The organism is Methylobacterium tardum (assembly GCF_023546765.1).
Lineage (GTDB): Bacteria > Pseudomonadota > Alphaproteobacteria > Rhizobiales > Beijerinckiaceae > Methylobacterium > Methylobacterium tardum.
The window spans coordinates 772,407-884,253 of record NZ_CP097484.1 but is presented as its reverse complement, the minus strand read 5'-3'; the positions used below and the strand labels follow the sequence as shown (position 1 = coordinate 884,253).

The 111,847-nt window shown below is 70.4% G+C and carries 105 protein-coding genes and 8 pseudogenes (2 of these 113 only partly in view); 51 read left to right on the top strand and 62 right to left on the bottom strand.

The features are described from left to right. Together smpB and M6G65_RS04320 are read left to right on the top strand one after the other, a co-directional pair. Positions 1-200 carry the final stretch of an SsrA-binding protein SmpB gene (gene smpB, locus M6G65_RS04325; protein WP_020095208.1) on the top strand. Its footprint begins 274 nt before the window's first position, so the window shows 200 of its 474 coding nt (coding positions 275-474); the start codon falls outside the window, past its left edge; it ends in the stop codon at positions 198-200. Between the two features lie 136 nt (positions 201-336). Beyond that, positions 337-906, top strand: a complete 570-nt coding sequence (locus M6G65_RS04320; protein WP_238197375.1) for a peroxiredoxin — start codon at positions 337-339, stop codon at positions 904-906. Positions 907-910: 4 nt separating this feature from the next. Here the strand turns inward: M6G65_RS04320 and M6G65_RS04315 are convergent, their stop codons facing one another. From M6G65_RS04315 to rpoZ, 3 genes are all read right to left on the bottom strand, one after another. Continuing rightward, entirely contained in the window at positions 911-1,552 is a 642-nt protein-coding gene (locus M6G65_RS04315; RefSeq protein ID WP_238197374.1) for a LabA-like NYN domain-containing protein, read from the bottom strand. Between the two features lie 351 nt (positions 1,553-1,903). After that, the gene (locus M6G65_RS04310; protein WP_250104204.1) at positions 1,904-4,153 is read right to left on the bottom strand and encodes a RelA/SpoT family protein; all 2,250 of its coding nucleotides are present in this window, start codon (positions 4,151-4,153) and stop codon (positions 1,904-1,906) included. Between the two features lie 205 nt (positions 4,154-4,358). Continuing rightward, a complete protein-coding gene (rpoZ, locus tag M6G65_RS04305) occupies positions 4,359-4,769 on the bottom strand; it encodes a DNA-directed RNA polymerase subunit omega (protein WP_010685409.1) in 411 nt (136 codons plus the stop codon). Between the two features lie 449 nt (positions 4,770-5,218). Here rpoZ and fabD point away from each other — a divergent pair, with 449 nt between their 5' ends. From fabD to fabF, 4 genes and pseudogenes are all read left to right on the top strand, one after another. Beyond that, positions 5,219-6,163 (top strand): ACP S-malonyltransferase, encoded by a 945-nt coding sequence (gene fabD, locus M6G65_RS04300; RefSeq protein WP_238197373.1) that lies wholly within the window; start codon positions 5,219-5,221, stop codon positions 6,161-6,163. A gap of 18 nt (positions 6,164-6,181) precedes the next feature. Next, the gene (gene fabG / locus M6G65_RS04295) at positions 6,182-6,919 is read left to right on the top strand and encodes a 3-oxoacyl-[acyl-carrier-protein] reductase (protein ID WP_238197372.1); all 738 of its coding nucleotides are present in this window, start codon (positions 6,182-6,184) and stop codon (positions 6,917-6,919) included. A 320-nt stretch (positions 6,920-7,239) separates the two neighbouring features. Then, on the top strand, positions 7,240-7,479 hold the full coding sequence (locus tag M6G65_RS04290; RefSeq protein ID WP_250103608.1) for an acyl carrier protein: 240 nt from the start codon (positions 7,240-7,242) through the stop codon (positions 7,477-7,479). Between the two features lie 195 nt (positions 7,480-7,674). Then, positions 7,675-8,936: pseudogene (gene fabF, locus M6G65_RS04285) on the top strand (beta-ketoacyl-ACP synthase II). A 366-nt stretch (positions 8,937-9,302) separates the two neighbouring features. On the opposite strand, the gene M6G65_RS04280 reads toward fabF, so the two are convergent. The 4 genes from M6G65_RS04280 to M6G65_RS04265 all read right to left on the bottom strand — a co-directional run bounded on the left by M6G65_RS04280 (position 9,303) and on the right by M6G65_RS04265 (position 13,017). Continuing rightward, the gene (locus tag M6G65_RS04280; protein ID WP_238197370.1) at positions 9,303-10,016 is read right to left on the bottom strand and encodes a YidB family protein; all 714 of its coding nucleotides are present in this window, start codon (positions 10,014-10,016) and stop codon (positions 9,303-9,305) included. A 328-nt stretch (positions 10,017-10,344) separates the two neighbouring features. Continuing rightward, on the bottom strand, positions 10,345-10,551 hold the full coding sequence (locus M6G65_RS04275; RefSeq protein WP_238197369.1) for a hypothetical protein: 207 nt from the start codon (positions 10,549-10,551) through the stop codon (positions 10,345-10,347). A gap of 107 nt (positions 10,552-10,658) precedes the next feature. Continuing rightward, positions 10,659-10,928 (bottom strand): hypothetical protein, encoded by a 270-nt coding sequence (locus M6G65_RS04270; protein WP_238197368.1) that lies wholly within the window; start codon positions 10,926-10,928, stop codon positions 10,659-10,661. Positions 10,929-11,013: 85 nt separating this feature from the next. Then, entirely contained in the window at positions 11,014-13,017 is a 2,004-nt protein-coding gene (locus M6G65_RS04265) for a hypothetical protein (protein ID WP_250103607.1), read from the bottom strand. 188 nt (positions 13,018-13,205) lie between these two features. Here M6G65_RS04265 and M6G65_RS04260 point away from each other — a divergent pair, with 188 nt between their 5' ends. The 3 genes from M6G65_RS04260 to M6G65_RS04250 all read left to right on the top strand — a co-directional run bounded on the left by M6G65_RS04260 (position 13,206) and on the right by M6G65_RS04250 (position 14,914). Further along, positions 13,206-14,189, top strand: a complete 984-nt coding sequence (locus M6G65_RS04260) for a hypothetical protein (protein WP_238197366.1) — start codon at positions 13,206-13,208, stop codon at positions 14,187-14,189. 79 nt (positions 14,190-14,268) lie between these two features. Beyond that, positions 14,269-14,517 (top strand): hypothetical protein, encoded by a 249-nt coding sequence (locus M6G65_RS04255; RefSeq protein ID WP_238197365.1) that lies wholly within the window; start codon positions 14,269-14,271, stop codon positions 14,515-14,517. Between the two features lie 70 nt (positions 14,518-14,587). Further along, a complete protein-coding gene (locus M6G65_RS04250) occupies positions 14,588-14,914 on the top strand; it encodes a hypothetical protein (protein ID WP_238197364.1) in 327 nt (108 codons plus the stop codon). Between the two features lie 45 nt (positions 14,915-14,959). Here the strand turns inward: M6G65_RS04250 and M6G65_RS04245 are convergent. Beyond that, a pseudogene (locus M6G65_RS04245) lies at positions 14,960-15,175 on the bottom strand (hypothetical protein); the annotation flags it as partial. 411 nt (positions 15,176-15,586) lie between these two features. Here M6G65_RS04245 and M6G65_RS04240 point away from each other — a divergent pair. Continuing rightward, the gene (locus M6G65_RS04240) at positions 15,587-15,841 is read left to right on the top strand and encodes a hypothetical protein (protein WP_238197363.1); all 255 of its coding nucleotides are present in this window, start codon (positions 15,587-15,589) and stop codon (positions 15,839-15,841) included. A gap of 86 nt (positions 15,842-15,927) precedes the next feature. Here M6G65_RS04240 and M6G65_RS04235 read toward each other — a convergent pair whose 3' ends face one another. Together M6G65_RS04235 and M6G65_RS04230 are read right to left on the bottom strand one after the other, a co-directional pair. After that, a complete protein-coding gene (locus M6G65_RS04235; protein ID WP_238197362.1) occupies positions 15,928-16,221 on the bottom strand; it encodes a hypothetical protein in 294 nt (97 codons plus the stop codon). Between the two features lie 15 nt (positions 16,222-16,236). Next, positions 16,237-16,713: a phasin gene (locus tag M6G65_RS04230; RefSeq protein ID WP_238197361.1), complete on the bottom strand. Its 477-nt coding sequence runs from the start codon at positions 16,711-16,713 to the stop codon at positions 16,237-16,239. Between the two features lie 437 nt (positions 16,714-17,150). Between M6G65_RS04230 and M6G65_RS04225 the strand changes: the two genes are divergently transcribed. Next, positions 17,151-17,342, top strand: a complete 192-nt coding sequence (locus tag M6G65_RS04225; protein WP_010685423.1) for a hypothetical protein — start codon at positions 17,151-17,153, stop codon at positions 17,340-17,342. 11 nt (positions 17,343-17,353) lie between these two features. Here the strand turns inward: M6G65_RS04225 and M6G65_RS04220 are convergent, their stop codons facing one another. The 8 genes from M6G65_RS04220 to M6G65_RS04185 form a co-directional block, all read right to left on the bottom strand. Next, positions 17,354-17,659, bottom strand: a complete 306-nt coding sequence (locus M6G65_RS04220; RefSeq protein WP_238197359.1) for a hypothetical protein — start codon at positions 17,657-17,659, stop codon at positions 17,354-17,356. A gap of 114 nt (positions 17,660-17,773) precedes the next feature. After that, positions 17,774-18,025, bottom strand: coding sequence for a hypothetical protein (locus tag M6G65_RS04215; RefSeq protein ID WP_238197358.1), 252 nt, complete (start codon positions 18,023-18,025; stop codon positions 17,774-17,776). A gap of 65 nt (positions 18,026-18,090) precedes the next feature. Further along, positions 18,091-18,270: a hypothetical protein gene (locus tag M6G65_RS04210; protein ID WP_238197357.1), complete on the bottom strand. Its 180-nt coding sequence runs from the start codon at positions 18,268-18,270 to the stop codon at positions 18,091-18,093. An 87-nt stretch (positions 18,271-18,357) separates the two neighbouring features. Next, a complete protein-coding gene (locus tag M6G65_RS04205) occupies positions 18,358-18,657 on the bottom strand; it encodes a PilZ domain-containing protein (RefSeq protein WP_238197356.1) in 300 nt (99 codons plus the stop codon). Between the two features lie 233 nt (positions 18,658-18,890). Further along, a complete protein-coding gene (locus tag M6G65_RS04200; protein WP_192710351.1) occupies positions 18,891-19,073 on the bottom strand; it encodes a hypothetical protein in 183 nt (60 codons plus the stop codon). Between the two features lie 450 nt (positions 19,074-19,523). Continuing rightward, complete coding sequence (locus M6G65_RS04195) at positions 19,524-19,676, bottom strand: hypothetical protein (protein ID WP_250103606.1); 153 nt, start codon at positions 19,674-19,676, stop codon at positions 19,524-19,526. 144 nt (positions 19,677-19,820) lie between these two features. Next, positions 19,821-20,096 (bottom strand): hypothetical protein, encoded by a 276-nt coding sequence (locus M6G65_RS04190; RefSeq protein ID WP_192710366.1) that lies wholly within the window; start codon positions 20,094-20,096, stop codon positions 19,821-19,823. 280 nt (positions 20,097-20,376) lie between these two features. Then, positions 20,377-20,844, bottom strand: a complete 468-nt coding sequence (locus tag M6G65_RS04185) for a Ros/MucR family transcriptional regulator (protein WP_250103605.1) — start codon at positions 20,842-20,844, stop codon at positions 20,377-20,379. Between the two features lie 341 nt (positions 20,845-21,185). On the opposite strand from M6G65_RS04185, the gene M6G65_RS04180 reads away from it, so the two are divergent. The 5 genes and pseudogenes from M6G65_RS04180 (at position 21,186) to M6G65_RS04160 (ending at position 22,795) form a co-directional block, all read left to right on the top strand. Then, positions 21,186-21,392, top strand: coding sequence for a hypothetical protein (locus M6G65_RS04180; protein WP_192710353.1), 207 nt, complete (start codon positions 21,186-21,188; stop codon positions 21,390-21,392). A 34-nt stretch (positions 21,393-21,426) separates the two neighbouring features. Continuing rightward, positions 21,427-21,612 (top strand): hypothetical protein, encoded by a 186-nt coding sequence (locus M6G65_RS04175; RefSeq protein WP_238200268.1) that lies wholly within the window; start codon positions 21,427-21,429, stop codon positions 21,610-21,612. Between the two features lie 52 nt (positions 21,613-21,664). Continuing rightward, on the top strand, positions 21,665-21,919 hold the full coding sequence (locus M6G65_RS04170) for a hypothetical protein (protein WP_238200270.1): 255 nt from the start codon (positions 21,665-21,667) through the stop codon (positions 21,917-21,919). A 117-nt stretch (positions 21,920-22,036) separates the two neighbouring features. Beyond that, a pseudogene (locus M6G65_RS33865) lies at positions 22,037-22,102 on the top strand (DUF6894 family protein); the annotation flags it as partial. Positions 22,103-22,366: 264 nt separating this feature from the next. After that, positions 22,367-22,795: a hypothetical protein gene (locus tag M6G65_RS04160; protein WP_238200272.1), complete on the top strand. Its 429-nt coding sequence runs from the start codon at positions 22,367-22,369 to the stop codon at positions 22,793-22,795. Between the two features lie 35 nt (positions 22,796-22,830). Here M6G65_RS04160 and M6G65_RS04155 read toward each other — a convergent pair whose 3' ends face one another. The 4 genes from M6G65_RS04155 to M6G65_RS04145 all read right to left on the bottom strand — a co-directional run bounded on the left by M6G65_RS04155 (position 22,831) and on the right by M6G65_RS04145 (position 28,314). Continuing rightward, positions 22,831-23,124 carry a hypothetical protein gene (locus tag M6G65_RS04155; RefSeq protein WP_238200274.1) on the bottom strand — a complete coding sequence of 98 codons (294 nt, stop codon included), beginning with the start codon at positions 23,122-23,124 and terminating at the stop codon, positions 22,831-22,833. 357 nt (positions 23,125-23,481) lie between these two features. Continuing rightward, entirely contained in the window at positions 23,482-23,616 is a 135-nt protein-coding gene (locus M6G65_RS33390) for a hypothetical protein (RefSeq protein WP_283214924.1), read from the bottom strand. Between the two features lie 145 nt (positions 23,617-23,761). Then, positions 23,762-25,789, bottom strand: a complete 2,028-nt coding sequence (thrS, locus tag M6G65_RS04150) for a threonine--tRNA ligase (protein WP_238200276.1) — start codon at positions 25,787-25,789, stop codon at positions 23,762-23,764. A gap of 1,259 nt (positions 25,790-27,048) precedes the next feature. After that, positions 27,049-28,314, bottom strand: a complete 1,266-nt coding sequence (locus M6G65_RS04145) for an RsmB/NOP family class I SAM-dependent RNA methyltransferase (protein WP_250104203.1) — start codon at positions 28,312-28,314, stop codon at positions 27,049-27,051. A gap of 185 nt (positions 28,315-28,499) precedes the next feature. Between M6G65_RS04145 and M6G65_RS04140 the strand changes: the two genes are divergently transcribed. Next, complete coding sequence (locus M6G65_RS04140; RefSeq protein WP_238198866.1) at positions 28,500-28,721, top strand: DUF1674 domain-containing protein; 222 nt, start codon at positions 28,500-28,502, stop codon at positions 28,719-28,721. Between the two features lie 59 nt (positions 28,722-28,780). Next, a complete protein-coding gene (locus tag M6G65_RS04135; RefSeq protein WP_192711039.1) occupies positions 28,781-29,089 on the top strand; it encodes a cupin domain-containing protein in 309 nt (102 codons plus the stop codon). A gap of 13 nt (positions 29,090-29,102) precedes the next feature. On the opposite strand, the gene M6G65_RS04130 is transcribed toward M6G65_RS04135, so the two are convergent. Further along, positions 29,103-29,612, bottom strand: a complete 510-nt coding sequence (locus M6G65_RS04130) for a L,D-transpeptidase (protein ID WP_250103604.1) — start codon at positions 29,610-29,612, stop codon at positions 29,103-29,105. 418 nt (positions 29,613-30,030) lie between these two features. Here M6G65_RS04130 and M6G65_RS04125 point away from each other — a divergent pair, with 418 nt between their 5' ends. Next, positions 30,031-31,635, top strand: coding sequence for a Na+/H+ antiporter (locus tag M6G65_RS04125; protein ID WP_238198869.1), 1,605 nt, complete (start codon positions 30,031-30,033; stop codon positions 31,633-31,635). Between the two features lie 15 nt (positions 31,636-31,650). Here the strand turns inward: M6G65_RS04125 and M6G65_RS04120 are convergent, their stop codons facing one another. Further along, positions 31,651-31,929: a hypothetical protein gene (locus M6G65_RS04120; RefSeq protein WP_238198871.1), complete on the bottom strand. Its 279-nt coding sequence runs from the start codon at positions 31,927-31,929 to the stop codon at positions 31,651-31,653. A gap of 143 nt (positions 31,930-32,072) precedes the next feature. Further along, positions 32,073-32,530 (bottom strand): annotated as a pseudogene (locus M6G65_RS04115) (GNAT family N-acetyltransferase). A gap of 146 nt (positions 32,531-32,676) precedes the next feature. Between M6G65_RS04115 and M6G65_RS04110 the strand changes: the two are divergent. From M6G65_RS04110 to glyS, 3 genes and pseudogenes are all read left to right on the top strand, one after another. After that, positions 32,677-33,585 carry a glycine--tRNA ligase subunit alpha gene (locus tag M6G65_RS04110; protein WP_238198873.1) on the top strand — a complete coding sequence of 303 codons (909 nt, stop codon included), beginning with the start codon at positions 32,677-32,679 and terminating at the stop codon, positions 33,583-33,585. Positions 33,586-33,815: 230 nt separating this feature from the next. Continuing rightward, on the top strand, positions 33,816-34,259 hold the full coding sequence (locus M6G65_RS04105) for a DUF3828 domain-containing protein (protein ID WP_238198874.1): 444 nt from the start codon (positions 33,816-33,818) through the stop codon (positions 34,257-34,259). A gap of 51 nt (positions 34,260-34,310) precedes the next feature. Continuing rightward, a pseudogene (glyS, locus tag M6G65_RS04100) lies at positions 34,311-36,412 on the top strand (glycine--tRNA ligase subunit beta). A 36-nt stretch (positions 36,413-36,448) separates the two neighbouring features. Here glyS and bluB read toward each other — a convergent pair. Further along, positions 36,449-37,087, bottom strand: coding sequence for a 5,6-dimethylbenzimidazole synthase (gene bluB, locus M6G65_RS04095; RefSeq protein WP_238198876.1), 639 nt, complete (start codon positions 37,085-37,087; stop codon positions 36,449-36,451). Positions 37,088-37,443: 356 nt separating this feature from the next. Between bluB and M6G65_RS04090 the strand changes: the two genes are divergently transcribed. Then, a complete protein-coding gene (locus M6G65_RS04090; protein ID WP_192711028.1) occupies positions 37,444-37,818 on the top strand; it encodes a DUF2794 domain-containing protein in 375 nt (124 codons plus the stop codon). 164 nt (positions 37,819-37,982) lie between these two features. Here the strand turns inward: M6G65_RS04090 and M6G65_RS04085 are convergent, their stop codons facing one another. The 5 genes and pseudogenes from M6G65_RS04085 to M6G65_RS04065 all read right to left on the bottom strand — a co-directional run bounded on the left by M6G65_RS04085 (position 37,983) and on the right by M6G65_RS04065 (position 44,754). After that, positions 37,983-38,876: a dihydrodipicolinate synthase family protein gene (locus M6G65_RS04085; RefSeq protein ID WP_238198877.1), complete on the bottom strand. Its 894-nt coding sequence runs from the start codon at positions 38,874-38,876 to the stop codon at positions 37,983-37,985. A 92-nt stretch (positions 38,877-38,968) separates the two neighbouring features. Continuing rightward, the gene (locus M6G65_RS04080) at positions 38,969-39,739 is read right to left on the bottom strand and encodes a Bax inhibitor-1/YccA family protein (RefSeq protein ID WP_091786357.1); all 771 of its coding nucleotides are present in this window, start codon (positions 39,737-39,739) and stop codon (positions 38,969-38,971) included. A 308-nt stretch (positions 39,740-40,047) separates the two neighbouring features. Further along, positions 40,048-41,175, bottom strand: a complete 1,128-nt coding sequence (locus M6G65_RS04075; RefSeq protein WP_238198878.1) for an L-talarate/galactarate dehydratase — start codon at positions 41,173-41,175, stop codon at positions 40,048-40,050. 304 nt (positions 41,176-41,479) lie between these two features. Then, positions 41,480-44,053, bottom strand: a pseudogene (locus M6G65_RS04070) (ABC transporter permease). Beyond that, positions 44,053-44,754 carry an ABC transporter ATP-binding protein gene (locus M6G65_RS04065; RefSeq protein ID WP_430929544.1) on the bottom strand — a complete coding sequence of 234 codons (702 nt, stop codon included), beginning with the start codon at positions 44,752-44,754 and terminating at the stop codon, positions 44,053-44,055. Before M6G65_RS04065 ends, M6G65_RS04070 begins: the two are co-directional and overlap by 1 nt. Positions 44,755-44,955: 201 nt before the next feature. Between M6G65_RS04065 and M6G65_RS04060 the strand changes: the two genes are divergently transcribed. Together M6G65_RS04060 and thpR are read left to right on the top strand one after the other, a co-directional pair. Beyond that, complete coding sequence (locus tag M6G65_RS04060) at positions 44,956-45,555, top strand: arylesterase (RefSeq protein WP_238198880.1); 600 nt, start codon at positions 44,956-44,958, stop codon at positions 45,553-45,555. Beyond that, positions 45,555-46,094 (top strand): RNA 2',3'-cyclic phosphodiesterase, encoded by a 540-nt coding sequence (thpR, locus tag M6G65_RS04055; protein WP_250103603.1) that lies wholly within the window; start codon positions 45,555-45,557, stop codon positions 46,092-46,094. Before M6G65_RS04060 ends, thpR begins: the two co-directional genes overlap by 1 nt. 226 nt (positions 46,095-46,320) lie before the next feature. On the opposite strand, the gene coaA is transcribed toward thpR, so the two are convergent. From coaA to M6G65_RS04040, 3 genes are all read right to left on the bottom strand, one after another. Beyond that, positions 46,321-47,310, bottom strand: a complete 990-nt coding sequence (gene coaA / locus M6G65_RS04050; protein WP_250103602.1) for a type I pantothenate kinase — start codon at positions 47,308-47,310, stop codon at positions 46,321-46,323. Then, positions 47,307-47,630 (bottom strand): phosphoribosyl-ATP diphosphatase, encoded by a 324-nt coding sequence (locus M6G65_RS04045; RefSeq protein WP_160533498.1) that lies wholly within the window; start codon positions 47,628-47,630, stop codon positions 47,307-47,309. Before M6G65_RS04045 ends, coaA begins: the two co-directional genes overlap by 4 nt. A 124-nt stretch (positions 47,631-47,754) precedes the next feature. Continuing rightward, positions 47,755-48,702: an aspartate carbamoyltransferase catalytic subunit gene (locus tag M6G65_RS04040; protein ID WP_238198944.1), complete on the bottom strand. Its 948-nt coding sequence runs from the start codon at positions 48,700-48,702 to the stop codon at positions 47,755-47,757. Positions 48,703-49,011: 309 nt separating this feature from the next. On the opposite strand from M6G65_RS04040, the gene M6G65_RS04035 reads away from it, so the two are divergent. From M6G65_RS04035 to topA, 3 genes are all read left to right on the top strand, one after another. Beyond that, positions 49,012-49,872 (top strand): cytochrome b/b6 domain-containing protein, encoded by an 861-nt coding sequence (locus M6G65_RS04035; protein WP_238198886.1) that lies wholly within the window; start codon positions 49,012-49,014, stop codon positions 49,870-49,872. Further along, positions 49,869-50,804, top strand: coding sequence for a molybdopterin-dependent oxidoreductase (locus tag M6G65_RS04030; protein WP_238198888.1), 936 nt, complete (start codon positions 49,869-49,871; stop codon positions 50,802-50,804). Before M6G65_RS04035 ends, M6G65_RS04030 begins: the two co-directional genes overlap by 4 nt. Positions 50,805-50,965: 161 nt before the next feature. Continuing rightward, positions 50,966-53,650 carry a type I DNA topoisomerase gene (gene topA, locus M6G65_RS04025; RefSeq protein ID WP_238198889.1) on the top strand — a complete coding sequence of 895 codons (2,685 nt, stop codon included), beginning with the start codon at positions 50,966-50,968 and terminating at the stop codon, positions 53,648-53,650. Between the two features lie 180 nt (positions 53,651-53,830). On the opposite strand, the gene M6G65_RS04020 is transcribed toward topA, so the two are convergent. Continuing rightward, positions 53,831-54,019: a hypothetical protein gene (locus M6G65_RS04020; protein ID WP_238198890.1), complete on the bottom strand. Its 189-nt coding sequence runs from the start codon at positions 54,017-54,019 to the stop codon at positions 53,831-53,833. A 357-nt stretch (positions 54,020-54,376) separates the two neighbouring features. On the opposite strand from M6G65_RS04020, the gene parE reads away from it, so the two are divergent. Further along, complete coding sequence (gene parE, locus M6G65_RS04015) at positions 54,377-56,434, top strand: DNA topoisomerase IV subunit B (protein WP_250103601.1); 2,058 nt, start codon at positions 54,377-54,379, stop codon at positions 56,432-56,434. Between the two features lie 61 nt (positions 56,435-56,495). On the opposite strand, the gene M6G65_RS04010 is transcribed toward parE, so the two are convergent. After that, entirely contained in the window at positions 56,496-56,990 is a 495-nt protein-coding gene (locus M6G65_RS04010; RefSeq protein WP_238198892.1) for a PRC-barrel domain-containing protein, read from the bottom strand. Between the two features lie 215 nt (positions 56,991-57,205). Continuing rightward, entirely contained in the window at positions 57,206-58,072 is an 867-nt protein-coding gene (locus M6G65_RS04005) for an outer membrane protein (RefSeq protein ID WP_238198893.1), read from the bottom strand. A 943-nt stretch (positions 58,073-59,015) separates the two neighbouring features. Here M6G65_RS04005 and M6G65_RS04000 point away from each other — a divergent pair. Both M6G65_RS04000 and M6G65_RS03995 read left to right on the top strand, forming a co-directional pair. Continuing rightward, the gene (locus M6G65_RS04000) at positions 59,016-60,455 is read left to right on the top strand and encodes a DEAD/DEAH box helicase (RefSeq protein WP_238198895.1); all 1,440 of its coding nucleotides are present in this window, start codon (positions 59,016-59,018) and stop codon (positions 60,453-60,455) included. Positions 60,456-60,558: 103 nt separating this feature from the next. Next, on the top strand, positions 60,559-61,617 hold the full coding sequence (locus tag M6G65_RS03995; RefSeq protein WP_238198897.1) for a GGDEF domain-containing protein: 1,059 nt from the start codon (positions 60,559-60,561) through the stop codon (positions 61,615-61,617). An 11-nt stretch (positions 61,618-61,628) separates the two neighbouring features. Here M6G65_RS03995 and M6G65_RS03990 read toward each other — a convergent pair whose 3' ends face one another. Next, entirely contained in the window at positions 61,629-62,006 is a 378-nt protein-coding gene (locus tag M6G65_RS03990) for a HesB/IscA family protein (protein WP_238198898.1), read from the bottom strand. A 419-nt stretch (positions 62,007-62,425) separates the two neighbouring features. Further along, on the bottom strand, positions 62,426-63,418 hold the full coding sequence (locus tag M6G65_RS03985; RefSeq protein WP_250103600.1) for a threo-3-hydroxy-L-aspartate ammonia-lyase: 993 nt from the start codon (positions 63,416-63,418) through the stop codon (positions 62,426-62,428). Between the two features lie 218 nt (positions 63,419-63,636). Here M6G65_RS03985 and M6G65_RS03980 point away from each other — a divergent pair, with 218 nt between their 5' ends. Beyond that, entirely contained in the window at positions 63,637-63,861 is a 225-nt protein-coding gene (locus M6G65_RS03980) for a hypothetical protein (protein ID WP_238198900.1), read from the top strand. A gap of 45 nt (positions 63,862-63,906) precedes the next feature. Here M6G65_RS03980 and lpdA read toward each other — a convergent pair whose 3' ends face one another. The 8 genes from lpdA to M6G65_RS03940 form a co-directional block, all read right to left on the bottom strand. Continuing rightward, positions 63,907-65,346: a dihydrolipoyl dehydrogenase gene (lpdA, locus tag M6G65_RS03975; protein ID WP_238198901.1), complete on the bottom strand. Its 1,440-nt coding sequence runs from the start codon at positions 65,344-65,346 to the stop codon at positions 63,907-63,909. Next, positions 65,347-65,817, bottom strand: a complete 471-nt coding sequence (locus M6G65_RS03970) for an endonuclease domain-containing protein (protein ID WP_238198902.1) — start codon at positions 65,815-65,817, stop codon at positions 65,347-65,349. It abuts the gene before it with no gap. Positions 65,818-66,072: 255 nt separating this feature from the next. After that, positions 66,073-67,503 (bottom strand): pyruvate dehydrogenase complex dihydrolipoamide acetyltransferase, encoded by a 1,431-nt coding sequence (locus M6G65_RS03965; protein WP_238198903.1) that lies wholly within the window; start codon positions 67,501-67,503, stop codon positions 66,073-66,075. A 4-nt stretch (positions 67,504-67,507) separates the two neighbouring features. Continuing rightward, complete coding sequence (locus M6G65_RS03960) at positions 67,508-68,101, bottom strand: Uma2 family endonuclease (RefSeq protein ID WP_250103599.1); 594 nt, start codon at positions 68,099-68,101, stop codon at positions 67,508-67,510. Between the two features lie 15 nt (positions 68,102-68,116). Beyond that, positions 68,117-68,392, bottom strand: a complete 276-nt coding sequence (locus tag M6G65_RS03955; RefSeq protein ID WP_238198905.1) for a DUF5076 domain-containing protein — start codon at positions 68,390-68,392, stop codon at positions 68,117-68,119. A 67-nt stretch (positions 68,393-68,459) separates the two neighbouring features. After that, positions 68,460-69,902, bottom strand: coding sequence for a pyruvate dehydrogenase complex E1 component subunit beta (locus M6G65_RS03950; protein WP_250103598.1), 1,443 nt, complete (start codon positions 69,900-69,902; stop codon positions 68,460-68,462). A 56-nt stretch (positions 69,903-69,958) separates the two neighbouring features. Continuing rightward, positions 69,959-71,047 carry a pyruvate dehydrogenase (acetyl-transferring) E1 component subunit alpha gene (pdhA, locus tag M6G65_RS03945; RefSeq protein WP_192711004.1) on the bottom strand — a complete coding sequence of 363 codons (1,089 nt, stop codon included), beginning with the start codon at positions 71,045-71,047 and terminating at the stop codon, positions 69,959-69,961. Between the two features lie 138 nt (positions 71,048-71,185). Beyond that, positions 71,186-71,497 (bottom strand): FtsB family cell division protein, encoded by a 312-nt coding sequence (locus M6G65_RS03940; protein ID WP_238198907.1) that lies wholly within the window; start codon positions 71,495-71,497, stop codon positions 71,186-71,188. Between the two features lie 82 nt (positions 71,498-71,579). Here M6G65_RS03940 and M6G65_RS03935 point away from each other — a divergent pair, with 82 nt between their 5' ends. Further along, positions 71,580-72,782 (top strand): adenylate/guanylate cyclase domain-containing protein, encoded by a 1,203-nt coding sequence (locus tag M6G65_RS03935; protein ID WP_238198908.1) that lies wholly within the window; start codon positions 71,580-71,582, stop codon positions 72,780-72,782. 64 nt (positions 72,783-72,846) lie between these two features. Here the strand turns inward: M6G65_RS03935 and M6G65_RS03930 are convergent. Beyond that, a pseudogene (locus M6G65_RS03930) lies at positions 72,847-73,233 on the bottom strand (DUF3574 domain-containing protein). 14 nt (positions 73,234-73,247) lie between these two features. After that, complete coding sequence (gene eno, locus M6G65_RS03925; RefSeq protein WP_250103597.1) at positions 73,248-74,537, bottom strand: phosphopyruvate hydratase; 1,290 nt, start codon at positions 74,535-74,537, stop codon at positions 73,248-73,250. Positions 74,538-74,731: 194 nt separating this feature from the next. Here eno and queF point away from each other — a divergent pair, with 194 nt between their 5' ends. Beyond that, positions 74,732-75,184 carry a preQ(1) synthase gene (gene queF, locus M6G65_RS03920; protein ID WP_238198910.1) on the top strand — a complete coding sequence of 151 codons (453 nt, stop codon included), beginning with the start codon at positions 74,732-74,734 and terminating at the stop codon, positions 75,182-75,184. A 134-nt stretch (positions 75,185-75,318) separates the two neighbouring features. On the opposite strand, the gene M6G65_RS03915 is transcribed toward queF, so the two are convergent. Further along, on the bottom strand, positions 75,319-75,657 hold the full coding sequence (locus tag M6G65_RS03915) for a hypothetical protein (protein ID WP_238198911.1): 339 nt from the start codon (positions 75,655-75,657) through the stop codon (positions 75,319-75,321). Between the two features lie 333 nt (positions 75,658-75,990). On the opposite strand from M6G65_RS03915, the gene M6G65_RS03910 reads away from it, so the two are divergent. Then, the gene (locus M6G65_RS03910; RefSeq protein WP_238198912.1) at positions 75,991-76,665 is read left to right on the top strand and encodes a class I SAM-dependent methyltransferase; all 675 of its coding nucleotides are present in this window, start codon (positions 75,991-75,993) and stop codon (positions 76,663-76,665) included. Positions 76,666-76,669: 4 nt separating this feature from the next. Here M6G65_RS03910 and kdsA read toward each other — a convergent pair whose 3' ends face one another. Both kdsA and M6G65_RS03900 read right to left on the bottom strand, forming a co-directional pair. Beyond that, positions 76,670-77,524 (bottom strand): 3-deoxy-8-phosphooctulonate synthase, encoded by an 855-nt coding sequence (kdsA, locus tag M6G65_RS03905; protein ID WP_238198915.1) that lies wholly within the window; start codon positions 77,522-77,524, stop codon positions 76,670-76,672. 9 nt (positions 77,525-77,533) lie between these two features. Further along, positions 77,534-78,022 (bottom strand): hypothetical protein, encoded by a 489-nt coding sequence (locus tag M6G65_RS03900; protein ID WP_238198917.1) that lies wholly within the window; start codon positions 78,020-78,022, stop codon positions 77,534-77,536. A 185-nt stretch (positions 78,023-78,207) separates the two neighbouring features. Between M6G65_RS03900 and M6G65_RS03895 the strand changes: the two genes are divergently transcribed. Next, a complete protein-coding gene (locus M6G65_RS03895; RefSeq protein WP_238198918.1) occupies positions 78,208-79,218 on the top strand; it encodes an alpha/beta fold hydrolase in 1,011 nt (336 codons plus the stop codon). 134 nt (positions 79,219-79,352) lie between these two features. On the opposite strand, the gene M6G65_RS03890 is transcribed toward M6G65_RS03895, so the two are convergent. Next, entirely contained in the window at positions 79,353-80,528 is a 1,176-nt protein-coding gene (locus M6G65_RS03890) for an amidinotransferase (protein WP_250103596.1), read from the bottom strand. Between the two features lie 209 nt (positions 80,529-80,737). Between M6G65_RS03890 and M6G65_RS03885 the strand changes: the two genes are divergently transcribed. The 6 genes from M6G65_RS03885 (at position 80,738) to M6G65_RS03860 (ending at position 87,121) form a co-directional block, all read left to right on the top strand. Next, positions 80,738-81,847 carry a flippase-like domain-containing protein gene (locus M6G65_RS03885; RefSeq protein WP_238198920.1) on the top strand — a complete coding sequence of 370 codons (1,110 nt, stop codon included), beginning with the start codon at positions 80,738-80,740 and terminating at the stop codon, positions 81,845-81,847. Next, entirely contained in the window at positions 81,838-82,449 is a 612-nt protein-coding gene (locus tag M6G65_RS03880) for an MlaC/ttg2D family ABC transporter substrate-binding protein (RefSeq protein WP_192710992.1), read from the top strand. Before M6G65_RS03885 ends, M6G65_RS03880 begins: the two co-directional genes overlap by 10 nt. Before the next feature lie 102 nt (positions 82,450-82,551). After that, on the top strand, positions 82,552-83,760 hold the full coding sequence (gene hpnI / locus M6G65_RS03875; RefSeq protein ID WP_238198921.1) for a bacteriohopanetetrol glucosamine biosynthesis glycosyltransferase HpnI: 1,209 nt from the start codon (positions 82,552-82,554) through the stop codon (positions 83,758-83,760). 56 nt (positions 83,761-83,816) lie between these two features. Continuing rightward, positions 83,817-85,250 carry a hopanoid biosynthesis associated radical SAM protein HpnJ gene (hpnJ, locus tag M6G65_RS03870; protein ID WP_238198922.1) on the top strand — a complete coding sequence of 478 codons (1,434 nt, stop codon included), beginning with the start codon at positions 83,817-83,819 and terminating at the stop codon, positions 85,248-85,250. A gap of 120 nt (positions 85,251-85,370) precedes the next feature. Next, on the top strand, positions 85,371-86,213 hold the full coding sequence (gene hpnK, locus M6G65_RS03865; protein WP_238198923.1) for a hopanoid biosynthesis-associated protein HpnK: 843 nt from the start codon (positions 85,371-85,373) through the stop codon (positions 86,211-86,213). 32 nt (positions 86,214-86,245) lie between these two features. Next, positions 86,246-87,121: a bifunctional helix-turn-helix transcriptional regulator/GNAT family N-acetyltransferase gene (locus M6G65_RS03860; protein ID WP_238198925.1), complete on the top strand. Its 876-nt coding sequence runs from the start codon at positions 86,246-86,248 to the stop codon at positions 87,119-87,121. Positions 87,122-87,128: 7 nt separating this feature from the next. On the opposite strand, the gene M6G65_RS03855 is transcribed toward M6G65_RS03860, so the two are convergent. Beyond that, positions 87,129-89,795, bottom strand: a complete 2,667-nt coding sequence (locus tag M6G65_RS03855; RefSeq protein WP_238198947.1) for an MMPL family transporter — start codon at positions 89,793-89,795, stop codon at positions 87,129-87,131. A gap of 614 nt (positions 89,796-90,409) precedes the next feature. Between M6G65_RS03855 and hpnH the strand changes: the two genes are divergently transcribed. After that, the gene (gene hpnH, locus M6G65_RS03850) at positions 90,410-91,573 is read left to right on the top strand and encodes an adenosyl-hopene transferase HpnH (RefSeq protein ID WP_192710988.1); all 1,164 of its coding nucleotides are present in this window, start codon (positions 90,410-90,412) and stop codon (positions 91,571-91,573) included. A gap of 77 nt (positions 91,574-91,650) precedes the next feature. Here hpnH and M6G65_RS03845 read toward each other — a convergent pair whose 3' ends face one another. The 4 genes and pseudogenes from M6G65_RS03845 to M6G65_RS03830 all read right to left on the bottom strand — a co-directional run bounded on the left by M6G65_RS03845 (position 91,651) and on the right by M6G65_RS03830 (position 94,341). Next, positions 91,651-92,271, bottom strand: a complete 621-nt coding sequence (locus tag M6G65_RS03845; RefSeq protein WP_238198949.1) for a GNAT family N-acetyltransferase — start codon at positions 92,269-92,271, stop codon at positions 91,651-91,653. Positions 92,272-92,304: 33 nt separating this feature from the next. Then, positions 92,305-93,081, bottom strand: a complete 777-nt coding sequence (locus M6G65_RS03840; protein WP_238198927.1) for a hypothetical protein — start codon at positions 93,079-93,081, stop codon at positions 92,305-92,307. Positions 93,082-93,095: 14 nt separating this feature from the next. Continuing rightward, positions 93,096-93,296, bottom strand: a complete 201-nt coding sequence (locus tag M6G65_RS03835; protein WP_192710985.1) for a hypothetical protein — start codon at positions 93,294-93,296, stop codon at positions 93,096-93,098. Then, positions 93,293-94,341 (bottom strand): annotated as a pseudogene (locus M6G65_RS03830) (hydantoinase/oxoprolinase family protein). Before M6G65_RS03830 ends, M6G65_RS03835 begins: the two are co-directional and overlap by 4 nt. On the opposite strand from M6G65_RS03830, the gene M6G65_RS03825 reads away from it, so the two are divergent. Together M6G65_RS03825 and leuD are read left to right on the top strand one after the other, a co-directional pair. Continuing rightward, positions 94,342-95,082: a HisA/HisF-related TIM barrel protein gene (locus M6G65_RS03825; RefSeq protein WP_238198931.1), complete on the top strand. Its 741-nt coding sequence runs from the start codon at positions 94,342-94,344 to the stop codon at positions 95,080-95,082. 69 nt (positions 95,083-95,151) lie between these two features. Further along, the gene (gene leuD / locus M6G65_RS03820; protein ID WP_238198933.1) at positions 95,152-95,754 is read left to right on the top strand and encodes a 3-isopropylmalate dehydratase small subunit; all 603 of its coding nucleotides are present in this window, start codon (positions 95,152-95,154) and stop codon (positions 95,752-95,754) included. A gap of 86 nt (positions 95,755-95,840) precedes the next feature. On the opposite strand, the gene M6G65_RS03815 is transcribed toward leuD, so the two are convergent. Continuing rightward, positions 95,841-96,512 carry an O-methyltransferase gene (locus M6G65_RS03815; protein ID WP_250103595.1) on the bottom strand — a complete coding sequence of 224 codons (672 nt, stop codon included), beginning with the start codon at positions 96,510-96,512 and terminating at the stop codon, positions 95,841-95,843. A 93-nt stretch (positions 96,513-96,605) separates the two neighbouring features. Here M6G65_RS03815 and M6G65_RS03810 point away from each other — a divergent pair, with 93 nt between their 5' ends. From M6G65_RS03810 to M6G65_RS03795, 4 genes are all read left to right on the top strand, one after another. Continuing rightward, positions 96,606-97,259 carry a TetR/AcrR family transcriptional regulator gene (locus M6G65_RS03810; RefSeq protein WP_238198936.1) on the top strand — a complete coding sequence of 218 codons (654 nt, stop codon included), beginning with the start codon at positions 96,606-96,608 and terminating at the stop codon, positions 97,257-97,259. A 119-nt stretch (positions 97,260-97,378) separates the two neighbouring features. Beyond that, on the top strand, positions 97,379-98,593 hold the full coding sequence (locus tag M6G65_RS03805) for a lytic murein transglycosylase (RefSeq protein ID WP_250103594.1): 1,215 nt from the start codon (positions 97,379-97,381) through the stop codon (positions 98,591-98,593). Then, positions 98,590-98,973, top strand: coding sequence for a RidA family protein (locus M6G65_RS03800; protein WP_250103593.1), 384 nt, complete (start codon positions 98,590-98,592; stop codon positions 98,971-98,973). Before M6G65_RS03805 ends, M6G65_RS03800 begins: the two co-directional genes overlap by 4 nt. Positions 98,974-99,225: 252 nt before the next feature. Beyond that, positions 99,226-100,869, top strand: coding sequence for a methyl-accepting chemotaxis protein (locus M6G65_RS03795; RefSeq protein WP_238198941.1), 1,644 nt, complete (start codon positions 99,226-99,228; stop codon positions 100,867-100,869). A gap of 113 nt (positions 100,870-100,982) precedes the next feature. On the opposite strand, the gene rplS is transcribed toward M6G65_RS03795, so the two are convergent. From rplS to argB, 3 genes are all read right to left on the bottom strand, one after another. Then, positions 100,983-101,384 (bottom strand): 50S ribosomal protein L19, encoded by a 402-nt coding sequence (gene rplS / locus M6G65_RS03790; RefSeq protein WP_192710976.1) that lies wholly within the window; start codon positions 101,382-101,384, stop codon positions 100,983-100,985. Positions 101,385-101,754: 370 nt separating this feature from the next. Continuing rightward, positions 101,755-102,495, bottom strand: a complete 741-nt coding sequence (locus M6G65_RS03785) for a pyrimidine 5'-nucleotidase (RefSeq protein ID WP_192711042.1) — start codon at positions 102,493-102,495, stop codon at positions 101,755-101,757. Positions 102,496-102,650: 155 nt separating this feature from the next. Continuing rightward, positions 102,651-103,544, bottom strand: coding sequence for an acetylglutamate kinase (gene argB, locus M6G65_RS03780; protein ID WP_250103592.1), 894 nt, complete (start codon positions 103,542-103,544; stop codon positions 102,651-102,653). 785 nt (positions 103,545-104,329) lie between these two features. Here argB and M6G65_RS03775 point away from each other — a divergent pair. Beyond that, positions 104,330-111,772: a type I polyketide synthase gene (locus M6G65_RS03775; RefSeq protein WP_250103591.1), complete on the top strand. Its 7,443-nt coding sequence runs from the start codon at positions 104,330-104,332 to the stop codon at positions 111,770-111,772. Further along, on the top strand, positions 111,769-111,847 hold the start of the coding sequence (locus tag M6G65_RS03770; RefSeq protein ID WP_250103590.1) for an aminotransferase class I/II-fold pyridoxal phosphate-dependent enzyme. The gene runs 1,289 nt beyond the window's last position; 79 of the gene's 1,368 nt are visible here — the first part of the coding sequence; its start codon is at positions 111,769-111,771; its stop codon lies beyond the right edge, outside the window. Before M6G65_RS03775 ends, M6G65_RS03770 begins: the two co-directional genes overlap by 4 nt.

Below are 111,847 nucleotides of genomic sequence, written 5' to 3'. Positions count from 1 at the left end.
GCCAGATCAACAAGCTGATCGGCGCGACGCAGCGCCAGGGCTACACGGTGGTGCCGCTCAAGATCTACTTCAACGACAAGGGGCGCGCGAAGGTCGAGCTGGGCCTCGGCAAGGGCAAGCAGGCCCACGACAAGCGCGAGGCGGTCAAGGAGCGCGACTGGCAGCGCGACCGGGCGCGGCTGCTGCGGGACAGGGGCTAAGGCCGGGCCGTCATCGCGAGCGGAGCGAAGCAACCCAGGGTTTCGCGACGTCGGCGAGCGGTGCGCTTCTGGATTGCTTCGCTCCGCTCGCAAAGATCGATACCGAGGCCGGGTGCCGAGTCGGGAGGAGATGTCCATGCCATCCACCCACGATGTCCTCCCCGACGACCTGCCGGTCCCGGTCGACGACGGCGCGGCCGACCATCTCCGCGGGATGCGCCTGCCCGATGTGGCGCTCACCGCTACGGACGGCCGCATGGTCTCGCTGGCGCGGCTGACCGGCCGGACCGTGGCCTACGCCTACCCGCGCACCGGCGAGCCGGGACAGCCGGGCCTGACGCCCGACTGGGACGCGATCCCCGGCGCCCGGGGCTGCACGCCGCAGGCCTGCGATTTCCGCGATCACCACGCCGAGCTGACGGCCCGGGGCGTCGCCCAGGTCTTCGGCCTCTCGACCCAGACGAGCGCCTACCAGCGCGCGGCGGCCGAGCGCCTGCACCTGCCCTTCCCGCTCTTGGCCGACCCGCACCGGGCCTTCGCGATGGCGGCGCGCCTGCCGGTCTTCGAGGCCGGCGGCCAGATCCTGCTGCGCCGCCTCACCCTGGTGATCGACGACGGCGTCGTGAGCCAGCTGTTCTACCCGGTCTTCCCGCCGGACCGGAGCGCCCGGCAGGTTCTCGACTGGCTCACCGGGGCGGGCGCCTGAAGCGCTACTCCTCCTCGGCTTCCGGCTGGCGGATGCCGTAGCGGTTCTCCAGGCCCGGATTCGCCCGGCCCTCGCCGCGGTATCTAGTCGTTGCCTCGCCCGAGGCCCGGGCCGGACGCTCGCTGGGCTCGCGCCCGATCCGGCCCGCGAGGCTCGCGAGGTCGACGAACTCGTCGGCCTGCCGCCGCAGCTCGTCGGAGATCATCGATGGCTGCGTCTGGATGGTGGAGATCACCGTCACCTTGACGCCGCGCCGCTGCATCGCCTCGACCAGCGAGCGGAAATCGCCGTCGCCGGAGAACAGGATCATGTGATCGATATGGGGGCTGAGTTCGAGGGCGTCGATCGCCAGCTCGATATCCATGTTGCCCTTGTACTTCCGCCGCCCCATCGAATCCGTGAATTCCTTCACGGGCTTGGTCACGACCCGATAGCCGTTGTAATCCAGCCAGTCGATCAGCGGGCGAATCGACGAATATTCCTGATCCTCGATCATCGCGGTGTAGTAGAAGGCGCGAAGAAGGTTGTCCCGGGACTGAAACTCTTTCAGAAGCTTCTTGTAGTCGATATCGAACCCGAGGGCCTTGGTGGTGGCGTAGAGGTTTGCGCCGTCAATAAAGACGGCGCTGCGCTGGATCGCTGGCATGGACAGGTTGAATCCTGAAAAATATCGGGCGACGGGAAATCGTCAGATGAAACGGACACGCTCCGTCCGATCGGCGAGGCCGGAGACGGATTGCCGCGATGGATCGCCGATCTGGTCTGCAATTCGGGGCGAAAAGCGCGGTCCCTTTCCGTGAACCGCCGCCCCAGCCGAGGAACCATTCGCGTCAAATGCGCCTGTGTCAAGCAGAGCCGAAGACGTTCGATCGTGAAGACCGACATTTTCGAGCGCGGCCGCCGCATTGGCACGTCACGACGACGTCCACGACAATGGTGGGACAATTTACCGAGGTCTTGCTGATAAACCTGAGGTCATACCACCTGTCGGGGGACCTCAGCCGTTCACGCGCTCCACGCTGTTGACCGGACGCTTGCCGCGCAGCTCCGCGATGATCGCGTTGAGATGCTGCAGGTCCCAGACCGACAGGTCGATCGTGATGTCGGTGAAGTCCTGCGTGCGCCGCTTCATAGAGATGTTGTCGATGTTGCCGTCATGGTCGGCAATCACCTGAGCGATCTGGGCGAACACGCCCGGCTCGTTGATCGACTTGAGCGCCAGGCGCGCGGGGAAGCGCTCCCCGCCCAGCGCCTCCGTATCCCAGCGAACGTCGAGCCACCGCTCCGGCTCGTTGTCGAAGGCGGCGAGCGCCGCCGATTGGATCGGGTAGACGGTGACGCCGACTCCGGGGGTCAGGATGCCGACGATGCGGTCCCCCGGGACCGCGCCGCCGTTCGGCGCGAAGGTCACCGGCAGGTCGCCCGCGAGGCCGCGGATCGGGATCGCGTCGCTTCGGTCCCCGGTGCCCTCCTTGCCCTCGGCGCCCGGGAAGGTGAGCCGCATGGTCTGGTCGGCCGAGCGCACGAGGCGGCCGGCGCCGCTGGCAGCCCCCTGCGCGGCGGAGGGCCGGCGCTCGTCGCGATGGTCGGGGTAGACCGCCCGGACCACGTCGCCCGAGAACATCTCGCCGCGCCCCACGGCGGCGAACACGTCCTCGGTGGTGGCGCGGGCGAGCCGCGGCAGGGCGCCCCGGAGTTTGTCCTCCGAGAAGGTCTTGGCCGCGCGCTCGAAGGCCCGGTCCAGGATCTGGCGCCCGAGCCCGGCATATTGCCGGCGCACGGCCGCCCGGGTCGCCCGCCGGATCGCCGCCCGGGCCTTGCCGGTCACCACCAAAGATTCCCAGGCCGCCGGAGGCGAGGCCCCGTCGGAGCGGCTGATCTCGACCTCGTCGCCGTTGGCGAGTTCGTGCAGCAGCGGCGCCATCCGGCCGTTGATCTTGGCGCCCACCGCGGTGTTGCCGACGTCGGTGTGCACCGCGTAGGCGAAGTCGATGGGGGTTGCGCCCCGTGGCAGGGCAATCAGCCGGCCCTTCGGGGTGAAGCAGAACACCTGGTCCTGGAACAGCTCCAGCTTGGTGTGCTCCAGGAACTCCTCGGGGCTGTCGCCCTCGGCGAGCAGCTCGATGGTCCGGCGCAGCCATTGATAGGCGCCGCTCTCGGCCGCCAGCTTCGGGTGGACGCTGCCCTCGCCCTCGCGGCGGCTCAGGTCCTTGCCGAGCTCCTTGTACTGGGCGTGGGCCGCGATGCCGTACTCGGCGATGTCGTCCATGGCGCGGGTGCGGATCTGCAGCTCGACGCGCTGGCTCTTCGGCCCGATCACCGTGGTGTGAATCGAGCGGTAATCATTCTGCTTCGGCGTCGAGATGTAGTCCTTGTAGCGGCCCGGGACCATCGGCCAGCTGGTGTGGACGATGCCGAGCGCCGCGTAGCAGTCCTGCACGGTGTCGGCGACCACGCGGAAGCCGAAGATGTCGGACAGCTGCTCGAAGGCGACCGACTTGCGCTCCATCTTCGACCAGATCGAGAACGGCCGCTTCTGGCGGCCGCTGACCTCGGCGGTGATGCCCTGCGCGCCGAGCTTATCGGTGAGCACCTGCGCGATGGTCTCAACCACGCTCTCGGACTTGGCGGTGAGCCGGACGAGCCGCTGCGTGATGGTGGCGTAGACGTCCGGCTCCAGGTTGCGGAAGGCCAGATCCTCCAGCTCCTCGCGCAGCTCCTGCATGCCCATGCGGCCGGCGAGCGGCGCGTAGATATCGAGCGTCTCCTGCGCGATGCGGTGGCGCTTGTCCTCCCGCATGTGCTGGAGGGTGCGCATGTTGTGCAGGCGGTCGGCGAGCTTGACCAGCAGCACGCGGACATCCGCCGCCACCGCGAGCAGCAGCTTGCGGAAGTTCTCGCCCTGTGCGGCCTGCTTGGAGACGAGGTCGAGGCGCTTGAGCTTGGTCAGGCCGTCGACCAGGGCGCCGATCTCGGGCCCGAACAGGCGCCGGATCTCCTCCAGCGTCGCCTCGGTATCCTCGACGGTGTCGTGCAGGACCGCCGCCACGATGGTGGCGTCGTCGAGGTGGAGGTCCGTGAGGATCGCGGCGACTTCGAGCGGATGAGCGAAGAACGGGTCGCCCGAGGCGCGCTTCTGCGTGCCGTGCGCCTGCATGGCGTACACGTAGGCGCGGTTGAGCAGCGCCTCGTCGGCGGCCGGGTTGTAGCGCTTGACCCGCTCGACCAGCTCGTACTGACGCATCATCCGCCGGGACGGGGCCGGTGCTTCCTGGGTGGTACGCGGGGTCGGGATCACGCGCGATTGTTTCGCAACCGTTGTGCCGGCGCCAGCCCCCGGCGGCGGTAAAGCGTCGGTCGCCGACGAGTCGGCCTCGGAACGAGAGAACCCGGCGTCTCCGCCGGGTCCGGTCTCGGTCAGGTCGTGCGCATCCAGGCCCACGGTGTCAGGCTCACTCGCCCTCGTCGTCGGTCTCGACCGGCGGGGCGAGGTTCTCGAGGCCGCGCAGGAGGTCCTCCTCGCTCATGCGGTCGAACTGGACCGCCGCATCGTCGCTGGAGGATTGCGGTGCCACCGCGGCGGCGGCTGGCGAGCTCGACAGCAGCGGCACGGTCTCGGCCTCCGGCTCGTCCACCTCGACGTATTTCTGCATCGAGTGGATCAGCTGCTCCTTGAGGTCGTCGGCCGTGATCGTCTCGTCGCCGATCTCGCGCAGGGCCACGACCGGGTTCTTGTCGCGGTCGCGGTCGATGGTGAGCGGGGCGCCGGCGGCGAGCAGGCGCGCCCGGTGGCTCGCGAGCAGGACGAGCTCGAAGCGGTTCTCGACCTTCTCGATGCAATCTTCGACGGTGACGCGCGCCATGCGGGGCGGCTCCTTGGGCTTGAGCGACGGATGCTGTCGGGTATGAGGCCGTCTTACACCGGATGCCGTTGTGCAACAAGCACAGCGGGTTGCGCAGGGCGCGCGTCTGCCGGGCCCGCACCGAGAGCGGGTCTAGGGCGACACCCCGTCGTTCCGGGGCGCCGCAGGCGCGCCCGGAACCCAGAACCACCGTCGGCGCGATGTCCTGGCGTGTCGGCGGTTCTGGATCCCGGGCACCGCTGCGCGGCCCCGGGATGACGTGGCGGATGTGATCGGACGCGTGAGCGAAGCCGTGTTCCGCCGCGTCGGCTCCGATGCGCGACGCGCCGCCATGCTGCGGCGCATTGTTGACAACGCGCCACCGCGGGTGCGAGTGCGCGGCCCATTCCAGAGTTTCGGCCGACACGGGCGGCGTTCGCGCGCGCCGGTGCCGGCCATCGGGATTCAACATGCGCGCACTCATCTTTCCCGGCCAGGGCAGCCAGGCGGTCGGCATGGCGCGGGACCTCGCCGAGGCCTTCCCGCAGGCGAAGGCCGTGCTCGACGAGGTCGATGCGGCCCTCGGCCAGAACCTGTCGCGGCTGATGTTCGAGGGGCCGGTCGAGGAGTTGACCCTCACCACCAATGCCCAGCCGGCCCTGATGGCGGCGAGCCTCGCGGTCCTGCGGGTGCTGGAGGCCGAGCGCGGCCTCGACCTCGCCCGCGACGTGGCCTGCGTGGCCGGGCACTCGCTCGGCGAGTACGCGGCCCTGGCGGCGGCCGGCAGCCTCACCGTCACCGACGCGGCCAAGCTCCTGCGCCTGCGCGGCGAGGCCATGCAGGAGGCCGTGGCGCCGGGCGCGGGCGCCATGGCGGCCCTGATCGGCACCGATCTGGACGGGGCCCGTGCGGTGGCCGAGGCGGCCGCCCAGGAGGCCGGCGGCGGCGCGGTCTGCGACGTCGCCAACGACAACGGCGGCGGTCAGGTGGTGCTGTCGGGCGACCGGCCGGCCGTGGAGCGCGCCATCGGCATCGCCACCGGCCGCGGCATCAAGCGCGCCGTGATGCTCAACGTCTCGGCGCCGTTCCATTGCCGCCTCATGGCGCCCGCCGCCGAGGCCATGGCCCGGGCCCTGGCCGCCGTGACCCTGACGGCGCCGCGGGTCGCCCTCTACGCCAACGTGGCGGCCGCCCCGGTCTCCGACCCCGAGGCGATCCGGACGGCGCTGGTCGAGCAGGTCACCGGCACGGTGCGCTGGCGCGAGAGCGTCGCCGCCATGGCGGCCGCCGGCGTCGACCGCTTCCACGAACTCGGCGCCGGCAAGGTGCTCACCGGCCTCGTCAAGCGTATCGCCCCGCAGGCCTCGGCTAGCGCGATCGGTACGCCCGCGGACGTCGCGGCCTTCGCGCTCTAATCACGGCAGGATCCCGGCATGTTCGATCTCACCGGCCGCAAGGCCCTCGTCACCGGCGCGACCGGAGGCCTCGGCCAGGCGATCGCCCGGGCGTTGCACGCCCAGGGCGCGACCGTGGCGCTCTCCGGCACCCGGCCGCAGGCCCTGGAGGCGCTGGCCGCCGAACTCGGCGAGCGCGCGAGCCCCGTGGCCGCCGACCTCGCCGACAAGGACTCGGTCGAGGGGCTGGTGCCCGCCGCCGAGGCGGCGATCGGCCCCCTCGACATCCTGGTCAACAATGCCGGCATCACGCGCGACAACCTGTTCATGCGGATGAAGGACGAGGAGTGGGAGCAGGTGCTCGCCGTCAACCTCACCGCCGCCTTCCGCCTGTCGCGCGCCGCCGTGAAGGGCATGATGCGCCGCCGCTCCGGGCGGATCGTCAATATCGGCTCGGTGGTGGGCAGCACCGGCAATCCCGGCCAGGGCAACTACGCCGCCGCCAAGGCCGGCCTCGTGGGCATGACCAAGGCACTCGCCGCCGAAGTCGCCTCGCGCGGGATCACCGTGAACTGCATCGCGCCGGGCTTCATCAGCTCGCCGATGACCGATGCGCTGAACGAGAAGCAGCGCGAGGGCATCCTGGCCCGCGTGCCCGCCGGGCGCCTCGGCGAGGGCGCGGAGGTGGCGGCGGCCTGCCTCTATCTCGCCTCCGCGGAGGCCGGGTACGTCACCGGTCACACCCTGCACGTGAACGGCGGAATGGCGATGTACTAGGACCTGTATACTGGTCTTGGCACTGGGCGAATCACTCCGTCCGGCACGCAAACGCCACACCCATGAAGGGTTTCTGAACGGCCCCTCGCCAGGGCTGGAACCCTGTGCTACCAACCCCCCGCAGCCGCACAGGGGGTTGACGGTTCAGCGGGTTTTCAGTCCAAGGCCTCCCGGCGGGGCCATGCCGGCTCAACGCGCCGGATCACCTCGAAGCACGCGCGATCGAACACCGGCCCGTCAACAAGCCCGCAGGGGCGCGACGCGGCCACGGCACCACCCCAAGAAGTCTGACAGACCAGAAGGACGAGGACGGAAGACCGATGAGCGATATCGCTGAGCGCGTGAAGAAGATCGTCGCCGAGCACCTGGGCGTGGAGCCCGAGAAGGTGGTCGAGAGCGCCAACTTCATCGACGACCTCGGTGCCGACAGCCTCGACACCGTCGAGCTGGTCATGGCCTTCGAGGAAGAGTTCAACGTCGAGATCCCGGACGACGCGGCCGAGACCATCCAGACGGTCGGCGACGCCGTGAAGTTCCTGGAGAAGAACTCCGCCGCCTGAGGCGCCGGGGCTTCTCGTTTCCTGCGGCGCGGGCGAGGCGGAACAGCCCCCGCGCCGTTACGCGTTTGAAGGCTCGGAGGCGTGATCGGTCCCGCCGGGACCGAATCCGCCTTCGGCAGTTATAGACGGTGCGCTCCGGCCCCGCGGGGGCCTCCTGCCGGCGGCGGGGAAGCGCTTCAAGACGGGACGAGTGCGATGCGGCGGGTGGTGGTCACGGGTCTGGGGATGGTCACGCCGCTGGGTAGCGGGGTCGAGCACACCTGGAGCCGGCTGATCGCGGGCGACAGCGGCGCCGGCCCGATCCGCGGCTTCGAATCCGCCGACCTGCCCTGCCGGATCGCCGCGCAGGTCCCGTTCGGCGACGGCACCGACGGCACCTTCAACCCCGACGCGGTGATGGAGCCCAAGGAGCAGCGCAAGGTCGATCCGTTCATCGTCTACGCGATGGCGGCGGCCGACGAGGCGCTGAAGGATGCCGGCTGGCTTCCGAAGAGCCACGAGGACCAGTGCGCCACCGGCGTGCTGATCGGCTCCGGCATCGGCGGCATCGGCGGCATCTACGACGCCTCCGTGACCCTGCACGAGAAGGGTCCGCGCCGGATCTCGCCGTTCTTCATCCCGGGCCGGATCATCAACCTCGCCTCCGGCAGGTCTCGATCGCGTACGGCCTGAAGGGTCCGAACAATGCCGTGGTCACGGCCTGCTCCACCGGCGCCCACGCCATCGGCGACGCGAGCCGCCTGATTGCGCTGGGCGATGCCGACGTGATGGTGGCGGGCGGGGCCGAATCACCGGTCAATCGCCTGTCGATCGCGGGCTTCTCGGCCTGCCGGGCGCTGACCACCGGCTTCAACGACACGCCCGAGAAGGCGTCCCGTCCCTATGACCGCGACCGCGACGGCTTCCTCATGGGCGAGGGCGCCGGCATCGTGGTGCTCGAGGAGTACGAGCACGCCAAGGCCCGCGGCGCGAAGATCTACGCCGAGGTGGTGGGCTACGGCCTCTCGGGCGACGCCTACCACATCACCTCCCCCTCCCCGGACGGCGACGGCGCCTTCCGCTGCATGAGCGCGGCGGTGAAGCGCGCCGGGATCTCGCCGTCGGAGATCGGCTACATCAACGCCCACGGCACCTCGACGCCCATGGGCGACGAGCTGGAGCTGAAGGCCGTGGAGCGCCTGCTGGGTGAGGCCGCCGCGAACGCCACCATGTCGCCGACCAAGAGCTCGGTCGGCCACCTGCTGGGCGCCGCCGGCTCGGTCGAGGCGATTTTTTCGATCCTCGTCCTGCGCGACAACGTCATCCCGCCGACGCTCAACCTCGACAACCCGTCGGTCGAGACCAGGATCGACCTCGTGCCGTTCGAGGCGAAGCGGAAGCAGGTGGATGTCGTGCTGTCGAACTCGTTCGGGTTCGGGGGAACGAATGCGTCGCTGGTGATGCGTCGGGTCGCGTAAAAACGAGCGTTCTTTGGGCATCTAATCTTCGAAGAACTTTCGGCGGCGCCGGACAAAACCTTCTGATCTTCTGCATGGAGCTTGGAAGGAGGCCGCGCACGTCAGGTGCGTTCTCACCCGCCCCGCATGTGGAGGCCGTGAGATCGCGTTGCTTCACGAGCAAAGTTTCCGAAAGAAGACGTGGGGCGCATGGGACTACGGCATCCCACGCGCACCATCATTCTGAGATGCTGTGAAGCGGCCCTGAAGGTAAGCTTCAGAACGCCCTGTTATCCCTGGGATCTCCTTCACACGACGTGTTGTGATTTTGGGATCGCAGGATGAGGTGAGCTTTCTTTCCAGATGGGGACAGTACCCGTCTGTCCTTCACCACCCTCGCCGCTCCTCCTCCCTCGGCACCCGCCCCTGCGGCGTGAGCGTATGCACCACCTCCGGCAGCGCCTGCGCCAGCTGAGACAGCAGCGTCTCGCGGTCCATGCCGGTCTGCTGCTGGAGCGTGTCCACCGTATCGGGGCCGAGCGCCCGGGCGAGCTGGTCCGGGGCCACCGGGCGATTGGCGCCGTGGCCGATCCAGGACTCGATCACGTCGCCGAGGCCGCCCTGGCGGAACCGGTCCACCAGCCCGTCGAGGCCGCCGAGATCCCCCTGCCCCGCCGGGGCGGCGCGGCTCGGGGCCGGAGCGTCGCCGGGGCCGTCGAGCATGCCCGAGAGGTCCGAGAAGTCGCCGGGCGGCAGGGACGGGTCCACGGTCGCGCCCGGGCCGCTGTCGCGGCGACCGCCATACTGGTCCCAGCCGCCGATATCGCCGCCCTCCTCCGGGGAGCGGCGCCCGCCGGCATCGGCCGGGTGCTGGCCGGGATCGCGCCCGTAGGGTCCGGCGCCGCCGGAGCGGTCAGCCTCGGGGCCGGGCTCGCCCTGCTGGCCGCGGCCGAAGATGTCGCCGAAGCCGCCGCTCGCACCCTTCGCGAGGAGCAGCATCAGCAGGGCCTTCACCAGGGGCGACATCCCGGCGGAGCCCTGCCTCTGCCCGCCGAAGACCTGACCGAGCACGCCGCCAATCGCCGATTCGAGCAGTCCCATCTGCGTCTCCCCCGGGCCTCATCACCGGCCCGGGCGGACAACCCCCGGAGGCGGGTGCGGGTTGCTTCCGTCGCCGCGCTGGAGGGGTTGCTCAACCCGCGTCCGCGCGGGGACCCGGCCGACATCGCGTCCGCCGTGTCATCCCGGGGCCGCGCAGCGGCGCCCGGGATCCAGACCCGCCGAGGTGCCAAGCCCTGGCATCGACGGCGGCTCTGGGTTGCCCGCCTCCGGCGTGCCCCTGCGGGTCCGGGCTCGCCTGCGGCGACCCGGAACGACGAAGCGGGGGCGATCGGGGATGCGTCGGCTTCTGTTCGGAGAATCCGCCGCGTCAGCGGGCGGCCGGTGCGGAAAGGGCCGCCTGCGCAGTGCCGTGGGAGGTGGTCGCGTCCGCGGGTTCGACCAGCGGCACCGTCGCGGCGGAGAGCGCCAGGGCGGCGAGGAACAGGCCGGTGGCGGCGGCGCCGGCGCGGGGACGCGGCAGGCGAACGGCGTAGCGGCGCTTCGTCGGGTTCAGACTCCGATCGGATCGGGACATGGCAGGTCTCGTCTGGTTCGGGGTGGGCGTCATACGCCCGTCATGCCGAAGCAACGCCAACGGGGGGCGCGACGGTTCCCGGCGCGCCGCAGCCGATGCGGCGGCGATCAGCCCCGGGTGGCGAGGCGCCGCGCCAAGGCCCCGAGGGCACAGCCGGCGAGATATGGCGGCAGGATCAGGGCGGCGCCCTCCAGCCAGAGGCCGGCCATGCCGGGCACGAACCCGGCCAGCGCCGCCGCCGCCACGAGCCCCGCCAGGACCCAGAGCCCGAGGGGCACGGCGTACCAGTCCGGCCAGCCCGCCAGCGCCCCGACCACGAGGCCGAGCGCGGCCGCCCCGGCGAGCCCGGGCCAGAATGCGGCAAGCAGCAGCGTCACGGCCGTGCGGCCTCCGTGGGGGCGCGGAACTCTCGCGCAGGTGGGCGCGCCCCGGCGGGCGGGCGCGCGGCGGATCGGACGGCGCTCACGGCAGCAACGCGACGAGAACGGGTCCGGCCGGCCCGTCCGGCCCGACGCTCACCTGCTCGGGCCGCGCCCCGGCCTGCAGCAGATACTCGATCACGGCCTGCGCCCGCAGCCGGGGCAGATCCGGCGGCGGCTCGTCGGCGGTTTCGGCGGGCTTCTTCGCAGCCGGCTTGCCGGGCTTGGCCGCCTCTTTCCCGGCCGGACCCTTGGTGGTCTTGCCCGAATCCTTGCCGGAATCCTTGGTCTTGTCCTTGGCCTTATCCTGGGGCGTCGGCGTGGCGGCCGAATCCGGCTTGGCGGCCAAGTCCGGTTTGGCGGAACTGGCGATGCGGGCCGGCTCGACGGCGTCCGGACGCGCCTCCGCCCCGGCGGCCGCGGCCGGCGCCTTGGGCTTGGCCGGGTCGGCGGTGCCCGAGACCGCGATGCGCAACGCCGGGCACGCCTTGGCGACGGCCGCCAGCGCATCGAGCGTGGGATAGAAGGACGGGGCCAGCACGGGGCTGCCCGCCGGGAAGCGGAGATCCGCCCCCGCCACGGCGGCGGCGAAATCCGCGCGGCAGGTCTCGGGATCGCGCCGCTCCGGCGCCTGGCGGGCGGACACCGCCGCCTGGCCGGTCCAGCCGGGCGGCAGCGCCTCGGCCAGCCGCTCGGGCGCGCGGCTGGCGGTCTCGCGATAGAGGCTCTCGCCGGTGAGCGTCAGAGCGCGGTCCGAGACGGCAATCTCGCCGGAGGCGGGGCTCGTCACCAGGGGGGCGGCGGCGGCCAGCGCCGCGCCGAGGTCGGGCGGGGCGCCCTCGGCGAGGCGCGTACGGTCGACGACCGGCTCGCGGAACAAGCGCGGCCGCAGCGCATCGAGCACCCGCTCGCGCGTGGCCGTATCGGGCAGGTGTCCGGTGAGCGTGACCGAATCCGCCGTCCGCCGGATCACCACCCGGTAGGGCGAGAGCGGCCGCGCGGTCAGCGAGACCGTGCCGGCCTTGATGCCGGCCGGGCGGGCGTCGCGCATCAGCGCCTCCGCGTCGGGGATCGCCTGCCCGTCGATGGCATCGCCCGTGACCGAGATCGCCCCGTCCGCGAAGGCGACGCGGCCGGACTGGATCAGCTCGGCGAGGCGGAATGCGAAGGCGATCAGGCCTTTCGGGTCGATCGCCGGGTCGAGGCCCCGGGCGGCCAGCAGGTGATCGTCGACGGTTCCGCCCGCCGCGGCCTCGGTGGCGGCACGCAGCGCGGCCTCGCGATCGGACGCGGTCGGCGCGAACCCGTCGAGCCCGATGCCGCGGGCCGTCTTCTCCACGACGAAGCGATAATCCGGCACCACCGGCGGCACGATCTCGATCCGCCCGATGCTGAATCCCGCCGGTGGGTCGGAGAGGGACGCCCGCAGCGCCTCGTAGGCCGGCATGTCCAGGGCCTCGCCCGAGAGGCTGAGCACGGTGTCGCTGAGCGCCGCCCGGCCGCCCTTCGCGAGCCCGGAGAGCCGCGCGGCCAGGAACGCCGCCGCGCTCGGGAAATCCGGCGGGGCGCCGCGGGCCGCCCGGGCCGTGTCGCCGAGGGTGGTGCCGGGGTTCAGCGCACCGGAGATCCGCGCCTCCAGCGCCCGCCGGCCGATCTCCACCGGGCGGCTGCCTTCCAGGGCGATCCGGTTCGGCCCGCTGCGGATCGCCGCCCACTGGAACGGCGCGGCGGTCTCGACGATCCCGACCTCGGAGACGATCCGGTGGGGCCCGTCGAGCCCGGCAAGGCGGGACAGCACGGTCTCGCGCTCGCCGACATCCGGCGCCTCCCCGGCCGCCAGGAGATCGCGGCCCCTCGCCTCCAGGCGCAGCCAGGGCTCGCCGGTGGCGGTGGCCGTGCCGGCCGCGACCGTCGCGCCCTCGGCCTCGAGCCGGTCGGCGATCTGCGGGGCGGCGTAGAGCGTCGCGCTCACCCAGATCAGCGCGAGCGCCGGCAGGCCGGCGAGCCAGCCGGCGCGGCGCAAGCCTGGGGCGAAGGATTCGGGCAAAGCACGATCGCAGGTTCGGGCGGATCCGCTCCGGAGACGACACCGCCTTTCCGGCAGCATGAAGGCCGTTCGCGTCCGTCCCGGACATCCCGGGCGCGCCTCCACGGAGCCGGCCCGCGTCGGCGCGCCGCCGGAACCCCCTCGGAATCGGTGCCGTTGGCCTCCGAACGCCTCCTGCGGAGATCGTCATGCGGGCCATCCTCGCCACCGTTCTGCTGCTGCCGTCCGTTCTTCCCGCGGCGGCCCAGAGCCTGTCGGCCACCGCGACCGTGCCCAGTTCGGCCGTGCTCGAGCCGACCACGGCGATCGCCAATCCCGGACAGCTCAGCCTCGGCGGCGGCACGACCACGAGTCCCTTCCCGGTCCTGTCGGCGCAGTCCGGTGGCTTGGTGAATGCCGGCCAGCTCAGCTTCGGCGGCGGGGCCGGCGGCAGCATCCGAGCGCCCGGCGGCACGGGTCTGGGCGGCAGCCAGCTCGGCCTCTCGGGATCCGGAAGCACCGGAGGGGCCGGCATCGCCGGATCGACGCTCGGCGTGCTCGGGACCAGCGCCACGATCGGCGCCACCGGGACGCGGAGCGGCTTCAGCACCTCATCGAGCGCAGCCCTGGGCTCGATCTCGGGCAGCGCCCTGTCGTCCACCTCCGGCGCGATCGGTCTGGGTGGCGGATCGGCCATCGCCACGAGCCTGAACACCAATGCCAACGCGGCCTCGACGGTGGCCTCGTTGTTCGGGACATCTGGATTCGGGAACGGGTCTGGGATCGCCGCGAGCCTCAGCACGACTGCGACCCCCGCGTCGGCGCCCGGTTCCGGAGGGACCGCGAGCAGCACGGCCACCGGCGCTGCCCTCGGTTCCACCACAGGCCCGACCTTCGGAACCTCCGGCGTCGGCGGCGGGACAGGCCTCGCCGCGAGCCTCAGCACTGGCGCGGCAGCGTCGCCCGCCGCGACGGCGACTGGCGGGGGCGGTTCGGGCGGTGCCGGGATCGCCACGGGATCGGGCGTGACGGCAACCCGGGATCTCGTCCCGCCGACCGCCGCGGCCCGGGCAGGCGGTGGGTCGGGCGGGGCCGGCATCGGCGGCGGCGCGGCCGCCGCCCCGGGCCGGACCAGCGACATCTGCAGCGGTCCCCTGGCGGAAGCCTGCCTCGGCGGGGCCGGCACGTTCTGATCGGCGGCGCGCCGCGGAACCGCGGCTCTGCCGCTGCGGTTCATTCTGCTCCGGCACCTCGGCCGGACAGGAGGCAGAGATGAACGTCATTCTGGGCCGCGTCTCTCTCGCGGCCGCTCTCGTTCTGGGTGTCTCAAGTGCAGCCCTGGCACGCGAGGCTGGTCCCAAGGCCCACGGCGCCGGACATGCGTCGGGTTTTCACGGGATCGGTTTCACTGAGCCGAAGTTTCGGTCCGCCCTCCGCACCGGCAAGGATCAGCCTTACACGTGGCCGGTGAGCGACCGTTACCGTCCGGTGTCGCAGCCCTTCTACGGCCGCGCCTACTGAGGCCTCTCCATCCAGGGGCCGGCACGGGTGCGCCGGCCTCGCATCAGCGTCTGAGCCAGGAGAGTGCGTGATGCGTCCGCTGAGCCGGCTCTTCCTCGCGGCCTTCGTCCTCGTGCCCGCGGCAGCCCGGGCCGGCGAATTCGCGCAGAGTCCCCCCGCCCCGGGTATGGCGCTGACGTTGCCGGATCCCGGCATGGCCAGCGGCACCCCTGCGCCTGCCCCGCCCCCCGCGCTTGGGGCGCCACCGCCGGTCGCGGCCCAGGCCGACCTCACCGGCGGCCGGCGGCGACTCCGGGCTCTCGGCAGCGGCTTCCCGTCCATCGACGGTCAACTTCCCAACCAACGCACAGGGCCGCGGCGCGAGCACGTGGTCCACGACATCTGCATCGGCTGCTGAGCGGGGCGCCCGCCTCCACGATCCCTCAGTGTGCTTTATTGCAGCGCGCGCGAGCGTGTTCGCGCGGATCCAGCGAGGCGAGAGAATGTCGCCCGCCTCCGTGATGATCCAGGGCTGCGCGTCCTCGGACTCGATGGCCCGGGCTGCGGCGGCTAGGGCTTCGCGCAAGGTCGCGAACGGGCGCCCCTCCGCGGAATGGCCAGGGGCGCGCTTCGGCCAGACGGTCAGCTCGGCGCGCTTGTCGAGATCGGCGGGCGTCATGCTCTCGCTCCGGAGGTTTTGGTCGGTTGAGGTGTCTAACGCGCCCGTGTGACGCGGATCTGGCGACGGTGTTGCCGATTCGTATCGGGCGCCGCGCGAGATGCCGACGGCCGAGTTTTGGACGGCAAAGGCTCCACCTAAGCCGTGTTCGAAAATTTAATGTGCCTGCGCCTCAATTTTACTTTGAGAGTTCATGAGCGGAAGTTTATTTCATTTGCGCTGAATGCATGACGCGATCAGTGTTGCCGTTAAGGAAGCACCTGCGCGCTGACCTCGAACACTGCATTACCCTGCCGATTTGGCGCTATGTTGCATTGCGTCATTGTCATGACGCACCGCACAAATCCGTGCTCTCATGCGGTCTCCCATCGCAGCCCGTGATGGGAGCCGCGATCGAAACGGAGACGCACCATGCGCACGATCCTCATCCTCGCGTCGGCCGCGCTCACTCCGGCCGCCGTCCTCACAGGTCCCGCCGCGGCCGAAGGGCTGCACCTGACGCCGCCGCTCTATCGGGAGCAGGCCCGGGCCACGCAGCAGGCACATCCGGCCGGCGACCTGAAGACGACACCGCAGCCCGTGGCGGCGCCGGTGAATGGCGGCAGCCGGACCGTGTCGATGGCCGACCGGCCGATGGTCCAGGCCTCCGCCGAGGCTTTGCGCTGACGGCCCCAGCGGGACCGTTCCGACGGTCCCGCATCGAATCGGTCGGCATCGTCCGCGTGGCGCGCCAGACTTCGTGCCACCGGCGATCAGACGATGTGCAAGTCCTGTGCGGCCGCCGCTGGTGACACGCCCCGTCGGATCAGCCGCCGCGTCCGCGCCTGCTGATCCAACTCGGCCTTGAAACCGGTCCCGGCCGCCCGGTACAGGTCCAAGTACAGATCCCACCACGCATATTGGGCCGCCGTCACGAGCAGGACGGCAATTTCGGCCTGTCGCAAGCCAAGCCGCAGGCTCTCGTCCGCCAAGCGGCCCACCTCCCCGTAGATCATCCGCGTCCCCGCTTCGATCCGGCCGGCGGCACCAGGTGCGACGCCGGCCATCCTGTCCCGATGCGCTCAGTGCGCGGCCTGCTGCGCCTCGTTCGCCGCCTGCTGAGCTGCATCCTGGCCCTGCTCGACGGCCTTGCGGGCCTCGTCGGCCCCCTGTTGCACCGCCGCCCGGGCCCGCTCCGCACCCTGCTGGAACGCACCCTGTGCGAGGCCGCCCAGCTCCTTGGCCTGCGCCTGCATGGCGGCGAACCGCTCGCGCACGTACTCGGCCTGGATCTGTGCCGCTTCGGGGAGCGAGCGCGCAGCCGCGAGCTTCTGCCCGAGATCCAGCGCGGCGCGGACGTTCTGCTCGGCGTAGTCCAGGCCGCGGGCATAGATGTCCTGCGTGCTGGTGCGGGCGAGATCTGCCGAGCCCTGCAGGGTGTCGGTGGTCCGCCGTGCGGTTCCGATGAAGCTTTCGAACGCTTTCCGAGCCTGTTCAAGGCTGGTCTCGGCCAAATCGCGCAGCTGCGGTGGGACCTCGTAGCTTGGGATGTTCGCCATGACTGGTCTCCTCTAGGCCGCCTTGCAGGCGCGGCCGGCTTGTTTGTGCGCCGCACAAGCTGCTGCGTCCAGGCACGATCGAGTCGGATCAGATCTCGGTCTCGCGGCGCACAACGGCGTCCTCACCGCTGCCCTTCTGCGACAGGCCGACATCCGGATCCTCGTCGGTGATCGGCACCGGCTTGTGCTCGGCATCCGGAGCGGAAGCACCGGATTCGTCCGGTCCCGGACCTTGCTGTCCGGCACCGGATTCGTCCGGTCCCGGACCTTGCTGTCCGGCACCGGGACCGGTGACGCTGTCGGGTGCGCGGTCGTCATCCGGAACCTCCCTGCCCCATCAACGCGGGGGTGGCTCTCAGGCTCCCGGCTGGTCGATTCGGCAGGAGCCGGATCGCCGCCGCGGCGCTATATGGGGCCGGGAGAGCGAGGAGAGTGTTGTGTTCACCGTGAAGGGGATCGATCCGTCTGGGCGCGTCATGACCTTCGCCTGCGGAACCGATGAGCAGGCGATGGAGAAGACCTGGGAACTCGCGCGGCGCGGCTTCCGCGAGATCACGGTTGCCGATCCGAAGGGCAAGGAGATGTCCGCTGCCGCCTTCGAGCGATCCCTGAACATCGATTGGGATTGAGGACCGAGCCCCTACCGATTCCCCAGAGCCGGCCCGCCGGCCGTGCCGCCCGTGCCCGGAGGACCGCTCGTCGGGGTACCGCCGATCGTCGCCCCCGGCGTGGTGCCCGGTACGGTGGCGTTGCCCTGCGCAGCCGCCGCGCCGTTGCGCGGTTCGCCCGCACGCTCCGAGCCCACCGACCCGGCCGGGACCCCGCCGGTCGTGGCCGGGGCCTGCACACCGGTATTGCCGGCGCCGCCGGTCGTCACCTGTGCCCGTGTGGGAGCGGCCACGAGGACGGCCAAGGCCGCGGAGAGCAGAAGGGTCGTCGGTTTCATCAATCGGTCCGTCGTGCGCGGTGCGACGCCAACGGCTGCCGGGCGGGGAAGTTCAGCCCCAGGCACCAGCCCACGCACGAAACCGTCCGAGTTCCTTCCGGAACGCAGGGGCTTTCAGTGCAGCTCGTAGCAATTCGTGACCACGCGCGGGCTGCGCGTCACGTCGTACAGGATCGAGCACTGGACGAGATACGGCCTGTCTTTCCTGCGAAACAGGATCAGGGAGGACCGATTGTCCAGGGTCCCGGCATAGCCCGCGATCTCCCAGCCGTCCGCTGTGAGCCGCTCGATGCTGAGCGGAGGCTCCGCAGCGCGCGCCGTAGAGATCCAGCCGAGACAGGCAATGAAGCCCGCAGACCATCGCATCCCCGCAGCTTAGGCCCGCTGCCGCCCCGCATACAACCCGAGCTTCACCATGTGGACGGGGCGCCTCAGAGCCCCGGCACCTCGTCGATCTCGGGCGCCGGCTCATCGCGCGGCGCCGGAGGCTCCTCGGGCACGGGCGGGAGTCGCGGCGGCGGCATGTCGCCGGTATTGGGCGGCATCGGCAGGCCGTGCGGCAGATCGGGCTCGGGCAACTCGCCCGGGTTCGGAGCTTTCGGATCCGGCATGAGGCGTCCCCGGCGTATCCCTCGTGTGAACGATCGGGAGGCGCGAAGGTGCCCGAATTCTCGCGAAGGGCCGGACTGCCGCCGCGTTCAGGCCGGCTGCAGGGCTTCCCGGGCGGCCGGCCGGCCTGGATGCAGGGACGACACGCCGTTCGTGGTCGCGCCGATCTCCTCCGCTTTCCGCCAGACGGCGCTGCACACGAGGATCTCGTTGCTCGCGTCGAGGCTCAGCACGAAGCTGTCCGGGACGATCTCGGCCTCGGGGAGCGCCACGCGCACGCCTCCGAGAGACCGGTCGTAGACGATGCAGGGCAGGCTTCGATGCTCGTCCACCGAGATGCTGCCGGTCTCATTCAGCAACGTGCGCGAAGCGCTGCGTCGTTCGAACATTGCCGCCTCTTGAAAATCCAGGCGGCAGGATCGGCTACCCGCGTTCAGGCAGGGTTTTCAAAATGCGTTGGATTTTCGCTATCGCGATCGTGCTGTGAATTACGAGTTCTATTCTCGCATTTCCGGGGTATTCAGCGGGCCAATACATATCGCACGTCGCCGCCCGCCGGGCGAGGGACCCGGCGGCGGCCCGCAGGATGCGTATCGGTGCGCTCCAGGCGACCGCGGCCTCCCTATCCGGTGATCACTTCGACAAGGGTGGTCAGAAAGCCGAGGGCGACAGCGCCGATCCCGCTCATGAACGCGACATCCCAGCCGGCGAAGTCCTTCGACCGGGGCGCACGCAGGAAGGCGAAGAGCGTGACGGCAGCCCCGCACACGACGAGGGCAATAGCGAGATAGATGGACCGAGACATGACGCTTCCTCCTGCGCCGGTCTCGCGGCCCTTCAGGGCTCTTGTGCGGACGTGTGCGACCGGCGTGATGTGTTTAAGCTCATCCGTTGTCGAAAGATGACAGACGAGCGAGCGGTGAACAAGTCGCTATTCTGTTCTGCACTGCGGAACGACATGTCTATGCGCCGCTGAGATCTGACCTGGGCGCGGAGCTCTCGCCAATTCGTGCGCCGGGGCTGTTCTTTTGGAGGGGCGAGCCCGCCCGTTGCGGTCAATCGGCGAAGACGCGGACGCCGTCGGTGTTCACGATGTCGCGCTGGTCGGCGCACCATTGCTCCGCGCCCACCGTGGCGATCTCGCTCGCACCGCGCTGGCCCTCCCGGCGATGGCGGCCTGCGCCTTGTGGCGGCCGATCGCCGCGTCGAGGGCGCGGCGGACGGTCCGGGGCAGCCCTTTGGGAGGCCTTGTCATTCACCGTGTAGAGTTGCGGCAGTCCAGCACGATGCCGGCCTGTGCTCCGACGATCCGTACCAAGCCGTCGATCGTTTCCGTGCGCTGCTCGGCTCGCTGCTTCGTGACCTGCGCGTCCTTGGCATCAACGGCCGCCGCGAGGCCGCCGGTCACGTGGCAGCGGCCAGCAGAGCGGGGCGTAGAACGCGTCTCATCTCGGGCACTTCCCTTGCCGGTCCGAAAGCGGACCGGCCCACGGAACGCCGTAGCCTCTGTGCGGTGCCCGGAGCGCCGTGAGATTCAGTCAGGCCCGGCCGTTCATTTCCGCGCGGCCATGAGATCGTGGGTCAGGACCGTCAATTTGCCGATGAGGCTGCTGATGTCGGAGCTCTTGCACGACCACTGCGTCCCGATCGCCTCGCCCTCCGCCGAGACGGAGACCACCGCTACCGAGCGCAGACGGCCTTCGCGGGCGAGCGCCAACTGATCCTGCAGCACGGCGATGATCGATGCCGTATCCTCGTCAGCCACGGCGGGCGTGATATGCGCCGGGAACGGCACCACCGTGCTCGTCATCGTCTGCTCTCGCTTCATGGTGCGGAATCCCTCGGTTTTCGTCCTCGGGCTCCGACGTGCGCAGCAGCTTTGTGCAGAGTAAGGCAGCTTGTCCGTGTCGTGCGATGTCCTGGACAAGTGTGGCGGCGCGGCAACGATGGCAGGCGCGTCAAAGCCCTGATCATCGGTGGGGCTGCCGCCGCGGAATGCGCCGACGCGTGTTTCGAATGCGGTCCACCGGCGCATCATCGGCCGGGCACCCCGTCGCAGCGCCGCACGGGACGGTGCTGTGACGGGGTGCCCCGGAGACGGACGGTTCTCAGGCGGCCTTGCGGCCCTTGCGCTCGCGCTCGGCCATGGCGCCGGGCTGTCCGAGGCCGATCGCCTTGGCCAGGGCGGAGCGCTGCTCGGCGTAGCTCGGGGCGACCATCGGGTAGTCGGCCGGCAGGCCGTAGCGGTCGCGGTAGCTGCGCGGATCGAGGCCGTGGCTGGTCAGGTGACGCTTGAGCGTTTTGTAGGTCTTGCCGTCGATGAAGCTGACGATCCCGTCGGGGCGGACCGACTTGCGGATCTGGGCGGCGCTCGGCTTCTCGACATCGGCCTGCACGGCCGCGCCGGCGTCGGCGGTCAGGGTGCCGGAGACGAGGCCGGCGATCGCGCCGTGCACGCGCGTGATCAGGGCCGGCAGCTCGGCAACCGGCACGGGATTGTTCGACACATAGGCGGCCACGATATCGCCGGCCAGCTCGATGAAGTTGATATCGGGCCCGATGGTTTCTTCTGTCACTTCAAGATTCCTAGTGTGCCCCTCACGGGCGATTTGCTACTTTTGATGGATGAATGCAAGTTACAAAACCGTTTTGCGGGCAGCATTCCGCGCATGATTGGCATGCCTGGCGCGGCCGGTGGGCGGGTATTTTTGGCAATCGATGCCGAGACCTTGTGCACCCGCGTGCGGATCTGTGTCGGGGTCACGATATTTTTCACGGTGCGGGGCCGGGAGACTTCAGCACCTAGAGTCACCGATCCTGCCGCGCGGATACGCTGAAGTCTGTCCCCTGCCGGAACGCGCGGTCCGGTTGACGCTCGTGCGGTGACGCAGAGGCTAAGTCGTGGCATGGCCCAGCCATGCTCCTGCTCGCGCTGCTCCTCGCCCTCGTGGCCGTCCTCGTGGCGATGATCATCCTCCGCCGATGGACCGGCCGTCTGGCCTCGCTGGCCACGCTGATCGCGGGGGCGATCATGGCCCTGTGGCTGGCCGAGGTTGGCCTGCTGCCCGGATCGAAGGGGCCGCTCACCGAGACCCGGCCACTCGTCCCCGGGCTCGACCGGTAACGGTTCGGTAAACGTGTCGGCGCGAGCATGCCGCATGCCCACGCTCTCCGCCCCGCGCCTGCTCACCTTTCTGGTGTCGCTCGTCCTGATCGGCCTCGCCGTCGCCAGCCTCTACACCCGCATCCCGATGGTTGGACGTACGGTGGTCGCGCACCGGCAATGGTTCTTCATCGGCGCCTACGTCTTGCTGGCGCTCGGGGTTACCACCCGCAGCCTGTGACCGATGGCGCTTCCGTCCGGTCGGAGCCGCCGACCGCCCGGAGGAGATCGGCATGACCCTGAAGACCAGCTTCGTAGTGCAACCGTTCGAGATGCACCGGAACCGCCTGCGGCCCGCCCGCCAGGAGCCTGCCCAGAGCGAGTTCGGTGCTCTCAAGAAGGCCGAGGCGCTCGCCGCGCGCCTGCCGGGTGCGGCGGCGCTGAAGGTCGTTGCCGATGACGAGACGGGGGAACTCGAAGGCGTGACGATCCTCGGCCAGTTCGGCACCATTCCGGACGATTTTGCCGAGACGCTTCAAGGCGGCTGACAGGCCCTCCGCTTCCTCATGCGACATCAAAGACGTCCGGTTGCCGCCCACCGGAAACTACGTAGAAACAACCTAGACTGATTCTTGCGGGCACAAGAGCTCGCCGAGCCGAAGCCCGTGCCCCGCTACTTCATCGATCTTCACGACGGCGCCAACCTCGTGCGCGACCATAAGGGATTCGACCTTCCTGACCTCGCTGCGGCGCGGGCGCAGGCGGTCCGGATGATGACGCGCTGGCCCAGGGCTTGGCGGATCCCCTTGAGCGCCAGGACTACGTCATCGCCGTGCGCGACGATCAGGGCGCGGTCCGCCTGCGCCTGCGCCTATCCTACGACGTCGAGCCGGGCTGAGAGCGTCGCCGACATCACGTTGGGCAGGCGGCGGGATAGCGCGACGCGCATCCGCGTTGACGCTGCGCCGGCGCGGACGCACGGCTGAGGAGATCGGATGCGACGTTCACCCCCTGCGCTCAAGCCACTTGCGGCGGCGCTCGTGCTCCTCTGTGCCGTAGACCGGGCGGCGACGGCCCAGACCACGGCAGCGCCGCAGGTCGGTTCGGCGACGGCAACCGCCGACAACGCCGTTCTACTGACGGTCTTTTTGCGTCACGACCAGTCGCGCCCGCTGGCCGAGCTGAATGAGCAACTCGCCAAGCAGGGCTTCTACAAGGCCTTCCCGCCGCCGGGGATCGAGGTCGTCTCGTGGAACGTCGTCATGGGGATCGGGCAGATCATCACGCTGCGGTTGCCCGCCACGCGGCTCCGGGAAATCAACCGCGTCCTTGAGGATACCGCCTGGGGCGCGTACCGGACGGAGTTCTATCCCACCTACGATTACAAGGCTGTCGGTCTCGGGGAGCACGAGAAGGCGCGCTGAGCCGGCGGCGCTGCCCGTCTCGGCGGATCTCGGCGTCAGCGCTGGCCGCTGTCGCTGTTGCGCTGCGTGCAGCGCCATCCGGCGAGGCAGTTCGCCACGTCCGCGGACGGCTCGAAGGCCGGCGCGCCGGTCTCGTCCTGCTGGCACGCGCCGGAATCCAGGTGGACGGTCTCGTAGGCCATCTCGCTCCGCGCCAGGATAACGGTCCGATCATGGGCGACGCGGGCCTTCAGCGCCGCGCAGGTGAGGTTGCGCGTATAGACCCGCTCCTGCGCGGCGGCGCCTGTGGCGACGACGGCCAGGGCGAGAACGGCAGCGAGACGGATCATGTATCCCTCCGGGCGTGTTCGAGCGCGGCTCGCGTGGCGGTATCGCGCCGGCCTTGCATCCTCAACCACCCGTAGCGCCGTGCCCCGCAGGGGTCAGCCTGCGGGGCGTCTCGGTGTCGATGCCGGACCGGGAAGCGAAGCGCGCGGGCCTCGGTTCAGGCGAAATGCGCCGGCAGCGACAGGCTCTGCGCGTACAGGGTCAGGGCCATGGCGCCGCCCATCAGGGTAGCGGCCAGGGCGAGTCGGTTTGTCCAGTTCATCGTTCGTCTCCACGCACTGCGTCTCTGTCTTCGCGGTGTGGAGATGACATAAGCTCAAGCATTCGGGCCGGCTGTGTTCCGCGACACACCCGATAGGTCAGGCCGGTGCCGCGGCGCCCGCAAAGGAACCGAGAGCCGCCGCGTCGGCCCGCTCGGCCAGGGCCTTCGCCCGCGTCGCGTGCAGGGGCGCGCAGGCGATGTCGATGGCGGCCGCGCATGCCAGCGCCCTCAAGGTCTTGCGCGCGCAGGCTGCGCCAGGATCGGATTGTACGATCTGAGGTAGATTCCGCGGGTGGATGACCGCGAAATCTCGCGCGTGACTGCTCCCGATCCGGAGAATTTTCCGCGCTCCGGCAGGTCTGGAACCGGAAGACCCCTCAGGGGGCGTTGTGCTCGACATGATGCCCGTCGAGCACCGTGTCGCTGGTCGGGACCGTCTCGGCCACGGCTTGCGCCCGGCGGAGGTCCGGCGCGGTCGCCTCCTCCAAGAAGGCCGCCACAGCGTCGGAGAGCGGCAGCGTGCGGGTCTGCTGGCTGCCGAGCCGCCGGATCGAGACCGTCCGCTCCTCGGCCTCGCGCTTGCCGAGCGCCAGCAGCACCGGCACCTTGGCCAGCGAGTGTTCCCGGACCTTGTAGTTGATCTTCTCGTTGCGCAGATCCGCCTCGACCCGCAGGCCCGCGCGCTCCAAGGTGCGGATGACGTCCCGGGCGTAGACGTCGGCCTCGCCGGTGATCGTCGCCACCACCACCTGGATCGGCGCCAGCCAAAGGGGGAAGTGCCCGGCGAAGTGCTCGATCAGGATGCCGGTGAAGCGCTCCATCGAGCCGCAGATCGCCCGATGCACCATCACGGGCGGCTTCCGGGCGCCGTCGGCGTCGATGTAGAAGGCGCCGAACCGCTCGGGCAGGTTGAAGTCGACCTGCGTGGTCCCGCATTGCCAGTCGCGGCCGATCGCGTCGCGCAGCACGTACTCGAATTTGGGCCCGTAGAACGCGCCCTCCCCCGGGTTCACCGCCGTCTTGATCCGGCCGGCCGACTGTTCCTCGATCTGCGCCAGAACCCGGGTCATCACCGCCTCGGCATGATCCCAGAGGGCGTCTGAGCCGACGCGCTTCTCGGGCCGCGTCGAGAGCTTCACGACGATCTGGTCGAAGCCGAAATCCGCGTAGGTCGAGAGGATCAGGTCGTTGATCTTCAGGCACTCGTCGGCGAGCTGGTCCTCGGTGCAGAAGACGTGGGCGTCGTCCTGCGTGAAGCCGCGCACGCGCATCAGCCCGTGCATGGCGCCGGACGGCTCGTAGCGGTGCACGATGCCGAACTCGGCCATGCGCAGGGGCAGGTCGCGGTAGGATTTCAGGCCGTGCTTGAAGATCTGCACGTGGCCCGGGCAGTTCATCGGCTTGAGGGCGAACCAGCGCTTGTCCTCGGCCTCCTCGCCGGCCGACTGCGCGGCGAACATGTTCTCCCGGTACCAGCCCCAGTGGCCGGAGGTCTCCCAAAGGGCCTTGTCGAGGATCTGCGGCGCGTTCACCTCGGCGTAGTCGCCGCGCAGGCGCCGGCGCATGTAGGCGATCAGCTCCTGGAAGATCGTCCAGCCCTTGGCGTGCCAGAAGACGACGCCGGGCCCCTCCTCCTGGAAGTGGAACAGGTCCATCTCGCGGCCGAGCCGGCGGTGGTCGCGGCGCTCGGCCTCCTCCAGCCGATGCAGATAGCCGTTGAGATCGGCCTGATTCGCCCAGGCCGTCCCGTAGATGCGGGTCAGCATCGGGTTGTTCGAATCACCCCGCCAGTAGGCCCCCGCGACCTTCATGAGCTTGAACGCGGTGCCGACCTTGGCGGTCGAGGTCATGTGCGGGCCGCGGCACAGGTCGAACCAGTCGCCCTGGCGGTAGATCTTGAGATCCTCGCCCGGCGGGATCGCGTCGACCAGCTCGACCTTGAACTTCTCCTGCTTGCCTTCGAACAGCGCGCGCACGTCCTCCCGCTTCCAGACTTCCTTGGTGAAGGGCGCGTCGCGCGAAATGATTTCGCGCATTTTCGCCTCGATCTTCGGGAAGTCCTCGGGCGTGAACGGGGTCTCGCGGAAGAAGTCGTAATAGAAGCCGTTCTCGATCACCGGGCCGATCGTGACCTGGGTCTCGGGCCAGAGCGATTGAACCGCCTCGGCGAGCACGTGGGCGCAATCGTGCCGGATGAGCTCCAGGCTGCGCGGGTCGGTGCGGTCGAGGAACTCGATGCGGGCGTCGCGGTCGATCGGATCGTCGAGGTCGGCGACCGTGCCGTCGAGCGCCATGGCGACGGTGCGCTTGGCCAGCGACTTGGCGATGCCCTCGACCACGGCGCGGCCGGTTGTGCCGGCGGCGATCTCACGGGTGTTGCCGTCGGGGAAGGTGAGAATCGGCATGGGTTCAAGCGTCTCCGGGCTCAGTCCTGCATACGGGGCAGGTAAGCGTCTTCGGGGGAGCGGCCGTGTAGACCGATTTGTTCGGAGAGGGAACGGCCGCGCCGCGCATCGCTGGCCCCAGCCTGTCCTCAAGCCCCGCCCCGTCATCCCGGGGCCGCGCAGCGGAGCCCGGGATCCAGACACGCCGAGGCGGCAAGATCGGGCACCGTCGGCGGCTCTGGGGTCCGGGCTCGCCTGCGGCGCCCCGGAACGACAACGCGGGGTGCAGACCCGCAGCGAGGTGCCGCTCCCGCCATGCGCAATCGTCCCCGCGCGCGGTTGGCGCCGGGGGCATGGCCCAAGAGACGAACACGCGGGACGCGGGACGCCGCGGGAACCCAGGTGTCGGCCAGTCAACGCGCGGGATCCGATCCCCGCGGCGCCCGCGGCATCGACCGGGCATGGTCCCCGGCCGGTGCCGTCTTTCTCGTCGCGGTGTCTTGCGGCGCCCCGGTCCTGCGCGGTGCCTGCCAAGCGGTCTCAGGCGAGGCGAACCTCCGGAACCCGCTATCAGTGCACGGGCCTTCCAGCCGTGTGCCCGCCTCGTAGTGGGCGGATCCGCAGGGTGCGTAGGGTCGGCCCAGTGGCGGGTCGGCGCGAGGGCGTTTCGGCCCCCGCCGGGCAAACTGCCGCCCGGTCTCACGCCCGCCACCGAGACACGCCCCGTACCAGCACGCCGCCCGGGGCGATGGCGGCTGAGAGCCACCGACGCGGGCACCGCCCCGCGCCACGAACCCGCCCGGTCAGCCACCGGGCGGGCCCCCGAAGGACGCTCCGGGATCGCTCCCGGACCGCCGTGGGCAGGTGGCGGCTAATGAGCACAAAATAGGAAGATTGTCAAGGGCGGGGCGTGCCCTGCGCCGCGCTGCTGTGTGCGTAGCGCTCCCCACCGTCGTTCCGGGGCGCCGCAGGCGAGCCCGGAACCCAGAGCCGCCGAGGATGCCATGACTTGGCGCGTCGGCGGGTCTGGATCCCGGGCTCCGCTGCGCGGCCCCGGGATGACGGGGCAGCTTGCAGTGATACGGCGCTTCCCTCTCCGTCCTGCGCCCCAACCCGTTGTTCCGGGGCGCCGCAGGCGAGCCCGGAACCCAGAACCGCCGGTGGTGCCAGTCCTGCAGCGTCGGCGTGTCTGGATCCCGGGCTCCGCTGCGCGGCCCGGGATGACGGGGCGGCGCGGCCCCGGGATGACGGGGTGAGGCGGCACCGGTGCGTCCGAGCCCTTACCCCGCGCGCTGCAGCCGGCTCGCGAAGAAGCCGTCGAGGCCGCCGCGAGCGCCTGGAACCTCGGCCAGGTGACACGGCAGGGTGCGCAGGTCGCCGTTGGCATCGATCAGCGCCGTGGCGCCGCCGACCTCCTCGGGCCTCACCGGCACGCGCACGAATCGGGCGTCGCGGGCCAGGAAGGCCGCGACCTGCGCCTCGCCCTCCTCGGGCTCCAGGGAGCAGGTGCAGTAGACGAGACGCCCGCCCGGCCGCACCAGCCCGGCCGCGTGGTCGAGGAGCTTGGCCTGGAGCGCGGCGAGCCGGGCGATGTCGGCCTCCGACTTGGTCCAGGCGACATCCGGGTGGCGCCGGATCGTGCCGGTGGCCGAGCACGGGGCGTCGAGGAGCACCGCATCGTGATCCTGGCCTTCGAGCGCCAGGGCGTCGGCGACCACGATCTCGACGGCGAGGCTGAGCCGCGCGACGTTCTCGCGCAGGCGCTCCAGCCGCGGCGCCGACCGGTCGACCGCGGTGACGCGCGCCCCGGCGGCGGCGAGCTGCATGGTCTTGCCGCCGGGCGCGGCGCAGAGATCGAGGATCCGGGCGCCGGACTCGGGCGCGAGCAGCCGGGCCGGGATCGCCGCGGCGGCGTCCTGCACCCACCACGCGCCCTCCTGGAAGCCCGGCAGCTCGGGAATCGCCGGCCCGTTCTCCGGTAGGCGCAGGGAGCCGGTGGGGAGCCGCACGGCGCCGAGCCGCTCCGCCCAATCCGCCGGATCCCCGCGAAGGGTGAGATCGATCGCCGCCCCCGCGAGATGGGCCTGCGCGATGGCGCCCGCGCGCTCCGGCCCGTAGGCCGCGCTCCAGCGGCGGGCGAGCCAGTCCGGCGTGTTGGCGGCGAGCGCATCGGCGCCCTCGGCCAGGATGGCGTCGCGCTCCCGGGCGATCCGGCGCAGCACCGCGTTGACGAGGCCGGCGAGATGCGCCGTGCGGCTGTCCGCCTTGGCGAGTCGCACTGCGAGGTCGACGGCCGCATGGTCGGGGACCGCGAGGTCGAGGATCTGGGCGGCCGCGGTGGCCAGCAAGGCCGTGAGCTGGGGCTTGGCCGCGGGGAGCCCGCGCTCCAGCCGGGCGGCGAGCGCCGCGCGGATCATCCCGTAGCGCCGGAAGGTCGCGACCGCGATGGCGCGCGCCAGGCCGGCATCCGCGGGCGCCAGCGCCTCGGACCGGATCGCCTGGGCAAGGGCTTCGTCGAGCGCCGGCGGCCGCTCCTGGCCGATCAGGGCGGCGACCGCCTGCTGCGCCGCGCGCGCGCGCCGAGTCCCGCCGCGTCGGCGCCGGCCCTGTCCGGGCCCGTGCCCCGCGCCGAAGTCCTGTCCCGCGTGTTGCGGCCTGTGTCCCGCGATGCCACTTCTTCTCCCGAGCCGAATGCTTTTCCGATCCACGCCCTCACACCCGAGCGAGCGCGATGCAAGACCCGAACAGACACGACCCGGATGCAGCCGGGGCCGAGCCCCGCAAGCTCAGCCCGGCGGCGGAGCGCGCCCTGGCCGAGGCGGCCGAGCGCCGCGCCGCGATCGACGCGCGCGCCGCCGAGATCAGCGCCCGGCCCGAGCGCCTGGGCCGTGGCGGCCTGGAGCCGGTCCGCTACGATGACTGGGAGGTGAAAGGCCTCGCGGTCGACTTCTGAAGCCGGAACGCCGCGGCCCAAGGGCCGTTCCCCTGGCTGACCGACAGGGAGATCAGGCGATGGCGACGAAGGTATCGGCCCGGGGCGCGGCCGAGGGGCCGCATGGCGAGATTACCCTGGCCCGGGGCGAGCGGCTCGGGATGCGGATGTGGCGGGCCGAGGCGCCGAACGCCGACAAGCCGATGACCACCTCGCCCCACGAGACCGTGGGCTACGTGATCAGCGGCCGGGCCGAGCTGGTTGTCGGCGGCGAGACGGTGACGCTGGCGGCCGGCGATTCCTATTGCGTGCCGGCCGGGGCCGAGCACACCTACCGGATCCTGGAGACCTTCACGGCCGTCGAGGCCACCGCCCCGCCGGCCGGCTGAGCGCGGCCGGAGATCAGTGCGTCATGTAGACCTGCGTGCCGACATCGACACGGCCGTAGAGGTCGGCGACGTCCTGGTTGAACATCCGGATGCAGCCATAGGACGCGTAGGTGCCGACCGAGCCTGGCCGGTTGGTGCCGTGGATGGCGTATTCACCGCCCGCCAGGGTCATGGCCGCCGCGCCCATCGGGTTGTGCGGCGAGCCGCCGGCGATGAGATTCGGCAGGCGCGGATTGTCGCGCTTCACCTCGGCCGGGGGCGACCAGGCGGGTGCGACGTATTTCCCGTCGATAGGCTTGGTGCCGAACCATTGCTTGCCCGGCCGGCCCACCGCCACGGGATAGCGGATCGCCGTCCCGTCGCCGTTCACCAGGTAGAGCTTGCGCTGCGACACGCTGATCACGATCGAGCCCGGCTCGACGCCGTTCTGGAAGGGCACGATCTCGCGCGCCTGCGCCGTGCCGAAACAACCCGCCAGCACCGCGCCGGCCATTCCCAATAATGCCGCGACCCGACCCGACATGACCTGTTCCTCGACAAGCTAGAGCATCTGCGACCCAGTAATCCACGGTCGAGCTTGTCGTTCCAGGAAAAGCTATGGTTGATACCGCGCCGATCCCCGAAACTGTCGGCGACGGTAAAAGAGCAACGTAAATCGACGGGGGCGCGGGCGTGGCGCCGTCGGATAAGAATAGCTTTCTCCGGTTGCTTCAAAGATCTCGGATGCGTTCACAGATCGGAGAACGGTCTGGATTGTGGGCAGCTCCGTCGCCGCGGGAGCGCGGTGGCGACCCCGCAGGAGGCCGCCGAGGTTCGCGGCGCCGGCTGGAGGGCTCGCGTCGCGGGCCGCTCCGGGCGCGCGCTTCGGGTATCCAGCCATGAGGTAAGCGTCCTAGAACAGCCGCGCTTGCCGGAGTTCCGGCGCCGAGACTGGTCGATCCATGACATCCGTTGCCCTGTTCGAGTTGATCCTGGGCCTCCTCGGCGCGGCCCTGCTGCTGTCGCTGGCGGCCGGGCGTCTCGGCTTCCCGCCGGCCGCCGCTTTGGTCCTCGGCGGCATGGCGCTGGCGGTGGCACCGGGTCTGCCGGCCTTCGATCTCGATCCGGACCTGATCATGGTCCTGTTCCTGCCGCCGCTCCTGCTCGAATCGGCCTACTTCACCGTCTGGCGCGACTTCCGGGCGAGCTTGAGCCCGATCCTGTCCCTCTCGCTCGGAGCGGTGCTGTTCACGACCCTGGTGGTCGGGCTCGTGGCGCACATGATCGTGCCCGCCCTGCCCTGGGCCGCCTGCTTCGCGCTGGGCGCGATCGTCTCGCCGCCGGACGCCGTGGCCGCCAAGGCGGTGCTCGCCCGCGTCGCCCTGCCCCGTCGGATGATCACGATCCTGGAGGGTGAGAGCCTCGTCAACGACGCCTCGGGCCTCGTCCTCTACCGCTTCGCCGTGGCGGCCGCGCTCACGGGCAGCTTCAGCGCCTGGGCGGCGGCCGGCAGCTTCGCGTGGCTGGCGGTGGCCGGCGTCGCGGTCGGGTGCGCCTGCGGGCTGGCGGTGAACGCCGTGATGCGGCGGTTGCACGACGCCAACGCCATCACGGTGCTGAGCTTCCTGGCCGCCTACATCGCCTACCTGCTGGCCGAGGAGGTCCACGCCTCAGGCGTGCTCGCCGTGGTCGCCTGCGGGCTGATGATGGGCGGCCGGGAGCACGAGACCTTCGACGCGCACGCCCGTCGCCATTCCGTGGCGGTGTGGGAATTCGTGGTGTTCGTGCTGGAGGCGCTGGTCTTCGTGCTGATCGGGCTGGCGCTCCGCGGCGTGCTGGCCCGGACCGGCGCCGAGACCGGCGCGCTCGCGGCGGCGCTGCCGCTGGCGCTCGCCGTCACGGCGGCCTGCGTGGCCGCCCGCCTGCTCTGGGTGTTCCCCGCCGTCTACCTGCGGCGGATCCTCTCGGCCCGGCTGCGGAGGCAGGAGCCGCCGACGAGCCCGGCCGTGCCGCTGGTCGTCGGCTGGGCCGGCATGCGCGGGGTGGTGACCCTCGCGGCCGCCCTGGCGCTGCCGGTGAATTTCCCCGGCCGCGACGCGATCCTGATCTCGGCTTTCGTGGTCATCCTGTTCACCGTGCTGGTGCAGGGCACGACCCTGGGCCCGCTGATCCGCCGGCTCCGGCTCGATTCCGCGGCGCACCTGCCCGACGGCCATCTCGACGCGCCCATGGCCCGCGTTGTCGTGAACGAGGCCGGCCTCGGCGCCCTCGAGCGGCTGGTGTTTCCCGAGACCGGCGCGCTGCAGCACCCGCGCCTCGTCGAGGAGTATCGCCGCCGGGTCCGGGCCACGTCCCGGGACCGCGACGAGCGCAAGGCTCTGGAGACCGAGAAGAGCGAGCACTTCGCCGCCGCGCTGCTCGCGGTGCGGTCAGGCCGGTCGGCGCTGATCGGACTGCATCGGGAGAACCGGATCCACAGCTCGGTGCTGCGGCAGCTGGAGGCGGAGATCGACCTGGAGGAACTCCACCTCAAGCGTCTGGCCGGGACCGCGCCGGCCCATGGCTAGACTGGGGCGCAGCCCTCAATGAGCGGCGCAGCCATCCGCCGGCTGGCCGTAGCCGCCATAGACCACCCGCACCTTGCGCAGGCAGGCGCCCTCGGCCTTCGCGGCCGTTGCCACGGGGGCGACCTCGACCGGCTCGACCCGGAGGGTCGCGGCGACCGGCTGGTCCTCGGAGATGGCCAGCGCGCGGCTGGCGCTCATCACGAACGGCGTGGCGGCTAAAGACGAGATTGCGAGCGCGGCGAAGACGGCGATGTTCTTGCGGCCGAAGTTGTTAACGGTGCGAGCGGTTCGCATGACTGGTCTTCCAACGTGTTCGGCAGCGCTGAGGTGCCGATATCCCCTGTTGCGCCGATAACTTGGCCGCGGGCTTGACGGTTCCGGGTATTGCCCAAAAACCGCCACGCTTGGGTGTCCCGCCACACGTGGGAAGCACGTCTTCAGATGATCTTGCGGTACTGCACAAAGCCCGATTTCTCTGCGATCCGGTCGTAGAGCTGCATCGCGTCGGTATTCGTCTCGTGCGTCAGCCAGTGGACGCGGGAGCAGCCGGCGGCCTGGGCCGCCGCGTAGACGTGCTCGATCAGCCGCCGGCCGATCCCGAGCCCCCGGGCTCCGTCCGCCACGAACAGGTCCTGGAGGTAACAATAGTCGCCGATCGTCCAGGCCGAGCGGTGGCGGATGTGGTGGACGAGGCCGATCGCCTCCGCGCCCCGCCACGCCAGGGCGCCGTCGACCGGCTCGGCCGGGTCGTTGAGGCGGGTCCAGGTGGTGTCGGTGACGTCGGTCGCGAGGTCGACCTTGTAGAAGGCCTGGTAGCCCCGCCAGAGCGGCAGCCGGCCTCCCGGTCCCCGGCGCCGATCGGGCGGATCGCGAGGGCGGCCGTGTCAGCGTCCATGATGGTCTCCGGGTGCAGTTCAGGACGATCGGATCATCATCCGGCACCGTCGCGCAAGCGCCGCCGCCTTGCACCCCCGCCCCCTCGCACCTAAACCGGCCCACCAGCGGCCCGACCCGCCGTGCGAGCCCGAGCCATCGAGTCCCATGTCCCAGAAAAAATCGTTCCAGGGTCTGATCCTGACGCTTCAGGAATTCTGGGCGGCGCAGGGCTGCGTGATCCTCCAGCCCTACGACATGGAGGTCGGCGCCGGCACGTTCCATCCGGCCACGACCCTGCGGGCGCTCGGCCCCAAGCCCTGGAAGGCGGCCTACGTCCAGCCGTCGCGCCGGCCCAAGGACGGCCGCTACGGCGAGAACCCGAACCGGCTCCAGCACTATTACCAGTTCCAGGTGATCCTGAAGCCGAACCCGCCGAACCTGCAGGAACTCTACCTCGCCTCGCTCGCCGCCATCGGCGTCGACCTGAAGCTCCACGACATCCGCTTCGTCGAGGACGACTGGGAGAGCCCGACGCTCGGCGCCTGGGGTCTCGGCTGGGAATGCTGGTGCGACGGGATGGAGGTCAGCCAGTTCACCTATTTCCAGCAGGTGGCGGGCTTCGAGTGCGCGCCGGTGGCGGGCGAGCTGACCTACGGGCTGGAGCGGCTGGCCATGTACGTCCAGGGCGTCGAGAACGTCTACGACCTCGACTTCAACGGCGCCGAGGGGGCCGACCGGATCACCTACGGCGACGTGTTCCTGCAGGCCGAGCAGGAATATTCCCGCCACAACTTCGAGGCGGCCGACACCGCCATGCTGTTCCGGCAGTTCACCGACGCGGAGGCCGCCTGCCGGACCTATCTCGACGCGGGGGCGCCGGCCGCGGACGGCGAGCGCCACCGCATGGCGCAGCCGGCCTACGACCAGTGCATCAAGGCGAGCCACGTCTTCAACCTGCTCGACGCGCGCGGCGTGATCTCGGTGACGGAGCGCCAGAGCTACATCCTGCGGGTGCGGGAACTGGCCAAGGCCTGTGGCGCGGCGTGGTTGAAGACCGCCGCCGGGGGTGCGTGAGGCGCTCCGTCCAAGGCCGTGCGCGTCGCGGAATTCGCGCACCACGTCTTTGCGAGCGGAACGAAGCAATCCAGTAGCTCGACCCTCACGAAGGGCGCGCTGCCCTGGGTCGCTTCGCTGCGCTCGCGATGACGGAGCTGCCCCGATCGCGGAGCCCCTTGCCCCCTCGTGCGTTGCAACCCCCGCCAACCGGCGCGCTTCGGCGCGTCCGCAGACGCGGGAACCTCGTGATGAAGAAGACCCTCCTCGCCCTCAGCCTCCTCGGGTTCGGCCTCGCCCCCGCGCTGGCGGCCGATCCTGGTCCGGAGGCCGTGGTCAAGAAGCTCTACGCCGAGCCGCATCCGAATCACTCCGCCGTCTACTCGAAGCGCCTCCAGGGTCTGTTCGATGCCGACGCCAAGCAGGCCAACGGCGCCACCGGCAACCTCGATTTCGACTATCGCCTCAACGGCGAGCCCCTGAAGCCCGACACCGTGAAGAACCTGACCTTCAAGGAGGCCACCGAGGGCAAGGACCAGGCGAAGGTCACGGTGGAGCGCAAAGGCGGGGACGGCTCGAAGGCGATCGTCTACGACCTCGTGCGCGAGGACGGCGGCTGGAAGGTCTCCGACGCCCACGCGATCGGCGACCGGAAGTGGCAGCTCTCGACCATCCTCAAGGGCGAGGCGCGCTGAGGCGGATCCCCGGCCCTCGACAGGGGTGCGGCGCGGCGATATGGCCGCGCCATGCCCGACCTCCTGCTCGAACTCCGCTCGGAAGAGATCCCCGCCCGCATGCAGCGGCGCGCGGCGGAGGATCTCAAGAAGCTCGTCACCGACGCCCTGGTGGCGCGCGGCTTCCTGTACGAGGGCGCCAAGGCGTTCTCGACGCCGCGCCGGCTGGCGCTCCACATCGCCGGCCTGCCCGCCCGGGGCGAGGCTGTCCGTGAAGAACGCCGAGGGCCCCGGGTCGGCGCACCCGAGGCGGCAATCCAGGGGTTTCTGAAGGGCGCGGGGCTCACGAGCCTGGATCAGGCCACGACCGTCACCGACCCGAAGAAGGGCGAGTTCTACCTGGCGGTGATCGAGCGGCCCGGCCGCGAGACGCTGGACGTGCTCGCCGAACTCCTGCCCGAGATCATCAAGAGCTTCCCCTGGCCGAAATCCATGCGCTGGGGCGCGGCCTCGGCCGAGCCGGGATCCTTGCGCTGGGTGCGCCCGCTGCAATCAATCGTCGCGACCTTCGGGCCGGAGACCGAGACGCCGGAAACCGTGCCGTTCTCGGTCGGCGGCATCGCGGCCGGCACCGTGACCCACGGCCACCGCTTCCTCGCCCCCGAGGCGATCGAGGTGCGCCGGTTCGGACGACTATATCCAGGCGCTGGAGCGGGCGAAGGTCGTCCTCGACCCTGAGCGCCGCAAGGACGTGATCCTGCACGACGCCCGCGACCTCGCCTTCGCCCGCGGCCTCGACCTCGCCGAGGACGAGGGTCTGCTGGAGGAGGTGTCAGGCCTCGTGGAATGGCCGGTCGTGCTGATGGGTTCGTTCGGACGAAGCCTTCCTCGACATCCCCGCCGAGGCGATCCGGGCGACGATCCGGGCGAACCAGAAATGCTTCGTCCTGCGCAAGAGCGGCTCGGACGATCTGGCGCCGGCCTTCATCCTGGTCTCGAACCTCGTCGCCAGCGACGGCGGTCAGGCGATCACCGCCGGCAACGAGCGGGTGGTCCGGGCGCGCCTCTCGGACGCGAAGTTCTTCTGGGAGACCGACAAGGCGATCCGCCTGGACGATCGGCTGCCCAAGCTCGACAGCATCGTCTTCCACGAGAAGCTCGGCACGCAGGGCGAGCGGATCGCCCGCATCGCCGCCCTGGCGCAGGCGCTGGCGCCGTTGGTCGGCGCCGACCCAGCGCTGGCCGAGCGTGCCGCCCGCCTCGCCAAGGCCGACCTCGTCACCGAGATGGTCGGCGAGTTTCCCGAACTTCAGGGGCTGATGGGCCGCAAATATGCGGCGCTGCAGGGCGAGCACGACAGCGTCTGTGCGGCCATCGAGGAGCATTACAAGCCGCTCGGCCCCTCTGACCGGGTGCCGAGCGACCCGGTCTCGATCGCGGTTGCGCTGGCCGACAAGCTCGACACGCTGGCGGGGTTCTGGGCGATCGACGAGAAGCCCACGGGAAGCAAGGACCCGTTCGCCCTGCGCCGGGCGGCTCTGGGTGTGATCCGGCTGATCCTGGACCGGGGCCTGCGCCTGCGCCTCTTGGAGCAGGTCGGCGCGGCGGATCGCGGCCTCGCCGGCCGCGCCGGCGCGGATGCGAAGGATCTCCTCGCCTTCTTCGCCGATCGCCTGAAGGTCTATCTCCGCGACCAGGGTGCCCGCCACGACCTGATCGACGCGGTCTTCGCGCTCCCCGGCCAGGACGACCTGCTGATGGTGGTCCGCCGGGTCGAAGCCCTTGGGCAATTCCTCGAGACCGAGGACGGAAAAAACCTGCTCGCGGGCTACAAGCGCGCGGCCAACATCCTGCGGATCGAGGAGAAGAAGGACGGCCGCGCCTACGATGCCGCGCCGGACGCCGCCCTGGCCGCCGTGGGCGAGCCGGCCGAGCGGGCGCTGGCCGAGGCCCTTGCCAAGGCCCGGGAGACCGCCTCGGCGGCCGTGGCCCGCGAGGATTTCGCCGGCGCCATGCAGGCGCTCTCGACGCTCCGCGCGCCGGTGGACGCGTTCTTCCAGGACGTGACCGTCAACGCGCCCGATCCGAAGCTCCGCGAGAACCGCCTGCTGCTGCTCAACGCGCTGCGCGCCGCGACGCGGGAGGTGGCGGAGTTCGCGAAGATCGAGGGGTGAGATCGTCACGGCGGGCGGGCGCCGAGGCGTCCGCCCTCAGCGTTCCACCAGGGTGCAGCCCCGCCGGTCCTCGGCCTGCCAGCCGTGGCGCTCCAGCTCCGGGTCGAGATGCTCCTCCACGGGGTATCCGACGCAGAGATAGGCCACGAGCCGCCACGTCTCCGGTACCGCCAGGATCGCCGTGACCGCCGCCGGCTCCAGGATCGAGACCCAGCCGACGCCGAGCCCGCGCGCGCGGGCCGCGAGCCAGAAGCACTGCACCGCCCCCACCACCGAGTAGGCCAGCGTTTCCGGCATGCTCGCGCGCCCGAGGCCGAGGCCGGTCCCGGTGGCGGCGTCGCAGAACGCCGCGAGATGCACCGGCGCCTCCTTGAGGCCGGCGAGCTTGAGGGCCCGGTACTGCGCGGCACGCTCCGGATCGTAGCCCTCCGCCGCGGCGGCATTGCAACGGGCGAAGCTCTCGGCCACGCCGGCGCGCCGGCCGGGATCCGAGACGCGCACGAAGCGCCACGGGCGGCTGTTGCCGACCGACGGCGCCCGGTGCGCCGCCGCCAGGCAGGCGTGTAGATGCGCCTCATCGACCGGGTCTGCCCGGAAGCGGCGCACGTCGCGGCGCCACGCGAACAGCGCGTCGAGATCGTGCAGGAAGGCGTCGTCGAAGACGGGCGGGCCCATGATCCGCTTGGCATACCCGCAACGCCGGGCGGACCGGAACCATAAAAAAGGCCGCCCCTTCGGAGCGGCCTGAAGTCTTGGGTCTCGAAACCTCGGAGTGCCGGATCCTGGGATCCCGAACGGCGACCGAGGGCTGGGGAGCTGGGTCTCGGGCGCCGGCCGGGCAAAACCCGGCGAGGTTCACGGGCTGTTGTGTCGGTGCAACGCGGCCCGCAAAAGGCGTGAATCGGGCAGAACCGTGTTTTTTGTCGCTTGGGCGTGTCTTGTGTGACACGGACATTGCGGCCGCGTCCGCCCTTGCAGGCCGCTGCGCCGAGGCCCATCATCCGGCAAAGGATGGATGCGCGGGAGCCAAGATGACCGAACGGACGAGCGCCGGGCCGAGGCCCGACGAAGCGGCGGGCCATGTCATTCCCTTCCCTGCCCGCGCGGCTCCTCCGCAGGTCGCCTTCAACCGGGACGAGCTGCGCACGATCTTCAACATCTACGGACGGCAGGTCGCCGCAGGCGAGTGGCGCGACTACGCCCTCGATTTCCGCCGCGACAAGGCGGTGTTCTCGATCTACCGCCGCACCTCGGAGATGCCGCTCTACCGGATCGAGAAGGACCCGAAGCTCGCCCGCCGCCAGGGTGCCTTCGCGGTCATCGCCGCCAGCGGCCACGTCCTCAAGCGCGGGACCGACCTCGCCCGCGTGATCGCCGTGCTGGAACCGGCGCCCCGGGCGGTCTGACCGCCCCGGACACGCGGCTCAGGGGCAACGCTCCATGCCGTCATTCCGGGGCGCCGCAGGCGAGCCCGGAATCCAGACGCACCGGCGGAGCAAGGCTGTGTGCCGGGCGCGGGTCTGGATTCCGGGCTCCGCGAAGCGGCCCCGGAATGACCGGCGGTGATCGCTCAGGACAGGGACAGGTGCCGGACGGTCCGAGCGATCTCGGCCACCACCTCCGGCGGCAGCGGCTGGATCGGCCGCGGCGGCTCGGCGCGGCACAGGCCCATGAGGTCGGCCATGGCGTAGACCACCCGCAGGCTGGAATGCGTCCGGAACAGCGTCCAGAGCGGTTCCAGCTCGGCATTGAGCATGCGGGCCCGCTCCGTCTCGCCCGCCGCGACGGCCCGGACGATCGCCAGGCAGGTCTGCGGGAATAGCCCGCCCGCCACGCTGAACCACGCCGCGCCGCCGGCGATCAGGGCTTCGGTCACGTTCCAGTCGCCGCTGAAGCCGATCGGGAAGCCTGCCGGGACGGCCGCCTGCAGGGCTGCGACGCCAGCCGCCGCATGGGCCGGGTCGGGTGCGGCGCATTTGGCCGCCACGATCCCGGGCTGACGCGCGATCCGGCCGATCAGGTCCGGCGAGAAGCGGAAATGCGTGGTCGCCGGATTGTCGTAGAGGACGAGCGGCAGCCTGCCCGCCTCCGCCACCGCGCTGAAATGTGCTTCGACCTCGACCTCGGTGAGCGGCGTGTACGAGACGGGGGCGAGGAGCCCCGCATCCGCGCCGGCCGCCCGCGCGTCCTGCGCCAGGCGGATGGCCTCGTCGGTTCGCAGGGCACCGATGCCGACCAGGAGCGGCACCCGCCCGCCGATCGCCTCGGCGGCGATCGCGACGGCCCGGCGCCGCTCGTCCCGGGACAGGTAGGCGTAGGTGCCGGTGCTGCCGAGCAGGCCGATCGAATCGACGCCGGCTGCCGCCAGCGGCTCCAGCAGCCGGCGCAGGGCGTCGGCGTCGACCCGGCCGTCGGCGTCGCTCGGGGTGATCGGGAAGGCGGAGAGGCCGGAGATCGCGCGCATCGCCCGAGCCTAGCGCATCCGAGGGCGGCCAGACAAAAAGAAACCCCGGCGGTTTCCCGCCGGGGCTCCTCTCAACGCTCAGTCTCTGGAGCCTAGCGGCGATCGCCGATCAGGCTGAGCAGGAACTGGAACATGTTGATGAAGTCGAGATAGAGCGTCAGGGCGCCGTTCACCGACATCTTGGCCGCCATCTCGCCGTCGAAGCCGCCGTAGAGATACATCTCCTTGAGCTTCTGCGTGTCGTAGGCGGTCAGCCCCGCGAAGATCAGCACGCCCAGCACCGAGATGGCGAACTGGAGGGCCGACGAGGCGAAGAAGATGTTCACCAGCGACGCGAGGATGATGCCGATCAGGCCCATCATCAGGAACGAGCCCATGCCTGAGAGGCTACGCCGGGTGGTGTAGCCCCAGAGGCTGAGCGAGCCGAAGGCCGCCGCCGTGATGAAGAACACCTGCACCACGCTGCCGCCGGTGAAGACCAGCAGGAGCGAGGACATCGAGGCGCCCATCACCGCCGCGAAGGCCCAGAACATCGTCCGCGCCGACGAGGCCGACATGCGGTCCATCCGCATCGAGAAGACGAAGATGAACGCCAGCGGGGCGAGCATCAGGACCCACTTCAGCGGGCTGAGATAGAGGGTCTGACCGAACGGGGTCAGGATCGGGCGCGTGCCCTGGTAGGCCGCGACCGACGCCATATTCAGGCCGAGCGCGACCAGACCGGAGATGCCGAGCCCGACGACCATGTTGTTGTAGACGCCGAGCATGAACGTGCGCAGGCCCTGGTCGACTTCGACCTGGGTGCCGGCGTAGCCGGTCGGCTGCTGGGCGCCGTACCGGAAGGGGCTGTTTTCGAATGCCATGGGAGTTTCCTTGCGGAGGCTCTCTCAGCGTGGTGTTCGGGCGAGGCCCACGCAGGACCTCTGGCGCCGGGCTGGCGCCTCGATCGGGAATATGTTGCGCCCGCGTCCTCGACACAAGTCCCCGGCCACGGTTGCGGTTCGTGTTTTCCGTGTCCGGACGATGTAATTTTGTCCATCGAGCCGGGGATTAAAATGCATCTCCGACATTGCGGCCGGTATTTCGACTTCCGGTTGCCGGTCCGGGGCAGTTCGAAGGCTTCGCGGAGAGTCTTAACAGCTTCCGAATGCCGCGGCGTCGGACGGCCGCGTCACGCCAGGCTGCCGAATCCGGCGCTCTCGCGCGTCCACGCGAGGGCCTGCTCGCTCAAGGAGATCCCGAGGCCGGGCCGCGTCGGCACAACCATGCGCCCGTCCTTGAGCTCCAGGCGCTCGTTGAACAGCGGCTCGAGCCACTCGAAATGCTCGACCCAGGGCTCCCGCTGCATCGCGGCGGCGAGATGGATGTGCAGCTCCATCGAGAAGTGCGGCGCGATGGTCAGCCCGGCGAATTCGGCGAGCGCCGCCACCTTGAGGAAGGGCGTGATGCCGCCCACGCGCGGCGCGTCGGGCATCAGGTAATCGGCGCCGTTCTGGCGGATGAAGTCCCAGTGCTCGCCGACGCTCGTCAGCATCTCGCCGGTGGCGATCGGCGTATCGAGGGCGGCGGCGAGCGCCGCGTGGCCCGCGGCGTCCATGCAATCGAGGGGCTCCTCGATCCAGATCAGGTTGAAGCGCTCGAAGGTCCGGCCCATCCGCAGGGCGGTCGGCCGGTCCCATTGCTGGTTGGCGTCGACCATGAGCGGGAAGGCGTCGCCCAGATGCTCGCGCACGCGGGTCACCCGCCGGATGTCCTCGGCCCCGTCGGGCTGCCCGACCTTCAGCTTGATGCCGCCGATACCCCTCGCCCGGGAACGATCCGTGTTGACCAGCAGCTCCTCCAGCGGGGTGTGCAGGAAGCCGCCGGAGGTGTTGTAGCAGCGCACCGTGTCGCGCTGCGCCCCGAGGAGCTTGGCGAGCGACAGGCCGGCCCGCCTCGCCTTGAGATCCCACAGGGCGACGTCGAAGGCGCCGATCGCCTGGACCGCGAGGCCGCTGCGGCCGACCGAGGCGCCCGCCCAGGCGAGCTTGTCCCAGGCCTTGGCGATGTCGCTCGGATCCTCCCCGAGAAGCGCGGGGGCGAGCTCGCGCGCGTGGGCGAACTGGCCCGGCCCGCCGGCCCGCTTCGCGTAGCTGATCCCGAGGCCGCGATGGCCGGCGCTGCTCTCGACCTCGCAGAACAGGATCGCGATCTCGGTCATCGGCTTCTGGCGGCCGGTGAGGACCTTGGCGTCGCTGATCGGGGTCTTCAGCGGCAGGTAGACCGAGCGGAGCCGGATCCCGGTGACGGTCTCATCCATAGTCTGCCTCGCGAACGACGGCGGCCTCGGGCCGACGCTTCTCCATGATCGGGCAGACCGATCCTGTCCAAGCCTAAGGCTGAATGGGTCGATGCAGGACGCGCATCGATCGGCGGATATGGTCCCGGGTTGAGGTCCTCGGATGACGAGCCCTCTCCGTCATCACGAGCGGAGCGAAGTGACCCAGGGCAGCGCGACCTCGGAGACGGTGGCGCCGCCTGGATTGCTTCGCTCCGCTCGCAAAGACGGTGAGGCGGCAGCGATCTCCCGAACAGGGATCGGCGGACCGGATCGCCCGCCATCCTCAGATCTGCCGCAGATACGGCGCGGGCTTCTGCCCCAGGATCCGCCACGTGCCAGCGAGTCCGAGGAGGATCGCCAGCGCCACCGCGGCCACGGCCGCGACCAGCGCGCCCGACAGGTCGAGGCGGAAGTCGAGGTGCATGACCTTGGCGACGATCACCCAACCGGCGAGCGTCCCGGCCAGGAGGCCGAACAGGGCCGTGGCGAGGCCCAGGGCGGCGTACTCGATACCGTAGGCGGTGAGCAGCCGCGCGCGCTCGCCCCCAGCACCTTGAGCACGACGGCGTCGTAGAGCCGCGCCCGGTGCCCGGCCGCGATGGCGCCCGCCAGCACGAACAGGCTCGCCAGGACGGCGACCGCACTCGCCCCGCGGATCGCCAGAACCAGCCGGCCGACGAGGTCGCCGATGGCGTCGAGGGCATCCTTGACCCGGACGGCGCTCACCGACGGGAAGGTCTTGGCGACGTCGCGCAGAATGTGGTTCTCGGTGGCCGCATCGGTGCCGCCGGGCAGGGTCAGCGTGGCGAGGTCGGAATGCGGCGCGCCCCGGAAGGTGCCCGGCGAGAACACCATCACGAAGTTGATGCCGAGGTTGCGCCACTCCACCCGGCGCAGGTTGAAGATTGTCGCGGTGAGGTCGCGGCCGAGCACGTTCACCGTCACGGTGTCGCCGAGCTTGAGGCCGAGCTGGCGGGCGAGGTCGGCCTCGAAGGAGACCAGGGCCTCGCCCCCTGCTCGGAGCTCCACCACGCGCCCTCGGTGAGGCTGGAGCCGTCCGGCACCGTGTCGGCGTAGGTGATGCCCCGGTCGCCGTCGAGCACCCAGGCCGCGTCTTCCGGCGGCCGGATCTTGCTCGCCGGCACGCCGTTCAGGGCGACGATCCGGCCGCGCATCATCGGCACGTCCTCGACCTTGCCGTTGGGCGCCGAGCGCGCCAGGAACTCGCGGAACTGGGCGGCGTCCCGCGAGGGAATGTCCAGGAAGAAGAGATTCGGCGCCCGGGCCGGCAGGGTCGCGCTGATGGTGCGGCGGACATTGGCGTCGATCAGGCTGAGCGTCACGAGGAGCGTCACGCCGAGGCCGAGCGACAGGACGATGGCGGGCGTCAGGGCGCCGGGCCGGTGCAGGTTGGCGAGCGCCATCCGGGGCGCCGGCCAGCGCGGGTGCGGCAGCCGGCGGGCGAGTGCCATCAGGCCGAGCGCCACGCCATGCAGCAGGCCGAACGCGATGGCGGCGGCCGCGATGAAGATCAGCGCCACGCGCCGGTCGAAGGCGGTCGCCACCGACAGGCCGACCAGGGCCGCGAGGCTGACGGCGAGCCAGATCCGGTAGCACCAGCGCGGGCTGACGCGCGCCGGGTCGACCGTGTCGCGAAACAGCCCGGAGACCGGGACGTCGTGGGCGCGGCCGAGCGGCGTGATCGCGAAGGCGAAGGCGGTGATCAGCCCGTAGGCGGCGGCGAGCGCCAGCTCTCCCGGGGCAAGCGTCGGGTTCAGCGGCAGCGGCAGGTCGGCGGAGAACAGCGCGTCCAACAGGAAGGGCAGGCTCGCGCCGATCACGAGGCCGATCAGGGTGCCGAGGCCGGCGATGAGCATCACCTGCGTCAGATACAGGGCGACCACCTGCGAGCCCGGCGCGCCGACGCTCTTGAGGGTCGCGATCGACGGGCGCTTGCGCTCCACGAAGGCGTGGACCGCGTTGCCGACGCCGACGCCGCCGACGATCAGCGCGGTGAGCCCGACCAGGGTCAGGAACTGCGTGAAGCGCTCGATGCTCTTGGCGAAGCGCGGGTCCGCGTTGGTCCGCGAGCGGATCTCCCAGCCGGCCTCGGGGGTCGCGGCGCGGATCCGGGCCTGCGCGGCGTCGAGGTCGGCATCCGGCGCGCCGGGCGGCAGGAGGAGGCGGTAGCTCCAGCGGTTGAGGCTGCCGGGCTGGACGAGCCCGGTGGCGCGCAAAGTCGGCTCGGCGATCATCAGCCGCGGCCCGAAGCCGATGCCGCCGGCGATCTTGTCGGGCTCGGACACGATGGTGCCGCGGATCGCCACATCGTGCCCGGCGAGCGCGATCCGGTCGCCGACCTTGACGTCGAGGCGGGTGAGCAGGGCCGGGTCGGCGAGCGCCCCCGGCACCCCGTCGCGCTCCGCCAGCAGGTCGGCGAGGCGGCTGGCGGGTCGGTGGCGAGATCGCCCGCGGCCGGGTAGGTGGCGGGATCGACGGCCTTCAGCTCGACCAGGGCCGCGTCGCCGCTGCCCGCCACCGCCATGGCCCGCAGGGAGGCGACGATGTCGAGGCGGCCTTCGCGTGCGAGGGCCTGCTTCTCCGCGTCGGTCGCCTCGCGGTTGATGAGATTGTAGGCGAGGTCGCCGCCGAGGATGCGCCGGCCCTCGCGGCCGAGCCCGTCCGAGAGCGAGCGCGAGATCGACGCCACGCCCGCGATGGCCATGACGCCCAGCGCGATGCAGGCGAGGAACACCGCGAAGCCGTTGAGCCCGGCCCGCAATTCACGCAGCGCGAGGCGCAGGGTGAGCGGGATCCGGTGGGGCGCGGGGTCGGGGCGGGTGATCGTGCCGTGCATCAGGCGGTCACCGCCTCCTCGATCCGCCCCGAGCGCAGGCGCACGGTGCGGTCGCACAGGCGGGCGAGGCCGTTGTCGTGGGTGACGAGCACCAGCGTCGCGCCGCGGTCCCGCTTCAGCCGGAACAGCAGGTCGGCGATCTGGCGGCCGGTGGCCTCGTCGAGGTTGCCGGTGGGCTCGTCGGCCACCAGGATCGCCGGGTCCGGGGCGACCGCCCGGGCGATGGCGACGCGCTGCTGCTCGCCGCCCGAGAGCTGCGCCGGGTAATGGTGCAGCCGGTGCCCGAGGCCGACCGCCTCCAGCTCGGCGCGGGCGCGCTCCAGGGCGCCGGGCCGGTCGGCGAGTTCCAGCGGCAGCGCCACGTTCTCGAGCGCCGTCATGGTCGGCACGAGATGGAAGGCCTGGAACACGATGCCGATCCGACGGCCGCGGAACCGGGCGAGCGCGTCCTCGTCGAGGCGGACGAGGTCGGTCTCCTCGATCACGACGCCGCCGGAATCGGGCCGCTCCAGGCCGGCCATGACCATCAGCAGCGTCGACTTGCCGGAGCCGGACGGGCCGACGAGGCCCACCGCCTCGCCGCGGCCGACGCTCAGCGAGATGCCGCGCAGGACGTGGACGCGGGCGGCGCCGCGCCCGAGGCTGAGGTCGATGTTCGACAGCGCGATCGCGGGCTCGCGCAGCACCTTGCCTTGGCTCACCGGTGAGCCGATCTGTGGGTGATGACGAGCATGGCGCGCGAGGTCCTCGGTTGGCTTCGATCTTGGCTGCACGGGCCGCGGGTGCACCGCGATATGGGTTGGGCATTGGGGCCGCGCCATGACGGCGGCGCTGTGTTGCGGCGCACGGCCCTGTTTGCCGCAGCGCTAGCCTGTCTCGTCCTCCCTTTCATGACGGCTTCCATGACCGACGCCCACGCCGCCCCGGGCGGCCCGATCAAGCTCGTCGCCCTCGGCGACAGCCTGACCGCCGGCTACCGCCTGCCGGCCGACGCCGCCTTCCCGACGGTGCTGGAGCGCCTGCTCAAGGCCAAGGGCGCGGACGTGAGCGTGGCCAATGCCGGCGTCTCCGGCGACACCGCCACCGGCGGCCTCGACCGGGTCGACTGGTCGGTGCCGGACGGGACCGCGGGGGTGATCCTCGAACTCGGCGCCAACGACATGCTGCGCGGCACCGATCCGAAGGTGACCGAGGGCGCATTGTCGTCGATCATCGAGCGGCTGAAGGCGCGGGGCATCCCGGTCCTGCTCGCCGGCATGCAGGCCGCGCCCAATCTCGGGCCGGACTACAAGGCCCGGTTCGACGCGATCTACCCGGCGCTCGCCAAGCGGTACGACCTGACCCTCTACCCGTTCTTCCTCGACGGGATCATCGGCGACCGGGGGCAGCATCTCGACGACGGGCTGCACCCGAACCGGCAGGGCGTGGAGACCATCGCGGCCCGCATAGCGCCCACGGTCGAGGCGTTTCTGGACCGAATTCGCCAGCAGCCGGTGCGCTGATGCCGCGCCTGTTCACCGGGCTCGCCGTGCCGGCGGAGATCGCCGCGGCGCTCAAGGTCTACCAGGGCGGCTTGCCCGGCGCCCGCTGGATCGAGCCGGGGGATTTCCACGTCACCCTGCGCTTCCTCGGCGACGTCGAGGCGACCGTGGCCGACGACGTCGCCGAGGCCCTGTCGGAGATGCGGGCGCGCCCGGCCCTGACGGTGACGCTCGACGGACTCGGCATCTTCGGCGGCGACAGGCCCCGGGCGCTCTACGCGTCGGTGGTGCCGGAGGCGGGGCTGATGGATCTGCAGGCCGAGCAGGAGCGGCTCGTGCGCCGCGCCGGGGTCGAGCCGGAACGGCGGAAATTCACCCCGCACGTGACCCTGGCCCGGCTGCGGCGCGACGCCACGCCGGAGGCGACCGCGATGTACCTGTCGCAGGCCCCGGTCTTCACGCCGCTGACCTACACGTTGGACCGGGTGACGCTGTTCTCGGCGCGAGACTCGACCGGGGGCGGGCCGTATGTGGCGGAGGCGGAATTTCCGTTCGCGTGAGCTGTGCGACGGCTCGCCCTTTCATCGGTCGGTTCCAATACCTGTCCCGCGTCATTCCGGGGCTCGCCGCAGGCGAGAGCCCGGAATCCAGAACCGCTTCCGAGGCCCGGGCACGCGCGGCCCCGCGCCAAACTGAACACGCGTCGAAGTCCTGGATTCCGGGCTCCGCTGCGCGGCCCCGGAAGGACCAGCGCGTTTGACGGATCGATCCGGTTGCGCGCCGCCCTTACAGCCGCCGCAGCGCCACGCTCTCGATCCGGTGGCTCGCGCCCTTGGTGAGGATCAGGCTCGCCCGCTGGCGCGTCGGGACGATGTTCTCGCGCAGGTTCGGCAGGTTGATCGTCGTCCAGAGCCGGTCGGCGATGTCGAGCGCCTCGGTCTCGGGGATCTCGGCATATTTCCGGAAATAGGAGCGCGGGTCGCGGAAGGCGGTCTGGCGCAGCTTCATGAAGCGCGTGACGTACCAGCGGTGCAGGTCGTCCTCGTGGCCGTCGAGATAGATCGAGAAGTCGAAGAAGTCGGACACGAACGGGATCGCGGTGCCGTCGCGCGGCAGGCGAGCGGGCTGGAGCACGTTCAGGCCCTCGGCGATAAGGATATCGGGGCTCTCCACCACCCGCTCCTCGCCGGGCACCCGGTCGTAGACGAGGTGCGAGTAGAGCGGCGCGGTCACGCGCTTGTGGCCGGCCTTCACGTCGTGGAGGAAGCGCAGCAGCGCGGCGGTGTCGTAGCTCTCAGGGAACCCCTTGCGCTCCATAAGGCCATTGGCGGCCAGTTCGGCGTTCGGCAGCAGGAACCCGTCGGTGGTGACGAGGTCGACCTTGGGGGTGTTGGGCCAGCGCGCTAGCAGGGCGGTCAGGATGCGGGCCGTGGTCGACTTGCCGACCGCCACCGAGCCGGCGAGCCCGATGATGTAGGGCGCCTTGGTCTCGCGCTCGGCCAGCAGGAAGCGCTGCGTCGCCTTGAACAGCCCCTGGGTCGCCGCGACGTAGAGGGCGAGCAGACGGGACAGCGGCAGGTAGATCGCCTCGACCTCCTCCACCGAGATCGGGTCGTTGATCGATTGCAGCCGCTCCAGATCCTCCTGCTTGAGGGTGAGCGGCGTGTCGGCGCGGAGCTGGGCCCATTCCTCGCGGCTGAAGCGGCGATAGGGCGAGAGCCGGTCCGACGCGTCGAGGATCGCCTCGACCGAGCCCGGCAGCGCGGCCGCGTTCACGCGGGGCGCCTCGCGGCCTTCTCGGCGATGCCGCTCTGGGCGGTGCGCCGCTCGAGCTCGGCCATCACGTCGGCGAGTTCGACCCCGCCGGCCCGGAGCAGCACGACGAGGTGGTAGAGCACGTCGGCGGCCTCGTTCCGCAGGCCGGTCTTGTCGCCCTGCACGGCCGCGATCGCCGCCTCGACCGCCTCCTCGCCGAGCTTCTTGGCCGCCTTGGCGGGTCCCTCGGACAGGAGCTTGGCCGTGTAGGAGGTGGCCGGATCGGTCCCGGCGCGGCTCGCCACGAGGGCGGCGAGGTCGGCGAGCGTGTAGGCGGTCATGAAGCGATCTGCATGTTACGACGGCCCCATATACGGATCAGGGCCGGATTTCGGCAGGAAACTGCGCTACCGCCGGCCCGTGGGCAAGCGGGGCGGGTGAAGGCCGCCCGGCTTTGTCCGGGCCTCACCCGTTCGGTAGGTGCCGGGCGAGCGCCTCCAGCACGGCCATGCGGACGGCCACGCCCATCTCGACCTGCTCGCGGATCAGCGACTGCGCCCCGTCAGCGATCTCGGAGGAGATCTCGACGCCGCGGTTCATCGGCCCGGGATGCATCACCAGCGCGTCGGGCTTGGCGAGCGCCAGCTTCTCGCCGTCGAGGCCGAAATAGCGGAAATACTCCTTCACGGAGGGCACGAACGAGCCGTTCATGCGCTCCCGCTGCAGGCGCAGCATCATCACGATGTCGCAGCCGACGAGACCCTTCCGCATGTCCGTGAAGGTCTCGACGCCGAAGCGCTCGATCCCGGCGGGCAGCAGCGTCGAGGGCGCGATCAGGCGGACCCGTGCGCCCATCGCCTGCAGCAGGATGATGTTGGAGCGCGCCACCCGCGAGTGCAGGACGTCGCCGCAGATCGCCACCTGCAGGCCCTCGATCCGGCCCTTGTTGCGGCGGATGGTGAGGGCGTCGAGAAGCGCCTGGGTCGGGTGCTCGTGGGCGCCGTCGCCGGCATTGACCACCGCGCAGTCGACCTTGCGGGCGAGCAGGTGCACGGCGCCGGCCGATTCGTGGCGGACCACGATGATGTCGGGCCGCATGGCGTTGAGCGTCGCGGCGGTGTCGATCAGGGTCTCGCCCTTCTTCACCGAGGACGAGGCCACCGACATGTTCATCACGTCGGCGCCCAGCCGCTTGCCGGCGAGCTCGAAGGACGATTGCGTCCGCGTCGAGGGCTCGAAGAACAGGTTGATCTGCGTGCGGCCCCGCAGGGTCGTGCGCTTCTTCTCCACCTGCCGCGAGATGTCCACGGCGGATTCGGCGGCGTCGAGCAGCCCCTCGATATCGGGCCGGGTCAGGCCCTCGATGCCGAGGAGGTGCCGGTGCGGGAAGGCCGGGGGCGCGGGCGTCGTCATGATGAGGCCCGGGTGTAGGTGCGGCGGGCCGTCCCGGCAAGGCTGTTCGGCGGTCACCGGTTCCCTCACGACGCGCTCTCCTCCCTACAAGGGGGAAGAGCCGGAGGTCAGGGTGGTTCAGGATCAAGCGCAGCGGTGCCTTCTGAACCACCCCCACCCCTGACCCCTCCCCACAAGGGGGAGGGAAAAGGCGGCTGCGGCCTTTTTTCCGGCCGATGGTAACCGGACGCCCCTGCCCCACGTATCCGCCCGAACGGTCGGGAAGCATACGGATCCCGGCCCCGCGCCGCACGCCCGGGATCCAGACGCTTGGCCGCCTCCCCTGCCCTCGAAGCCCCCGAGACCGTCGACCGCCAGGGGCGCCGCTGGTTCTACCGCCACCCGCTGGTGATCCGGCTGGCGCACTGGATCAACGCCGCGGCCCTGCTGGTGCTGCTGATGAGCGGCCTGCAGATCTTCAACGCGCATCCGGCGCTCTACTGGGGCGCGACCTCGACCTTCGACAATCCGGCCCTCGCCATCACCAGCGAGCAGGGCCGCGACGGCACGAGCCGCGGCGTCGTGACGGTCGGCTCCCACACCCTCGACACGACCGGCGTGCTCGGCTTGTCGAAGGAGAGCGGCACCGAGGTGGAGCGTGCCTTCCCGGCCTGGGCGACGCTGCCGGCCAGCCAGGACCTCGCGACCGGACGGCGCTGGCACTTCCTGTTCGCGTGGCTCCTCGTGATCAACGGCGCGGTCTACCTGCTCTACGGCCTGGTCTCAGGCCAGCTCCGCCGCCGGCTGATCCCGGACGGCGACCAGATCCGCGACTTCGGCGGCTCCGTGAAGGAGCACCTGCTCCTGCGCTTCCCCGAGGGCACCGAGGCCAAGCGCTACAACGTCATCCAGAAGCTGACCTACCTCGTCCTCGTGCTCGGCCTGCTGCCCGCGATGGTGCTGGCCGGCCTCGCCATGTCGCCCGGGATGGACGCCGCCTGGCCCTGGCTGACCGAGCTGTTCGGCGGCCGGCAATCGGCGCGCAGCGTCCACTTCGTCGCCGCCGGGCTGATCGTGCTGTTCGTGGTGGTCCACGTGCTGCTCGTGATCGTGTCCGGGCTCGTCAACAACATGCGCGGCATGATCACCGGCTGGTTCAGCCTCGGCCGAGACCGGGAGACCGCACGATGATCCTCCACCGCCGCAAGCTCCTCACCGCGGGCGCGGGCCTGATGGGCACCGCCCTCCTCGGCGCCTGCGACCGGTTCGCCGGGAGCGAGACGGGGCAGCGCACCCTCAAGGTCGGCGAGGATGCGAACGCCTACGTTCAGCGCCTGCTGATGTCCCCCACGACCCTGGCCCGGGAATTTCCGGCCTCGATGATCTCGCCCTGGTTCAAGCCGAACGGGACCATCGAACCGCCGGACCGCGCCTACCGGGCGCTGGCCGCGCAGAAATTCTCGGACTTCAAGCTGACGGTGGACGGGCTGGTCCAGACGCCGCTCGCGCTCAGCCTCGCGGACCTGCGCGCCCTGCCCACTCGCACCCAGATCACCCGTCACGATTGCGTGGAGGGCTGGAGCTGCATCGGGCAGTGGAGCGGCGTGCCGCTCGCCGAGGTGCTGAAGAAGGCCGGGCTGAAGCCGCAGGCGCGCTACGCGGTGTTCCACTGCGCCGACACGCTGGAATATGCCGGGAGCCAGGACGGGGCGGCGCTGCTGCGGCCCGGCCATCCGGGCGCGGTGCGCGACGCCTACATCCAGCTCGCCGCCGCTGAGGATTGGGGCGGCGCGCCCACTGCAACCGACACGCCCAAGGACGATTGGGGCCAGGGCAGCCCGGCCCCGGAGCCCGAAGATAAGCGCATCCCGATCCGCTACTACGAGAGCATCGACCTCTACGACGCCGTCAACCCGCAGACGATCCTGGCCTACGACCTCAACGGCAAGCCGCTGCCGGTCTCGAACGGGGCGCCCCTGCGCCTGCGGGTCGAACGCCAGCTCGGCTACAAGCAGGCCAAGTACGTGATGCGGGTCGAGATGGTGGAGTCGCTCGCCGGGATCGGCCAGGGCAGCGGCGGCTACTGGGAGGACCGCGGCTACGAATGGTACGCGGGGATCTGAGACGCCGGCTCGGCCAAACGCCCCGCCATTTGACAACCCGCCGCCCGTGACCCACTTGTGCCCGGCGCGCGGCCCCGGCCCGACGGCGGGCATACGTCCCACGCGAATTACGAACAGAATTCGTCCGTCGAGCCCAGGCCCCGTCAGGGGCAGAGGTCTGAATGAAAGTCGTCGTCGTCGAGTCGCCGGCCAAAGCCAAGACGATCAATAAGTATCTCGGCCGCGACTATGAAGTCATTGCCTCCTTCGGGCATATCCGCGACCTGCCGCCCAAGGACGGCTCGGTGGATCCCGAGCAGGACTTCCACATGGTCTGGGAACTGGCCGACCGCGGGGCGAGCCGGGTCTCGGAGATCGCCAAGGCGGTCAAGGGCGCCGACAAGCTGATCCTCGCCACCGACCCGGATCGCGAGGGCGAGGCGATCTCCTGGCACGTGCTGGAGGCGCTCACCGCCCGCAAGGCGCTCAAGGGCATCCCGGTCGAGCGCGTGACCTTCAACGCCATCACCAAGGCGTCGGTCGAGCAGGCGATGCGCAAGCCGCGGGAGATCGACCAGGCGCTGGTCGACGCCTACCTGGCGCGCCGGGCGCTCGACTACCTCGTGGGCTTCAACCTCTCGCCGGTCCTGTGGCGCAAGCTGCCGGGCGCCCGCTCGGCCGGGCGCGTGCAGTCGGTGGCGCTCCGCCTCGTCGTCGAGCGCGAGATGGAGATCGAGCGGTTCAAGCCGCGCGAGTACTGGACGCTCATCGCCACGCTGACGACCGCCGACGGCGCGACCTTCGAGGCCCGGCTCGTGGGCGCCGACGGCAAGCGCATCCAGCGCCTCGACGTCGGAACCGGCGAGGAAGCCGCCGCCTTCAAGCGCGACCTCGAACTCGCGACCTTCCAGGTGGCGAGCGTCGAGGCGAAGCCCGCCAAGCGCCACCCGCAGCCGCCCTTCACCACCTCGACCCTCCAGCAGGAGGCCTCGCGAAAACTCGGGATGGCGCCGGCCCAGACCATGCGGGTCGCTCAGCGCCTCTACGAGGGCGTCGATATCGGCGGCGAGACGGTCGGCATCATCACCTACATGCGGACCGACGGCGTCGACATGGCGCCGGAGGCGATCCAGGACGCCCGCCGGGTGATCGGCAAGGAGTTCGGCGACCGCTACGTGCCGGACGTGCCGCGCAAGTACAGCGTCAAGGCCAAGAACGCCCAGGAGGCCCACGAGGCGGTGCGCCCCACCGACATGGGCCGCCTGCCCAAGACGGTGGCGCGCCACCTCGAACCCGAGCAGGCCCGGCTCTACGAGCTGATCTGGACCCGCACCATGGCGAGCCAGATGGAATCGGCCGAGCTGGAGCGGACCACCGTCGATGTCACCGCCAAGGTCGGACCGCGAACCATCGACCTGCGCGCCACCGGGCAGGTGGTGAAGTTCGATGGCTTCCTCGCCCTCTATCAGGAAGGCAAGGACGACGAGGAGGACGAGGAGAGCCGCCGCCTGCCGCCGATGAAGGCCGGCGACCCGCTCAAGCGCGAGCGGATCAGCTCGACCCAGCACTTCACCGAGCCGCCGCCGCGCTACTCCGAGGCGAGCCTCGTGAAGCGCATGGAGGAGCTCGGCATCGGCAGACCCTCGACCTACGCGGCCGTGCTGCAGACTCTTCGGGATCGCGAATACGTAAAAATCGAAAAAAAGCGGCTGCAGCCGGAGGATAAGGGGCGGCTCGTCACGGGCTTCCTCGAGAGCTTCTTCAGGCGCTACGTCGAGTACGACTTCACCGCCGATCTGGAGGAGCAGCTCGACCGCGTCTCCAACGCCGAGATCGACTGGCGGGCGGTGCTGCGCGACTTCTGGCGCGACTTCTCGGCGGCGATCGGCGAGACCAAGGAGCTGCGCGTCACCGACGTGCTGGAGGCGCTGAACGGCCTGCTCGGCCCGCACATCTTCCCCGACAAGGGCGACGGCTCGAACCCGCGCACCTGCCCGACCTGCGGCTCCGGCCAGCTGTCGCTGAAGCTCGGCAAGTTCGGCGCCTTCATCGGCTGCTCGAACTACCCGGAGTGCAAGTACACCCGCCAGCTCTCGGCCTCTGGCGTCGATGGCGAGGGTGACGGCTCCTCGGCCGAGGGCGGTCAGCCGGGCGTGCGCGTGCTGGGCGACGATCCCGCGACCGGCCTGCCGGTGACGCTGCGCGACGGCCGGTTCGGGCCGTTCCTGCAGCTCGGCGAGGCCTCCACCGAGAAGGGCGCCGAGAAGCCGAAGCGCTCGTCGCTGCCGAAGGGGCTCAGCCCCTCGGATGTGGATCTGAACAAGGCGCTGGCGCTGCTGTCGCTGCCCCGCGAGGTGGCGCGCCACCCTGAGACCGGCGAGCCGATCCTGGCCAATCTCGGCCGGTTCGGGCCCTACGTGCAGCATGGGAAGACCTACGCCAATCTCGGCAAGGACGACGACGTGCTAGAGATCGGCGGCAACCGCGCCATCGACCTGATCGTCGCCAAGGAACAGGGCGGCGGGCGCGGTCGCCCGGCTGCCGATCCGGGCCGGCCGCTCGGCAAGGATGAGACGAGCGGGCGCGACCTCGTGGTCAAGGCCGGCAAGTACGGCCCTTACGTCACGGACGGCGAGGTGAACGCCACGCTGCCGAAGACGATGGCCGCCGAGGCGTTGACGCTGGACGAGGCGATCGCCCTGGTGAATGCCAAGCGCGCCGCAGGCGGTGGCAAGCCGGCCAAGCGCGGGGCGGTCCGGAAGAGTTCGGCGCGCAAGGCGAGCGGCGACAAGCCGGCGGCGAAGAAGACCGCCGCCAAGAAGCCGGCGGCCAAGAAGGCGGCTGCGAAGAAGTCGAGCGCGGGCTGAGAGGGCCCGCTGACGGGGCCGAAAGGCCCGGTCCTTGCAAGCGGAGCGAAGCAATCCCGGGCGCCCCGAGGCTGTCGGGCGTGGCGCCGACTGGGTTGCTTCGCTCCGCTTGCAACGACGTGGGTGCGGCAGAGGCAGCGTTGCCGCCCCCTCACCGCAGGCTGCACTCAGCGATCGGGATCAGACCAGGTAGGTGATCGTCGCCGCGACCGCGGTCGCGAAGGTCGCCAAGGTGATCGTGGTGGCGTTGACCAGCGCGCGGGCGGGCGGCACGCCGGCCGCATCGTCATCGCAACCGAAGGCGGCGCCGGCCGCGTGCTCGAAGCGGATCAACGTGAGGCGGCGAGCCTCGATCGCGGCGTCGCTCATGGACTGCGGCTCCCTGACCACGGTCAAGATTATCTCCGCCATCAACGTCGATTGTCCCGTTCTGTTCCGGTGCAGGCTGTGGAAGCCGGACGGGGCGGTCACGAGAAAGCCTTAACCCATTGTTGTGCAACGTCGTGATGACAGACGGCCCTGCCGGTCCAGGCATCGGCGCCGTTCCGGCCCTCGCTCGCGGCAGCGCAGCATGCGATGATGCGCGCGCGTCGCCGGAGGGCGAACGGCTTTGATGTTTACGGTTTGTTCCGCTATCATGCGGGGATGAAGGCGCATGCTCCACGACCCAAGACCCGTCTGCGCGAAGTCGAGCCGGCCGATGCGCCGCGCCCGCGGAGGCCGCGCGTGAGCGATCCGGCGCGGGACCTGTTCGGGCCGGGCAAGGGCCCGGCCGCCCGGCCGCCCGAGCCGCGGCGGCGCCTGGACGCCTCGGCCTCCGTGGCGACGCTCGCGGCCGCCGAGCCGGAGGGCGGCTACACCGCCTCCGACATCGAGGTGCTGGAAGGCCTGGAGCCGGTCCGGCGCCGGCCCGGCATGTATATCGGCGGCACCGACGAGCGGGCCCTGCACCACCTCTTCGCCGAGGTGATCGACAACTCGATGGACGAGGCGGTCGCCGGCCATGCCAGCTTCATCGAGGTCGAGCTGGAGGAATCCGGCGCCCTCGTGGTCACCGACAACGGCCGCGGCATCCCGGTCGACCCGCACCCGAAATTCCCCGGCAAGTCGGCGCTCGAGGTCATCATGACCACGCTGCACGCCGGCGGTAAGTTCGACTCGAAGGTCTACGAAACCTCGGGCGGCCTGCACGGCGTCGGCATCTCGGTGGTGAACGCGCTCTCCGACCTGCTCGAGGTCGAGGTGGCGCGCAACCAGACCCTCTACCGCCAGACCTTCTCGCGCGGTCATGCGCAGGGGGCCTTGGAGCTGGTCGGCCGGGTCCAGAACCGCCGCGGCACCCGGGTCCGCTTCCATCCCGATGCCCAGATTTTCGGATCGCTGAAGTTCGACCCGCGCCGCCTGTTCAAGATGGCGCGCTCGAAGGCCTACCTGTTCGGCGGCGTCGAGATCCGCTGGCGCTGCGCCCCTGCCCTCCTCGAAGGGCTGGCGGATGTGCCTGCGGAAGCCGTGCATCGCTTCCCCGACGGGTTGCGCGACTATCTCGCCCGGGACATCGACGGCAAGGAGCTCGTCACCGACGCCATGTTCTCCGGCAAGATCACCAAGCCGGGCTCGCACGGGTCGCTCGAATGGGCGGTGGCCTGGATGGTCGCCGAGGACGGGTTCTCGCACTCCTACTGCAACACCATCCCGACGCCCGAGGGCGGCACCCACGAGGCCGGCCTGCGCGTCGCGCTGCTCCGGGGCTTGCGCGAGCATGCCGAGCGGGTGAACCAGGCCAAGCGCATGACGGCGGTCACTACCGACGACGTCATGGCGACCTGCGCGTCGATGCTCTCGGTGTTCATCCGCGAGCCCGAGTTCCAGGGCCAGACCAAGGACAAGCTCGCCACCGTGGAGGCCCAGCGCATCGCCGAGACGGCGGTGCGCGACGCCTTCGACCATTGGCTCGCCGCCTCCCCGGCCCAGGCCAACAAGGTGCTCGACTGGGTGATCGACCGGGCCGAGGAGCGCCTGCGCCGCCGCCAGGAGAAGGAGGTCGCCCGCAAGAGCGCGACCCGCAAGCTCCGCCTGCCCGGCAAGCTCGCCGATTGCTCGGCGGCCGGCACCGCGGGCTCGGAGATCTTCATCGCCGAGGGCGACTCGGCCGGCGGCTCCGCCAAGCAGGCCCGCGACCGGGCGACCCAGGCGATCCTGCCGCTGCGCGGCAAGATCCTGAACGTCGCCTCGGCCTCGCGCGACAAGCTCGGCGCCAACCAGCTGATCTCGGATCTCACCCTGGCGCTCGGCTGCGGCACCGGCGCGGCCTTCCGCGAGACGGATCTCCGCTACGACAAGGTGATCATCATGACGGACGCCGACGTCGACGGCGCCCACATCGCCTCGCTGCTGATCACCTTCTTCTACCGCCAGATGCCGAGGCTGATCGACCGCGGCCACCTCTACCTCGCGATCCCGCCGCTCTACCGGCTGCAGCAGGGCTCGAAGGTCGCGTACGCTCGGGACGACGCGGATCGCGAGCGGATCATCAAGACGGTGTTCAAGGGCGGCAAGGTCGAGATCGGGCGGTTCAAGGGCCTCGGCGAGATGATGCCGGCGCAGCTCAAGGAGACCACCATGGACCCGAAGAAGCGCACGCTGCTGCGCGTCGCGGTCCTGGACGAGGCCCGGGAATCGACCGGCGACACGGTCGAGCGCCTGATGGGCAACAAGCCCGAGGCGCGCTTCGCCTTCATCAGCGAGCGCGCGGCCTTCGCCGAGGGCGCCGACCTCGACATCTGACGTTGTCGCACCGACGCGGCTTGGCCGCGTCGGTCGTTGGGTCACGGGCTTCGGTCGCGGCTTATCGGGGCGCCGGGATCACCTTCGCGGGGTCGAAGGGCTGGGCGGCCGCCACCGTGTCCTTGCTCATGTTGAGGACCGCGGCGTACCGGTCACCGCCGGGCCGCAGCACAAGGGCGCCCGGCTCCACCGCGATCAGCTTGCTGCCCAGTCCGAGGAAGCCGCCGACATCGATCACCACCGCCCGGAGCAGGCCGCCGTCGGTGATCAGGAGGTCCTCGATCTTGCCGACGCTGTCGCCCGCGGCGTTGCGTACGGCCACGCCGATCATCTTGGTGCTCAGGAAGGCGGCGGGCTTGAGTCCCCGACGCTTGGCGGCGTCCTCGGCGCTCGCCGCCTCCGTCAGCCGCCCGACGCCCTCACCGTCCGTCGAGGTGCCCGGCCCCGTGCCCGGCAGGACCGTATTCTTGCCGATCACGGTAGCGTCCTGCGCGGCCGCAGATGTGCCCGCCAGAGCGAGGGCGGCGAGCGACAGGAGAAGGATTGGGCTTCGCATGGCTGATCGCTCCGGTGCGCCCGGTCCGTCACGGGGTCCCGTCGCTGGTTGCCCGGGGGGCGCCGCCGTCTCAATCGCGGGCGGCCCGCGCGGTTCCGGCCGTCCCTGTCGCACCCGGGCCGCTAGGTGGGCCGCTCGAAACGCGGAAGGGCCCGGCCTTGCGGCCGGGCCCTTCCGTTGCGCGGAGCCGGTCGTGCCGGCTCTGCACCCTGATCTTAGTACGAGCCGAACTTGTAGTTCAGGCCGGCGCGGACCACGGCGAACTCCGTGTTGGCAGCCGCGCCGTTGAGGTAGGCGGTGCCGTTCGGGGCCAGCAGGTTGCCGTAGAACACGCCGCCGGCGGTGTTCTTCTGGCGGTCGAGGTTCACGTACAGGCCTTCGACCTTCAGCGTCACGGCGGACGAGCGGAAGAAGTTCAGGAACGAGTCGGTCGGGAGGGCGTACTCGATGCCGCCGCCGACCGCGTAGCCGGTGCGGAAGCTGTCGCGGAAGCGGTTGCCGGAGAAGTTCTGATCGTCCTGGCCCGAGCCGTAGGCGAAGCCGCCGGTGCCGTACACGAGGGTCCGGTCGAAGGCGTAGCCGAGACGGCCGCGGACGGTGCCGAAGTAGTCGAGGCCGTTGCCGCTGGTGGCGACGAAGGCGCGCGGCGGGAGGAAGGCGAGGCCGGTGTTGCCGGTGAAGGCGTAGTTCTGGGTGGCATTGGCGCGGCGGGCGAAGTCGACGTACTGGGCGTCGGCCTCGAAGCCGATCACGACACCCGAGCCCGGCGTGAACTGGTAGTTGTAGCCGATCTGGGCGCCGCCCGAGAAGCCGTCGTTGTTGCTGCGGTTGTTGACGCTGACGACGCCGGCGGTGCCGGGCGAGTTGATCAGCGAGCCGGCCGGCAGCGCGTAGTTGGTGGTGTTGCGGCTGTTGGCGTCGAAGCCGTAGCCGGCGTTCACACCGACGTAGAAGCCGGTCCAGGTGAAGACCGGCACCGGCGTGAACACCGGCGGCGGCGCGGCGCGGCGCGGCAGATCGGCCGCGGACGCGGCAGCCGTCATGCCGGCCAGCACGGTGGATGCGAGGAGGAGCTTCTTCATGGTGTCGTGGGTCCTGGTTTGGCTTGAGCCGGCGGCCTGCGAGGCGCTCTGGGATGGCGTGTCTGTCGCTTTCCTGCAACAAGCATCCTCAGACTAGCCTGATCGCGTCAACGAAAGATGAAGACTAACGCCCCGTATCCCGCAGCACAGGCGCCTTTCGTCTCGCCACTGGCGGCATAGACCGTCGAAAAGGCCCAGACGATTGTCCGGAACTTGTGGACCCGATGCGCGCCCGATCGCAGGCACCGGGTTCGACATTGTCCGCCGCCGTGGAGAGAGGCCGTCGGGCCGGCGTTTTATTTCGGCACATCTGCCAAGCGGCCGACGTCCCGGCGTAAGGCGGTGGTTAACCGTGTTGCCCGATGGTCCGGGGCCGGCGTATCGGCCGGTGAGGGTTTGGCCATGTACATCCGCGACGCGCGGGACGCGAAGCCGTTCGGCAGGCGTCGGACTCGGGTCGAAGCGGGCGGCGACTTGGCACCCGCAGGGGCTGATCGGCTCAGACCCGATCGGCCGGCGAGCCCGCTCGGCTGGGCGCTGCGGATCTCGGGGGTCGCCGGCCTCTCGGCAATCGCCGCCATCTCGTACCTGGCCCGTGTGAATCAACCGAGCCCGGCCCCTGCCTGGGCCGCCCTCGACGGACGTCAGGTGCTCGCCGACCCTGAGACGACCGGCGCGATAATTGCCGCCGGGGCCGCCGCGGTCACGCGCCTGGACCCCTGCCAGAGGCCCGCCGCCGATCGCCTCAGGCCCTGATCGCTTGTGCGCCGCGGCGTCTTGGTGCGCATTGCGAGATTGACAAGCCGCGCCAAGGCCCTAACTGACAGAAAGCATGCGCCCCGCGGCCCCGGGAGCATCCGAGCGTCCCGCGCGTGCCTTACCCAGCCGTTGCCGCGACGATGTCCATCGCGCCGGCCGGGCGCGCAACGGTTCCTGATTGCAGATGCCTTTTTCCGACCTGGGACTGAGCGAGAAAGTCCTGAACGCCGTCGAGACGGCGGGTTACACCGAGCCGACGCCGATTCAGGCCGAAGCCATCCCCCATGTGCTGGCGCGCCGCGACGTCCTCGGCATCGCGCAGACCGGAACCGGCAAGACCGCAGCCTTCACGCTGCCGATGCTGACGCTTCTGGAGAACGGCCGCGCCCGGGCCCGGATGCCGCGCACGCTGATCCTGGAGCCGACGCGCGAGCTGGCCGCCCAGGTGGTTGAGAACTTCGACCGCTACGGCACCAATCACAAGCTCAACGTGGCGCTGATCATCGGCGGCGTGTCCTTCGCCGATCAGGATGCCAAGCTGATGCGCGGCACCGACGTGCTGATCGCGACGCCGGGCCGCCTCCTCGACCATTTCGAGCGCGGCAAGCTGCTGCTCACCGGCGTCGAGCTTCTGGTGATCGACGAGGCGGACCGCATGCTCGACATGGGGTTCATCCCGGATATCGAGCGCATCGTGAAGATGGTGCCGTTCACCCGGCAGACGCTGTTCTTCTCCGCGACCATGCCGCCGGAGATCGAGCGGCTGGCCGACATGTTCCTGCACAACCCGCAGCGGGTCGAGGTCGCCCGGCCCGCCTCCACCGCGACCACGATCACCCAGCGCCTGGTCGCCACCGGCTCGGAGGGCCATGCCAAGCGCGAGCGCCTGCGGGACCTGATCCGCGGCGAGGGTGAGCTCAACAACGGGATCATCTTCTGCAATCGCAAGCGCGATGTCGCCCTGCTCCAGAAATCCCTGGTGAGCCACGGCTTCGACGCCGCCGCTCTGCACGGCGACATGGATCAGCGCGCGCGCACCACCGCCCTCGACGCGTTCCGCAACGGTGACACCGCTCTGCTGGTCGCCAGCGACGTCGCGGCCCGGGGCCTCGACATCCCGGCGGTCAGCCACGTCTTCAACTTCGACGTGCCGCACCATCCGGAGGATTACGTCCACCGGATCGGCCGCACCGGCCGCGCCGGCCGCGCCGGCACGGCCTACACCCTCGTGTCCCCGGAAGATTCCCGCTCGCTCGGGGCGATCGAGGCGCTGATCGGTCAGCCGATCCCCTGGCTCGATGGCGACCTGTCGACGGTGGCTGAGACCGCCTCCGAGACCGGCACGCGCCACCGCGGCCGTTCGGGCGACAGCCGCCGCGGCGGGCGCACGGCCAAGGCCGGAGGGCGGAGCGCCGGCGAGGCCTCGGACAAGCCCAAGGCCCGCGGCGGACGCGGCGCGGCGGCCGCTCCGCGCATCGAGACACCGCGGCCCGAGCCCCGCCGCGAACCCGTGCGCGAGGAGCGCGGGCGCCGGAATGAGTCCGAGGGCGAGACGCCCATCGGATTGGGTTCGCATGTTCCGGCTTTCCTTCTTCGACCAGTCCTGGCGAAGAAGGACAAGTAACAGGATTCTTTTCGGGCTTAACTGTCCAGCTACCAAGCTGTCTTAGACCAGTCTTGGGCGGCGATGCATCGGAGCATCGGCCGTCCGAGGCGGCAGGACACGGATGAGCCAGGAGACCTATTCGGATCGGGACCGGAGCTTCGCCCTGGCGAAGCGGACTCACGACCTGATCCGTGATTATGGCCCCTCCGCGACGCCGCGCGCCTACGCGGTCTGGTACGCCTACGTGTCGGGGGAGCTTCCGCTGCTAAGCGACGCGGTGAAGCGGCTCACCGCGCAGAACGGCTGCCTCACCGAGGCCGACATCGACGATCTGCACGAGAGCTATCTGGACGGGCGCCGGCTGGCGAGCGCCACCGGCGAGATCAGCCGCGTCGTGCTGAGCGAGATCGCCGCCATCACGGAGATCCTCGACCTGTCGCTCGGGTCCACGGCCCAGTACGGCGAATCCCTGCGCGGCCTGGCGCAGGATCTGGCGCAAGGCCTGCCCAACCGGGCCCGGCTCGGCGAGATCGTCTCGACGTTGGTGTCCACGACCCGCGAGGTGGCGGTCAACAACCGGGTTCTCGAGGCGCGCATGCGCGAGACCCGCAGCGAGATCGAGACCCTGCGCGAGAAGCTCGAGGCGACCCGGCTGGAGAGCCTCACCGACGCGCTGACCGGCCTGTCGAACCGCAAGCATTTCGAGGAGACCCTGAAGGCGACCCTGGAGGCCGCCCGCGGGCGCGCCGTCCCGATGAGCCTGATCATCCTCGATATCGACTTCTTCAAGCGCTTCAACGACCTGTACGGCCATCTCACGGGCGATCAGGTCTTGCGGCTCGTCGCGATCGTGATGCGGGAGAATGCCGGCAAGGACGCGCATCTCGCCCGGTTCGGCGGCGAGGAATTCGGTATCGTGCTGCCGGGGACGGACCGCGCCGCGGCGCGTCAGGTGGCCGAGACCGTCCGCACCAGCGTGATGGGGCGCGAACTGGTCAAGCGCTCCACGGGCGAGTCGCTCGGCAAGGTCACCGTGTCGCTGGGGATCGCGGTGTACCGCCAGGGCGACACGCCGGCCTCGCTGATGGAGCGGGCCGATCTCTGCATGTTCGCCGCCAAGCGTGGCGGGCGCAACCGGGCCGTGGACGACACGGCCGAGGCGCTGTCCCAGGTGGCCTGAACAGCGGGCCGTCAGGCCCGGGCCGGCACCCGGTCGGCCGAGACCGGCGTGATCGCCACCGATTCGCCGCAGCCGCAAGCCGAAGTCTGGTTCGGATTGTTGAAGACGAATTGCGACGCCAGCTTATTGGTCGTGAAATCCATCTCGGTGCCGAGCAGGAACAGCACCGCCTTCGGGTCGACGAAGACGCGCACGCCGCGATCCTCGACCACGTCCTCACCGGGCTTGACCGCCTCGGCATATTCCATCGTGTAGGACATGCCGGCGCAGCCGCCGTTGCGGACGCCGACGCGGAGCCCGGCGATCGGCCGGTCGGCCTCCGCCATGATCGCCTTGATCCGATCGGCGGCCCGATCGGTCAGCGAGAGAACCTTGAACCCAGTCGACATCGTCACCCTCCCGCCCATCCGGGTTCAAGGCCCGGGGACGTGCATTCTGACGCTCACAAGATAAGCATTGGTTTGAGGCCGGTCCACCGCGCCCGGGTCACACCCGCCCGGCATTCGGCGTCTGCGCGCGCGGCGCGCCCGTGTGGACGCTCCGGATGACGCGTCTGCGCCGTCGTTCCGGAGCGCCGCGGGCGCGCCCGGAACCGGAGGGGCACGCCGGAGGCGGGCAATCCGGACACGCCGACGCGCCCAGAACTTGCTCCGACAGCGGATCTGGATTCCGGGCTCCGCTGCGCGGCCCCGGAATGACATTGGAGGAGCGGCCGCGCGCGCCTGTCAAACCCGAAGACCGCCCGGGAGAGGGGACTTGCGCGTCATCCGGGACGATGCGCGGCTGTCGCGTGCCGACGCGACGCGCCTCAGGCGGCCCCGGCGGTGAGCTGCGCGAAGGTTGCGAGATCGACGTTGCCGCCGCTGATCACCACCCCGACCCGCTTGCCCCGGACATCCACCAGCCCGTTGAGCACCGCCGCCGCGGCGAGGCAGCCGGTCGGCTCGACCACGATCTTCATCCGGCTCGCGAAGAACCGCATGGCCTCGGCGAGCTGGGCGTCCGAGACCGTGACGATGTCGGCGACGTGCGCGCGGATGATCGCGAAGGTGAGGTCGCCCAGCGCCGTCGACTGCGCGCCGTCGGCGATGGTGCGGGGCACCGGGATCGTCACCACCTGCCCCTCCCGGAACGAGCGCTGGCCGTCATTGCCGGCCTCGGGCTCGACGCCGATCACCCGGCAGCCCGGGGACAATTCCGCGGCGGCGAGGGCGCAGCCCGCGAGCTGGCCGCCGCCGCCGAGGCAGGCCACCAGCACGTCGAGTTCGCCCACGGTCTCGATCAGCTCCTGCGCCAGGGTCCCCTGCCCGGCGATGACGTCGGGATGGTTGAACGGCGGGATCAGCGTCAGGCCGCGGGGCCCCGCGATCGACCGGCCGAGCGCCTCGCGGTCCTGGCTGTAGCGGTCGTACAGGATCACCTCGGCGCCGTAGCCGCGGGTGCCCTCGATCTTCGCCGCCGGCGCGTCCTCCGGCATGATGATCGTGGCCGGGGCGCCGAGCAGGCGGCAGGCCAGGGCGACCGCCTGGGCGTGGTTGCCCGACGAGAAGGTGATCACCCCGCGGGCGCGCTCCGCCTCCGGCAGCGCGCTGATGGCGTTGTAGGCCCCGCGGAACTTGAAGGCCCCGGCCCGCTGCAGGTTCTCGGCCTTGAAGAACAGTTTCGCGCCGGTCATCGCGTCGGCGGTGCGGGAGGTGAGCACCGGCGTCCGGTGCGCGGCCCCCGCGATGCGCTCGGCCGCGCGCGCCACGTCGGCATAGGTGGGCAGGCCGGAGGCCGCCGCGCCGTGTTCGCCCTGCATCGGATCCCGCCTCGTTCCCGCTCTGCGTGAGCGCGACTCATACGGGCGATCGGGCCCGCGCGCATCCCAGGCTCATGCACAGCCGGAAGCGGAGCCATTCGCCGGCTCGGGGCTTATCCTGGCACGGCCAGCTTGGCCGGAACGCTGGGGGGCGTCACCATGCAGATGGAAGTCGGGGACAGGATTTCGGTTGGCCCGTCAGCCTGCGAGGTAGTCTCGTGAGCGCCTGGGCCCGCGAGCGGCCTTCGGACGACGGGGCAACCGCAGTCACGTTCCGGGGCCGCGGCCTGGCACTGAGGTCCGGTACGCGGCTGATCCTGCTCGTCTGCCCGCTCTGCTCGCAGCGCAATGCGCAGCGCGGCGCCGAGCAGGGCATCTGCGAATGGTGTGCCTACGTGCCGTCACCGGAGCAGGCGGAGCCGGTGGAGGCGGTCGGCGGCTGAGAACGGCGCTGCGGCCGAGTATGGCCGCAGACGCACAGATCCCGACTACGTATGGATCACCTTCCCATACGCATCGAGCACGCTCTCGTGCATCATCTCGCTGAGCGTCGGGTGCGGGAACACCGTGTGCATCAGCTCCTCCTCGGTGCTCTCCAGGTTCATCGCCACCACATAGCCCTGGATCAGCTCGGTCACCTCGGCGCCGACCATGTGGGCGCCGAGCAGCTGGCCGGTCTTGGCGTCGAACACGGTCTTGATCAGCCCGTCCGGCTCGCCGAGGGCGATCGCCTTGCCGTTGCCCGCGAAGGGGAAGCGGCCGACCTTCACGGCAAACCCCTGCTCCTTGGCCTTGGCCTCGGTCAGCCCGACGCTGGCGATCTGCGGCTGGCAATAGGTGCAGCCCGGGATCTTGGCCTTGTCCATCGGGTGGGTGTGCAGGCCCTTGATGGTCTCGATGCAGATGACCCCCTCGTGCTCGGCCTTGTGGGCGAGCATCGGCGGGCCGGCGACGTCGCCGATCGCGTAGAGGCCGGGCACGTTGGTGCGGCCGAGCCCGTCCGTCACCACGATCCCGCGGTCGATCTTCACCCCGAGCTTTTCGAGGCCGATATTCTCGATGTTGCCGACCACGCCCACCGCCGAGATCAGTTTTTCCGCGGTGATGGTTTGTGACTTTCCATCGCCGCCCTCGATGGTCGCCGTGATGGAGTTCGCGCCCTTCTCGACCTTCGTGACCTTGGCGCCGGTGAGGATCTTGATGCCCTGCTTCTCGAACCGCTTGCGGGCGAGGCCGGCGATCTCGGCATCCTCCACGGGCAGGATCTGCGGCAGCAGCTCCACCACGGTCACCTCGGCGCCCATGGTGCGGTAGAACGAGGCGAACTCGATGCCGATGGCGCCCGAGCCCATCACCAGCAGGCTCTTGGGCATCGTCTCGGGGACCATGGCCTCGTAGTAGGTCCAGATCAGCTTCTTGTCGGGCTCGATCCCGGGGATGGCGCGGGGGCGCGCGCCGGTCGCCACGATGATGTGCTTGGCCTGGTAGGTGCCGGCGCCCTTGGCGCCCTTCGGCGGCTCGGCGCGCTTGGTCTCCTTCACGGTGACCTGGCCGGGCTGGTTGCCCTTCGCGACGCTGTCGACCGCCGCCTCGCCCCAGATCACGTCGACCTTGTTCTTCTTGAGCAGCATGCCGACGCCGCCGTTGAGCCGGGCCGAGACGCCGCGGGAGCGCTTGACGATGGCGGCCGTGTCGAACCCGACCTTGTCGGCCGTCAGCCCGTAATCGCCGGGGTGCTGGAAGTAGTGAAAGATCTCGGCCGAGCGGAGCAGGGCCTTGGTGGGGATGCAGCCCCAGTTCAGGCAGATTCCGCCGAGATGCTCGCGGTCGACCACGGCGGTCTTGAAGCCGAGCTGCGCCGCGCGGATCGCCGTGACGTAGCCGCCGGGCCCGGCGCCGATGATGAGGACGTCGTAGGTGTCGGACATTTACCTCTCCGCGAACGCCTCTCCCCCTTGTGGGGAGGGGGCTGGGGGTGGGGGTAGCTCCGCCTGGCCGGCTGAATCCGGAAGAGGCGCGTTGGATGCGGCAAGGGCCGCGTGGATCGTGTCGAGGACGGTGTCGATCTCCCGCAGGACCATGCGGTTCGGGAAACGCAGGACGCGGAAGCCTTCGGAGCGAAGATAGGCATCCCGGCGGGCATCGTAGGCCGTGCTGGCCTCGAAGCTGTGCTGCTCACCGTCGACCTCGACGATGAGCCGGGCCGTCAGGCAGCAGAAATCCGCCACGTAAGGGCCGAGCGCGACCTGCCTGCGGAAATGCGAGCCGTCCACCGGCAGGCGGTGGCGCAGGTGCCACCAGAGCCGCTTTTCCGCCTCCGTGAGCGAACGCCGCAGCGTCTTCGCGTTCGCGGCCGCTCTGGGCGAGGCTGTTCTCCGAGGCTGCTGACTCCAGGGCATGGGGCGGCAGGTCAGTCGAACGTGGCTGATAAGGACATGCTCATCGTGAGCATGGAGCACGGCACATCGCAGCAGGATTGCGTGTTCTGACCGGTGCCTGTCACCTTCCCCCACCTCGGAATTCTGCGACGCACTTTCCCCTCCCCCTTGTGGGGAGGGGCCAGGGGTGGGGGTGGTTCAGGATCGCGCGTCCCGGTGCCTTCTGCGCCACCCCCACTCCAACTCCTCCCCACAAGGGGGAGGAGAGGCCCTGCCTCAGACCAGCATGCCCATCGGGTTCTCGATCAGCCCCTTGAAGGCCGAGATCAGCTCCGCGCCGAGCGCCCCGTCGAGCACCCGGTGGTCGCACGACAGGGTGCAGGTCATCACCTGGACAACGGCCGGCGCCCCGTCCTTCACGACGACGCGCTTTTCGCCCGCGCCCACTGCCAGGATGCTCGATTGCGGCGGGTTGATCACCGCGGTGAAGTGCTTGATCCCGAACATGCCGAGGTTCGACACCGAGGTGACGCCGCCCTGGTACTCTTCGGGCTTCAGCTTCTTGGCACGCGCCCGGGCGGCGAAATCCTTCATCTCGTTGGAGATGGTCGAGAGCGTCTTCTCGTCCGCCCGGCGGATCACCGGGGTGAACAGGCCGCCGTCGATCGCCACCGCGACGCCGACCTCGGCGTGCTTGAAGCGCAGGATCCGGTCCTCGGCCCAGACCGCGTTGGCGGCGGGCACGCGGGTCAGCGCGAGGCCCATCGCCTTGATGACGAAATCGTTCACCGAGAGCTTGAAGGCGGGCTTGCCGTCCTTGTCCTTGCCGGCCGAGCCGTTCAGCGTCTCGCGCAGCTTCATCAGCGCGTCGAGCTCGCAATCCACCGTCAGGTAGAAGTGCGGGGCGACCTGCATCGCCTCGGTAAGGCGCTTGGCGATGGTCTTGCGCATGCCGTCGAGGGGGACCTCCTCGTAGGCATCCTTGGCGAAGAAGCCCTTGACCTGATCGGTCGTGAGCCCGGCCGGCGCGCCGCCGGCGGGTGCGGTCTTCGGGGCGGGGGCAGCCGCCTTCGGCGCCTCGGCGGCGGGCTGCGCGGCGGCGGGCGCCTTGGTGGCGCCGGAGGCCTTCGCGGCCTGGACGTCGCGGGCGATGATGCGGCCATGCGGGCCGCTGCCCTGGACGGCGCCGAGATCGACGCCCTCCTGCTTGGCAATCCGCCGGGCGAGCGGCGAGGCGAAGACCCGGCCGCCCGATCCGGCCTGCGCGCCGCCTTGCGGGGCACCGCTCGGCTGCGCGCCCTCCGGCGCGGCGTTCACCCGCTCGTACGACATGTGGCCGCCGCCGGGGGTGGTGTTCTGGTCGGCCGCCGAAGCGCCGGCCGCGGGCTTGGATTCGGCCTTGGCCTCGCCGTTGGAGGCCGCCTTCGGCGCAGTGCCGCCGGCCTGCACGCTCGACGGGTCCTCGCCCTCGCCGGCGATGATCGCGATCAGGTCGTTGACCGGCACGTCCGCGGTGCCCTCGGGCACGAGGATCTTGGCGAGGACGCCCTCGTCGATGGCCTCCACCTCCATGGTGGCCTTGTCGGTCTCGATCTCGGCCAGCACGTCGCCGGACTTGATCGCGTCGCCCTCCTTCTTGAGCCACTTGGCGAGGTTGCCCTTCTCCATCGTCGGGGAGAGCGCGGGCATCAGCACGTTGATCGGCATGGCATCAGGTCTCGGGCAAGGCCGGGGCGGCCGGATCGTCGAAGGGGAAGAGGTCGCCGAGGGGGAACGGGACGGCGTCGAAGGGCGGCAGCGCCACGGTCTCGCCGCGCTGGATCGTGGCGAGGAGCACCCAGCGCCCGTCCGTGAGGGCGAAGCCTTCGAGTACGCCGGCCGCCGGATCGAGCAGCCAGAGATGGCCGATCCCGGCCTCGGCATAGATGCGGCGCTTCGGACCCCGGTCGAGGCTGGTCGTGGATGGCGAGAGGATCTCGCAGACCCAGTCGGGGGAAGTCTCGATATAGGCGCCCTCGGGCTCGGTGGGCATGCGTGTACGGCGCCAGCCCGCGAGGTCGGGCACCACGATCTGAGATCCGAGATGGAGCTCCGGCTCGATCAAGATAATCCAGCCCCCTGGACCGCCGCGTCCCCGGCTGAAGGTGAGATCGAGCTCGCCCCCCAACCGCACAGCCGCGCCGGCATGCCGCGGCCTAGGCCGCGGATGCGTCTCCAGCACGCCGTCGATGATCTCGGCGACGCGATGCTCCGGCACCGCCTCCAGATCCGCGTAGGTCGCCTGCCGGAGAACCGCCTCAGCCATGGTCGGCCGCCATCGCTAGTTGAAGCCGCCGGGGTCGAGCCCCTCGGCCTCCCACCCGGCGCGGATGCGCTCCAGCGCCTCCTCCTCCGACATGTCGGTCTCCAGCGCGTAGGCGCGGGCCGCCTGCCGGGCGAGGTCGATCAGCAGTCGGCCCCAGGTCGCCGGGTCGTCGAAGGAGCGGCGCAGCGCCACGCTGACCGCGCCATCCACCACGGCGGCGCGCAGCACCTCGATGCCGCCCTGTTCCAGAGCGTCGGGCGGGATGGCGAGTTCGGCGAAGTCGTTGCTCATGGCGCGCCGGCTTATCGTTGACCCCTGCCGGGACGAGGGCGGAGCGTGTGTCCCGCCCGCGCGCCGGTCACTTGTAGCAGACGCTCTTGGCGGCCTCGGCGACCTCCGCCACCGTCGGGAGCGCGAGCTTCTCGAGGTTGGCCGCGTAGGGCATCGGCACGTCCTTGCCGGTGATGCGCAGGACCGGGGCGTCCAGGAAGTCGAAGGCATCGACCATCAGACGGGCCACGATCTCGGCGCCGACGCCGGATTGCGGGAAGCCCTCCTCCACGGTGATGCAGCGGCCGGTCTTCTTCACCGATTCCACGACCGTCTCGGTGTCCATCGGGCGGATCGTGCGCAGGTCGATCACCTCGGCCTCGATGCCCTGCTCGGCGAGCGCCTGCGCGGCCTTGAGGGCGTAGGTCATGCCGATGGCGAAGGACACGATCGTCACGTCGCTGCCGGTGCGGTGGATCTTCGCCTTGCCGATCGGCAGAACGAAGTCGCCGAGCTTCGGCACCGGGAAGGACTGCCCGTACAGGATCTCGTTCTCGAGGAAGATGATCGGGTTCGGGTCGCGGATCGCGGCCTTGAGCAGGCCCTTGGCGTCGGAGGCTGTGTAGGGCGCGATCACCTTGAGGCCCGGTACGTTGGAGTACCACGCGGAATAATCGTGGCTGTGCTGGGCGGCGACGCGGGCGGCGGCGCCGTTGGGTCCGCGGAACACGATCGGGCAGCCGAGCTGGCCGCCGGACATGTACAGGGTCTTGGCCGCCGAGTTGATGATGTGGTCGATCGCCTGCATGGCGAAGTTGAAGGTCATGAACTCGACGATCGGCTTCAGGCCGGCCAGCGCTGCGCCGACGCCGATGCCCGCGAAGCCGTGCTCGGTGATCGGGGTGTCGACCACGCGCTTCGGCCCGAATTCCTGCAGCAGGTTCTGGGTGACCTTGTAGGCGCCCTGATACTCGGCGACCTCCTCGCCCATGACGAAGACGTCGCCGTCGCGGCGCATCTCCTCGGCCATGGCGTCCCGCAGGGCCTCGCGGACGGTCTGGGTGACCATCGGCGTGTCGGCCGGGAACTCCTCCATCACCGGCTCTTGCGCCTTGTTGGTGATGACCGCTGGCGCGGCCGGCGCCTTGGGGGCGTCGTCGCCGGTCTTCGCGGCGGGAGCGGCCTTGTCGGCCATGCCCTCGGCCTGCATGTCGGGGGTCGGGGCCGGATGGCCGCCGGCGCCGTTGGGCTTGGCGCCGCCGCCCGACTGGACGCTCGCCGGATCCTCGCCCTCGCCGGCGATGACGGCGATCGGCGTGTTGACCGCGACGCCCTCGGTGCCCTCCGCGATCAGGATCTTGGCGAGGACGCCTTCGCCGATGGCCTCCACCTCCATGGTGGCCTTGTCGGTCTCGATCTCGGCCAGCACGTCGCCGGACTTGATCGGATCGCCCTCCTTCTTCAGCCACTTGGCGAGCTTGCCCTCCTCCATGGTGGGCGAGAGGGCGGGCATCAGGATGTCGGTCGCCATGCTCAGCTCTGCGGTCGTCTTTTCGTTAGGGGGGCGGCCAGCTTTGTCGTCCGCGCTCAGGCGTGCGCGTCCAGGAGGATGTCGGTCCACAGCTCGGAGGGATCCGGCTCGGGATCGTTGGTGGCGAACTCGGCCGAGGCGTTGACCGTCTCGCGGACCTTGGCGTCGGTGGCCTTCAGATCGGCCTCCGGCACGCCGTGCAGCTCGAGCAGGCGCTTGCGCACCATCTCGATCGGGTCGTGCTCGTCGCGCATCTTCGAGACTTCGTCCTTGGTCCGGTACTTGGCCGGATCGGACATGGAGTGGCCGCGATAGCGGTAGGTCTGCATCTCCAGGATGTACGGGCCCTGGCCGGTTCGGGCGTGCTCGATCGCCCGGGTCGCGGCCTCGCGGACGGTGCGGACGTCCATGCCGTCGACCTGCTCGCCCGGGATGCCGAAGGAGAGGCCGCGCTTCGAGAAGTCGGTCTGCGCCGAGGCCCGGGCCACCGAGGTGCCCATGGCGTAGCGGTTGTTCTCGATCACGTACACGACCGGCAGCTTCCAGAGCGCGGCCATGTTGAAGCTCTCGTAGACCTGGCCCTGGTTGGCGGCACCGTCGCCCATGTAGGTCAGGCTGACCTTGCCGTTCTCCCGGTAATGGTCGGCGAAGGCGAGGCCGGTGCCGAGCGAGACCTGCGCGCCGACGATGCCGTGGCCGCCGAAGAACTGCTTCTCGCGGCTGAACATGTGCATCGAGCCGCCCTTGCCGCGGCTGTAGCCGCCGCGGCGGCCGGTCAGCTCGGCCATGACGCCCTTCGGGTCCATGCCGCAGGCGAGCATGTGGCCGTGGTCGCGGTAGCCGGTGATGACCTGGTCGCCCTCGACCGAGGCCATCTGCATGCCGATCACCACGGCCTCCTGGCCGATATAGAGGTGGCAGAAGCCGCCGATCAGGCCCATGCCGTAGAGCTGGCCGGCCTTCTCCTCGAAGCGCCGGATCAGCAGCATCTCGTGATAGGCGTGGAGATCTTCGTCCCGCGTGAATTGCGGCATGTTCGGCGCCGGCTTGTGCGCCTCGGCGGCCTGAGGATTACCGGCCTGAGGGCTCGCGGCCTGCGAAGCCGAGGACGCGGCGTCCTTGGCGGGCTCCTTGGCGGCATCCATCGGCGCACTCCCCATGATTCCACGCGACTTCGTGGGGGTGTAGGACAGCGACGGTTGGAAAGCGAGGGCTGCCGCTCTGACAGGAGGCCGCTCTTGTCAGAGGCACTTTGGGACTAAGGAAATACTGCGCGGCGACGCTCAGGGCGTGATGATGACCACGTCGTTGGCGTGGACCCGGCCCAGGACGATCCGGGCGCGCTCCTCGAGGAGGTCGCGGTCGATCTGATCGCTCTTCAGGAGCGTGACCCGGTGCTCCCAGATCGCGCGCTCGGCTTTCACGGCGGCGAGTTCCTGGGACAGGCCGTAGGCGCGGATCTTCAGCGCCTTCTTGGCTTCCAGGCCGCGGTTGCCACTCTCCGCCTGCCACACGAAATAGCCGACGACGAGGGCCGACAGGGTCCAGAGACCCAGCGGCAACACGACCATTCTGACTCGGCGGCGCACGACCATGGCACGACCCTCGCGCGGAAAGGTTAACGGATCTTTGCGATCACGCGCCACGGTCGGCACGAGCAGAGGGCGAGCCTGAGGGATGGACCTGACGCATCTGGGTCGCTGGATCGCCGAGCACGCCACGGCGTCCGACGATCACGACATCCTGCTGACCGGCTTCTGCGAGGCCCTGGTCGAGGCCGATATCCCCGTCTGGCGCGTCAGCGTGATGGCCCCGGCCCTGGACCCGACCTTGCGCGGCGTCAGCCTGAACTGGCATGCGGGCGAGGGTATCTCCTTCGTGGCCAATGCCCACGGCGCCGACGAGGAGAGCGACTGGCTCCTGAGCCCCGTCTACGCCCTGGCGGAGAGCGGCGAGAGCTTCGGCCGCTGGCGCCTCGACGCGCCCGAACTGGCGGTCGACTTCCCGGTCCTGAAGGCCCTCGGGGCGCAGGGCGGCATCGACTACGTGCTCCACATCGTCGCGTTCGCCCCCGGCACCGCGTTGCGCGGCATCGCAGTCTCGTTCTGCACCCGCGCGGCCGCCGGCTTCACCGACGCGCATCTGTCCGCCATCGCCGGCGTCCTGCCGTTCCTGACCCTGGCGATCGCCAAGATGGGGCTGGCCCACACGTTCCGCGAAGTCTCGGCGACCTATCTCGGCCGCTCCACCGCCGAGCGCGTCCTCGACGGCCAGATCCGGCGGGGCGAGGGACGGGCCGTGCCGGCGGCCATCCTGCTGACGGATCTGCGCGGCTTCACGGCTCTGGCCGACCGGGTCGACCCGGCCGACATGGTCGCGTGGCTCAACGAGCATTTCGACGCCCTCGGCGACCCGGTGGCGCGGCGCGGCGGCGAGATCCTGAAATTCCTCGGGGACGGGTTCCTGGCGATCTTCCCGATTCCCGAGGCCGAAGCCCTGCCCTGCGCGATCTGCGGCGACGCCCTGGAGGCCGCGACCGAAGGGCTCGCCGCCAACGCGGCGCTCAATGCACGCCGCCGCGCGGAGGGCCTGCCCGAACTCGCGGCCGAATGCGTCGTGCATTTCGGGACGGTGATCTACGGCAATGTCGGGACCGAGCGGCGTCTCGACTTCACCATCATCGGGCGGGCGGTGAACGAGGCGAGCCGGATCGAGAGCCAGTGCGCGGTGCTCGGCCACGAACTGCTGGTCTCGGAGGCCTTCGCTAAGCGTTGCGCGCGGCCGCTGGAGCCGGTCGGGACGATCGAGCTGCGCGGCCTGTCGCGGCCGATGCGGGTCTGGACCGTACCCGGGGAGCCGTCCGGTGCGGCGATGACCTGAGGCGCCCCGTCATTCCAGGGCCGTGCAGCGGAGCCCGGAATGACGGGGCGAAGCGCCGCCACCCTCAGAACAGCGCGCAGCTCCGCTGCAGCACCAGTCCGACCGCGCCCTGCGTGAAGCGGCGCCGATAGGCCTCCTGGATCTCACGCAGGGCCGCCACGGCCTCGGGCGTCGGTTCGGTGACGATCAGGACGATGCGGGCGGCCTCGTGGACGATCCGTCCGCTCGGTCCGCGTCACTGGCCCCGGCCGGCGAAGACCGTCAGCCCGTCCGGAAAGCGCGGGGTGATCCGCTCGGCCAGAAACCGGTCGAAGGCCCCGCTCGGGACCCGCCCGCCATCCGGCCGCGACAGGCCGAACAGCAGCTGCGCGCTGAGCGTCGGGCGGGCGCCGTCGCAGAGCGGGTCGGCGCGGGCGGGGCCGGCCGCCCCGAAACCGAGCAGGCCGACCATCAGGATCCGCCGGATCAGCGGCGGGCGAGCTGCTTGAGCGCGGCCGGGCCGGCGTAGAGTGCCTGCGGGCCCAGCCCCTCCTCGATGCGAATCAGCTGGTTGTACTTGGCCAATCTGTCCGAGCGGGCGAGCGAGCCGGTCTTGATCTGCCCGCAATTGGTGGCGACCGCGAGGTCCGCGATGGTCGAATCCTCGGTCTCGCCCGAGCGGTGCGACATCACCGCGGTGTAGCCGGCGCGCTGGGCCATATCGACCGCCGCCAGGGTCTCGGTGAGCGAGCCGATCTGGTTGACCTTGATCAGGATCGAGTTGGCCGTGCCCTCGGCGATGCCGCGGGACAGGCGCTCGACGTTGGTGACGAACAGGTCGTCGCCGACGAGCTGGCAGCGGTCGCCGATCTTGTCGGTCAGGAGCTTCCAGCCGGCCCAGTCATCCTCCGACATGCCGTCCTCGATGGAGACGATCGGGTAGGTGGCGACGAGCTGCGCGAGGTAGTCGACCTGCGCCTCGATGGTGCGGGTCTTGCCCTCGCCCTCATACGCGTAGGCGCCGTCCTTGAAGAATTCGGTGGCGGCGCAGTCGAGGGCGAGCGCCATGTCCTGGCCCGGCTTGAAGCCGGCGGCGCTGATCGCGTCCATCACGAAATCGAGGGCGGCCTCGGCGGACGGCAGGTTCGGGGCGAAGCCGCCCTCGTCGCCGACATTGGTGTTGTGGCCGGCCTTCTTGAGCTTGCTCTTGAGGGTGTGGAACACCTCGGAGCCCATGCGCACGGCCTCGGCGATCGAGTCCGCGCCCACCGGCATGATCATGAATTCCTGGAAGTCGATCGGGTTGTCGGCATGGGCGCCGCCGTTGATGATGTTCATCATCGGCACCGGCAGCACCCGGCCCTGCACGCCGCCGACATAGCGGTAGAGCGGCAGGCCGGAAGCCTCGGCCGCGGCCTTGGCCACCGCCAGCGATACGCCCAGGATCGCGTTGGCGCCGAGCCGCGCCTTGTTGGGCGTGCCGTCGAGCTCGATCATCGCCTCGCCGACCCCGACCTGATCCTCGGCCTCCATGCCGCCGATCGCGTCGAGGATCTCGGTCTGGGCCGCCTCGACCGCCTTCAGGACGCCCTTGCCGAGGAAGCGATTCTTGTCGCCGTCGCGCAGCTCCACCGCCTCGTGGGCGCCCGTGGACGCGCCCGAGGGGACCGCGGCGCGGCCGAAGGAGCCGTCCTCCAGGATGACGTCGACCTCGACCGTGGGGTTGCCGCGGCTGTCGAGGATCTCGCGGGCGCTGATATTGGTGATCGCGGTCATGGAACGTCCTCTCGCGGGGGCCGCGGGTCGGCGGCTGCACCCAAATCAGAGGGTGCGGCGCATCGCGGCGGCTTATCCGTCAAGCCGCGGCCGGCGGCAAGCGCCGGGGCGCCCTGCACGGCGACCGATCCGTCGGAGAAAGCGCCGCGGATCAGACGGATGCGCGCGGCCGCGGCGCGCTTTATATGCGCCTCATGACGACCTCCAGCGATCTCCAGCTCGGCCAGCCGACGCCCTTCCCGACCTCTCCCGAGGAGGCGCGGCTCGACCGGGTCCCGAACCCGCACGCGGATACCGACTATGTCGCCCGCTTCACCGCGCCCGAATTCACCTCGATCTGCCCGGTCACCGGCCAGCCGGACTTCGCGATCCTGGTGATCGACTACGTGCCGGGCGACTGGCTCGTGGAATCGAAGTCGCTGAAGCTCTACCTCGGGTCGTTCCGCAACCACGGCGCGTTCCACGAGGATTGCACGGTGGCGATCGGCAAGCGGCTCCGCGACCTCCTGGAGCCGCGCTACCTGCGGATCGGCGGGTTCTGGTACCCCCGCGGCGGCATCCCGATCGACGTCTTCTGGCAGACGGGCGAGCTGCCGAAGAACGCCTGGCTGCCGGATCCGGGCGTCCCGCCCTATCGCGGGCGGTAAACGAGTCCTTGCTCGCTCAGGCCGGATGCACCGTCTCCGATCCCGGCACGCTGCGACACGATGGTTGCAGGGCGGCCACGAAAAAGGGCGACCGGCTCGCGCCGGTCGCCCCTGATCCGTTCGGATCTTAGAACTTAGTAGCCGTAGCCGTAGTAGCCGTAGCCGGGGGCCGCGTAGCCGTAGCCGCCGTAGACCGGGGCGTAGCCGTAGCCGTAGGACGGGGCGTAGCCGTAGCCACCGCCGTAGTAGCTGTCGCGGGCCGCGCCGGCAGCGATCGCGCCAGCCGCGAGGCCGGCGATGCCGAGGCCGATCGCGGCGCCGGTGCCGATGCCGCGACGGCCACGGTAGTAGCCACCGTGATAGCCGCCATAACCGCCGTGGAAGCCGTAGGGACGCGCCTCGGCGCCCGTGGTGGCGGCGACGCTGCCGATGGCGAGAGCAGCAGCAGTAGCGATGATACCGATCTTGCGCATAGTGTTCCTTCTCGATCCTCGATCGAACATGCCCAATAACGTGGCCGCACCGGGACAGTTCCAAGTTTCGACATGTCTTGCCGTGCGAGCGCGCACACACTCAGAATTCTGAACGGCGGTTCATCATCCTGTTCGATCTGGCCGGTTACCGAGAGCTTGACTGTTCGGCTTCTTGGACGGCCGGAAACCTTGTGACGTATTTTCCTATCCGGGCGTCGTCATCCCGGCCGTCAGGGTGGCAGTCCTGCCTTGGGACATTCGGCCGGTCCTGAGCGTCGAAATCGCCGGCCGCCCTGCTATGGCTATGCGACGCCTGATCGGAAGGAGCGACCGATGGATGCCTTGAGTCTGATCCGGGACACGTTCGCGCCGCTGCCGGGCAAGCGCATCCTCGATATCGGATGCGGCCCGGGAACCTTGGCGAAGCGGCTGGCGGAGGATGGGGCGGCGGTCACCGGGGTGGACCCCGGCGAGGCGGCGCTCGCCAAGGCCCGGGCCGCCGTGCCGGCCGCGCGATTCGAGGCGGCCTCGGGCGAGGCCCTGCCGTTCCCGGACGAAAGCTTCGACGGGGCCGTGATGCTCAACGCCCTGCATCATGTCCCGAACCCGGCCGGCGCCCTGTCCGAGGCGGCGCGGGTGCTGGTGCCGGGCGGCGTCCTCGTGGTGGTGGAACCCCTGGCGGAGGGCAGCTTCTTCGAGGCTCTGCGGCCGATCGAGGACGAAAGTGCCGTCCGGGCGGGCGCGCAGGCCGCGATTGCGGCCGCCCTGAGCCAAGGCGCCTTCGCGTGCCGCCGCGAGGTGACTGTCGCGCGCCGGGAGAGCTTCGCGTCCCTCGACGCCTTCCTGGCCCGAGTCAGCACGGTGGATCCCGCCCGCGAGGCGACGATCCGGGCGCGGCGCGCCATCGTGGAGGACGCGTTCCTGCAGGCGGCCGAGCCCGGGGCCGACGGGTCCTACGGCCTCGTCCAGCCCCTGCGCATCCACGTTCTGGAGCCCGTCGGCGCCTGACCGATCACCCGGCCCGGCGCTTGGCGATCCGATCGAAGGCGAGGAGTTCCTCGAGCAGGGCCGGCATGTCCTTCAGGGCGACCATGTTCGGGCCGTCGGAGGGCGCCCGGTCCGGGTCGGGATGGGTCTCGATGAAGACGCCCGCGACGCCGACCGCCACGGCGGCCCGGGCCAGGACGGACACGAATTCCCGCTGGCCGCCGGAGCTCGCCCCCTGCCCGCCCGGCTGCTGCACGGAGTGGGTGGCGTCGAACACGACCGGCGCGCCCCGCGTCACCTGCGCCATGATCGGCAGGCTGCGCATGTCCGAGACCAGGGTGTTGTAGCCGAAGGAAGCGCCCCGCTCGGTGACGATGACGTTGGGGTTGCCCGCCTCCGTCACCTTGGCGGCGACGTGCTTCATGTCCCAGGGCGCCAGGAACTGGCCCTTCTTGATGTTGACCGCCCGGCCGGTGGCGGCCGCGGCCAGGAGCAGGTCGGTCTGGCGGCACAGGAAGGCCGGGATCTGGAGCACGTCCACCGCCTCGGCGGCGCGGGCGCATTGCTCGGCGGCGTGCACGTCGGTCAGCACCGGCAGACCCAGGCTCTCGCGGATCTCCGCGAAGACCGGCAGCGCCTCGTCGAGGCCGACGCCTCTGGCCGCGCTGCCGGAGGTGCGGTTGGCCTTGTCGAAGGAGGTCTTGAACACGAGGCCGAGCCCCAGACCCGCGGCCATCTCCTTGAGGGCGGCAGCGATCTCCAGGGCGTGGCTCCGCCCTTCGAGCTGGCAGGGGCCGGCGATCAGCGCCAGCGGCAGATGGTTGGCGAAGCGCGTGCCGCCGACCTGGACGACGGCGCCGTGTGTCTCGAGATTCGACATGCGCGCGGTCTAGCCCGCGCGGCGGATCCGCGAAAGCCCGGCGCGGGGCGCGATCCGGCAGACCGTGAGATCCTCCCGGAGCGCGTCGGTGCGCGGGCCGGTCTCGCACAGCATCAGGGCGCGGCCGGTGCCGCCGCGCTGCGGCGCGCTCGCGAGCAGGCTGGCCTGGTGGAGGTTGAGCGCCAGCACCTCGGCGGCGGCGGGATCCGTCCCGGCGAGCGCCCGGGCCGCGCGGCCGATCAGCACGAAGTAGGCGGGCGGCGGCTCCCGGTCGAGGGAGGCCACTGTGATCCGCGCCGGGGCGCGGCAATCGAGGCTCATGCGCTCGGCGTCCTGCGCCCGGAACACCGCGACCGGCCCGGCCCGTCCGGCCAGCGACGCCCCAGTGGTGCGGATCACCCGCGCGGTGAGCGCGTCGCAGGCATCGGCCGCGCGGGCCTGGGCCGGACCGAGGACGAGCGCGCCGGCAAGGACGGTCAGGACGGAGAGGCGCAGCATCGGGACATCCGCGGCAGGACAGGGCGATGCGCCCGAGATAGCGCGGGCGCGCCGAACCGCGAAGCCGCGCCGCGGCGGTTGCCGGCGTCGCATGGGGGCGGCACATGGACAGGGCGACCCGGATGCCCGATCTGGGCGGGCGGCGCGGCACCGCGCGCCGCGCAGAACAGGCTCCGATGAAGCCCATGCTCCGAAACGCCCTCCCAGCCCTCCTTCTGGCGCTGGCCCTGCCCGGCCCCGGCGCGGCCGAGCCGCTGCCGCGGCCGGCCTACGGGCCGGAACTCGAAGGCTTCGCCTATCCGTTCCCGGTGGAGCGCTACACCTTCGCGTCGCAGCGCCAGCCGCTGCAGATGGCCTATCTCGACGTGCCGGCCGCGACGCCGAACGGGCGCACCGCGGTGCTGCTCCACGGCAAGAACTTCTGCGCCGCGACTTGGGAGAGCCAGATCCGCGCGCTCAGCGCGGCCGGATACCGGGTGATCGCGCCGGACCAGATCGGCTTCTGCAAGTCGAGCAAGCCGGCCGCCTACCAGTTCAGCTTCCGGCAGCTCGCCGAGAACACCCACGCCCTTCTGGACAACCTCGGGGTCGAGCGCCCGATCCTGGTCGGCCATTCCACGGGCGGCATGCTCGCCGCGCACTACGCCCTGCTCTACCCGAAGGCGGTCGAGCAGCTCGTGCTGGTCAATCCGGTCGGTCTGGAGGACTGGAGCGCCAAGGGCCTGCCGCCGATCTCCCTGGCGCAATGGTACCAGCGCGAGCTGAAGACCTCGGCCGAATCGATCCGCGCCTACGAGACCGCGACCTACTACGCGGGCCGATGGGAGCCTCGCTACGAGCCGTGGGTGACGATGCTCGCCGGCCTCAACAGCGGGCCCGGCAAGGAGGCGGTCGCCTGGGACTCGGCGCTCGTCTACGACATGATCGTCACCCAGCCGGTGGTCTACCGCTTCCCGCAGATCGCGGTGCCGACCCTTCTGCTGATCGGCCAGAAGGACAACACGGCGATCGGCAAGGATCTCGCCCCGGCGGAGCTGCGGCCGAAGCTCGGCAACTATCCCGAACTCGGCAAGGAAGCCGCCAAGGCCATCCCGGGGGCGCGGCTCGTGGAGTTCCCCGAACTCGGCCACGCGCCGCAGATGTCCGATCCGGACGGGTTCAACCGGGCACTGATCGAGGGGATCGCGGCGCGCTGAGCGTCACGTCCCATCTGTCCGGGGCGCCGCAGGCGAGTCGGCCGCCGTTACCGCCGGCGGCGCACGGTCTCGCGCCACCGGTGCATCTAGATTCCGGGCTCGCCGCTCCGCGGCCCCGGAATGACGGTCGATTCCTAGAAGTACGACTTCAGCACGCCCCGGCGCCGCACGTCGAGGGTCGCGCAGTGGAACGAGCCGCCGAACGGGCCGTAGCTCAGGAACGGCGCCGGGATCGGGTCGAAGCCCCAATCCTTGAGCGCCTTGATCAGCGTCGGCTGGCTCTGGTCGGCGACGATCTTCTTCTCGGTGATCGCCAGGACGTTGATCGAGGTCCAGGGCGAGCACATCGAGATCTTGCTCATGAAGCCCTCGACCGGGTCGGGGCGCGGGGCGATCAGCACGTCCCACTTCTTGAGCACGGCCGGCAGCTTCTCGACGTCGACGTAGTCCGGGTTCACCAGCACCTTGCCGGGGGCCAGCGGCATGAACGACGAATCAATGTGCATCGGCTGCGGGCAGCGGCTCTCGATCTCGTGGATGCGGAAGCCCGGGCCGAGGTGGCGGCGCAGCCACTCGATGCCCATCAGGTTGGTCACGTTGGAGCGGGTCACGAACAGGTCGCGGCCGCAGCGGACGAAGTCGGCGGCGTCGAAGACCGGCTCGAACTCGTTGACGGTGAACTGCATGGGCTCGCCGGCCTTCAGGTTCGGCACCCGGTAGTCGTAGTTGTAGAGTTCGTCGGTCAGCTGCGGACGCGGCGCTGAGGTCCAGCGGGCGCCGGCGCGGAAATATTCCTTGAACAGCGAGCGGTAGGCGTCGCCCTCGAAGTAGCGCGAGCGCCAGCACATCGGGCTCTCGATGATCTCGTCGCCGATCACGAGGTACGGGTCGCGCGGGCAGGCGACGCAGAAGCCCCGGGAGGTCCAGCGCGGCGCCTTGAACTTCTTCGAGAAATCCACCGCGTCGGGGCGGCGGACCTTCACGCCCTCGCCGGCCAGGATGGTGATGAAGTTGTCGAGCTCGGCCTGGGCGAGCTTCTTCATGAACTTCGGGTATTTCCACCCGCTCGCCAGCCGGTAGAACGGCTGCGCGGCACGCGGCAGGTTGAAGATCACCGTGAGATGGTGGGTCGGGATCGTGGCGCCGTCGAGCGAACCGACGATCACCTCCTCCAGCGGATCCCACTCGTTCCAGGCCATCACCGGGGATTGCGGAGCCGGCACGCCCGGTCCTGTTCCACCCGGGAGGCCGCCGGCATGCGTGTCGTCGGTCACGGCCTCCAGGGCCGTGATCGGTGATTCGCGCTCCATGACGTGTGCCCCTTCTGCGACGAGCCGCGGCCTTTTGCGTAGGCTCCTCGCCCCGCCGCCGCTTTGGCCCCCGGTGTGTCAAACGGGTGATAGACACCGCTAATCCCTGCTGCAACGTGACAGAAACGTTCCCGGCCCGGCGGACCTATTTCTGCCGCGACCGTGGCCGATTTCCCGCATCAAGCCTGTTGCGAGCTTGAAAGACGACAATGAAGCGCCTGACGACCTTGGCCTCGATCGCCGGTCTCTGCACGGTCGTCGGCCTGTTCATGTCCTCCGGCCTCGAGGACGTGTCGGCCGCCGTCGTGAGTGCCGGCTGGGGCGCCGCCCTGGTGGTGGCGGCCCGGCTCGTGGCCGTCGCCTGGGCGGGCCTCGGCTGGTACGTGGTGTTTCCGGCCGGGGCGGCTAAGCTCGCCGACTGCGTCTCGCTCCGGTTCGTGCGCGAGGGCATCAACACCCTCCTGCCCGTCGCCACCGTCGGCGGCGACTTCGTGGGCGCGCGCCTGCTCGCCAAGCGCGGCGTCACCGGCGCGCTCGCCGGTGCCAGCATGTTCGTCGACCTGATGACGCAGGCCCTGACGCAGCTTCTGTTCACGGTCCTCGGCCTGGCCCTGCTGGTCATGATCTGCGGCGACGGGCCGATCGCCCGGACCGTCGAGGGCGGTCTGGCCCTGGCGGTGCCGGCGCTCGGCGCCTTCTACCTGATCCAGCGCCGGGCCGGGCACCGGCTCATCCAGGGCCTGCTCAGCCGCTTCGCCTCCGGGCGCGAGTGGCGGGCCTTCGGCGCCATCGACCAGCTCTACGACAGCCTGCGCCGGCTCTACGGCAACCGCGGCCGCTTCGCGTTCGCGCTGGCGGTCCACTTCGTCGGCTGGGTGATCGGAACGCTCGAAGTCTACGTCTGTCTGCGCTTCATGGGCTATCCCATCGATTTCGCCCAGGCGCTGATGATCGAGAGCCTCGCTCAGGCGGTGCGCGGCGCGGCCTTCGCGGTGCCCGGCGCCCTCGGGGCCCAGGAAGGCGGCCTGATCGCCCTGTGCGGCCTGTTCGACATCCCGGCGGAAGCGGCGCTCGCCCTGTCGTTGGTCAAGCGCTTCGCCGATCTCGGCGTCGGGCTCCCGAGCCTGCTGCTCTGGCATCGGATCGAGGCCAGGATCCGGGCCGAGGCGCCGGACGAGGAGGATGCGCCGGAGGCGGAAGCCGGGCGCAAGGCCAAGAGAGTCGCGCAGCCGGTCACGCTTGGGCCGTTCTACAGCTACGCGCCGCCCCGGATGGGCGCGCGGCTCGGTGACGGCGAGGAGTTGAAGAAGTGCGCCTGACCCGTCGCCTCGCGGCCGCTCTCATCGCCGCGCCCCTGCTCGTCCCGGTCCCGTCATGGGCCGCGGACGATCCGGCTGTTCAGACGGTGCGCGACCTCTACGCTGCCTTCACGGCCGCGCTGAAGGACGGCCCCGGTCCCCTGCCCGCGCGGGTCGACGCGGTCGGGCCGGCCCTCGACAAGGCGTTCGACTTCCCCGCCATGACCCGCATCGCCGTCGGCGCGAAGTGGTCGAGCTTCACGCCGGAGCAGCAGGCGGCGGTCATCGAGGCGTTCAAGCGCAGCCTGACCGTGACCTATGCCAACCGGCTGGCCCGCGCGGCCGGCGGCAAGTTCGACGTGACTCCCAAGGTCGAGGAGCGCGGTGCCCAGCGCGTGGTCGCGACCCGTGTCACCGCGTCGGACGGCGACGATTCCGAGGTCGACTTCGTCGTCAACGCCAGCAACCGCATCCAGGACGTCCTGCTCAACGGTGACGTGAGCGAGGTCGCCGCCCAGCGCAACGCGCTCTCCGCGCCGCTGAAATCCGGCGGGGCCGACGGGGTCGTCAAGTTTCTCCGCCAGCGGGCCGACGGCATGCTGGCCGCCAAGCCAACGCCGTAACACGCCGACGCCGTAACCAGCGCCGTCCAAGGTGCCGAACCAAGCCGGCCGTTCGCGGCCACCGCCGCCTGATGCGGCCGACGATCGCACGGACCCGACCGGATGGATCTCTCCTCGCTGGCGCTGAACGGGCTCTCGTGGCTGTCGCTGATCTGCCTGATCCTGGCGGCGGCCGGCTGCCTCTACAGTCTGGCCGCCGCCTTCTGCGCCAGCCGCTACGCGGCGCAGGCCGTGCCGCAACTCGCCCCCGGTGCGCCCCGGCCCTCCGTGACCGTGCTCAAGCCGCTCTGCGGCCTGGAGCCGTATCTCTACGAGAATCTCGAGACCGTGCTGCGCCAGGATTACGCCGGCCCGGTCCAGGTGATCTTCGGTGTCCAGAAGACCAACGATCCCGCGATCGGCGTGGTCGATCGGCTGCGGCAGGCCTATCCCGCCGCCCGCATCGACCTCGTGATCGACGGCCGCCAGCACGGCTCGAACCGCAAGGTCTCCAACCTGATCAACATGGCCGAGCGGATCGCGCACGACGTCGTGGTGCTGGCCGACAGCGACATGCTGGTCCGGCCCGACTACCTCGAGCGCCTCGTCGCGGAGCTGTCGCAGGACGGGGTCTCGGGCGTGACCTGCCTCTATCACGGTGTACCCGCCTATCGCGGCCTCTACGACCAGCTCTCGACGCTGGCGATCGACACCCACTTTCTGCCCAACGTCGTGATGGGCCTGAGCCTCGGTCTGGCGAAGCCCTGCTTCGGCTCCACCATCGCGTTCACCCGGGCGAGCCTCGACGCGGTGGGCGGCTTCCGCAGCTTCCGCGACGACCTGGCGGACGATTACGCGATCGGGGCGGCCCTGCGCGGCCTTGGCGGCCGGGTGGTGATCCCGAGCTTCTCCATCGGCCACACCAGCGTCGACACGGACCTGTCCGGCCTTTGGCAGCACGAGTTGCGCTGGAACCGCACGATCCGCAACGTCGATCCGGCCGGCTATGCCGGATCCATCGTCACGCACGCCTTCCCGCTGGCCCTGCTCGGGGCCGTGCTGCCGGGCGCCGGCACGGGCGCGCTCTGGGTCGCCGCGGCGGCGCTGGCGAGCCGGATCCTGCTGTGCCGGCAGGTGGAGCGCGCCTTCGGCCTCGCCCCGCACCCCTACGGACTGTTGCCGATTCGCGACATCCTGTCCTTCCTGAACTTCGCCTGGGCCTTCATGTCGGGGGCGGTGACATGGAAAGGTCACGATTATCACGTGGTTGCGGATGGCACCCTGATCCCGGACGCCGAGCTCGGCCCTGACGCCGGCGCGCCGCTCCGCTGAACCCGGCTTCCTCTTCCTCCGCCCTCCCCCGGCATTGCCCTGAGGCCTTGAACCCCATGCGCACGCTCTTCCTCCAGGCCCCCACCTTCGACGGTTTCGACGGCGGTGCCGGCTCCCGTTACCAGGCCAAGCGCGAGATCAAGTCGTTCTGGTATCCGACCTGGCTGGCCCAGCCGGCCGCCCTGGTGCCGAACTCGAAGCTGATCGACGCCCCGCCGCACAACATCAAGCTCCCCGAGATCGTGGCTCAGGCCAACGACTTCGACCTCGTCGTGCTCCACACCTCGGTGCCGTCGTTCAAGTCCGACGTGAAGACGATCGAGGCGCTGAAGGCCGCAAACCCGAAGCTCATCGCCGGCCTGATCGGCGCCAAGGTCGCGGTCGACGCCGCCGGCGCGATGGCCCAGGCCCCGGTGGTCGATTTCTGCGCCCGCAACGAGTTCGACTTCACCGTCAAAGAAGTCGCCGAGGGCGTCCCGCTGTCCCAGATCAAGGGGCTGTCCTATCGCGACGCCAACGGTGTCGTGGTCCATAACGAGGACCGCGAGATCATGACCGACATGGATCAGCTGCCCTTCGTCACCAGCGTCTACAAGCGCGACCTGGAGATGGAGAAGTACTTCATCGGCTACCTGAAGCACCCGTACATCTCGTTCTACTCGGGCCGGGGCTGCAAGAGCCGCTGCACCTTCTGCCTCTGGCCGCAGACGGTCGGCGGCCACACCTACCGCACCCGCTCGGTCGCCCACGTGATCGAGGAGATCAAGTACTGCCTGAAGGAGTTCCCGCAGACCAAGGAGTTCTTCTTCGACGACGACACCTTCACCGATAACCTCCCGCGCGCGGAGGAGATCGCCCGCGAGCTCGGCAAGCTCGGCGTCACGTGGTCGTGCAACGCCAAGGCGAACGTGCCGCGCGAGACCCTGAAGGTGCTCAAGGAGAACGGCCTGCGCCTGCTGCTAGTCGGCTACGAGTCCGGCAACCAGACCATCCTGCACAACATCAAGAAGGGCATGCGGGTCGAGGTCGCCGAGAAGTTCACCAAGGATTGCCACGATCTCGGCATCGCCATCCACGGCACCTTCATCCTCGGCCTGCCGGGCGAGACCAAGGAGACGATCCAGGAGACGATCGCCTTCGCCAAGCGGATCAACCCGCACACGATCCAGGTCTCGCTGGCGGCCCCCTACCCGGGCACCTTCCTGTACAAGCAGGCGGTGGAGAACGGCTGGCTCGACATCGAGAACGCCGAACTGGTCGACGAGAACGGCGTGCAGGTCGCGCCGCTGCACTACCCGCACCTCTCGCACACCGAGATCTTCACCTCGGTCGAGGAGTTCTACAAGAAGTTCTACTTCCGGGCTCCGAAGATCGCTTCGATCGTCAGCGAGATGGTGCGCTCGCCCGACATGATGAAGCGCCGCCTGCGCGAGGGCGTCGAGTTCTACCGCTTCCTCAAGGAGCGTCAGGGCACCGCCAAGGCGGCGTAAGTCAGGGGTCCGGGGCCTGCGGCCCCGGCGAGGAGCGGGGCAGAGCCCCGCGCCTCTTCCAGGGCTCCGCCCTGGGCCCGCGAGAGGGCACGCCCTCTCGACACCCGTCACGAGGTTGCCGTGAAGCGTCTGGTCGTTACCGCGGATGATTTCGGGCTGAGCCCCGAGGTCAACGAGGCCGTCGAGCAGGCCCATCGCGACGGGATCCTCACGGCGGCGAGCCTGATGGTCTCGGCGCCGGCTGCCGCCGATGCTGTGGCGCGGGCCCGGCGGATGCCGTCCCTGCGGGTCGGGCTTCACCTCGTCCTCGTGGAGGCGTGGCCTACCCTTCCTGCCGCGGACCTGCCCGACCTGACCGACGCGGCCGGCCTGATGCGCGCCGACATGGGTCGCCTGGGCCTCGACTTCGCCCGCAAGCCCGCCGCCCGCCGCCAGCTCGGTGCCGAGATCCGGGCGCAGTTCGAGGCCTATCGGGCGACCGGCCTGCCGCTGGACCACGTCAACGCCCACAAGCACTTCCACGTCCACCCGCTGATCGCCGGGGCGGTGCTGCGCGTCGGCCGCGACTTCGGGATGCGCGCCCTGCGCGTGCCCCGGGAGCCGCGGGAGATCCTGCGCCGCGTCGAGCCGGGCGCCCGCCCCCGACCGGCCCTGGACATAGCCCCCTGGGCGGCGCTGCTCGCCGTCCGCGCCCGGCAGGCCGGGCTGCTGATCCCGGACCGCACCCTCGGCCTGGCGTGGTCCGGCGCCATGACACCCGCCCGCGTCGCGGCGCTGCTGACCCAGCTTCCGGACGGCCTGACCGAGCTCTACACCCACCCGGCCACCGCCGGCGGCTTCCCCGGCGAGGCGCCGGGCTATCGCTATGCCGACGAGCGCGACGCGCTGATCGACCCCGCATCCCGGTCGGCTGCCGACGCGTCGGGCGCGGTCCGCGGCGGGTTCTCCGACTTCCTCGGTTGACCACAGCAGATATCTGACTTTAGTCAGATAAAATGACGTCTCCCGATATCGCTCGCGTCCGCCGGTTCGCGCGTGCCGTCACCGCCGAGGTCGGCGCGCTCGACAGCTCGTTCCTGGGCCGCGGCCGCCCCCTCGGGGTCGCGCGCGTCCTGAACGCCATCGGCGCCGGGCGGAGCGAGATCGGCGAGATCCGCGCCTATCTCGGCCTCGATTCCGGTCTGATGAGCCGCCTTCTGCGGAGCCTGGAGGTCGAGGGCCTGGTTGTGACGGCGCCGCATCCCACCGATGCCCGTCGCCGGATCGCGTCGCTGACGGCAGCGGGGGAGCGGGAATTCGAGGCCTACGAGGCTCTGTCGAACGCCCGCGCGGCCCTCCTGCTCGAGCGCACGCCACACGCGGACGAACTCCTGCGCGCCATGGATCGGGTCGCCCTCGCGCTCGGCCAGCACGCCATCACCGTCGCGGAGGTTGATCCGCGCGGCGCGGCGGCTGGCGCCTGCCTCGGCGCCTACTATGCCGAACTGGGCCGTCGCTTCGCCGCGGGGTTCGACGTCGCCCTGTCCTGCGACCCGGAGGCGGCCGATATGGTCCGGCCGCGCGGCACCTTCCTGCTCGCCTTTGCGGACGGCCTCCCGGTCGGGTGCGTCGGCCTCAAGGGCAGCGGCGGCCCGGTGGCGGAGATCAAGCGGCTCTGGATCGATCCCGCCGCGCGCGGCCTCGGCCTCGCCAAGCGACTGATGCACGACGTCGAGAACGCGGCCCGCGATCTCGGCATCCGGACGCTGCGGCTCGATACCAACAGCGCCCTTCCCGAGGCGCTAACGCTCTATCGGCGGTCGGGCTGGGTGGAGATCGACCGCTTCAACGACGACCCCTACCCGGACCACTTCTTCGAGAAGGTCCTCTGACCGGCGCCTATTTGGCCGGCACGGGATCCTTCCGCGCCACGCTCTTCCGCAGGGCCGCGCCCGCAGCCTTCTCGGCCTCGGGACGGTCTTCGTCGGGCTGCACCGGCGGCTCGCCGAGCGTTGCCGGGACCACGAAGAACGCCGCCACCAGGGTGAAGAACAGCGAGAGCGCGAGCAGCTTGCCCATGCTCGCCGTGCCCGGATGGCTGGACAGGACCAGCGACCCGAAGGCGCTGCCGGTGGTGAGCGCCGAGAAGAAGATCGCGCGGGTCAGGCTGGAGGCGAGCATGTCGTTCACGCCCGCCCGCCACGCGATCACGTAGTAGATGTGGAAGGCCACGCCGACCGCGAGCATCAGCGGCAGCGCGATGATGTTGGCGAAGTTGAGCGGCATGCCGACGATGCGCAGGGCCATCAGCGTCCAGAGGGTCGCGATCACCAGCGGGCCGAGCGTCATCGCCACGTCCCAGGGCTTGCGCAGGGCCACCGACAGGATGACGAAGATCAGCACGAAGGCCGTCACCGCCGCCTGCACGAAGGCGCCCAGGATCGTGTAGCTCGACTGCGTGGTCGCGACAGGCGCGCCGGTGGCATGGGGCGCAACCTTCAGGACCTCGTCCGAGAACGTCCGGAGCACCTGGTCGTCGTTCGAATCACCCTTCGGATGGACCTCGATCCGCGCCCGCCCGTCAGCGGCGACCCAGTCGGCCTTGAGCTGCGGCGGCAGGTTGTCCAGCGTGATCTTGTCGGGGTGCAGCAGGTCGCGCAGGCGTGCCAGCAGCGGACCCAGATCCTTCGTCAGGGCGAAGGACGCGGCCTCGCGCTGCGGGACCGGACCGGCGGCGAGCTTGTCCAGGGTGCCGGCGAGCTGCTTGGCCGCCTGGGCCCCTTTCGCGTCGCCCTTGGCATCGTTCGCGACGCCGTTGAGGGCGGTCGCCGCATCCTTCAGCGCCTTCACGTTGTCGGCGTCGGTCGGGGGCGGCGGCCGGCGGCCGGGGTTCAGCACCGGATCGAGCAGCTGGGCCGTGTCGGCGATCTGCGCGAGCTTCTTGTCCTGGTCCCGCGGCACGAACGTGTCGATGCTGTTGACCGAAGCCGTCACCGGCAGCGCCGCCAGCGTCTTCGTCAGCGCCGGGACCGCCTCGACGTTCGGGGCCAGCACGTCGATGAGGTTCGGGCTGGTCTCCGGGTTCTTGATCAGGTCGAGATAGGTCGCGATCGACTGCGTCTTCGGGCTGCGCAGATGCATCGGGTTGGAGTCGAACGGCAGGTTCCAGAGCAGCGGCGCGCCCGCCAGCGTCACGAGCCCGACGGCGATGAGGATCGGCTTGCGGTTGCGGATGATCCACGGATCGACGCCGACGAGCCACTCGGTCTGAACCGCCGCCTTCTCGCCCTCCGGCTTGAACACCGCGATCAGCGCCGGCAGCAGCGTCAGGGAGAACAGGAAGGCCACGACCATGCCGACGCCGGCGATCAGGCCGAGTTCGGACACGCCCCGGAAGGCGGTCGGCAGGAACGCGAAGAAGCCCGCCACCAGGGACACCGCGGCGAGGGTCAGCGACCAGCCGACCCCGCGGGCGGCGGCGCGGATCGCGCTCTCCAGGGTCGGCTGCTCGTAGCGGTCGGCCCGGTAGCGCACCGAGAACTGGATGCCGAAATCGATGCCGAGCCCGACGAACAGGGCCGCGAAGGCCACCGAGATCGGGTTCAGCTCCTTGACCATCGCGAGGCCCAGCGCCGCCGTCACGATGAGGCCCGCGAAGGTCGTGATGATCACGGCGCCGACGAGCTTGCCCGATCGCAGGGCCAGCCACAGGAACAGGACGATCGCGCCGACGATGATGCTGTTGTTGAGGCCGGCATCCTCCGACAGGGTCGCGAATTCCTCGTCCGCCACCGCCACCGTGCCGGTCAGGCGCATCCGCAGGCCATGCTGCGCGTCGATCTTCAGGTCCTGGGCGACGTTGCGGATCAGCTTGGTCGCCTGATAGCCGGGCTCCAGCGCGTTGAAATCCAGCACCGGCTGGATGATCACGAACTTCATCTTGTCGGTGACGCTGGTCTGGCCGTTCGCCAGCAGTTCCTGCCACGACATCCGCGCCGGCTGGCCCGCCAGAACCTTCTGGAGGGTGCCGTCGATCTGCCCCATGGGCTTCTCGAGATCCTCGAGCTTGGCATCGCCGGTCTTCACGCCGCGGGCGCCCAGCGTCAGCACCCGCATGATGCCGCGCAGCGACGGATCGGCCGCCAGCGGCCCGAGCAGACCCTGCTGCTGCGTCAGTGCCTCCAGCGTCTTGTCGAGCTCGGCCTGGGACATCAGTAGCAGGCCGTTCTTGTCGAAGAACGGGCCGCCATCGGGGCGATAGACGGTCTCGATCAGGTTCTTATGCGCGGTGAGCGCCTTCGCGAGGCCGGCGGCCGCCTCCTCGGTCTCTTCAGGCGTCTCGCCGTTGATGACCGCCACGATCGTGTTGCTTCGCTGCGGGAAAGCCTTCTCGAAATTGATCTCGTCCTGGCGCCAGGGCTCCTTCGGATCGATCAACCGCTCGACATCGGTATTGATTCGGAACAGGTGCGCCGCGATCCCGGCACTTGCGACCGTCACGAACGCCACCAGGGCGATGACGATCCACCGATACCGCACCGATAACGCGACGAGACTTTCGATCACGAGCACCCTGCCTGTTCGCCTCGGACCCGCACCCAGCGCGCCCGGCTTCTGCCATCCGGTTCATCGGAACCCCGGCGACCGGCCCAGAGGGGTTCAGTGCCCGGTGCCGACCGTCCGGCAATCCGTTCGGGCGCGCATCGTGTTCGAGGAACACCGCGCCGCCCAGTCCGGCCGTGCGAAACGCATGCGCAAGCCGATCGTGCCCGATATGGGCCGCAGCGCAGCCATTCGCCACGGGCCCGACCTTGCATCGCAGCCACGGGGCTCAGTAAAGAGGGCGATGCCAGATTGCAACGCGGCTGCCCCGGCGCAGCCCTTGCGAGATCGATGTGCGCTAGCGCACGGCGCTTGCGGCGCGGGGACTAAACCTGGGCTTGCGGTCGTATTGCCGACGCAATGCACAGGCTGTCCTCGGCGACCGGGTTTCACCGCCAACACGTTCTGCCCGTTCGATCCATGTGGCGCGGTTGCGTCAGGCGCGAAATAAGGCGTCGCGGCGCGGCTGAAATGGGGTCGTTTGAGATCAGTTCCAAGCTAGATCGCTGGAATTCGAGATTTTTTCGCGTTAAGCACCCCGATCACCCCGGGGCCGACGAAGTGAAGGAGCCGCAATCTTGGGTATCCCCCTCCGGTACGTCGCGAAGATCGGCGGCTACATCCTGAAACAGCACCTCACGGGTCGCAAGCGCTACCCGCTCGTGATGATGATGGAGCCCCTGTTCCGCTGCAATCTCGCATGCGCGGGCTGCGGCAAGATCGACTATCCGGACGAGATCCTGAACAAGCGGCTGCCGGTCGCCGACGCGCTCGAATCAGTGCGCGAGTGCGGCGCCCCCGTGGTGGTGATCGCCGGCGGCGAGCCGCTCCTGCACAAGGACCTGCCGCAGATCGTCGAGGGCATCATCGCCCAGAAGAAGTTCGCCATCGTCTGCACGAACGCGCTGCTCCTCGAGAAGAAGATCAAGGAGTACAAGCCGAGCCCGTACTTCACGTGGTCGATCCATCTGGACGGCGACAAGGAGATGCACGACCAGTCGGTGTGCCAGCGCGGCGTCTACGACAAGGCCGTGGCGGCGATCGCGAAGGCCAAGGAGATGGGCTTCCGCGTCACCATCAACTGCACCTTCTTCAACAATTCCCAGCCGGAGAAGATCGCCGACTTCTTCGACAGCGTGACCCGGATGGGCATCGACGGCATCACCGTCTCCCCCGGTTACGCCTACGAGCGCGCCCCCGACCAGAAGCACTTCCTGAACCGCAAGGCGACGAAGGATCTGTTCCGCGGCGTGTTCCGGCACGGCAAGGAGAAGGGCCGCGAGAAGTGGACCTTCCAGCAGTCGGGCCTGTTCCTCGACTTCCTGGCCGGCAACCAGACCTACCACTGCACCCCGTGGGGCAACCCGACCCGCACCGTGTTCGGCTGGCAGAAGCCTTGCTACCTGCTCGGCGAGGGCTACGCGGCGACCTTCAAGGAGCTGATGGAGACCACCGACTGGGACGCCTACGGCACCGGCAACTACGAGAAGTGCGCCGACTGCATGGTCCACTCGGGCTACGAGGCCTCCTCGGTGGTCGATTCGGTCCGCAAGCCCTGGAAGCCGCTGGTTCACGCGATCCGCGGCATCAAGACCGACGGCGCGATGGCGCCCGAGGTCAGCCTGGAGAACCAGCGCCCGGCCGAGTTCGTGTTCTCGCGCAACGTCGCGCAGAAGCTGTCCGAGATCAAAGCGGCCGGCGTGGACACCAAGCAGGAAGCCCGCAAGCGCACCGCCGCTTGACCGGCGCGCGACGCTGAAGACCAGACCCGCGGCCGCGAGGTCGCGGGTTTTTTCGTTTGCCGGGTCCCCGCGTCGTGTCAGCCGAGCAGCGGCACGTGCGGGGCGCAGTCCCGCGGCAGGGTCCCGTCAAGTCGCGGATCGGGCGCGATCTCGACATGGACGGCGAAGGGGTCGAAGCCCGAGCGCCGGTAGAAGGCGAGCGCGCCGGGATGGTCGAGGGTGCAGGTATGCACCCAGAACCGCGTGATCGGCCGCGCCCAGGCCCGGCTGATCGCCGTGTTCATCAGCGTGCGGCCGATCCCGGTCCCGACCAGAGACCCGATCAATCCGAGGAAGACGAGTTCGCAGGCGCCGGGCTGTCGGAAATCCAGTTCCAGCATGCCGAGATTTCGCCCGTCCTGGCGCAGCGCGAAGATCTCGACCTCCCGGTCGGCGAGGATCGCGGCGAGCGCGCCGTCCGCTAGGGTGAGCCGCGAGAACCAGAGCCAGTCGGCGCCGACGTCGCGGAACAGGGTCCGGTAGGTCTCCGGTTCGGGGCGGTCCAAGAGTTCGAGGCGGAGGCCGGACGGAAAAGGCCGCCCGGGACGCGGCGGCGGCGGGCGGAGCATCTCCAGGCTGGTGACGACGGTCGCGAGGTGGCCCGGCGGCACCACCGCGTAGCCCGGGGCGAGCGTCGGAATCCCGGTATCCGGCAGCATCATCACCTCCGCGGTCGCGTCGGCATGCCGCGATCACGCCGCCCGCGGACGCCGCCGCGCGAGCAGCCAGGGCAGCACGCAGGCGGCCGACGCCGCGATCGACACGGCATAGGCGGTAACCGGATCGACCCGCCCGAGCAGCAGGTGCACGCAGACATAGAAGGCCAGCACGCCGAAGGCGCCCTGAGCGCTGCCGCGCACCACGTCGAGCGCGGCCCCAACCCCGTCCTGCGCCCGGGCGAAGGCGATGAGCGGCCAGGAGATGATCGGGACCGGCGCGAGGACGCCGCTCAGGCCGGGGCCGAGATGCGGCGCGAGTCCCGAGACCAGCAGGACCAGGGAGGTGGCGGCCGCGAGCCGCGCCGGCATGTCCCAGCGCGGCGGCCGGGACCGGCGGGCCGGCGCCTCGGCGGCCGTCCGACTCAGGGCGACCGCCAGCGCCATCGCCGGCAGGTCGATCGCCGTGGCCAGCCACAGGCCGGGCTGGATCACGCCGTGCAGCAGGGCGCCCCCGAGGACGAAGGCCCCGAGGGCCAGAAGGATCGCCGCGACGGTGCCCATCCGCGGCGCGCAGAAGGCGTAGGCGAGATAGCTGGCCGTGACCGCGCCCAGCCCCTCGACCGAGCCGACGGCGGCGTCCGCGGCGAAGCGCTCGCTCTGCTCGGCGGCAAGGTAGATCGAGATCGGCGCCGAGGTGAGCGGCAATCCCGAGAGCAGGCCGCCCACGAGGCTGCCCCACCGACGCGCGGCCGACGAGACGGCCCACATCAGCGTCGGCGTGACGATGATCTTGGCGGCGATCAGGCTCATGGCGATCCGGACGGTCAGGCCGCCTCGGGCGGCCCGTCATCCTCCGGCTCGGCGGGCGAGTTGAGGATATCCTCCAACTCGTCGACCAGCCTGTCGATCTGGTCTTCGGTGGCGAGCACCTTCAGGACCTCGCCCGATTCCGACTCGACGGCGAGCTCGATATGCGGCCCGACCCGGGCCGTGAGGATCCGGGCCAGGATCTTGATGGCGCTCATGCGACTGTCTCCTCCGCGGCGATGAGGCCGACCGCAACCGCCGGCCCACAGGTCGAGATTCCGTCGCGGGCGCCGGCGATCCGGTCCCCCAGCAGCGACACCAGCAGGCTGGACGGCCGCCCGAGCCGCTCCGCCAGGCGCGGGCCCAGGAAGGCGCCGGCTCCGCAGAGGACCAGGGGCGCCTCCGGCGGCAGGTCGGGTCGGGTGAGCAGGAGCGCGGCGGCGTCGTGCAGCAGACGCAGCTGCGCCTCGGCGAAATGCGCGGCCAGCGCCGGCAGGCTGCGGCCTGGGCCTCCGCCCGATCACGGCCGACGATGCGCGCCAGCCGGGTCTCGCTCTCCGCCACCGACTTGCCCTTCCGGTCGCCGCTCGTCTGCTGGTCGGCCCCCTCGGGCAGCAGGCCGAGGATGCGGTAGACGTCCGCCATATGGGCGAAGGTCTCGGTCATCAGCCGGGTGCGTCGGCCCGCGAAGGGGGCGTGGTCGGCGAGCGCGATCACCGGCGTGCGCACGACCCCGGTGTAGACGAGTTCGCTGCTCTCCAGGCGCTCGGCGTCGCTGTACCCGGAGGCCGCCGGGCGGCCGCCGACGATGGGGATCAGGTCGGCGGTGGTGGAGCCGATATCGATGAGGAGCGCGTCCGGGGCGATTCGCCCGGTGAGCGCCGCGGTGGCGTGCCAATTGGCTGAGGCGATGTCGGCCGCCACATTCGCGGCCGCCTCTGGGCCGACGAAGCCGGAGCGGCCGGCATAGATCCGCACGGCGCCGGTCAGGTGCGCCCCGGCCCAGCCGGAGAGCGCCGCGACGCCGTCCCGCCGGTCCGCGAAGCAATCCGTCAGCTCGCCGGTCATGGTGACCGCGTGCGCGGCCTCGCCGCGCGCCCAGTCCGGCAGGGCCGCGAGCGCCGGGTTGAGAGCCGGCACTCCCTGCCAGAGCGGGCACGGGACCTGCGCGGCGGCCAGGACCCGGCCGTCCTCGACCAGCGCGGCCTTGACGTGGACCCCGCCGAGGTCCCACCCGATCGTCTTTGGGAATGGTGAGCGCATATGAACGCGACGAGCGCCTCGACGGACCACAGGATCGGGCGCCCCGGCTTTGCGGTGATCCCGGTGCTCGATCTCCGGGGCGGCCGCGTGGTGCGGGCGCGCCGCGGCGAGCGCTCCTCCTATGCCCCGATCGAGACGCCCTTGGCAAAGGGATCCGCGCCCGACGCGGTGGCGCGCGGGCTCCTCAACGCCTGGCCCGCCACCCTCCTCTACGTCGCCGATCTCGACGCCATCATCGACGGGGCCGCGCCCGATCTCCGGGCGCTGGAATCCATCGCCCGCGCCTGCCCGGGCGTCGGCCTGTGGGTGGATGCCGGCTTCGCCGCGGCTGCGGGCGTGGAGGCGTTCCTGGCCGCCGGCCTGGGCCGGCCGGTGATCGGCAGCGAGAGCCAGTCGGATCCCGGCCTGGTGAGGCGGCTGGGTGACCGGGCGGTGTTCTCCCTCGACACACGCGGCGCGGAGCGGCTCGGCCCGGCGGCGCTCCACGACGACCCCTCGCTCTGGCCGCCGGAGGTGATCGCCATGACCCTCGCCCAGGTCGGGGCCGGCGCCGGGCCGGACGTCGCGACCCTCGGCGCTCTGCGGGTCCGGGCGCCGGATCGCCGCCTCTACGCGGCCGGCGGCGTGCGCGGCCCGGACGACCTGCGGGCCCTCCGCGATGCGGGGCTGGCCGGGGCGCTGGTCGCCTCCGCGCTCCACGACGGCACCCTGTCCCGGGCCGCGGCCCCGGACCTGGCGTGATGCTTCCGGCCGGCGCCGGGGGCTGCTAAACCGTCGCCACGAAGAGCCACCGTCACGGGCCGTCACACGATGGAAAAGTTCACGATCCTGGAGGGCGTTGCGGCGCCCATGCGGACGATCAACGTCGACACCGACCGGATCATCCCGGCCAAGTACCTCAAGACGATCAAGCGGACCGGGCTCGGCAAGAGCCTGTTCGCCGAGATGCGCTACCGCGAGGACGGCTCGGAGAATCCGGATTTCGTGCTCAATCAGCCCGCCTACCGGAATGCCAAGATCCTGGTGGTCGGCGACAATTTCGGCTGCGGCTCGTCGCGGGAGCACGCCCCCTGGGCGCTCGCCGATTTCGGCATCCGCTGCGTGATCTCCACGAGCTTCGCCGACATCTTCTTCAACAACTGCGCCAAGAACGGCATCCTGGCGATCGTCGTGTCGCCCGAGGACCTAGAGAAGCTGTTCGAGGACGCCGAGCGCGGCGCGAACGCGACCCTGACGGTCGACCTGGAGGCCCAGACCATCAAGGGGCCGGACGGCGGCAAGCTGCATTTCGACATCGATGCCGGCCGACGGCACAACCTGCTGAACGGGCTCGACGAGATCGGCCTGACTTTGGAGCGCGCCTCGGCGATCGACGCCTACGAGCAGAAGCTCGCCCAGCGGGAATGGGCCTGACCGGCCCGAACTCTCCGGGACACCGGACGGCGGCCGCCGCGTGCCGAGGCGGCCGTCCATCAGCCCCCGAGGCGGGGTCGTAGCGTTCAGCCGAGCCGCATCGACAGCTCGACATCCTCGGCGAACGGGACGGACAGGTAGCCGCTGGTCGGTGCGCGCACCCGGGCCAGGTAGTCGGGACTGTCATTCGCGTTGTCGGCGACGACGAGGCCGCCCGGCCGGAGACGACGCTCCACGAGACTGAGGATCTCGGGATAGAGCCCCTTGGCGCCGTCGAGCAGCAGCAGGTCGACCGTGTCCGGCAGGTCGAGGCTCAGCATCTGGAGGGCGTCCCCTTCACGAAACTCGGCGAGATCTGCGAGACCGGCGGCGGTCAGGTTCGCCTGCGCCCGGACCACCTTGGACGGCTCGAATTCGCAGGTGATCAGCCGGCCTCCACCGTTGTCCCGCAGGGCTGCGGCGAGGTGGAGCGTCGAGAGGCCGAAGGAGGTGCCGAACTCGACGATCGTGCGGGCGCGGCATCCGCGCGCCAGCAGGTAGAGCAGCCGCCCGGTCTCGCGGGAGACCGCGAGCGGCATGTCCTTGAGACGGCCGTAGAAGTCACGGTAGCCGGTCTTGCTGCCCATCAGCCGCGCCCGCTCGTCCGGGGAAAGATCGGCGATGGCCGTCAACGGTGAGGATGCCTCGGCTTGCGCGAAGAGACTGTCCAACACCGTCGAGACAGGCGGCTCGGCGAGGGTTGAGATCTGACGTGACATGGTCTGTTGCTTTCCGTCTTGGCGTTCGTCTGAACAAGACGCAGAGTACGGGCGCGCCCTGACCCTCGCTATTCGCGTTCCGAGCCCCGCCCCATGGCTGACCGTCCAAGTCTCGGTATTTCCAAGCGAAAACAGCCCCGGCAGGCCCGCTCCAGCGACCTCGTTTCGGCCATCCTGCAGGCGGCCGCTCAGGTTTTGGCGCAGGTCGGGACCCGGGGCTTCACCACCGCGCGCGTCGCCGAGCGCGCGGGTGTCAGCATCGGCTCGCTCTACCAGTACTTCCCCAACAAGGCGGCGATCCTGTTCCAGCTGCAGAGCGATGAATGGCGGGACACCTCTGCGCGGCTCGCCGCCATCCTGGAGACTCGCGGCACGCCGCCGGGCGAGCGGCTGCGCGCCGCCGTGCACGCGTTCGTGCGCTCGGAATGCGAGGAGGCGGCCATGCGTCGGGCGCTCGACGATGCGGCGCCGGATTATCGGGACGCGCCGGAGGCCGCGGAGCCGCAGCTGGCCGGCTCGCGAGTCTTCCGGGATTTCCTGCGCGAGGCGCTCCCCGGCACGGCCGAGCCGGACCGGCTCCGGGCGGGTGAGATCATCGCCATGACCCTGGGCGAGGTCGGCGAGCGCATCTCGGAGCAGGCCTGCACGGAAGAGACTCTGCAGGATTATGCCGATGCGCTGGCTGACATGCTCTGCGCCTATCTGGAGCGGCTCCGGCGCGACGATCCGGCCGCCGCTCCGGGCTGAGCGCGGTGCGCCGAGCGCGCTCACGGCCGCGGTGATGCTGCCCGGTCACACGCTTCGTTAACCCTCATGTCGCCTGAATCCGCGCCCAGACTCCGCCCCGCATCGTGAGGATTGCCAGAATGCCGAAGCACCCGACGGGACCGAGACTGGCGCGCGCGCTCGGGCTGCTCGCCGGCATCGCGGCCCTGCCGCTGGCGAGCCTGCCGGCATGGGCGGATTTCGACAGCTGCCTCGCCGGCATCCAGTCCCAGGCGGCCGGGGCCGGTGTCTCGGCGCAGACGTTCCGGGCCGCCACGAGCGGCATCAGCTACGACGACAAGGTGATCGAGCTGTCCCAGGCGCAGCCCGAGTTCAAGACACCGATCTGGGACTACATGGCGGCGCTGGTCGACGACGAGCGGGTCGAGGACGGGCGCGCGGCCATGCGCCAGAACGCGGCGGCTCTGGCCCAGGCCGAGGTTCGCTACGGGGTCGACCGCTACACGATCGCGGCGGTCTGGGGCGTCGAATCGAATTTCGGCAAGAACCTCGGCAAGATGCCGCTGGTGCAGTCGCTGGCGACGCTGGCCTGCTCGAACAACCGCCGCCGGGACTTCTTCCGCGGCGAGCTGATCGCCACCCTCCGGATCATCGAGCGCGGCGACATCGCGACGGAGCGGCTGACCGGCTCCTGGGCCGGCGCCTTCGGCCAGACCCAGTTCATGCCCACCACCTATCACCGCCTCGCCGTGGACGGTGACGGTGACGGCCGGCGCGACGTCGCCGATTCGGTCGCCGACGCCGTCGCCTCCACCGCCAACTTCCTGCACGTCGCCAAGTGGCAGCACGGCCAGGTCTGGGGCTACGAGGTGAAGCTGCCCCGCGGCTTCAACGTCGGCGCCGCCGGGCGCAAGAACAAGAAGCCGGTCGGCCACTGGGCGTCGCTGGGCGTCACCCGAGCGGATGGCCGCCCGCTCTCGGGCGACGGTCCCGCCGGGATCATCGCGCCCGCCGGCATCGACGGCCCGGCCTTCCTGGTGACGAAGAACTTCGACGCGATCTACTCGTACAACGCCGCCGAATCCTACGGCCTCGCCATCGCGGTCCTGTCCGACCGGCTGCGCGGCAAGGCCGGCGTCCAGGCGGCGTGGCCGACCGACGATCCGCCCCTGTCGCGGGCCGAGCGGCGCGATCTCCAGACCCGGCTGGCCGCCCGCGGCTACGATGTCGGCGAGCCGGACGGCAAGGTCGGCCAGAAGACCCGGGATGCCATCAAGGACGTGGAGCGCCGCCTCGGCATGACCCCGACCGGCCGGCCCGGCGGCAAGGTGCTGGAAGCCCTGCGCGGCGGATGAGCCGACGGCTGATCACGTCGGGCTCGCCGTTCGAGCGGGATTACGGCTATTCCCGGGCGGTCGCCGACGGCGACACCGTCTACCTGTCCGGGACGACCGGCTACGACTACGCCACGATGACGATGCCGGAGGGCGCCGCCGCGCAGGCCGAGGCTTGCTGGCGGACGATCCGGGACGTCCTGGCAGAGGCCGGATCCAGCCTCAGTGGCGTCGTGCGCGCCACCTACTACGTCACAGACCGGAACGATGCCGAGGCGGTGCTGGCGGTCTGCGGCCGGGTGCTGGCCGATGTTCGACCGGCCGCCACGATCGTGATCGTGGCCGGATTGCTGCGCCCCGAGATGCGCGTCGAGATCGAGGTCACCGCGCGGATCGGGTAGCGGTGTTCGGATCCGGATCGCGCCGGCGGTGAAGCCCGGCGCGCCGTTCCGCCGGGCCGCACCGGCATCCGGCCAACCGGCCCGATTGACCCCAGAGACCCCAATCTGCCAACGATCCCGTGCCGGAGGCCCCCGATGTCGGGCCAGTCCACGGGTCCGTTCGCGTGCTGCGGTCGCTCGACGATGCGGTGATCTCAGGTTCCGCTTCCAGGATTCGTAAAGTTCTGGAAGAAGAGTCTGTCGCGCCGGATCATGGCGCAAATTGTACTCACCGGATTGGTTGTTGCACTTATCGGGGCTGCCGGTCTGCGACTGTGCTACCGGGAAATGCTGTCCGAGCGGCTGCAATCGCTGCGCGCCATCACGGAGCTGTTCACCACCTACGCGCAGAGTCTCGAGACCCGGGTGAGGAACGGTGCGCTGACCCGGGAGGCGGCCCTCTCGGAGCTTGCCGAGACCGCCATGGCCAAGCGCTTCGGTGGCGCCACCAACTACGTCGCCATCTACGCGATGGACGGCACGGCCCTGGCGGTTCCCGACCGCAGACTTGTCGGCAGCAATCAGCTGGACACGCGGGTTAACGGTGTCCGCGTAGCCGGGACGCTGATCGACCAGCTGAGGACGTCCGAAACGGCTGTGACGACGTATCGATACGCCCGGCCCGGACGTGAGGGCCTGTACCCGAAGACCACATTCGCCGTCAGGTTCGAGCCCTGGAACATCATGATCGCCGCGGGAACCTACACCTACGACATCAAGGCCGCCTTCCTCTCGCTCGCGTTCGCGGCGATCGGCCTCCTCCTCGGCGTCGGCGCCCTCGGGGTTGTCGGCTTGGTCCTAATCGGGCGCAGCATCACGCGCGCCCTCGACCAGCTCGGTCGCCGCATGCAGACCCTCGCCGGCGGGGATGTCGCCGGTCCGGTCTCCGGACTCAACCGGATGGACGAGATCGGCCAGATGGCCGACGCCGTCGAGGTGTTCCGCCAGGCGCTGATCGATAAGGCCGAGCTCGACCGGGCGGCTGTGCGCGCGGCGGGGGCCGAGGCCCGGCATGCGCAGATCCTCGGCGACCTGACCCAGGCGTTCGAGACCCAGGCCGGAATCCTGATGACGGATGTCGCGGCGGCCACGGAGATGCAGGCGGCCGCCGATGCGATGACGCGGACCGCGTCGCACACGAGCGCGCGGGCCGCGCGCGTGGCGGAGGCCGCGCAGGAGACGGCCGGAAGCGTTCAGAGCGTCGCCGCCGCCACCAAGGAGATAGCGGTCACCATCCAGGAGATTTCCGGGCAGATGGCGCAATCCTCGGCCCGGACGGCGCAGGCAGCGACCGAGGCACAGCGCACGAACGCCCTCGTGGGTGACCTCGCGGACGAGGCCGAGCAGATCGGCGCGGTCGCCAGCCTGATCGCCGACATCGCCCGTCAGACCAACCTGCTGGCGCTCAACGCCACAATCGAGGCGGCCCGGGCCGGCGAGGCGGGCCGGGGCTTCGCGGTCGTGGCGGCCGAGGTCAAGGCGCTGGCCGAACAGACCGCTTCCGCCACCGAGGAGATCGCGGCGCGGATCGGCGCGGTTCAGGCCTCGACCCGGCAGGCCGTTGACGCGATCCAGGGGATCGGCCGGACCGTGGACACAGTGAGCAGGCTCGCGACGACGGTCGCGGTCGCGATCGAGCAGCAGGGCGCGACCACCGAGGAGATCGTGCGCAGCGTCGCGCGGGCCGCGGAGGGCACCGAGGCGGTCACCGGCAACATCGCCGACGTGTCGAAGGGGGCCGAGGAGACGGGCGGCGCGGCCGAGCAGGTGCTCGGCACCGCACGCGGCATGGCGCGCAAGTCCGAGCAGCTCTCCGCCGAGATCCAGCGGTTCCTCGACGGCATCCGAGCGGCCTGAGGGCCGCGTATCAGCAGACGAGCACGACGATCGGCCATGAAAAAACCGGCCCGGCTGAGCCGGACCGGTCTGAAAACAGGGTCACCGCTTGTTGGAGCGGGCGCCCGGACAGCTTACTCGGCGGCGGCGGGCGCCCCGGCCGGCGTGTCCTTGGCCTTGTAGCGATCGGTCCGCTCGACGATACGGGCCGACTTCCCGCGGCGGTCGCGTAGGTAGTACAGCTTGGCGCGGCGCACCTTGCCGCGGCGGGCCACCTTGATCGAGTCGATCATCGGCGAATGCACCGGGAAGACGCGCTCGACGCCCTCACCGTAAGAGATCTTGCGAACCGTGAAGCTCTCGTTGAGGCCACCGCCCGAGCGGGCAATGCAGACGCCCTCGTAGGCCTGAACGCGGGTGCGCTCGCCTTCCTTGACGCGGACGTTGACGATGAGCGTGTCGCCCGGCTCGAAATCCGGGATGGTCTTGGCGAGGCGCGCGACTTCCTCGCGCTCCAGCTGCTCGATGATGTTCATGGCATAGCTCCGGCCGTCGCGCCGTTTCGCCCCTCATGGGCGATCGGCGCCAGGATTTCGGCGATCCTGTTGTGAGTTGGCCGGCTCTCTACAGGATCGTCGCCGGCTTGTCGATTGGGTCGCGGGCGCGATCGGCCGGCGGGGTCATGGTGATGATCCCGCCCCGTCATTCCGGGGCGCCGAAGGCGAGCCCGGAATCCAGAACCGCTTGTGGTGCGAGGCTTGAGCGCCTTGGCGGCTCTGGATTCCGGGCTCCGCTGCGCGGCCCCGGAATGACGGGGCGGGATCGTCGCGCTAGCCCTTCTCCGCAGAACAGAATTGAGATTCTCTCGTCATGGAGAGGCGAAAATTCTAGGACGTCCTCCCCACCCTATGCCGGCTTCACGCCGGCCTCGGGCAGCACACAGGCGGACAGGAAGGCCGCGAGGTCGTCGGTGATGTGATCGATATGCGCGTCGCGAACCGCTTCCTGCTCGAACGCCTCGCGGTAGGGATCGGCGATCTTCGGGACCACCAGCACGGTCGCCATGCCGAGGTCATGCGGCACGGCGAGGTTGCGGGCGATGTCCTCGAACAGGGCGGCGCGGGTCGGTTCGACCCCGTGAGTCCGGAGGAACCGCTCGTAGGTCGAGCGCTCCGGCTTCGGGACGAAATCGGCGGCGGCGATGTCGAACACGTCCTCGAAATGGTCGAGGATGCCGAGCTTGGACGCGACGTTCTCGGCGTGTCGGCGCGACCCGTTGGTGAGGATCAGCTTGCGCCCCGGCAGCCGCTCGATCGCGTCACCGAGATCCGGGTCGAGCTTGATCGTCGAGTGATCGATGTCATGGGCGAAGTCGAGGAACTCGTGGGGATCGACCCCGGCCTCGACCATCAGCGCCTTCAGGGTCGTGCCGTAGCGGTGATAGAAGTGCTTCTGCAGGGCGCGGGCCGAGATCCCGTCGAGCCCGTAGAGCTTCATGACGTAGAGCGTGATCCGCTCGTCGACCTGCGGCCAGACCCGGGCGTCGCTCGGATAGAGCGTGTTGTCGAGGTCGAACACCCAGGTGTCGACATCTGCGAACCCGCGCGCCGCGGCGGTGGTGAACTGGGCCTTGTCGGGGTGGTGCACCGGATCCCTTTGGCTCGTGGTCCCCTGTGGACAAGTCTGGACCGAGACGGTCAAGCTCGCAAGGCCGGCCTGCACGAGGCCGGTCCGGGGCACGACAATGCGCCGGCAAGGCGGAAGTTGCCGCCCCGCCGATGGGACCCGTCCCGGTGCGGCGCTCAGCCCCGCCGGATCAGGGTGCCGGCGCCGTAATCGGTGAACAGCTCCAGCAGCACCGCGTGGTTGACCTTGCCGTCGAGGATGACGACCGCCTCTACGCCCCGCTCGATCGCGTACATGCAGGTCTCGATCTTCGGGATCATCCCGCCGGTGATGGTGCCGTCGGCGATCAGGCGGCGGCAATCCTCCACGGTCAGCTCGGGAATCAGCTTCTTGTCCTTGTCGAGCACGCCCGGAACGTCGGTGAGCAGCAGCAGGCGCTTGGCCCGGAGCGCCCCCGCGATGGCGCCCGCGAAGGTGTCGGCGTTGACGTTGTAGGTCTGCCCGTCCGCCCCGTAGGCGACGGGCGCCAGGACCGGGATCAGCTCGGCCTTCAGGACGGCGTCGAGGACGCCGCGCTCCACGTGATCCGGCTCGCCGACGAGGCCCAGATCGACGGTCTGCTCCACATGGCTCTCGGGATCGGCGACGGTCTTCATCGCCCGCTTGGCCCGGACCATGTTGCCGTCCTTGCCGCACAGGCCGACCGCCCGGCCGCCCTCGGCGGAGATCCAGCCGACGATCTGCTTGTTGATCAGGCCGGCCAGGACCATTTCGACCACCTCGACGGTGGCCTCGTCGGTGACGCGCAGGCCGCCGCGGAACTCCGACTGGATGCCGAGCCGGTCGAGCATCTTGCCAATCTGGGGTCCGCCGCCGTGCACGACGATCGGCTTCAGCCCGGATTGCTCCAGCAGGACGATGTCCTCGGCGAAATCCTCGGCGGCGGCCCGGTCGCCCATGGCGTGGCCGCCATACTTGATCACCACGATCTCCTGGTCGTAGCGCTGCATGTGGGGCAGCGCCTGAGCCAGGACCTCGGCGCGCACGTGCACGTTCGGCAATTCGGTCATCGCAGTCCTTCGCCGATCCTCGGGTCGGGTCCTCGGGGGCGGGGCGCTTCTACAGGAAGCCGCCCGCGCTGCGAAGCGGCATCGGAGCGGTGCGCACGCCAAGCGGGCGCGGGGCGTGTGCCGTCAATAAACGGTCATCCAACAGGTTGTTGCATCCGGGCGCCAGCCCGGACGTGATCCAAACGCGGTCGGGTTGCATCGTCGCGGCACTCGGACCATGCTGCGTTGCAGCAAGCCGCTGGGCGGGCTACCGGGAGGGCCGGATGCGGAGTGCGATCATCGAGGCCGGCTCTGTCGGCGCGATCCCGGAGGCAGGCTCGGCCGATTCCGGCGGTCCCCAGAGCGCCGCGAACCGGGCATCCACATGTTGCTGCGTCGGGCGAAGGGAAGAGCGCCGGGCGGAGGCAGCGTCTTGATCATCGCCGCCGCGCTCCGGGTGCCGGCATCCTCAGGTCCGGATCTCGCCGGCCCGGAGAAGATGTCTTCGGCAAACCGGCGCGCCGCACGTAGACGGGGTCCGGCCGGCGCGGCGCAACTGTGGCTTTCTGATGATCGTCCCAGCGTTACGACAGCCGGTCGAGTCATCCAATCTTGGCATTGTGGCCGCGGGAATTGGATAAGCTGCTGATGAATACATGTCACAGCCTCCGGCAATTTCGCCGCGCAGGGATGACCTCGCGTTGGGGCTGGTTGGACACCGCAATGGTGCCACAGTAAGGGGTGAGAGGGTACTCACTCGTCGAGAGCCGAGCCGACTTCCGATAACGAGCGTGTGCGAACCGAACGTGACACAACGTACAGACATTGCGATCGTCGGACGCGCATGCCGACTGCCCGGGGCCCCCAGCGTCGATGGGCTGTGGTCACTCCTGTCCGAAGGACGCTGCGCCGTCAGCAAGGTGCCGGCCGACCGGTTCTCCCTGGAGCGGTTCGCCCACCCACGCGCCCATGAGCGCGGCAAGAGCTACACCTGGGCGGCCGGTATCATCGGCGACGTGTGGTCGTTCGATCCGGCGGTGTTCGGCATCTCGCCCCGCGAGGCCGAGCAGATGGATCCGCAGCAACGGATGCTGCTGGAGCTGACCTGGGAAGCCCTTGAGGATGCGGGCCTGCGCCCGTCGAGCGTGGCCGGCAGCAATATCGGCGTGTTCGTCGGTGCCTCGTCGCTCGATTACGGCAACCTGCGCATCCTCGATGCGCCGTCGGGCGACGCCTACGCGGCGACCGGCAACACGCTCTCCATCATCTCGAACCGCATCTCGTACATCTTCGATCTGAAGGGCCCGAGCTTCACCGTCGACACGGCGTGCTCGTCCTCGCTCGTCGCCTTCGACAACGCCGTCCAGGCGATCCGCTCCGGCCGTGTGGACACCGCCGTCGTCGCCGGCGTCAACGTGCTGGCGAGCCCGTTCAACTTCATCTGCTTCTCGACCGCGCAGATGCTCTCGCGCACCGGCCTGTGCCAGGCGTTCTCCAAGAACGCCGACGGCTACGTGCGCTCGGAGGGCGGCGTGGTGTTCGTGCTGCAATCGGCCGAGGCCGCGCGGCGCAACGGCGCCACGGTCCGCGCCATGGTGGCGGCCTCGGGGATCAACTCCGACGGGCGCACCACCGGCATCTCCCTCCCCTCGGGCTACGCCCAGGGTGCCCTGCTGGAGAAGGTCTATCGCGAGGCCGAGATCCGGCTCGACGACCTCGCCTTCATGGAGGCGCACGGCACCGGCACGCCGGTGGGCGACCCGATCGAGGCCTCGGCCATCGGCTCGAAACTCGGCCGCGGCCGGCAGGCGCCGCTGCCGATCGGCTCGATCAAGACCAATATCGGCCATACCGAGCCGGTCTCGGGCCTCGCCGGCCTGATGAAGGCGACGCTGGCGCTGGAGCACGACCTCGTGCCGCCGTCGCTGCACGCGGCCGAGCTGAATCCCGAGATCCCGTTCGACGAGCTCAACCTGCACGTGGTGCGGGAGGCCATGCCGATCGGCCGCGGTTCGCGCGAGCGCTTCGCGGGTGTGAATTCCTTCGGCTTCGGCGGCACCAACGCCCACGTCGTCATCACCGACGCCCCCGCCTGGGCGAAACCGCCCGAATCGGCTCCCGAATCGTCCGCACAGGTGCTGCTGCTCTCGGCCCAGAGCCGGGCCGCGCTGAACGAGCTCGCCCTCGACTACGCCGAGCGCCTCGAGGCCGAGCCCGCGCAGGCCGCCGCCATGGCGGCCGCTGTCGCGCATCGCCGCGAGCGCATGCCGGCTCGCCTCGCCGTCGCGCTGGACGGCAAGGCCGACGTGGTCGCGGCCCTGCGCGCCGTCGGCGAGGGCGAGGATACCCAGGACGCCTTCACCGGCACCGCGGTCGACCGGGTCGCCGAGGTCGCCTTCGTCTACTCGGGCAACGGCAGCCAGTGGGCCGGCATGGGCCGCGAGGCCTACGAGGAGAACGCGGCCTTCCGCGCGGCCTTCGACCGGATCGACACGTTGTTCCAGGGCTATTCGGACTGGTCGCTGAAGGACGCGCTCTACGCCGACGATCTCGGCGAGCGCCTGGTCCTGACCAGCGTCTCGCAGCCGCTGATCTTCGCCATCGAGAGCGCCTCCACGGCCGCCCTCAAGGCCAAGGGCCTGATCCCGTCCTACGTCCTCGGCCACAGCGTCGGCGAGATCGCAGCCGCCGAGGCCGCCGGGATCCTGAGCCTGGAGGACGCGGTCCGGGTCATCTACTACCGCAGCCACCACCAGGAAACGACGCACGGCCAGGGCACCATGGCGGTGCTGCTGATGCCGTCCGAGGAGGTCGAGACCTTCCTCAAGGATTACCCGACCCTCGACATCGCCGCCTACAACAGCCCGAAGGCCGTCACCGTCGCGGGCCCGGTGGCCGATATCGACGCCGCCCTCAAGGCCCTGTCGCGCAAGCGCCGCCGCGGGCGCAAGCTCGACCTCGCCTACGCCTTCCACGGAAGGCTGATGGACCCGACCGAGAAGCCGCTGCTGCGCGACCTCGCCGGGCTCAAGGCCCAGGCCGGCACCACCGCGATGGTCTCGACCGTCACCGGCTCGGTGCTGGACGGCAGCCATTTCGGCGCCGGCTACTGGTGGCGCAACATTCGCGAGCCGGTGCGCTTCTCCGAGGCCGTGCAGGACGCCACCCGCCGCGGCGCCCGCGTCTTCGTCGAGGTCGGCCCTCGCGCGACCCTGATGTCCCATGTCGGCGACGCGGTCGAGCCGCTCGGCATCGAGACCGCAACGGTCGGCGTGATGCACCGCAAGGCCTCCGGCGGCGATCCGATCGCCAAGGCGGTCAGCGCCGCCCTGGTCCAGGGCGCGCAGGTCGGCGAGACTTTGCTGTTCGGCGACGCGCCGAAGGGCGACGTGCGCCTGCCGACCTATCCGTGGCAGCGCCGGCCGTTCCGCCTCGCCGACACCACCGAGGGCGTGGGCGCCATGAGCCCCCGCCCCTACCACCCGCTGATCGGGTCGCGCACCACCTTCGACGGCCTGGAGTGGAACGGCTTCGTCGATCCGGCGACCGTGCCCGAGCTGGAAGACCACAAGGTCGACGGCCAGGTGATCATGCCCGGCGCCGGCTTCGTCGAGATGGCGCTGTCCTGCGTCCGCGAGGCCCTGCGCGACGACGAGGTCGTGCTGGCCGATTTCGAGATCGTCGCGCCGATGGTCTTCACCGAGGACGCCCTGCGCGAGGTCGCGGTGCGTCTGTCGGGCTCCGGCAACGGCATCCAGGTGCTGAGCCGACCGCGCCTGACCCAGACGCCCTGGCAGCTCCATGCCCAGGCCAAGATCGTCGAGGGCACCTTCTCGGCCCCGAAGACCCCGGACCTCGACGGCTTCAGCTTCGAGACCGCGGGTGAGCACGTGCTCTCCGGCGATGCGCTCTACGCCAAGGCCCTCGCCTCCGGGCTCGCCTTCGGGCCGAGCTTCCAGCAGGTCGCCATGAGCGCCCGGCTGGACGACGCCACCATCGTGTCCGATCTGCTGCCGGCCGCGCCCGACAGCCGCTACGCCCTGGTGCCGAACCGGCTCGACGCCTGCTTCCACGGGCTGATCCTGCTGTTCGCCGACCTGCTCGGGGAGAACGGCGGCAAGGCCTACATCCCGGTGCGCTTCGGCGAGGTCCGGCTTTTGCGCCCCGGCGCGGTGATCGCCCGCTCGATCATCCGCACCCGCCGCTGCAACGAGCGCTCGATCCTGGCCGACTTCACGCTCCTCGACGCCGAGGGCGCTGTGGTCGCCACGATCCGCGAGGGCCGGTTCCAGGCCCTGCGCGCCAAGAACGGCGGCGACCTCGCGGCCTTCGCGATCTCGCAGGTCCCGGAACTCGCCACCGAGCCGACCGCGATCCCGATGGAGCGCCGGCCGACCGTGGCCGCGCGGCTGCGTCCGCTCGCTGCCGAGGCAAAGGGGCCGTCCGATGCAGCCCTGTCGCCGGGTCACCTCCTGCTGGAGGGCTGGGCCACGTCGCTCGCCTACCGCCTCGCCTCCGGGCTTGCGCAGGGCGAGACCGTCTCGGTCACCGACAGCCGCGTGCCGGAGGCTCTGCGCCCCTGGCTGCTGAACGCCCTCTACGCCCTCGAGAGCAGCGGCCTCGCCGAGCGCGCCGGCCAGAACTGGACGCTGGGCGACGGCTCCGCCCTGCCGGCGCCCGACGAGATCATGCGCTGGATCGCGGGTGACCACCCGGATCTCTCGGCCGAGCTGGTGCTGATCGCCGATGTCGGAGCCCTGGTCGACCGGCTGCTCGCCGGGAAGCTGACCGACGCGCCGGCCCTGCCGCAGGGGGCGATCGACGCCTTCGTGCTGCGCTCCGCCACCGCGCGCCACGGCGCCGACGTGGTCGCCGGCCTGATCGAGCGGAGCCATGCCCAGCTTCCGAAGGAGCGGGCGCTTCGGGTTCTGCAGGTCGGGTTCGGCCCGCTCTCGGCGCAGACCGCGAGTTTCGCGGCCGCCGCCGAGGCCCGGCTCACGGTCTTCGAGACCGACCGCAGGCTCGCCGAGCGCGCCCGCCTGTCCCTCGGCCGTGCTGCGGCCGTGGTCGAGACCGCCGAGGAGCTCGCTCCGGCAAGCTTCGACCTGATCCTGGCGTCCGGCAGCCTGCACCGCGGCGACCGCGCCCTGCCGGGCCAGCTCGCCGGAGCGCTCGCCACCGGCGGCCTGCTGGTGGCCGTGGAGCCGGGGGCTTCCCTGTTCCGCGACCTCGTGTTCGGCCTCACGGCCGGCTGGTTCGAGGAGGCCGCAGGCGGCCTGCCCGTGGGCCGGCTTGAGGATATCGAGGGCTGGCAGCGGACGCTCAGCGCCCACGGCCTGGTCAAGGTCGAGGTCGAGCGCGCGGCCTCCGCCAACGGCGACGACCTGCTGCTGACCGCCGAGGCGCCGGTGCGTCCGGGCCCGGCCCCGGCGCAGAGCTTCGCCTTCGTCATCGGTTCGGACGACGAGTTCGCGGCCGAGACCGCCTCCTCCTTGGCGACCCTGCTGGTCGCGGGTGGCGTGCACGTCTCGATCATCCTCGACTCCGAGACCTCGCTGATGGAGCTGGAGAAGGAGACCCCCGACACGGTGGTGTTCCTGGCCGGCGCCTTCACCCGCGGCGGCGAGGCGGCCGAGCGGCTGCGCGACCGCTGCCTCAGCCTCAAGCGCTGCTCCGAGCATCTCGGCACCCGTCAGACCCGCCTCTGGGTCGTGGCGCCGGGGGCGACCCGCGATCGCGGCGGCCAGACCACCAATATCGAGGCCGGCGTGTGGGCCTTCTCCCGCACGCTCGCCAACGAGGCCCCGAACCTCGACGTCCGGCGCATCGACCTCTCCCCCGAGATGTCGTCGAAGCGTGCCTCCGAGCGCCTGCGCGACCTCATCCTCTCCGGTACTCCGGAGACCGAGATCGTGCTGGACGACGAGCGGACGCAGGTCGTGCGCTTCCACGCCGGCCGGCCGCAGCACCGGGATCCGGCGGACGCCGTCCCGGCCGAGGCCGCGCGGCTCGAGCGCAGCAACACGGGCGGCCTGAGCGAGATGGTCTGGGGTCCGGCCGAGCGCCGCGCCCCCGGCAAGGGCGAGATGGAGATCGCCGTCGAGGCCACCGGCCTCAACTTCCGCGACGTGCTCTGGGCGCTCTCGATGCTCCCCGAGGAGATCCTGGAGGACGGCTTCGCCGGTCCGCGCCTCGGACTTGAGTGCGCCGGCCGCGTCACGGCCGTCGGCCCGGGCGTGAAGGGCTTCAAGGTCGGCGACCCGGTCGTCGCCTTCGCCCAGTCGGGCTTCGCGACCCACATCGTGGTGCCGGACCTCGTCGTCGCGCCGATGCCGCAGGGCCTCGACCCGATGGCGGCCGCCACCGTGCCGGTGGCCTTCCTCACCGCCTATTACGGCCTCGTCTCCTGCGCCCGGATGCGGCGCGGCGAGTGGGTGCTGGTCCATGGCGGCGCGGGCGGCGTCGGCCTCGCGGCCCTGCAGATCGCCAAGCTCAAGGGTGCGCGGGTCATCGCCACCGCGGGCTCGCGCGAGAAGCGGGCGCTCGTGAAGGCGCTGGGCGCCGAGCACGTGCTCGACTCCCGCTCCCTCGCCTTCGTGGACGAGGTCCGGGCGATCACCGGCGACGGCGTCGACATCGTGCTGAACAGCCTGTTCGGCGAGGCGATGGAGCGCTCGCTCAACGCGCTCCGGCCGTTCGGCCGCTTCGTCGAGCTGGGCAAGCGCGACTACGTCGCCAACACCCATATCGGCCTGCGCCCGTTCCGGCGGAACCTCAGCTACTTCGGCGTCGACCTGGACCAGGTGATTCAGCACCAGGGCGACGACGGCGCGCGGATGTTCCGCGAGGTCATGGCGCTGTTCAACGACGGCGGCCTGAAGCCCCTGCCGTACCAGCCCTTCACGGCGGCCGAGACCTCGGACGCGTTCCGGCTGATGCAGCAGTCCGGCCACATCGGTAAGATCGTGATCAGCCCGCCCAAGGCCGGCACGATCATGAAGGACACGGCCCGGCCGTTCACGGTCTCGGCCGAGGGTGTCCACCTGCTGACCGGCGGCCTCGGCGGCTTCGGCCTGGAGGCGGCGCGGTGGCTGATCGACCGGGGTGCCAAGCACCTCGTGCTCGCCGGTCGCAAGGGCGCGGCCACCGACGAGGCCAAGGCGATCGTCGCGGAGCTCACCGCGCGGGGCGTGACCGTCGAGGCCAAGGCCGTCGACATCACCAGCCGCGCCTCGGTGGACCGGCTCATCGCCGGGATCGAGCAGGGCGGCAAGAAGCTGGCCGGCGTGCTCCACGCGGCGGCGGTGCTCCAGGACGGCCTGATCTCCAACATCGACGCCGCGGCGCTCGATGCGGTGATCGGCCCGAAGGTGGTCGGCGCGCAGCACCTCGATGCCGCGACCCGCGACCGGAGTCTGGACTACTTCGTCCTGTTCTCCTCGGCGACGACCTTCATCGGCAACCCGGGCCAGGGCTCCTACGTGGCCGCCAACGGCTTCATGGAGGGCCTCGCGCGGCAGCGTCGCCGCCGTGGCCTGCCCGCTCTGGCGGTGGCCTGGGGCGCGATCGGCAATGTCGGCATGCTCGCCCGCAACAAGGCGGTCATGGAAGGCCTCGCCGGCCGCGTCGGCGTCACGCCGATGGAGGCCCGCCGCTGCCTCGACCTAATGGCCGAGGCGCTGGGCAGCCAGGGCGCGTCCCCCGACGAGGCCGTCATCGCCATCGCGGCGATGCATTGGGGCAAGGCGCGCGAGCGTCTCGCCACCATGCGCTCGCCGAGCTACGCCGAACTCGGGTCGGACCAGCAGGCCGAGGCCGGCGGTGTTCAGGCGATCAACATCGCGGCGCTCCTCAAGGGCGGCGACCTCGACGTGGTCCGCAAGACCGTGTCGGACGCGATCGTCGAGGACATCGCCCGCATCCTGCGGTTGCCGAAGGACGACATCAGCCGCGTGCGCCAGCTCTCGGAGATCGGCCTCGACTCGCTGATGGGCGTCGAACTCGGCGCCAGCCTGCAGGAGCGCTTCGCCCTCGACGCGCCGCCCGCGGGCCTGTCCTCGGGCATGACCGTCAACGAGCTGTCGGAGTCCTTAATTCAGGCGGTTTCCGCGCCCATGGACGAGGCAGCCGGCGTCGCGATGAGCCTTGTCTCGAAGCATGTCGGCGGTGAGGTCGATGCGCAGATGATCGCGCCGCTCAAGGAACTCATCGAGCAGACGTCCAGCGGAATCAAAGAGACCAACTCATGACCGATACGGCACGGCCGGACGGCGGGCGCGCGGCGCTCGCCGGCTTCGTGACCAACCGGCTCGGGCGCGCCACGC

Coding starts and splice junctions, on each gene's coding strand:
- M6G65_RS04320 (WP_238197375.1), top strand. CDS start 337: ATGCCATCCACCCACGATGTCCTCCCCGACGACCTGCCGGTCCCGGTC.
- M6G65_RS04315 (WP_238197374.1), bottom strand. CDS start 1,552: ATGCCAGCGATCCAGCGCAGCGCCGTCTTTATTGACGGCGCAAACCTC.
- M6G65_RS04310 (WP_250104204.1), bottom strand. CDS start 4,153: ATGATGCGTCAGTACGAGCTGGTCGAGCGGGTCAAGCGCTACAACCCG.
- rpoZ (WP_010685409.1), bottom strand. CDS start 4,769: ATGGCGCGCGTCACCGTCGAAGATTGCATCGAGAAGGTCGAGAACCGC.
- fabD (WP_238197373.1), top strand. CDS start 5,219: ATGCGCGCACTCATCTTTCCCGGCCAGGGCAGCCAGGCGGTCGGCATG.
- fabG (WP_238197372.1), top strand. CDS start 6,182: ATGTTCGATCTCACCGGCCGCAAGGCCCTCGTCACCGGCGCGACCGGA.
- M6G65_RS04290 (WP_250103608.1), top strand. CDS start 7,240: ATGAGCGATATCGCTGAGCGCGTGAAGAAGATCGTCGCCGAGCACCTG.
- M6G65_RS04280 (WP_238197370.1), bottom strand. CDS start 10,016: ATGGGACTGCTCGAATCGGCGATTGGCGGCGTGCTCGGTCAGGTCTTC.
- M6G65_RS04275 (WP_238197369.1), bottom strand. CDS start 10,551: ATGTCCCGATCCGATCGGAGTCTGAACCCGACGAAGCGCCGCTACGCC.
- M6G65_RS04260 (WP_238197366.1), top strand. CDS start 13,206: ATGCGGGCCATCCTCGCCACCGTTCTGCTGCTGCCGTCCGTTCTTCCC.
- M6G65_RS04255 (WP_238197365.1), top strand. CDS start 14,269: ATGAACGTCATTCTGGGCCGCGTCTCTCTCGCGGCCGCTCTCGTTCTG.
- M6G65_RS04250 (WP_238197364.1), top strand. CDS start 14,588: ATGCGTCCGCTGAGCCGGCTCTTCCTCGCGGCCTTCGTCCTCGTGCCC.
- M6G65_RS04240 (WP_238197363.1), top strand. CDS start 15,587: ATGCGCACGATCCTCATCCTCGCGTCGGCCGCGCTCACTCCGGCCGCC.
- M6G65_RS04235 (WP_238197362.1), bottom strand. CDS start 16,221: ATGGCCGGCGTCGCACCTGGTGCCGCCGGCCGGATCGAAGCGGGGACG.
- M6G65_RS04230 (WP_238197361.1), bottom strand. CDS start 16,713: ATGGCGAACATCCCAAGCTACGAGGTCCCACCGCAGCTGCGCGATTTG.
- M6G65_RS04220 (WP_238197359.1), bottom strand. CDS start 17,659: ATGAAACCGACGACCCTTCTGCTCTCCGCGGCCTTGGCCGTCCTCGTG.
- M6G65_RS04215 (WP_238197358.1), bottom strand. CDS start 18,025: ATGCGATGGTCTGCGGGCTTCATTGCCTGTCTCGGCTGGATCTCTACG.
- M6G65_RS04210 (WP_238197357.1), bottom strand. CDS start 18,270: ATGCCGGATCCGAAAGCTCCGAACCCGGGCGAGTTGCCCGAGCCCGAT.
- M6G65_RS04205 (WP_238197356.1), bottom strand. CDS start 18,657: ATGTTCGAACGACGCAGCGCTTCGCGCACGTTGCTGAATGAGACCGGC.
- M6G65_RS04200 (WP_192710351.1), bottom strand. CDS start 19,073: ATGTCTCGGTCCATCTATCTCGCTATTGCCCTCGTCGTGTGCGGGGCT.
- M6G65_RS04190 (WP_192710366.1), bottom strand. CDS start 20,096: ATGAAGCGAGAGCAGACGATGACGAGCACGGTGGTGCCGTTCCCGGCG.
- M6G65_RS04180 (WP_192710353.1), top strand. CDS start 21,186: ATGCTCCTGCTCGCGCTGCTCCTCGCCCTCGTGGCCGTCCTCGTGGCG.
- M6G65_RS04175 (WP_238200268.1), top strand. CDS start 21,427: ATGCCCACGCTCTCCGCCCCGCGCCTGCTCACCTTTCTGGTGTCGCTC.
- M6G65_RS04170 (WP_238200270.1), top strand. CDS start 21,665: ATGACCCTGAAGACCAGCTTCGTAGTGCAACCGTTCGAGATGCACCGG.
- M6G65_RS04160 (WP_238200272.1), top strand. CDS start 22,367: ATGCGACGTTCACCCCCTGCGCTCAAGCCACTTGCGGCGGCGCTCGTG.
- M6G65_RS04155 (WP_238200274.1), bottom strand. CDS start 23,124: ATGATCCGTCTCGCTGCCGTTCTCGCCCTGGCCGTCGTCGCCACAGGC.
- thrS (WP_238200276.1), bottom strand. CDS start 25,789: ATGCCGATTCTCACCTTCCCCGACGGCAACACCCGTGAGATCGCCGCC.
- M6G65_RS04140 (WP_238198866.1), top strand. CDS start 28,500: ATGCAAGACCCGAACAGACACGACCCGGATGCAGCCGGGGCCGAGCCC.
- M6G65_RS04135 (WP_192711039.1), top strand. CDS start 28,781: ATGGCGACGAAGGTATCGGCCCGGGGCGCGGCCGAGGGGCCGCATGGC.
- M6G65_RS04130 (WP_250103604.1), bottom strand. CDS start 29,612: ATGTCGGGTCGGGTCGCGGCATTATTGGGAATGGCCGGCGCGGTGCTG.
- M6G65_RS04125 (WP_238198869.1), top strand. CDS start 30,031: ATGACATCCGTTGCCCTGTTCGAGTTGATCCTGGGCCTCCTCGGCGCG.
- M6G65_RS04120 (WP_238198871.1), bottom strand. CDS start 31,929: ATGCGAACCGCTCGCACCGTTAACAACTTCGGCCGCAAGAACATCGCC.
- M6G65_RS04110 (WP_238198873.1), top strand. CDS start 32,677: ATGTCCCAGAAAAAATCGTTCCAGGGTCTGATCCTGACGCTTCAGGAA.
- M6G65_RS04105 (WP_238198874.1), top strand. CDS start 33,816: ATGAAGAAGACCCTCCTCGCCCTCAGCCTCCTCGGGTTCGGCCTCGCC.
- bluB (WP_238198876.1), bottom strand. CDS start 37,087: ATGGGCCCGCCCGTCTTCGACGACGCCTTCCTGCACGATCTCGACGCG.
- M6G65_RS04090 (WP_192711028.1), top strand. CDS start 37,444: ATGACCGAACGGACGAGCGCCGGGCCGAGGCCCGACGAAGCGGCGGGC.
- M6G65_RS04085 (WP_238198877.1), bottom strand. CDS start 38,876: ATGCGCGCGATCTCCGGCCTCTCCGCCTTCCCGATCACCCCGAGCGAC.
- M6G65_RS04080 (WP_091786357.1), bottom strand. CDS start 39,739: ATGGCATTCGAAAACAGCCCCTTCCGGTACGGCGCCCAGCAGCCGACC.
- M6G65_RS04075 (WP_238198878.1), bottom strand. CDS start 41,175: ATGGATGAGACCGTCACCGGGATCCGGCTCCGCTCGGTCTACCTGCCG.
- M6G65_RS04060 (WP_238198880.1), top strand. CDS start 44,956: ATGACCGACGCCCACGCCGCCCCGGGCGGCCCGATCAAGCTCGTCGCC.
- thpR (WP_250103603.1), top strand. CDS start 45,555: ATGCCGCGCCTGTTCACCGGGCTCGCCGTGCCGGCGGAGATCGCCGCG.
- M6G65_RS04045 (WP_160533498.1), bottom strand. CDS start 47,630: ATGACCGCCTACACGCTCGCCGACCTCGCCGCCCTCGTGGCGAGCCGC.
- M6G65_RS04040 (WP_238198944.1), bottom strand. CDS start 48,702: ATGACGACGCCCGCGCCCCCGGCCTTCCCGCACCGGCACCTCCTCGGC.
- M6G65_RS04030 (WP_238198888.1), top strand. CDS start 49,869: ATGATCCTCCACCGCCGCAAGCTCCTCACCGCGGGCGCGGGCCTGATG.
- topA (WP_238198889.1), top strand. CDS start 50,966: ATGAAAGTCGTCGTCGTCGAGTCGCCGGCCAAAGCCAAGACGATCAAT.
- M6G65_RS04020 (WP_238198890.1), bottom strand. CDS start 54,019: ATGAGCGACGCCGCGATCGAGGCTCGCCGCCTCACGTTGATCCGCTTC.
- M6G65_RS04010 (WP_238198892.1), bottom strand. CDS start 56,990: ATGCGAAGCCCAATCCTTCTCCTGTCGCTCGCCGCCCTCGCTCTGGCG.
- M6G65_RS04005 (WP_238198893.1), bottom strand. CDS start 58,072: ATGAAGAAGCTCCTCCTCGCATCCACCGTGCTGGCCGGCATGACGGCT.
- M6G65_RS04000 (WP_238198895.1), top strand. CDS start 59,016: ATGCCTTTTTCCGACCTGGGACTGAGCGAGAAAGTCCTGAACGCCGTC.
- M6G65_RS03995 (WP_238198897.1), top strand. CDS start 60,559: ATGAGCCAGGAGACCTATTCGGATCGGGACCGGAGCTTCGCCCTGGCG.
- M6G65_RS03990 (WP_238198898.1), bottom strand. CDS start 62,006: ATGTCGACTGGGTTCAAGGTTCTCTCGCTGACCGATCGGGCCGCCGAT.
- M6G65_RS03985 (WP_250103600.1), bottom strand. CDS start 63,418: ATGCAGGGCGAACACGGCGCGGCGGCCTCCGGCCTGCCCACCTATGCC.
- lpdA (WP_238198901.1), bottom strand. CDS start 65,346: ATGTCCGACACCTACGACGTCCTCATCATCGGCGCCGGGCCCGGCGGC.
- M6G65_RS03970 (WP_238198902.1), bottom strand. CDS start 65,817: ATGCCCTGGAGTCAGCAGCCTCGGAGAACAGCCTCGCCCAGAGCGGCC.
- M6G65_RS03965 (WP_238198903.1), bottom strand. CDS start 67,503: ATGCCGATCAACGTGCTGATGCCCGCGCTCTCCCCGACGATGGAGAAG.
- M6G65_RS03960 (WP_250103599.1), bottom strand. CDS start 68,101: ATGGCTGAGGCGGTTCTCCGGCAGGCGACCTACGCGGATCTGGAGGCG.
- M6G65_RS03955 (WP_238198905.1), bottom strand. CDS start 68,392: ATGAGCAACGACTTCGCCGAACTCGCCATCCCGCCCGACGCTCTGGAA.
- M6G65_RS03950 (WP_250103598.1), bottom strand. CDS start 69,902: ATGGCGACCGACATCCTGATGCCCGCCCTCTCGCCCACCATGGAGGAG.
- pdhA (WP_192711004.1), bottom strand. CDS start 71,047: ATGGATGCCGCCAAGGAGCCCGCCAAGGACGCCGCGTCCTCGGCTTCG.
- M6G65_RS03940 (WP_238198907.1), bottom strand. CDS start 71,497: ATGGTCGTGCGCCGCCGAGTCAGAATGGTCGTGTTGCCGCTGGGTCTC.
- M6G65_RS03935 (WP_238198908.1), top strand. CDS start 71,580: ATGGACCTGACGCATCTGGGTCGCTGGATCGCCGAGCACGCCACGGCG.
- eno (WP_250103597.1), bottom strand. CDS start 74,537: ATGACCGCGATCACCAATATCAGCGCCCGCGAGATCCTCGACAGCCGC.
- queF (WP_238198910.1), top strand. CDS start 74,732: ATGACGACCTCCAGCGATCTCCAGCTCGGCCAGCCGACGCCCTTCCCG.
- M6G65_RS03915 (WP_238198911.1), bottom strand. CDS start 75,657: ATGCGCAAGATCGGTATCATCGCTACTGCTGCTGCTCTCGCCATCGGC.
- M6G65_RS03910 (WP_238198912.1), top strand. CDS start 75,991: ATGGATGCCTTGAGTCTGATCCGGGACACGTTCGCGCCGCTGCCGGGC.
- kdsA (WP_238198915.1), bottom strand. CDS start 77,524: ATGTCGAATCTCGAGACACACGGCGCCGTCGTCCAGGTCGGCGGCACG.
- M6G65_RS03900 (WP_238198917.1), bottom strand. CDS start 78,022: ATGCTGCGCCTCTCCGTCCTGACCGTCCTTGCCGGCGCGCTCGTCCTC.
- M6G65_RS03895 (WP_238198918.1), top strand. CDS start 78,208: ATGCTCCGAAACGCCCTCCCAGCCCTCCTTCTGGCGCTGGCCCTGCCC.
- M6G65_RS03890 (WP_250103596.1), bottom strand. CDS start 80,528: ATGGAGCGCGAATCACCGATCACGGCCCTGGAGGCCGTGACCGACGAC.
- M6G65_RS03885 (WP_238198920.1), top strand. CDS start 80,738: ATGAAGCGCCTGACGACCTTGGCCTCGATCGCCGGTCTCTGCACGGTC.
- hpnI (WP_238198921.1), top strand. CDS start 82,552: ATGGATCTCTCCTCGCTGGCGCTGAACGGGCTCTCGTGGCTGTCGCTG.
- hpnJ (WP_238198922.1), top strand. CDS start 83,817: ATGCGCACGCTCTTCCTCCAGGCCCCCACCTTCGACGGTTTCGACGGC.
- M6G65_RS03860 (WP_238198925.1), top strand. CDS start 86,246: ATGACGTCTCCCGATATCGCTCGCGTCCGCCGGTTCGCGCGTGCCGTC.
- M6G65_RS03845 (WP_238198949.1), bottom strand. CDS start 92,271: ATGCTGCCGGATACCGGGATTCCGACGCTCGCCCCGGGCTACGCGGTG.
- M6G65_RS03840 (WP_238198927.1), bottom strand. CDS start 93,081: ATGAGCCTGATCGCCGCCAAGATCATCGTCACGCCGACGCTGATGTGG.
- M6G65_RS03835 (WP_192710985.1), bottom strand. CDS start 93,296: ATGAGCGCCATCAAGATCCTGGCCCGGATCCTCACGGCCCGGGTCGGG.
- M6G65_RS03825 (WP_238198931.1), top strand. CDS start 94,342: ATGAACGCGACGAGCGCCTCGACGGACCACAGGATCGGGCGCCCCGGC.
- leuD (WP_238198933.1), top strand. CDS start 95,152: ATGGAAAAGTTCACGATCCTGGAGGGCGTTGCGGCGCCCATGCGGACG.
- M6G65_RS03815 (WP_250103595.1), bottom strand. CDS start 96,512: ATGTCACGTCAGATCTCAACCCTCGCCGAGCCGCCTGTCTCGACGGTG.
- M6G65_RS03810 (WP_238198936.1), top strand. CDS start 96,606: ATGGCTGACCGTCCAAGTCTCGGTATTTCCAAGCGAAAACAGCCCCGG.
- M6G65_RS03805 (WP_250103594.1), top strand. CDS start 97,379: ATGCCGAAGCACCCGACGGGACCGAGACTGGCGCGCGCGCTCGGGCTG.
- M6G65_RS03800 (WP_250103593.1), top strand. CDS start 98,590: ATGAGCCGACGGCTGATCACGTCGGGCTCGCCGTTCGAGCGGGATTAC.
- M6G65_RS03795 (WP_238198941.1), top strand. CDS start 99,226: ATGGCGCAAATTGTACTCACCGGATTGGTTGTTGCACTTATCGGGGCT.
- rplS (WP_192710976.1), bottom strand. CDS start 101,384: ATGAACATCATCGAGCAGCTGGAGCGCGAGGAAGTCGCGCGCCTCGCC.
- argB (WP_250103592.1), bottom strand. CDS start 103,544: ATGACCGAATTGCCGAACGTGCACGTGCGCGCCGAGGTCCTGGCTCAG.